General features: G+C 66.1%; 95 protein-coding genes, 1 tRNA gene and 1 CRISPR repeat array (1 of these 97 running past the window's edge). Of the genes, 36 read left to right on the top strand and 60 right to left on the bottom strand.

Annotated elements, in window-relative coordinates; genetic code table 11:
- Window positions 1-1,389 carry the 3' portion of a protein adenylyltransferase SelO gene (locus DFR31_RS09510; protein ID WP_121442443.1) on the top strand. The gene continues 108 nt to the left of window position 1, outside the view, so the window shows 1,389 of its 1,497 coding nt (coding positions 109-1,497); its start codon lies beyond the left edge, outside the window; its stop codon occupies window positions 1,387-1,389.
- Between the two features lie 26 nt (window positions 1,390-1,415).
- Here DFR31_RS09510 and DFR31_RS14050 read toward each other — a convergent pair whose 3' ends face one another.
- Complete coding sequence (locus DFR31_RS14050) at window positions 1,416-1,541, bottom strand: hypothetical protein (RefSeq protein ID WP_281273360.1); 126 nt, start codon at window positions 1,539-1,541, stop codon at window positions 1,416-1,418.
- Between the two features lie 144 nt (window positions 1,542-1,685).
- Window positions 1,686-2,096 carry a nucleoside diphosphate kinase regulator gene (gene rnk, locus DFR31_RS09505; protein ID WP_121442442.1) on the bottom strand — a complete coding sequence of 137 codons (411 nt, stop codon included), beginning with the start codon at window positions 2,094-2,096 and terminating at the stop codon, window positions 1,686-1,688.
- Window positions 2,097-2,351: 255 nt separating this feature from the next.
- Here rnk and DFR31_RS09500 point away from each other — a divergent pair, with 255 nt between their 5' ends.
- Window positions 2,352-3,542 (top strand): MFS transporter, encoded by a 1,191-nt coding sequence (locus DFR31_RS09500; RefSeq protein ID WP_121442441.1) that lies wholly within the window; start codon window positions 2,352-2,354, stop codon window positions 3,540-3,542.
- Window positions 3,543-3,560: 18 nt separating this feature from the next.
- Here DFR31_RS09500 and DFR31_RS09495 read toward each other — a convergent pair whose 3' ends face one another.
- The 4 genes from DFR31_RS09495 to DFR31_RS09480 all read right to left on the bottom strand — a co-directional run bounded on the left by DFR31_RS09495 (window position 3,561) and on the right by DFR31_RS09480 (window position 6,789).
- Window positions 3,561-4,502 carry a metal ABC transporter permease gene (locus tag DFR31_RS09495; protein ID WP_121442440.1) on the bottom strand — a complete coding sequence of 314 codons (942 nt, stop codon included), beginning with the start codon at window positions 4,500-4,502 and terminating at the stop codon, window positions 3,561-3,563.
- Window positions 4,499-5,320: a metal ABC transporter ATP-binding protein gene (locus DFR31_RS09490; protein ID WP_245971146.1), complete on the bottom strand. Its 822-nt coding sequence runs from the start codon at window positions 5,318-5,320 to the stop codon at window positions 4,499-4,501. The genes DFR31_RS09495 and DFR31_RS09490 overlap by 4 nt, the downstream gene beginning before the upstream one ends.
- A 2-nt stretch (window positions 5,321-5,322) precedes the next feature.
- Window positions 5,323-6,234: a metal ABC transporter solute-binding protein, Zn/Mn family gene (locus DFR31_RS09485; protein ID WP_121442439.1), complete on the bottom strand. Its 912-nt coding sequence runs from the start codon at window positions 6,232-6,234 to the stop codon at window positions 5,323-5,325.
- A 111-nt stretch (window positions 6,235-6,345) separates the two neighbouring features.
- Complete coding sequence (locus DFR31_RS09480; RefSeq protein WP_121442438.1) at window positions 6,346-6,789, bottom strand: VOC family protein; 444 nt, start codon at window positions 6,787-6,789, stop codon at window positions 6,346-6,348.
- 273 nt (window positions 6,790-7,062) lie between these two features.
- Between DFR31_RS09480 and DFR31_RS09475 the strand changes: the two genes are divergently transcribed.
- Window positions 7,063-9,060 (top strand): TonB-dependent copper receptor, encoded by a 1,998-nt coding sequence (locus DFR31_RS09475; RefSeq protein WP_121442437.1) that lies wholly within the window; start codon window positions 7,063-7,065, stop codon window positions 9,058-9,060.
- A 28-nt stretch (window positions 9,061-9,088) separates the two neighbouring features.
- Here DFR31_RS09475 and DFR31_RS09470 read toward each other — a convergent pair whose 3' ends face one another.
- Window positions 9,089-10,843: a putative bifunctional diguanylate cyclase/phosphodiesterase gene (locus DFR31_RS09470; RefSeq protein ID WP_121442436.1), complete on the bottom strand. Its 1,755-nt coding sequence runs from the start codon at window positions 10,841-10,843 to the stop codon at window positions 9,089-9,091.
- Window positions 10,844-10,873: 30 nt separating this feature from the next.
- Window positions 10,874-14,275 (bottom strand): hybrid sensor histidine kinase/response regulator, encoded by a 3,402-nt coding sequence (locus DFR31_RS09465; protein WP_121442435.1) that lies wholly within the window; start codon window positions 14,273-14,275, stop codon window positions 10,874-10,876.
- Between the two features lie 147 nt (window positions 14,276-14,422).
- Between DFR31_RS09465 and gloA the strand changes: the two genes are divergently transcribed.
- A complete protein-coding gene (gene gloA / locus DFR31_RS09460; protein ID WP_121442434.1) occupies window positions 14,423-14,971 on the top strand; it encodes a lactoylglutathione lyase in 549 nt (182 codons plus the stop codon).
- Window positions 14,961-15,401, top strand: coding sequence for a GIY-YIG nuclease family protein (locus tag DFR31_RS09455; protein ID WP_121442433.1), 441 nt, complete (start codon window positions 14,961-14,963; stop codon window positions 15,399-15,401). The genes gloA and DFR31_RS09455 overlap by 11 nt, the downstream gene beginning before the upstream one ends.
- Window positions 15,402-15,417: 16 nt before the next feature.
- Here DFR31_RS09455 and DFR31_RS09450 read toward each other — a convergent pair whose 3' ends face one another.
- Window positions 15,418-18,084, bottom strand: a complete 2,667-nt coding sequence (locus DFR31_RS09450) for a bifunctional acetate--CoA ligase family protein/GNAT family N-acetyltransferase (protein ID WP_121442432.1) — start codon at window positions 18,082-18,084, stop codon at window positions 15,418-15,420.
- Window positions 18,085-18,286: 202 nt separating this feature from the next.
- Between DFR31_RS09450 and DFR31_RS09445 the strand changes: the two genes are divergently transcribed.
- Complete coding sequence (locus DFR31_RS09445) at window positions 18,287-18,583, top strand: acyl carrier protein (protein ID WP_170153652.1); 297 nt, start codon at window positions 18,287-18,289, stop codon at window positions 18,581-18,583.
- Window positions 18,584-18,656: 73 nt separating this feature from the next.
- Window positions 18,657-19,931 carry a tRNA uracil 4-sulfurtransferase ThiI gene (thiI, locus tag DFR31_RS09440; protein WP_121442430.1) on the top strand — a complete coding sequence of 425 codons (1,275 nt, stop codon included), beginning with the start codon at window positions 18,657-18,659 and terminating at the stop codon, window positions 19,929-19,931.
- 5 nt (window positions 19,932-19,936) lie between these two features.
- Here thiI and DFR31_RS09435 read toward each other — a convergent pair whose 3' ends face one another.
- Together DFR31_RS09435 and DFR31_RS09430 are read right to left on the bottom strand one after the other, a co-directional pair.
- A complete protein-coding gene (locus tag DFR31_RS09435; RefSeq protein ID WP_121442429.1) occupies window positions 19,937-20,422 on the bottom strand; it encodes a hypothetical protein in 486 nt (161 codons plus the stop codon).
- A 303-nt stretch (window positions 20,423-20,725) separates the two neighbouring features.
- The gene (locus DFR31_RS09430) at window positions 20,726-21,070 is read right to left on the bottom strand and encodes a hypothetical protein (protein WP_121442428.1); all 345 of its coding nucleotides are present in this window, start codon (window positions 21,068-21,070) and stop codon (window positions 20,726-20,728) included.
- 338 nt (window positions 21,071-21,408) lie between these two features.
- Between DFR31_RS09430 and mepK the strand changes: the two genes are divergently transcribed.
- Window positions 21,409-21,972, top strand: coding sequence for a peptidoglycan L,D-endopeptidase MepK (gene mepK, locus DFR31_RS09425; protein ID WP_121442427.1), 564 nt, complete (start codon window positions 21,409-21,411; stop codon window positions 21,970-21,972).
- Between the two features lie 2 nt (window positions 21,973-21,974).
- Here the strand turns inward: mepK and DFR31_RS09420 are convergent, their stop codons facing one another.
- Window positions 21,975-22,316, bottom strand: a complete 342-nt coding sequence (locus DFR31_RS09420) for a DUF3634 family protein (protein ID WP_121442426.1) — start codon at window positions 22,314-22,316, stop codon at window positions 21,975-21,977.
- A 134-nt stretch (window positions 22,317-22,450) separates the two neighbouring features.
- On the opposite strand from DFR31_RS09420, the gene DFR31_RS09415 reads away from it, so the two are divergent.
- Window positions 22,451-22,825 carry a hypothetical protein gene (locus DFR31_RS09415; RefSeq protein WP_121442425.1) on the top strand — a complete coding sequence of 125 codons (375 nt, stop codon included), beginning with the start codon at window positions 22,451-22,453 and terminating at the stop codon, window positions 22,823-22,825.
- Between the two features lie 44 nt (window positions 22,826-22,869).
- On the opposite strand, the gene DFR31_RS09410 is transcribed toward DFR31_RS09415, so the two are convergent.
- From DFR31_RS09410 to DFR31_RS09400, 3 genes are all read right to left on the bottom strand, one after another.
- Window positions 22,870-23,292 (bottom strand): glutathione S-transferase N-terminal domain-containing protein, encoded by a 423-nt coding sequence (locus tag DFR31_RS09410; protein ID WP_121442424.1) that lies wholly within the window; start codon window positions 23,290-23,292, stop codon window positions 22,870-22,872.
- Window positions 23,293-23,343: 51 nt separating this feature from the next.
- Window positions 23,344-24,981 carry an alpha/beta hydrolase gene (locus tag DFR31_RS09405; RefSeq protein WP_121442423.1) on the bottom strand — a complete coding sequence of 546 codons (1,638 nt, stop codon included), beginning with the start codon at window positions 24,979-24,981 and terminating at the stop codon, window positions 23,344-23,346.
- Between the two features lie 82 nt (window positions 24,982-25,063).
- Entirely contained in the window at window positions 25,064-27,808 is a 2,745-nt protein-coding gene (locus DFR31_RS09400; RefSeq protein ID WP_121442422.1) for a cation-transporting P-type ATPase, read from the bottom strand.
- Window positions 27,809-28,045: 237 nt separating this feature from the next.
- Here DFR31_RS09400 and pap point away from each other — a divergent pair, with 237 nt between their 5' ends.
- Complete coding sequence (gene pap, locus DFR31_RS09395) at window positions 28,046-29,545, top strand: polyphosphate:AMP phosphotransferase (RefSeq protein WP_121442421.1); 1,500 nt, start codon at window positions 28,046-28,048, stop codon at window positions 29,543-29,545.
- Between the two features lie 16 nt (window positions 29,546-29,561).
- Here the strand turns inward: pap and DFR31_RS09390 are convergent, their stop codons facing one another.
- The 3 genes from DFR31_RS09390 to DFR31_RS09380 are packed head-to-tail and all read right to left on the bottom strand — an operon-like array spanning window position 29,562 to window position 33,771.
- Window positions 29,562-31,217 (bottom strand): complex I subunit 5 family protein, encoded by a 1,656-nt coding sequence (locus tag DFR31_RS09390; RefSeq protein WP_121442420.1) that lies wholly within the window; start codon window positions 31,215-31,217, stop codon window positions 29,562-29,564.
- Between the two features lie 4 nt (window positions 31,218-31,221).
- Window positions 31,222-33,390 (bottom strand): tRNA(Met) cytidine acetyltransferase TmcA, encoded by a 2,169-nt coding sequence (locus DFR31_RS09385; RefSeq protein ID WP_121442419.1) that lies wholly within the window; start codon window positions 33,388-33,390, stop codon window positions 31,222-31,224.
- 24 nt (window positions 33,391-33,414) lie between these two features.
- On the bottom strand, window positions 33,415-33,771 hold the full coding sequence (locus DFR31_RS09380) for a YbaN family protein (protein WP_121442418.1): 357 nt from the start codon (window positions 33,769-33,771) through the stop codon (window positions 33,415-33,417).
- 275 nt (window positions 33,772-34,046) lie between these two features.
- Here DFR31_RS09380 and DFR31_RS09375 point away from each other — a divergent pair, with 275 nt between their 5' ends.
- Window positions 34,047-35,069, top strand: coding sequence for a histone deacetylase family protein (locus DFR31_RS09375; RefSeq protein ID WP_121442417.1), 1,023 nt, complete (start codon window positions 34,047-34,049; stop codon window positions 35,067-35,069).
- Here DFR31_RS09375 and DFR31_RS09370 read toward each other — a convergent pair.
- Both DFR31_RS09370 and DFR31_RS09365 read right to left on the bottom strand, forming a co-directional pair.
- Window positions 35,044-35,358 (bottom strand): antibiotic biosynthesis monooxygenase family protein, encoded by a 315-nt coding sequence (locus DFR31_RS09370; protein ID WP_121442416.1) that lies wholly within the window; start codon window positions 35,356-35,358, stop codon window positions 35,044-35,046. The two genes, DFR31_RS09375 and DFR31_RS09370, sit on opposite strands and share 26 nt — an antisense overlap.
- A 66-nt stretch (window positions 35,359-35,424) precedes the next feature.
- A tRNA-Ser gene (locus DFR31_RS09365) sits at window positions 35,425-35,514 on the bottom strand.
- 135 nt (window positions 35,515-35,649) lie between these two features.
- On the opposite strand from DFR31_RS09365, the gene mltF reads away from it, so the two are divergent.
- Window positions 35,650-37,155, top strand: coding sequence for a membrane-bound lytic murein transglycosylase MltF (gene mltF / locus DFR31_RS09360; protein WP_121442415.1), 1,506 nt, complete (start codon window positions 35,650-35,652; stop codon window positions 37,153-37,155).
- On the opposite strand, the gene tadA is transcribed toward mltF, so the two are convergent.
- From tadA to guaA, 3 genes are read right to left on the bottom strand one after another with little or no spacing between them, the layout of a single operon-like run.
- Window positions 37,152-37,661, bottom strand: a complete 510-nt coding sequence (tadA, locus tag DFR31_RS09355) for a tRNA adenosine(34) deaminase TadA (RefSeq protein WP_281273359.1) — start codon at window positions 37,659-37,661, stop codon at window positions 37,152-37,154. The genes mltF and tadA overlap by 4 nt on opposite strands.
- On the bottom strand, window positions 37,648-42,630 hold the full coding sequence (locus DFR31_RS09350) for a chemotaxis protein CheB (RefSeq protein WP_121442414.1): 4,983 nt from the start codon (window positions 42,628-42,630) through the stop codon (window positions 37,648-37,650). The genes tadA and DFR31_RS09350 overlap by 14 nt, the downstream gene beginning before the upstream one ends.
- A gap of 33 nt (window positions 42,631-42,663) precedes the next feature.
- Window positions 42,664-44,241, bottom strand: a complete 1,578-nt coding sequence (gene guaA / locus DFR31_RS09345; RefSeq protein ID WP_121442413.1) for a glutamine-hydrolyzing GMP synthase — start codon at window positions 44,239-44,241, stop codon at window positions 42,664-42,666.
- 156 nt (window positions 44,242-44,397) lie between these two features.
- Between guaA and DFR31_RS09340 the strand changes: the two genes are divergently transcribed.
- Window positions 44,398-45,210, top strand: coding sequence for an ATP-grasp domain-containing protein (locus DFR31_RS09340; RefSeq protein WP_121442412.1), 813 nt, complete (start codon window positions 44,398-44,400; stop codon window positions 45,208-45,210).
- 35 nt (window positions 45,211-45,245) lie between these two features.
- Window positions 45,246-46,001 carry a VIT1/CCC1 transporter family protein gene (locus DFR31_RS09335; protein WP_121442525.1) on the top strand — a complete coding sequence of 252 codons (756 nt, stop codon included), beginning with the start codon at window positions 45,246-45,248 and terminating at the stop codon, window positions 45,999-46,001.
- Window positions 46,002-46,086: 85 nt separating this feature from the next.
- Here DFR31_RS09335 and guaB read toward each other — a convergent pair whose 3' ends face one another.
- From guaB to DFR31_RS09305, 6 genes are all read right to left on the bottom strand, one after another.
- A complete protein-coding gene (gene guaB / locus DFR31_RS09330; protein WP_121442411.1) occupies window positions 46,087-47,553 on the bottom strand; it encodes an IMP dehydrogenase in 1,467 nt (488 codons plus the stop codon).
- 111 nt (window positions 47,554-47,664) lie between these two features.
- On the bottom strand, window positions 47,665-49,335 hold the full coding sequence (locus tag DFR31_RS09325; protein WP_121442410.1) for a SpoIIE family protein phosphatase: 1,671 nt from the start codon (window positions 49,333-49,335) through the stop codon (window positions 47,665-47,667).
- Window positions 49,335-50,237: a GGDEF domain-containing protein gene (locus DFR31_RS09320; protein WP_121442409.1), complete on the bottom strand. Its 903-nt coding sequence runs from the start codon at window positions 50,235-50,237 to the stop codon at window positions 49,335-49,337. Before DFR31_RS09320 ends, DFR31_RS09325 begins: the two co-directional genes overlap by 1 nt.
- A gap of 15 nt (window positions 50,238-50,252) precedes the next feature.
- Window positions 50,253-50,660, bottom strand: a complete 408-nt coding sequence (locus DFR31_RS09315; protein ID WP_121442408.1) for a DUF1987 domain-containing protein — start codon at window positions 50,658-50,660, stop codon at window positions 50,253-50,255.
- A 1-nt stretch (window position 50,661) separates the two neighbouring features.
- Window positions 50,662-51,237, bottom strand: coding sequence for a SiaB family protein kinase (locus DFR31_RS09310; RefSeq protein WP_245971145.1), 576 nt, complete (start codon window positions 51,235-51,237; stop codon window positions 50,662-50,664).
- Window positions 51,238-51,398: 161 nt separating this feature from the next.
- Window positions 51,399-52,121 (bottom strand): substrate-binding periplasmic protein, encoded by a 723-nt coding sequence (locus DFR31_RS09305; RefSeq protein WP_245971144.1) that lies wholly within the window; start codon window positions 52,119-52,121, stop codon window positions 51,399-51,401.
- 493 nt (window positions 52,122-52,614) lie between these two features.
- On the opposite strand from DFR31_RS09305, the gene DFR31_RS09300 reads away from it, so the two are divergent.
- Together DFR31_RS09300 and DFR31_RS09295 are read left to right on the top strand one after the other, a co-directional pair.
- Entirely contained in the window at window positions 52,615-53,073 is a 459-nt protein-coding gene (locus tag DFR31_RS09300) for a universal stress protein (RefSeq protein ID WP_121442405.1), read from the top strand.
- Between the two features lie 41 nt (window positions 53,074-53,114).
- Complete coding sequence (locus DFR31_RS09295; RefSeq protein WP_121442404.1) at window positions 53,115-54,623, top strand: MFS transporter; 1,509 nt, start codon at window positions 53,115-53,117, stop codon at window positions 54,621-54,623.
- Window positions 54,624-54,696: 73 nt separating this feature from the next.
- On the opposite strand, the gene narL is transcribed toward DFR31_RS09295, so the two are convergent.
- Window positions 54,697-55,365: a two-component system response regulator NarL gene (narL, locus tag DFR31_RS09290; RefSeq protein WP_121442403.1), complete on the bottom strand. Its 669-nt coding sequence runs from the start codon at window positions 55,363-55,365 to the stop codon at window positions 54,697-54,699.
- A gap of 7 nt (window positions 55,366-55,372) precedes the next feature.
- Window positions 55,373-57,256: a type IV pili methyl-accepting chemotaxis transducer N-terminal domain-containing protein gene (locus tag DFR31_RS09285; protein WP_121442402.1), complete on the bottom strand. Its 1,884-nt coding sequence runs from the start codon at window positions 57,254-57,256 to the stop codon at window positions 55,373-55,375.
- A gap of 247 nt (window positions 57,257-57,503) precedes the next feature.
- On the opposite strand from DFR31_RS09285, the gene DFR31_RS09280 reads away from it, so the two are divergent.
- The 7 genes from DFR31_RS09280 (at window position 57,504) to DFR31_RS09250 (ending at window position 67,214) form a co-directional block, all read left to right on the top strand.
- Window positions 57,504-59,117 carry an MFS transporter gene (locus tag DFR31_RS09280; RefSeq protein ID WP_245971143.1) on the top strand — a complete coding sequence of 538 codons (1,614 nt, stop codon included), beginning with the start codon at window positions 57,504-57,506 and terminating at the stop codon, window positions 59,115-59,117.
- A gap of 97 nt (window positions 59,118-59,214) precedes the next feature.
- Entirely contained in the window at window positions 59,215-62,973 is a 3,759-nt protein-coding gene (locus tag DFR31_RS09275; RefSeq protein ID WP_121442400.1) for a nitrate reductase subunit alpha, read from the top strand.
- The gene (gene narH / locus DFR31_RS09270) at window positions 62,970-64,541 is read left to right on the top strand and encodes a nitrate reductase subunit beta (RefSeq protein WP_121442399.1); all 1,572 of its coding nucleotides are present in this window, start codon (window positions 62,970-62,972) and stop codon (window positions 64,539-64,541) included. The genes DFR31_RS09275 and narH overlap by 4 nt, the downstream gene beginning before the upstream one ends.
- Window positions 64,538-65,233, top strand: a complete 696-nt coding sequence (narJ, locus tag DFR31_RS09265) for a nitrate reductase molybdenum cofactor assembly chaperone (RefSeq protein WP_121442398.1) — start codon at window positions 64,538-64,540, stop codon at window positions 65,231-65,233. Before narH ends, narJ begins: the two co-directional genes overlap by 4 nt.
- Window positions 65,234-65,251: 18 nt before the next feature.
- Complete coding sequence (gene narI, locus DFR31_RS09260) at window positions 65,252-65,947, top strand: respiratory nitrate reductase subunit gamma (protein WP_121442397.1); 696 nt, start codon at window positions 65,252-65,254, stop codon at window positions 65,945-65,947.
- 58 nt (window positions 65,948-66,005) lie between these two features.
- Window positions 66,006-66,779: a peptidylprolyl isomerase gene (locus tag DFR31_RS09255; protein WP_121442396.1), complete on the top strand. Its 774-nt coding sequence runs from the start codon at window positions 66,006-66,008 to the stop codon at window positions 66,777-66,779.
- A gap of 15 nt (window positions 66,780-66,794) precedes the next feature.
- Window positions 66,795-67,214 carry a hypothetical protein gene (locus DFR31_RS09250; RefSeq protein ID WP_121442395.1) on the top strand — a complete coding sequence of 140 codons (420 nt, stop codon included), beginning with the start codon at window positions 66,795-66,797 and terminating at the stop codon, window positions 67,212-67,214.
- 21 nt (window positions 67,215-67,235) lie between these two features.
- Here DFR31_RS09250 and DFR31_RS09245 read toward each other — a convergent pair whose 3' ends face one another.
- The 3 genes from DFR31_RS09245 to dinG all read right to left on the bottom strand — a co-directional run bounded on the left by DFR31_RS09245 (window position 67,236) and on the right by dinG (window position 70,966).
- The gene (locus DFR31_RS09245) at window positions 67,236-67,838 is read right to left on the bottom strand and encodes a GNAT family N-acetyltransferase (RefSeq protein ID WP_121442394.1); all 603 of its coding nucleotides are present in this window, start codon (window positions 67,836-67,838) and stop codon (window positions 67,236-67,238) included.
- 84 nt (window positions 67,839-67,922) lie between these two features.
- Window positions 67,923-68,825 (bottom strand): type II secretion system F family protein, encoded by a 903-nt coding sequence (locus DFR31_RS09240; protein WP_121442393.1) that lies wholly within the window; start codon window positions 68,823-68,825, stop codon window positions 67,923-67,925.
- A 5-nt stretch (window positions 68,826-68,830) separates the two neighbouring features.
- Window positions 68,831-70,966, bottom strand: a complete 2,136-nt coding sequence (gene dinG / locus DFR31_RS09235) for an ATP-dependent DNA helicase DinG (protein ID WP_121442392.1) — start codon at window positions 70,964-70,966, stop codon at window positions 68,831-68,833.
- A 122-nt stretch (window positions 70,967-71,088) separates the two neighbouring features.
- Between dinG and fabG the strand changes: the two genes are divergently transcribed.
- A complete protein-coding gene (gene fabG, locus DFR31_RS09230) occupies window positions 71,089-71,832 on the top strand; it encodes a 3-oxoacyl-[acyl-carrier-protein] reductase (protein WP_121442391.1) in 744 nt (247 codons plus the stop codon).
- Between the two features lie 84 nt (window positions 71,833-71,916).
- On the opposite strand, the gene DFR31_RS09225 is transcribed toward fabG, so the two are convergent.
- The 20 genes from DFR31_RS09225 to DFR31_RS09130 all read right to left on the bottom strand — a co-directional run bounded on the left by DFR31_RS09225 (window position 71,917) and on the right by DFR31_RS09130 (window position 90,729).
- Window positions 71,917-72,189 (bottom strand): ComEA family DNA-binding protein, encoded by a 273-nt coding sequence (locus tag DFR31_RS09225; protein WP_121442390.1) that lies wholly within the window; start codon window positions 72,187-72,189, stop codon window positions 71,917-71,919.
- A 121-nt stretch (window positions 72,190-72,310) separates the two neighbouring features.
- Window positions 72,311-72,799, bottom strand: a complete 489-nt coding sequence (locus DFR31_RS09220; RefSeq protein WP_121442389.1) for a chemotaxis protein CheW — start codon at window positions 72,797-72,799, stop codon at window positions 72,311-72,313.
- Between the two features lie 80 nt (window positions 72,800-72,879).
- Window positions 72,880-73,713: a chemotaxis protein CheW gene (locus DFR31_RS09215; protein ID WP_121442388.1), complete on the bottom strand. Its 834-nt coding sequence runs from the start codon at window positions 73,711-73,713 to the stop codon at window positions 72,880-72,882.
- A complete protein-coding gene (locus tag DFR31_RS09210) occupies window positions 73,706-74,503 on the bottom strand; it encodes a ParA family protein (protein ID WP_121442387.1) in 798 nt (265 codons plus the stop codon). Before DFR31_RS09210 ends, DFR31_RS09215 begins: the two co-directional genes overlap by 8 nt.
- A 75-nt stretch (window positions 74,504-74,578) precedes the next feature.
- On the bottom strand, window positions 74,579-75,766 hold the full coding sequence (locus DFR31_RS09205) for a protein-glutamate methylesterase/protein-glutamine glutaminase (protein WP_121442386.1): 1,188 nt from the start codon (window positions 75,764-75,766) through the stop codon (window positions 74,579-74,581).
- Window positions 75,767-75,879: 113 nt separating this feature from the next.
- The gene (locus tag DFR31_RS09200; RefSeq protein WP_121442385.1) at window positions 75,880-78,120 is read right to left on the bottom strand and encodes a chemotaxis protein CheA; all 2,241 of its coding nucleotides are present in this window, start codon (window positions 78,118-78,120) and stop codon (window positions 75,880-75,882) included.
- Between the two features lie 62 nt (window positions 78,121-78,182).
- Window positions 78,183-78,974 carry a protein phosphatase CheZ gene (locus DFR31_RS09195; protein ID WP_245971142.1) on the bottom strand — a complete coding sequence of 264 codons (792 nt, stop codon included), beginning with the start codon at window positions 78,972-78,974 and terminating at the stop codon, window positions 78,183-78,185.
- 4 nt (window positions 78,975-78,978) lie between these two features.
- Window positions 78,979-79,362: a chemotaxis response regulator CheY gene (locus DFR31_RS09190; RefSeq protein ID WP_121442524.1), complete on the bottom strand. Its 384-nt coding sequence runs from the start codon at window positions 79,360-79,362 to the stop codon at window positions 78,979-78,981.
- A gap of 64 nt (window positions 79,363-79,426) precedes the next feature.
- Window positions 79,427-80,155, bottom strand: coding sequence for an RNA polymerase sigma factor FliA (locus DFR31_RS09185; RefSeq protein WP_121442383.1), 729 nt, complete (start codon window positions 80,153-80,155; stop codon window positions 79,427-79,429).
- Window positions 80,155-80,985 carry a MinD/ParA family protein gene (locus DFR31_RS09180; RefSeq protein ID WP_211328281.1) on the bottom strand — a complete coding sequence of 277 codons (831 nt, stop codon included), beginning with the start codon at window positions 80,983-80,985 and terminating at the stop codon, window positions 80,155-80,157. The genes DFR31_RS09185 and DFR31_RS09180 overlap by 1 nt, the downstream gene beginning before the upstream one ends.
- A gap of 34 nt (window positions 80,986-81,019) precedes the next feature.
- Window positions 81,020-82,492, bottom strand: coding sequence for a flagellar biosynthesis GTPase FlhF (flhF, locus tag DFR31_RS09175; protein ID WP_121442382.1), 1,473 nt, complete (start codon window positions 82,490-82,492; stop codon window positions 81,020-81,022).
- Window positions 82,493-82,510: 18 nt separating this feature from the next.
- Window positions 82,511-84,631: a flagellar biosynthesis protein FlhA gene (gene flhA, locus DFR31_RS09170; protein ID WP_121442381.1), complete on the bottom strand. Its 2,121-nt coding sequence runs from the start codon at window positions 84,629-84,631 to the stop codon at window positions 82,511-82,513.
- A 70-nt stretch (window positions 84,632-84,701) separates the two neighbouring features.
- A complete protein-coding gene (flhB, locus tag DFR31_RS09165; protein ID WP_121442380.1) occupies window positions 84,702-85,874 on the bottom strand; it encodes a flagellar biosynthesis protein FlhB in 1,173 nt (390 codons plus the stop codon).
- A 142-nt stretch (window positions 85,875-86,016) separates the two neighbouring features.
- Window positions 86,017-86,799: a flagellar biosynthetic protein FliR gene (gene fliR, locus DFR31_RS09160; protein WP_121442379.1), complete on the bottom strand. Its 783-nt coding sequence runs from the start codon at window positions 86,797-86,799 to the stop codon at window positions 86,017-86,019.
- A gap of 18 nt (window positions 86,800-86,817) precedes the next feature.
- Window positions 86,818-87,087, bottom strand: coding sequence for a flagellar biosynthesis protein FliQ (fliQ, locus tag DFR31_RS09155; protein ID WP_121442378.1), 270 nt, complete (start codon window positions 87,085-87,087; stop codon window positions 86,818-86,820).
- 34 nt (window positions 87,088-87,121) lie between these two features.
- Entirely contained in the window at window positions 87,122-87,871 is a 750-nt protein-coding gene (fliP, locus tag DFR31_RS09150; protein ID WP_121442522.1) for a flagellar type III secretion system pore protein FliP, read from the bottom strand.
- A complete protein-coding gene (gene fliO, locus DFR31_RS09145) occupies window positions 87,871-88,284 on the bottom strand; it encodes a flagellar biosynthetic protein FliO (RefSeq protein ID WP_170153651.1) in 414 nt (137 codons plus the stop codon). Before fliO ends, fliP begins: the two co-directional genes overlap by 1 nt.
- A gap of 74 nt (window positions 88,285-88,358) precedes the next feature.
- Window positions 88,359-89,057: a flagellar motor switch protein FliN gene (gene fliN / locus DFR31_RS09140; RefSeq protein WP_121442376.1), complete on the bottom strand. Its 699-nt coding sequence runs from the start codon at window positions 89,055-89,057 to the stop codon at window positions 88,359-88,361.
- Window positions 89,054-90,232 carry a flagellar motor switch protein FliM gene (gene fliM / locus DFR31_RS09135; RefSeq protein WP_121442375.1) on the bottom strand — a complete coding sequence of 393 codons (1,179 nt, stop codon included), beginning with the start codon at window positions 90,230-90,232 and terminating at the stop codon, window positions 89,054-89,056. Before fliM ends, fliN begins: the two co-directional genes overlap by 4 nt.
- A gap of 11 nt (window positions 90,233-90,243) precedes the next feature.
- Complete coding sequence (locus DFR31_RS09130) at window positions 90,244-90,729, bottom strand: flagellar basal body-associated FliL family protein (protein ID WP_121442374.1); 486 nt, start codon at window positions 90,727-90,729, stop codon at window positions 90,244-90,246.
- A 337-nt stretch (window positions 90,730-91,066) separates the two neighbouring features.
- On the opposite strand from DFR31_RS09130, the gene DFR31_RS09125 reads away from it, so the two are divergent.
- From DFR31_RS09125 to DFR31_RS09110, 4 genes are all read left to right on the top strand, one after another.
- Window positions 91,067-92,410 carry a TonB-dependent receptor gene (locus tag DFR31_RS09125; protein ID WP_121442521.1) on the top strand — a complete coding sequence of 448 codons (1,344 nt, stop codon included), beginning with the start codon at window positions 91,067-91,069 and terminating at the stop codon, window positions 92,408-92,410.
- 89 nt (window positions 92,411-92,499) lie between these two features.
- Window positions 92,500-93,378 carry a metal ABC transporter substrate-binding protein gene (locus tag DFR31_RS09120; RefSeq protein ID WP_121442373.1) on the top strand — a complete coding sequence of 293 codons (879 nt, stop codon included), beginning with the start codon at window positions 92,500-92,502 and terminating at the stop codon, window positions 93,376-93,378.
- Window positions 93,379-93,383: 5 nt separating this feature from the next.
- Window positions 93,384-93,959, top strand: coding sequence for an ATP-binding cassette domain-containing protein (locus DFR31_RS09115; protein WP_121442372.1), 576 nt, complete (start codon window positions 93,384-93,386; stop codon window positions 93,957-93,959).
- A complete protein-coding gene (locus DFR31_RS09110; protein ID WP_121442371.1) occupies window positions 93,956-94,741 on the top strand; it encodes a metal ABC transporter permease in 786 nt (261 codons plus the stop codon). The genes DFR31_RS09115 and DFR31_RS09110 overlap by 4 nt, the downstream gene beginning before the upstream one ends.
- A 52-nt stretch (window positions 94,742-94,793) precedes the next feature.
- Here DFR31_RS09110 and parC read toward each other — a convergent pair whose 3' ends face one another.
- Window positions 94,794-97,043 carry a DNA topoisomerase IV subunit A gene (gene parC, locus DFR31_RS09105; RefSeq protein WP_121442370.1) on the bottom strand — a complete coding sequence of 750 codons (2,250 nt, stop codon included), beginning with the start codon at window positions 97,041-97,043 and terminating at the stop codon, window positions 94,794-94,796.
- 258 nt (window positions 97,044-97,301) lie between these two features.
- Between parC and DFR31_RS09100 the strand changes: the two genes are divergently transcribed.
- On the top strand, window positions 97,302-98,027 hold the full coding sequence (locus tag DFR31_RS09100; RefSeq protein WP_170153650.1) for a lytic transglycosylase domain-containing protein: 726 nt from the start codon (window positions 97,302-97,304) through the stop codon (window positions 98,025-98,027).
- A gap of 4 nt (window positions 98,028-98,031) precedes the next feature.
- On the opposite strand, the gene DFR31_RS09095 is transcribed toward DFR31_RS09100, so the two are convergent.
- Window positions 98,032-98,838, bottom strand: coding sequence for an alkaline phytoceramidase (locus DFR31_RS09095; protein WP_245971140.1), 807 nt, complete (start codon window positions 98,836-98,838; stop codon window positions 98,032-98,034).
- A gap of 9 nt (window positions 98,839-98,847) precedes the next feature.
- Entirely contained in the window at window positions 98,848-99,516 is a 669-nt protein-coding gene (locus DFR31_RS09090) for an O-methyltransferase (protein WP_121442368.1), read from the bottom strand.
- Window positions 99,517-99,721: 205 nt separating this feature from the next.
- Between DFR31_RS09090 and cas3g the strand changes: the two genes are divergently transcribed.
- Genes cas3g through csb2 form a run of 5 tightly spaced genes read left to right on the top strand, consistent with a single transcriptional unit; the run spans window position 99,722 to window position 106,886 of the window.
- Window positions 99,722-102,223 carry a type I-G CRISPR-associated helicase/endonuclease Cas3g gene (cas3g, locus tag DFR31_RS09085; protein WP_121442367.1) on the top strand — a complete coding sequence of 834 codons (2,502 nt, stop codon included), beginning with the start codon at window positions 99,722-99,724 and terminating at the stop codon, window positions 102,221-102,223.
- Window positions 102,220-104,142: a type I-G CRISPR-associated protein Cas8g1/Csx17 gene (gene cas8g1, locus DFR31_RS09080; protein WP_170153649.1), complete on the top strand. Its 1,923-nt coding sequence runs from the start codon at window positions 102,220-102,222 to the stop codon at window positions 104,140-104,142. The genes cas3g and cas8g1 overlap by 4 nt, the downstream gene beginning before the upstream one ends.
- Window positions 104,133-104,381 (top strand): hypothetical protein, encoded by a 249-nt coding sequence (locus DFR31_RS09075; protein WP_121442365.1) that lies wholly within the window; start codon window positions 104,133-104,135, stop codon window positions 104,379-104,381. The genes cas8g1 and DFR31_RS09075 overlap by 10 nt, the downstream gene beginning before the upstream one ends.
- Before the next feature lie 13 nt (window positions 104,382-104,394).
- Entirely contained in the window at window positions 104,395-105,351 is a 957-nt protein-coding gene (gene cas7g, locus DFR31_RS09070) for a type I-G CRISPR-associated RAMP protein Csb1/Cas7g (RefSeq protein ID WP_121442364.1), read from the top strand.
- Window positions 105,352-105,353: 2 nt separating this feature from the next.
- Entirely contained in the window at window positions 105,354-106,886 is a 1,533-nt protein-coding gene (csb2, locus tag DFR31_RS09065; RefSeq protein ID WP_121442363.1) for a type I-G CRISPR-associated protein Csb2, read from the top strand.
- A gap of 253 nt (window positions 106,887-107,139) precedes the next feature.
- Window positions 107,140-109,528: a CRISPR direct-repeat array (repeat unit 36 nt; unit sequence GCTTCAATGAGGCCACGGCATTTCAGCCGTGGAATC).
- 247 nt (window positions 109,529-109,775) lie between these two features.
- Here csb2 and cas2 read toward each other — a convergent pair.
- From cas2 to parE, 3 genes are all read right to left on the bottom strand, one after another.
- The gene (cas2, locus tag DFR31_RS09060; protein WP_121442362.1) at window positions 109,776-110,066 is read right to left on the bottom strand and encodes a CRISPR-associated endonuclease Cas2; all 291 of its coding nucleotides are present in this window, start codon (window positions 110,064-110,066) and stop codon (window positions 109,776-109,778) included.
- A gap of 15 nt (window positions 110,067-110,081) precedes the next feature.
- Window positions 110,082-111,833 carry a CRISPR-associated endonuclease Cas4g/Cas1g gene (gene cas4g/cas1g, locus DFR31_RS09055; RefSeq protein WP_245971139.1) on the bottom strand — a complete coding sequence of 584 codons (1,752 nt, stop codon included), beginning with the start codon at window positions 111,831-111,833 and terminating at the stop codon, window positions 110,082-110,084.
- A 285-nt stretch (window positions 111,834-112,118) separates the two neighbouring features.
- The gene (gene parE / locus DFR31_RS09050) at window positions 112,119-114,011 is read right to left on the bottom strand and encodes a DNA topoisomerase IV subunit B (RefSeq protein WP_121442361.1); all 1,893 of its coding nucleotides are present in this window, start codon (window positions 114,009-114,011) and stop codon (window positions 112,119-112,121) included.
- A 174-nt stretch (window positions 114,012-114,185) separates the two neighbouring features.
- Between parE and DFR31_RS09045 the strand changes: the two genes are divergently transcribed.
- Both DFR31_RS09045 and ispA read left to right on the top strand, forming a co-directional pair.
- Window positions 114,186-114,449 carry an exodeoxyribonuclease VII small subunit gene (locus tag DFR31_RS09045; protein ID WP_121442360.1) on the top strand — a complete coding sequence of 88 codons (264 nt, stop codon included), beginning with the start codon at window positions 114,186-114,188 and terminating at the stop codon, window positions 114,447-114,449.
- Entirely contained in the window at window positions 114,409-115,329 is a 921-nt protein-coding gene (gene ispA, locus DFR31_RS09040; RefSeq protein WP_121442359.1) for a (2E,6E)-farnesyl diphosphate synthase, read from the top strand. The genes DFR31_RS09045 and ispA overlap by 41 nt, the downstream gene beginning before the upstream one ends.
- The last annotated feature ends 14 nt before the right edge of the window (window positions 115,330-115,343 follow it).

Genomic DNA, 115,343 nt, shown 5'->3' with positions numbered 1-115,343 from the left:
CTCAACCAGCCCCTCGCCGAGGCACTGGGCCTCCAGCCGGACCTCCTCGACGCCGGTCCGGGCGCGCGGATATTCGCCGGCAATCGCATCCCGGAAGGCGCCGAACCGATTGCCATGGCCTACGCTGGCCACCAGTTCGGGCATTGGGTCCCCCAACTGGGTGACGGGCGGGCGGTGCTGTTAGGCGAGGTAGTAGACCGGGGCGGGGTCCGCCGGGATATCCAGCTCAAGGGCTCCGGCATCACCCCCTACTCCCGCAGCGGTGACGGCCGCGCGCCGATCGGCCCGGTGGTGAGGGAATACTTGGGCAGTGAGGCGATGCACGCCCTGGGCATACCCACCTCCCGGGCGCTGGCAGCCGTCACCACCGGCGAGCCGGTGTGGCGCGAGACGGTCCAGCCCGGCGGGGTCATCACCCGCGTGGCCACCAGCCACGTGCGGGTGGGTACCTTTGAGTACTTTTACCACCGGGGTGATCAGGAGGGTGTCCGCACCCTGGCCGACTACGTGATCGACCGGCACTACCCGGAATTGGCTGGCCGGCCACAGCGTTACCGCGAGCTGCTGACGGCGATCATTGCCCGCAAGGCCGACCTGGTGGCCCGATGGATCAGCGTGGGGTTCATTCACGGGGTGATGAACACCGACAACACGTCCGTGGTCGGTGAGACCATCGACTACGGGCCCTTTGGCTACCTGGACACCTACCACCCCAAGACGTGCTACAGCGCCATCGACCGCTTCGGCCGCTACGCATTCGATGAGCAGCCCCGGATGGCCCACTGGAACCTGACACGGCTCGCGGAGACGCTGCTGCCTCTGCTGAGCGACGATGAGGATCGGGCGCTGGAGATCGCGCGGGAGGCTCTGGACGAGTTCCTGCCCCGCTTCGAGGCGGCCCATCACGCCAGCCTCCGCGCGAAACTGGGGCTGGCAAAGGCACTACCGGGAGACGTAAGCCTGGCGTACGACCTGTTCGAGCTGATGGCGGAGCAGCAAGCGGATTTCACCGCGGTATTCCGCGCCCTTTGCGAGGCGGGTGCACCCACCGAGGCCCCCGAGCGCTTCGCCGCACCCGCCCGCCAGCACTTTCGAAATAAGGGGCCGTTCGATGCCTGGGCAAGGCGCTGGGCGGATCGGTTGCAACAGGAGGCGCGCACCAACGGCGCACGTCAGGCGGCCATGCGGGCGGTGAACCCGAAGTTCATCCTGCGCAACCACCTGGCGCAATGGGCGGTTGATGCCGCAACGGAACGGCACGACTTTGCGCCCATGAAGCAACTGCTGGACGTGCTGCAACGGCCATTCGATGAGCAGCCAGGCGCCGAACACCTGGCCGCACCGCCATTGCCCGAGCAGCGGGTTTACCAGACCTTTTGCGGCACCTGACCTGGAGATGCCGCTGCCAGGCGCTGTCAGCCCCCCAGCTGCGTCAACAGACCGACCAGCCCCGGCATTATGCCGATGAGAAGCACCGCCACCACGGCAAGAAGCCAGATCAGTGGGCTCGAGTCGCCATCGTAATGCTCGTTATCCGCCATCACCTACCTCCTCGATCAGGGAAGACAAGCTGCGCCCGCCGCCACGGCGACGGGCCCCGGGCGTAATGCCCTCCAAGGAAAGGGCACCCTTCCCCATTTTTAGTAAGGTTGGCCCCGGCTTGCAACCCAGTGGGCAACGCGGTATTAGCGGTGGTATTCCCCCTCTCGCTCGGGTTGGTACAGCACCTTCTCGATCTGCACTTTCAGACTGCCGCCACCCGGCCGCGGCCATTCGATCTCATCGCCCTCGGAAAGCCCGAGCAACGCACTGCCGACCGGGGCGAGAATCGATACCGTCTCGCTGCTGCCGGCATCCCGGGGGTAGACCAGGGCCAACTCGAAACGCTCACCCGTCGAAACCACCCGGAAACGGACCTTCGAGTTCATCGTCACCACGTTGGGCGGCATGTCCTCCGGCTCCACCACCTCGGCACGGTCCACCTCGGCCTGGAGTTCGGCCTTGCCCGGGCAATCCCGGGGGGAGGTGGCGTCCAGCAGTGCATCCAGCCGATCGGCGTCGCGGCTGGTCACGAAAATGGGCGGTCTTGTGCTCATTGGATAAACACCCTCAATCCTTTAATCGCCTGGCAGCCAGCCAGAAAAACCAGGACCCCGGCCTGGGGGGGCCGGGGTCCTGGTGGCGTCATGAGAATCGCCGCCCCGGGACCGGGGCGGCGCGCTACTGTCAGATATACGTGTTTAACAGACCGGGTGCAAGCGACCGGCGCCCGGCACCGCCGCTCCCAGGCCCATGCGACCTTTCGCCGCATCCTGCTAGACTGGCTCTCCCCCTGAGACGCCAAAACCAAAATGTTCAGAGAAAAACTGGCGCGACACCCCCTGGCCGTTATCGTCATCGCCCAACTCTTCGGCACCTCGCTCTGGTTCAGCGTAAACGGCGTTGGGCACGCATTGGGCGAGGCCGTGAATCTCAGCGATGCCGGCCTGGGGCTGCTGACCATGGCGGTGCAGGCCGGCTTTATCACCGGCACCCTGCTGATCGCCACCACCGGCCTCGCCGACCGCGTCCGCGCCAGCCGGCTATTCGCCATGGCAGCGGTTGCCGGTGCCCTCATCAACGCCGGTTTCATCATGGTGGCCGGTGACCTGCAGGCGGGCGTGATCGCGCGCTTTCTGACCGGGTTATGCCTTGCCGGCATCTACCCCCTGGGCATGAAGCTGGTGGTCAGCTGGACACCCCGGTATGCCGGGGCCGCTCTAGGCTGGCTGGTCGGGATGCTCACCCTCGGGACCGCCCTGCCCCACCTGCTGCGGGGGGCGACGTTTGAACTCCCCTGGCAATGGCCATTACTGCTGGCATCGGGTCTGGCGCTGGTAGCCGCCTGGCTGATCCTCACACTGGGTGACGGCCCGGAGCTTCCGGGACCGGCCCGCGGTGGCCGCCCGTGGGCAGGCCTGGCGGCATTCCGTCGCAACAATTTCCGGGCGTCAGCTTTCGGGTACTTCGGCCATTGTTGGGAGTTGTACGCGTTCTGGACCCTGACCCCGTTCCTGGTCGCACGCGAGATCCAGCGGCTGGGCCTGGACCCCGCCTGGCTGCCCTGGCTGGCGTTCCTGGTGATCGGCCTGGGCCTCCCAGGCTGCGTCTGGGGCGGGCGGATCAGCCGCTGGCTGAGCAGCTTCAACGTGGCCCGCATCACGCTCGCCATCTCCGGCACCCTGTGCCTGCTCTACCCGCTACTGGGCGCCGCGCCCCCGTGGCTCCTGCTGGGGCTGCTGGCTCTCTGGGGCCTGACGGTGATCGCCGACTCGCCGCAGTTCTCTGCCCTGGCCTCCGCGACCGCACCGCGGGAGCGACTGGGCGCCGCGCTGGCCATCATGAACGCGATCGGTTTCGCCATGACCATTCCGGCGATCGCGCTGACCACCCACTTCTGGGCGACGCAGGAACTGCACGTGATCTGGTGGCTGCTGCCCGGACCGATACTCGGCCTGATCGCCCTGCACCGCATGCAGCGACAGGCACTGAAGGAGATCTAGGCGGTGACAACTGCCCGGTCAGGGCTCGGGCGTAATCGGCACGCCGCGCCGGCGCCACCACCGGGCCAGCAGGCCGTGGCGGGGCGCGAACAACAGCGTTAACAGGAAAATCGCAGTGGCCACCAGCACGATAGCGCCGCCCGAGGCCACGTCAAAGAAAAACGACAGGTACAACCCGACCACGGCGGAGACCACACCCACGCCCACCGACAGGCCCATCATCGTGGTCAACCGCTCGGTCAGCAGATGGGCCGTGGCCCCCGGGGTGATCAACATGGCCACCACCAGGATGATCCCAACGGTTTCCAGGCTGGCCACGATGGTCAGCGTCAGCAGCAGTATCAACCCGTAATGGATGGCGCTGGTACGAAACCCCAGCGCCTGCGCCTGCAGCGGGTCAAAGGTGTAGAGCAGCAGCGGCCGGTAGAAGAGCCAGACCACCAGAAAGGCGATAATGCCGGAGACCAGGGTCAGCAAGAGTGCCGAGTGCTGAACCCCCAGCACGTTACCGAACAGGATGTGCATCAGGTGGGTGCTGGAGGCGATCTTGCTGATGATCACGATGCCCAGGGCAAACGCCGCGGTAAACATCAGCCCCATGGCCGCATCCGACTTGATGCGGGTATGGCGCTCGATAGCGCCGATCCCCAATGAGGTGAGTGCGCCGGTGATAAACGCCCCGATAAAAAAGGGCCAGCCCAGCAGGTAGGCGATGGCCACGCCGGGCAACACCGCGTGGGATATGGCGTCACCCAGCAACGACCACCGTTTCAGCACCACATAGCAGGAGAGCATGCCGCACACCGCCCCCACCAGCACGGAGGTGAGCAGTGCCCGCTGCATGAACCCATAGTCAAAGGGGCTTGATAGCGCCTCCGGCAGCAACCCGACCAGCGCCAGCAGCGCCACCAGCAGGGCATCGACAACTGCCAGCCCCACCCCTTCAAGCCAGGCGATCATAGCCAGGCCTCCCGGCGCGGCTGCGGCTCCTCGGACGGCCCCCGCCAGCCGGCGGCGGCCATCCGCGCCAGCATTTCGTCCACCAGCATCTCCTCCGGATCACCCATCCCGATGACCGTGCGGTTCAACAGCAGCACCTGGTCTGCGTACTCGCGGGCGCTGACCAGGTCGTGGGTGACCATCACCACGGTGCGCCCGGCAGCCCGTTCGCGGGCGAGTACATCCAGGATCAACGCCTCGCTGGCCGCGTCCACCCCGGCGAGGGGTTCATCCAGCAGCAGGACCTGGGCCTGCTGGGTCAGGGCCCGTGCCAGCAGGACCCGCTTTTTCTGCCCCCCGGACAGCGCACCGATCGGCCGGTCCGCGTACGCGGCCATGTCCACCGCCTCCAGCGCCGCGTCCACCGCCAGCCAGTGTCGGGGCTCGACCAACCTGGGCGGCATCAGCCGACGCCAGAGCGGGTCGCTGCGCATGTGCCCGTAGCGGCCGGTCATGACCGTGTCGCGGACCGAAATCGGGAAATCCCACTCGATGGCCTCCTGCTGGGCCATGTAGGCGATCGCACCGCGGCGACGTTGCCGTGCCGGCGACTCCCCCAGTACGGACACGCGCCCCCGCAGAGGGCGCATGGATCCGACGAGGATCCGGAAAAGGGTCGACTTGCCTGCGCCATTCGGTCCGATGATCGCCGTCCACTGCCCTGCCGGCAGGCGCACGTCCACGTGCGCCAGCACCGGCTCGCCCTCGTAGGCGGCATACAGTTTGTCGGCCTGGACAGCGATCGGTCCGGCAATTGTCCCGTCACGGGCTGGGGTCACGCTTACTGCTCCGAGAGATGCTCCGTCAGAAGGCGCGCATTGTGCCGCATCAGGGAGAAATAATCCTCTGCGCCGCTGCCCTCCTCACCGAGCGAGTCCACGTAGAGGGGGCCGGCCACCCGCACACCGGTGTCATCAGCAACGCTGCGCACATGCCGGTCGGAGATCGTGCTCTCCCAGAAAATGGCGCGGGGCTCCATCTCGCGCACCAAGTCCACGATGCGCATGATCTGACGCGGCGACCCCTCGGTCTCGGCGTTGGTGCCCCAGACCCCGTCGTGGACGAAGTCGTAAGCATCCGCGAAGTAGACAAAGGCCGCCTCACTGGTGATCAGCAGTCGCTTGCCCTCGGGGATACCAGCGAGTTCCTCGGTCAGTTCCTCGTGCAGTGCGTGCAGGCGATCGGCCAGATCCTCGGCACGTGACTCAAAGGCGTCGGCCTTTTCCGGGCGGATCTCGGACAGAGAGCGGGCGATAACCCGGGCGTACTCGGCCGAGGCGCGCGGGTCCATCCAAAGGTGCGGGTCCGGGTCGCCCTCGAAATCTCCGGTGACGATGGGCCGCGTTTCAAAGCCTGATTCCTCGGCCACCGGAACCACCGGCACACCTTCACCCACCGTGGCTCGGACCTGCCCCATCCACTGCTCCAGCTGGTAGCCGTTGTAGAGGACCAGGTCGGCCTGCTCCAGCGCCATGAAGTTATTGGGGATCAACTCCCATTCGTGGACCTCGGCCCCGACAGGGGTCAGCACCTTGATCTCCACGTCGTCACCGGCCACCTCACGGGCCAGGCCGCCCAGAATGGAGAAGGTCGCCACCACTTGCGGACGCTCGCCATCCGAGGCGTTTGTCCCCCCGCAGGCCGCTAAGCCCAACACCACGACCACCGTCACCGCCACCCGCACCCAGTTCATACTTTGCACACCTCCATATAGAACGCGTTTAAGAATCATTCCTAATTCTAGCGACAACGCTGAACCGTGCCAACCGCCGGCCGGGCAGTGGCGCCGGTAGTCTTTTCCCGGCTACCACGTACCGGTGTTCTCCATCGACGCCCACGGCTCCTTGGCCGGCAGGGCCTCGCCGGCCTGCAGCAGCTCAATGGAGATACCGTCCGGTGAGCGGACGAAGGCCATGTGCCCGTCACGGGGGGGCCGGTTGATGGTGATGCCGCTGTCCATCAGCTGCTGGCACAGCGCGTAGATATTCGGCACCCGGAACGCAATGTGCCCGAAGTTCCGCCCGCCGGTGTAGGTCTCCGGGTCCCAGTTCCAGGTCAGTTCCAGCATGGGGGCCTTGTCGGCACTGCGCGCCCGCTCTTCGTCATCGGGCGCAGCGAGAAAGACCAGCGTGAAGCGCCCCTTCTCGCTCTCCTTGCGGTTGATTTCCACCAACCCGAGCTTGTTGCAGTAGAAATCCAGCGATGCATCGAGGTCGCTGACGCGCACCATGGTGTGAAGATATTGCATGACACTGCCTCCCCGTTAAGCGATAGCGCCATGCTGCGCCGTCCGGCGCGACGCTGCAACCGAACCGCGTCAAATCACCCACCAGCCCGGTGTGTGATTTGCCACAGCACCGTGTGAGATGCCAGCCCTGACCTGCCCTGCCACTGCGAATCACTCCCATTAAAAACGAAATTATTCTATAGATCATTGGCTTAATAAATCACATCGAGTTGGCCTGTTTCCTGCTCAATCCTTGGAAATACAACCAGTACAACCAGGAAGCAGGAGCAAGCGATGCCAGCGTCATCCCGTACCCGCCACGCCACCTACCCCATCTCACTCGGGCTGCTCACCGGAGCCGCCCTGCTAGGTACCCCCGCCCTGGCGGACGCCGGGGGCAGCCTTGCCCCCATCGTGGTGACCGCCCCTGTCATGACCAGCCCCGGGGAACTTGAGACCGACCCGCGGACAAGCCGCCTGCCCCTGCCGGCGCAGGACGGCGGCAGCTTCCTCAAGTCCATCCCCGGGTTCACCACTAGCCGCAAGGGGGGCACCAGCGGCGACCCGGAGCTGCGCGGGCTGGGCGGCGGCCGCCTGAACATCCTGATGGACGGCAGCCCGGTGTTTGGTGGTTGCGGACAGCGCATGGACCCGCCCACGGCCTACATCTACCCGGAGAGCTATGACCGGGTAAGGATCTACAAGGGCCCGCAGACCGTTCGGTTCGGCCCGACCCTGGCCGGCGTGGTGGACTTTGAGCGGGACCCGCGGCGGTTTGACGATCCCACCGTCACCGGCCACGCCAGCATGACGGTGGGCCGTTTCGACCGCACCGACCTGATGGCCGACGTAACCGCCGGCAGTACCGAGGGCTACGCGCGCATCATCGGCACGCTCTCCACGCAGGATGACTACCGCGACGGAGACGGCGACAAGGTGCACTCGGAATTCGAGCGCTGGAGCGGCACCGGCATCCTCGGCTGGACACCGGATGAGTTCACCAACGTGGAGTTTGCCTACGAGCGCAGCGACGCGGAGGCGGCCTACGGCGACCGGATGATGGATGGGACCACCTTCGACCGCACCGGCTACAGCCTCACAGCCCGCCGCGAGGCCATCACCCTCTGGCTGGAGGCCGTGGAATTCAAGACCTTCTACAGCTACGTGGACCATGTGATGGATAACTTCCGGCTGCGTAGCGCCCCCCAGCAGACGGTGAGTTTTCCCGACCGGCGCACCACCGGCGCCAAGGTGGATGCGGAACTGGTGCTGGCCGACCAGACCTGGATGACGGTAGGACTGGATTACACCGAGGATGAACACCGCCGCGGCCGTCGGACCACGATGGAGGGTACGAACACGCTGCAGGAAGTGCTGAGTACCGACTACCCCCGCAATGACACCGCCGAATTCCGCGATTACGGCGCCTACGCCGAGCTGGAACACGGCCTGACAGCGCGCGACCACCTCTTCTTTGGTGCCCGGGTGGACCGTAACCGGGCGGAGGCAGAGTCCCCTTACGGCGGCGCCCCCCCCGGCACCACGGACCACAACACCCTGTGGAGCGGCTTCGCCCGCTACGAGCGGGACCTGGCCGACCTGCCCCTGACCTTCAACATCGGTGTGGGGGCTGCGGAGCGTGCGCCGGATTTCTGGGAGCGGATGAAGGATTTCGATCTGGAGACCGAGCGCCTCACCCAGCTCGATGCCGGCGCCCAATGGCACGGTGACCAGGTGTCTGCGACGGTCTCCGCGTTCTACGGCGAGTTCAGCAACTACATTCTGATCGGCGCCGAGTCCGGCGAGGCCGATGCCCGCAACATCAGCGCCACCCACTACGGCCTGGAGGCAGACCTCACCTACCGCTTCACCCCCGTACTCTCCTCCACCGCCACGCTGGCCTGGGTGCGCGCCGACAACGACAGCGACAGCGAGCCGCTGGCCCAGACCCCGCCCCTGGAGGGCACCCTCAGCCTGGACTACGACGACGGTAGCTGGTTCGGTGGCGGCGTGGTCCGCGCAGTCGAGCGCCAGGACAGGATTCACGAGGGTTTCGGCACCATCTACAGTGTGGATACCGGCGAGACCCCCGGCTTCGCCACCCTGGGGCTGTACGCCGGCCACCGCTTTACGCCGCAGACCCACGCCACCCTCGGCGTGGACAACGTGTTCGACAAGCAGTACCGCGAGCATATCCAGGGCGGTAGCCCCGATCTGGACCCGAATGGCCGGTTCGACCCGCTCAATGAACCGGGCCGTCAATACTGGATGAAGGTGGCCACCCGCTTCTAATCTGCACGCCACCCCGCCGGCCACATCCTCAGAAGGACCAGTCCGGCGGATCCTGGTAGAGACTGACAAACCCCGCCGCCGAGAGCGGCGGGGCGAACCAGAACCCCTGGGCGTATTCACAGCCGAGATCCCGCAGCAGGGCGGCCTGCTCGGGCATTTCTATGCCCTCGGCCACCACCTCGTGTCGGAAGCTGTGGGCCATGGCCACCACGGCCTGGGACAGCACCTGGTCCTGATGGTCGCGGGCCAGGTCGCGCACGAAGGCGCGATCGATCTTCAGGGTGTCCACCGGCAGGGTCTTCAGGTAAGCCAGCGAGGAATAGCCGGTCCCGAAGTCATCCACCGCAATCTCCAGTCCGGCATCGCTGATTTGGGTGAGCAGGTGGCGTGCCAGCCCGACGTCCTCCATCAGCGCCGACTCGGTCACCTCCAGGGTGAGCGCCCGGGCGGGCACCTGCCAGTGCGCCAGGGCCGCCAGCAGCCAGTCCGCGAACCCAGGATCCGACAGCTGGGCGGGCGAGACATTCACCGCCAGCTTGAACGTTTCATCGATCTGTCCCGATGCACGCCACGCCGCCAATTGCCGACAGGCCTCGTCCACCACCCACTGTCCGAGCACCCCCATCTGACCGCTGGCCTCGGCCACCGGCACGAACTCCCCGGGCGATACCTGCCCCCGTTGCGGGTGGTTCCAGCGCAGCAGCGCCTCGGCGCCGATCACCCGCCCGTCCCGGAGATCGATCTGAGGCTGGTAGACCAGGTGCAGTTCGTCCCTGGCGGTGGCGACCTTCAGCTGGTGCTGCATGGCGCGCAGGTCCGCCAGGGCGGATTCCTGCTCCGACGAGAAAAGGCGGATTCGGCTACCACTCCCCGGCTGCGGCAACGCCAGTGCGGCCCGCCGGACCAGGTCCTCTCCGCGGCTGCCATCCTGTGGCGCCCGGGTAAGGCCCAGGCGCCCCTCCAGGGCGAGCCTCAGCCCGTTCATCTCCTCCACCGGCTGCAACCGGGCCAGGAACGCCTCGGCGGCCACCTGCAACGCGTGATCCGGTTGGTACGGCCGGGTCACCAGCAACAGCTCGCTGCCCCCCCAGGCCCCGACACGCCAGTCCGGCGCGGACTCGACCAACCGTTCGGCCAGGCGGCGGAACAGGGCCTCGGCCACCGGGTAGCCGTGCAGCTGCGCGACCTCGTCCACACCGTCCAGCACAAGAAAGCAGACGGCGACCGACTCCCCCCGCTCCAGCCGCTGGTCGATCTCCTCCAACATGGCCTTGCGATTCGGCAGCGCTGTGACCGGATCCTCCAGCGCAAGGCGCTCCAACTCGGCGGTGCGGGCGCGCACCATTTGCTCCAGTTCCTCGGAGTGGTCCACCTGACGGCGGTAGGCGCCGTAATCCCCGAGGGCGTTCCCAATCCGCTGCAGCACCTCCTCGTGGTCGAACGGCTTGGTCAAGAAGTCACGAACACCCTGGCCCAGCGCCCGGGTGCGGGTCTCCCGGTCATTTTGCGCCGTTAGCACGATCACTGGCGGACACCGGTCGGCCCAGCGCGCCTTCAACCGATCAAAGACCTGGTGGCCGTCCATGTGGGGCATTCGGATATCAAGCAGCACCAGGTCCGGCGACCAGTCGGCCACCGTCCCCTCCACCTGTCGGGGGTCGGTGATCGCACGGATATTGTCATAGCCGCCCTCGGCGAGCATGGCGCTGAGTACCGCGACATTGCTCGGAGTGTCATCCACCACGAGCAGGCGCGCGTCAGTGCATGTTTCCTGCTCCCCCATCCAACAGCCCTCCTCTGCATCCCAATCGGATCAAGTGCACCACTCCTCCAGAATCTGGCGCAGACGGGCCATGTCCAGAGGCTTGGTAAGGTACTCGCGAAAACCGGCGTCCAGCCCCTGCCGGATCTGGCTCCGGAGGGCGTAGGCGGAAAGGGCCACTACCGGGATATGCCGGGTGGCGGCGTGGCGCGACAGCACCTGCAGCGCCTCGAAGCCGTCCATGCCCGGCAGATCGATGTCCATCAGGACCAGGTCCGGCTGCTCGCTGAAGGCCCACTCAATGCCGAGCTCCGCTGACGGCACGCAGGTCACCTCCACATTGGGCAGTTCGTCGCACACCGCACGCAACAGCTGCTGATTGGCGGGGTTGTCCTCCACGTACAACACCTTGCGGCGCCGGCGGGCGCAGGACCTCGCCTCACGCCGGTCATCAACGGCAGCGCACGGTTCAGACGACTCCGCGTGCGACTGTGGCTCATCCTCCGGGAGACAGATCCAGAACGTGCTTCCCCCCTCAACGGTGCCGTCCGGTTCCCTTCGGCGGTAGCCCACGCCCCCTCCCATCTGCTCGGCCAGCCGCTGGGTGAGCGCCAGCCCGATGCCGGTCCCCTCGATGCCGGCCTGGTCTGCATCCAGGCGGCTGAAGGGCTGGAACAACTCCGCCTCCCGCGCATCAGGAACGCCAGGACCGGTATCGTTCACGGCAATCACGCTCTGGCCGTCCTGCCAGCGCTCCCAGGTCAGCCAGACCCGGCCATGCTCACGGTTGTACTTTATGGCGTTGGAGAGCAGGTTGAGCAGCATCTGTTTGAGGCGGGTGTAGTCCGCCCGCACCGTGGGCCAATCGGTCAAGTCGGCCGGCGGCTCCACACTGACCGTGCTGGCGCCCGCCACCCCGGCGATAGTGTCCAGGGCTTCCCGGGCGACGTCGGCCACGGACACCGGCTCCAGCGACACCTGCATGCGGCCGGACTCAACCCGCGCCAGGTCCAGCACGTCGTTGATGAGCTCCAGCAGGTACTTGCCGCTACTGTGGATCTGCCGGACCTGCTCCCGCTGCCCGTCGGGCAGGGGTTGGCGGCGGCTGTTCTGCAATAACTGCGAAAACCCGAGGATGGCGTTGAGGGGCGTGCGGAGTTCGTGGCTCATCGCCGACAGGAAGTCGGTCTTGGCGCGGTTCGCCCGCTCCGCCTGGTCGCGGGCCTCAGCCAGCTCGCGCATCACCTGCTCCCGCTCGTCCAGTTGTCGGCGCAGGTTGATCAACAGCGCGCAGGCCGCCGTGAAGGGCTTCAGCCACTCGACCGTCTCCTCGCTGTAGCCATGCTGCCCGTTGGCGATGGCGTACATGCCGATCACCACGCCATCGGAGAGGATCGGCACACCCAGATAGTTGTCCAGCGGCGGGTGCCCCGGTGGCAGCCCCGCGCCACGGGGATCACCCGCGGGATCCCGACTGATCACCACCTCGCCCCTGGCAAAGCTGCGGCCGAGCAGGGTGTCAGCACGGCCCAGACGCATCCCGCCCTCCTCCAGCCGCGCGAGCAGGTCGCGGGAGGCGTCATCCCAGGTCATGTCGGTGATGGCATTGATCTTCAGTTCCGGACCCTGATCGGTCTCGAGCACCTCGCCGATGAACGCCTGGCCGCTGTCCGTGAGATCCAGCAGGGCGTCCAGCAGGAACCGCCAGAGCTGGTTGCCGGAGAGCAGCGCCTGGTAATCGGTGAGCCCCTGGTGCAGCACCTTGAGCAGACGCCGCTGGCCCTCGGCCGCCAGTGCGCGCTCCTTCTCCCGGGTACGATCCTGGGCCATTCCGACGATCCGGGCGGACTCCTCGGCCCCGCCCTCAATCCGGTTGCCGTCCACCGCAACCCAAATTTCGCGCCCGTCGTCGAGCACGAATCGGTGCTCCACCGCGAAGCGTTCACCGCGCTCCACGACACCCTGTAGTGCGGCCCTGATGGCCCCCCTATCGGCTTCCGGGACCCGCTCCAGCAACGAGTCGACCGTTTGCTCCTGCCCGTCGATCTCGCGGGCCAACACGGCCTCTCCCTCGTTAAGCCAGGTGATGTACCCGCTGTCCAGGTTCAACACCCAGGGCACGGCCCGGGCAAAACGCTGGCTCAGTTCCAGCACCGACTTCCTGGCCTGCAAGTCACGGGTTGCCCGCCAGAGGTCGCTGATATCGTGGGCAACCGTGACCACACCATTGACGTTACCCTGCGCATCGTAGAGCGGCGATTTGGCCAGTTCGAATCGGGTATTCTCGTCGTCCTCCAAAGGATTCACGACTACGCTCTCTGGTTGCCCCGTGCCCATCACCCGTTCATCTACAGCACCGGTAATCCGGGTAACCCGCTTCGGGAAGATATCCCGCGGACGTTGCCCCTCCAGGTCGCCCGGGGCCACCCCAAGCACGCGGGCACAGGCATCGTTGGCCAGTACGTACTGCCCCTGGGTATCCCGCGCGTAAATCGGGTTGGGACTGCCGGCCAGCACGGAACTCAACAAAGCCCGCTCCCGCTCCGCCGCCCGCGACGCCGCATGTACCCGGGAGAGATCGGTCAGCACGCCCAAGAATTCACGGCTGCCGTCGGGCCCCTCCACTTCGCTGACTGCCAGGTGCACCGGGATCTCGTGCCCATCGCGATGGCAGGCTTCCACCTCGCGGCCCGTCCCGATGATCCGCTTCTCGCCTGTCTCGAGGTAACGTTGGAGAAACCCGTTGTGGTGCTCGGCGTACCGCGCCGGCATCAGCATCGAGACGTTCCGCCCCAGGACCTCGTCCTGCTCGTAGCCGAGCATAGCCAGCGCGGCCGGGTTGATGGCCTGGATACGGCCCTGTTCGTTGATGCGGAGTATCCCGGCGGCGGAATCATCCAGCAGCGCCGCGTGCCGGATATTGATCATCCTCGCCGCATCATGCTCTTCCTGGAGCCGTTCACGCGCTGCGTGGAGCCGGATCAACTCCTCCACCTGACCGGCCAGCCCTTTCAACCATCGCCGTTCCTGCGCCGTCCAGATACGGGGCTGGGTATCCACCAGGCAATAAGTACCCAGCACCAGGTCCGAGCCCAGGGTGAGCGGCCAGCCGGCGTATGCCCGAATGCGCGGCTCCCCGGTCACCAGCGGGTTGTCTGCGAAACGCGGGTCCAGAGAAGCGTCCTCGATGAAGAGCGGTTCCGCATCGCCTAACGTGTAGGCACAGAAGGACTGCTCCCGGGGCGTTTCATCGAGACCCAGCCCGACGCAGGACTTGAACCACTGCCGCTTGGCATCCACCAGCGAGACCAGCACTACGGGCACTTGGAACAGGTCCCGGCCCAACTCGGTGATCCGGTCGAACGCCTGGTCCGGACCGCTGTCGAGTAGCTTCAGGGCATAAAGCTCGGTGAGGCGCTGTGTTTCATTGTCGGGCTTGGGGGCTGCGGCCATCGGCTGGGGAGACGTCCCGTTGTGACAACTGGTCAGACAGTTTATCGAAAAACCCTACAAAGGGGAGAACTAGGCGCAGATTTCGTGAACCTAGTAACATGCCAGGACATCCGCAAAACGGCGCACTGGCGCCAGGAGGGAATGCTCATGAGCCGTCATTTCGAACAGGCCGAGGGGCTGTGCGAGAACGTCGACGCCGCCACCGAGGGGTTCCGCTATAACCACACCATGCTGCGGATCAAGGACCCGAAGGTGTCGCTGGACTTCTACACCCGGGTGCTCGGCATGCGCCTCGTCCGGCGGCTGGATTTCGACGAGATGAACTTCACCCTGTACTTTCTGGGCCTGATGGGCGACGACGAGGCCGCCCGGGTACCGGCCGACGAGAGCGAGCGGACCACCTGGACATTCAGCCGCCCTGCCATGCTGGAGCTGACGCACAACTGGGGCTCGGAGAACGACCCGGCGGTGCAGTACCACAACGGCAACGACCAGCCGCAGGGGTTCGGCCACCTGGCGATCAACGTGCCCGACATCTATGCCGCCTGCGAACGCTTCGAGCAACTGGGGGTAGAGTTCGTCAAACGCCCAGACGACGGCAAAATGAAGGGCATCGCTTTCATCAAGGACCCGGACGGCTACTGGATCGAAGTGGTCCAGCCCGACCTGATGGCCCGCATCGCCCGTGGCGAATGAGGTCACCTACCAGCTCTACATCCGCCTGAGCCGGGCCTGCCGCATCCAGGCCGGGCGGCTACCGTACCGCCGCCTGCCCGCCGGCTGGTACGTCTACACCGGCAGTGCCCGGCGCAACCTGGCGGCCCGGGTGGAACGCCACCTGCGCCGGGACAAGCCGCGGCGCTGGCACATCGACTGGCTGCTGACCCGGCGGGAGGCCAGGGTGATTCACGTGGTGTTGAGCCAGGCCGCGGAGTGCCCGCTAAATGCCGAAACGGGGGGCGAGGTGTTGATACCAGGGTTCGGTGCCAGCGACTGCCGGGCCGCCTGTGGCAGCCACCTCCGTTACCTGGGCAGTGAGCGGCCCGCGGCCGTACCCGCCGAAAGCCTACACCGCCGCCAGCCCGGGCTGCGGGCCCTGCGCACCGCTCTGGGGGCGGAGGAGTAGGCGTCGGGAACGCTGCCTACACCCCGTTTTCGCCGTTGGACGCACCATCGAGTTTCAGGACCACGTGCATCACGTTCGGGTCATCCGGCGACGTCGACACCTGGAAGCCCATGGCCTCGTTAATCCGCAGCATCGGCCGGTTCTCGCGTAGCACCTCGCCGTAAACCTCGCGGATGCCGCGATGGCGGGCATACTCGACAATACGGCGCATCAGTAGCGGACCGAGCCCCATGCCCGTGACGTTGTTGTCCACCATGATGGCGTACTCGGCGGTCTCGTTATCGGGGTCCGCGCTGATCCGCACCACCCCCCACAACTCCACCTGGCCCGGGAGCCCCGGGTCTGTGACTGCCAGGGCCATCTCCCGGTCATAGTCGATCTGCGTCAGCCGGGCTGCCATTTCGTGGGGCAGCGTGCGGATGGTGCGGAAGAAGCGCAGCCGCAGTTGCTCCGGGGGCGTGCGCTCCACCATCTTGGTTAGCGCCGGCTCATCCTCCGGCAGGATGGGCCGCAGCAGGAAGGAGCGCCCGTCCGGCAGCTCGAGCGTCTCTTCCAGCTCGTTGGGATAGGGACGAATGGCCAGCCGCCGGGTGGGGTCGCCGGTGTAGGGCGGGCGAATGACCACCCGCGAGTCCAGGGCAACCACCCCGTCATCCGTAGCCCAAAGCGGGTTGATCTCCAGCGATTCGATGGCCTCAAAGTCGATCACCATCTGCGAGACCTTGATCAGTGTGAGCGCCAGCGTATCCAGGTCCGCCCCCCGCAAACCACTGTTGGAGAGCATGGAGAAGATGCGCGTCTGGCTCATCATCTCCTGCGCCAGGTGCATGTTGAGGGGCGGCAGCCCGTAGGCCACGTCGGCGATCACCTGGCTCTCCGTGCCACCGTGACCGAACCGGATCACCGGTCCGAAACGGCCACCCGGTATCACGGCAATGGCCAGCTCGTAGGCCCCCGCCCGCGGGGTCATGGGCTGCAGCAGAAACCCGTCCGCGCGCCCCCCGGGCTTGACCTGCTCCAGACGCTCCAGCATGGCGCGGGCCTCCCGCTCCACCGCTTCCGGCGTCTCCAGGTCCAGGGCCACGCCACGCACCTGGGACTTGTGGATGATATCGGGCGACATGAGTTTCAGCGCCACCGGCCGGGCCATGTCCGCTGCCAACCGGCCCGCCTCGCCCGGGTCGGCGGCGCGATAGCTGGGCACACTGGGGATGTCGTAGGCCGCCAGCAGCTGCTGCGCCTGGTACTCGTTCAGCTGGTCCCGACCGGTGGTGAGCGCCGCGCTGATCAGCAAGCGGGCTGCCTCGGGATCGGTCTCGAAGGCCTCGGGGATGGAGGCGGGCGTCTCCATCAGCAGTTGCTGGTTGCGCTGGTACTGCACCAGGCGCATGTAGGCGCGGACGGCCTCCTCGGGCCCCTCGAAGGCGGGCATGGTCTGCTTGAGCCGCTCACGGGCCTCGGCCCCGGCCCGGGGTCCGGACCAGACGGCCAACAGCGCCCGCCGGCTCTTCTTGGCCCGCGCTTCCACGGCATCGACGATCGCGGCATTGTCCACCAGCTCGTTGGGCTGGTTGATCACCAGCGTGCCGCTGATCCCCTTGTCCTCGGCCAGCACCGCCAGCGCATCGCCGTAGGCATCAGCATCGGCGTCGCCGCCCAAGTCCAGGGGGTTGGCAGTGGACTCCGGATCACGGGCCAAGGCGGCCAGCCGCTCGCTGCTCTCCGCCGACAGGCCGTCCAGGGTCCCGCCGTAGGCCTCCAACTCATTGGCGGCCAGCAGACCGAGGCTGCGGCTGTTGCCCAGCACCGCCAGGGGCCCCTGGCGCCCCGGTTTCCGCGTCGAGGTAAGGATCTCCACCGCGTTGAACAGCTCTTCCAGGTCCGCCACCCGGACCAGGCCCGCGCGGCGGAAGGCGGCCTCATAGACCGCGTCGTCGGCCGCCCCCTTGCTGCCCCGGCGGGGCTTGAGCACCACCACCGGCTTCACGCGCGCGGCGCGCCGGGCCGCGGACATGAACTTGCGGGCATCGTCGATGTACTCGACGTAGAGCAGTATCGCGCGGCTGTAGATATCGCTGGCCAGGTAATCCAGCACATCGCCGGTATCCACGTCCATGGCCCCGCCCAGGTGGATCAGGTGGCTCAGGCCGTGCCCTTCCGCCTGACACCAGTCCAACGCCCGCGTGGCTACTGCCGCCGACTCGGTCACCAGCGCTGCTCGTCCGGTACCGGGCCGGTAGGGCGCGACGCTGGCGTTCACCCCGGTCCGGGGCACGGTAAGGTCAATGCAGCCGGGGCCCAACAGGCGCATCAGGAAGGGTTGTGCGGCATCCAGCACCGCTTGCACCTGGGCCCGGTAATCCTCTGGCGTGAGGTTGGGCGCAGGCTTGCTGACCACCACCGCGCCCCGGGTGCCCTTCTGGCCCAACGCCGTGATGTAGTCCGGAATGCGGTTGAAGGGCACATCCAGCACCGCCAGGTCGGGCACCATGGGCAGGCTGTCCACATCCGGGTAGCTCAACACCCCGTGCAGGGCCCGCTTCCCCGGTATGACCGGCATCACCGGCCCACGGAAACCCGCCCCCACCAGGTTACGCAGCAACAGGCTGTCGGCGTCGCTGCCGGTGCCGACCAGGGCAATGGCCCGGGGTTGGAGGAGGTAGTCGAGGTTTCTCACCGTCATGGCGTCACCGATCCCTGTATTCGCTGGCCTGGCAGCCCCGGAAGGGGTCGCTCAATGAATGCAACCTACACCCATAGGGCCGCGGGGCCCAAGCCCCGGGGCGCACTGCTACCATTCTCAGTACCGGCACCCCCATGGCATCATCAAGGCTGCCCCGCCGCTCTTCTCACCGCTACCGCAGCGACAGGAGACAGCATTACTAATGAACGAGACCGAAGCGCGCATCCAGGAGGCCATGAACCGCCTGCTGGCGGAAATCAGCCCCGAGACCGACCTGACCGGCCTGCAGGACGATCACAGCTTTCACCAGGACCTGGACATGGACTCGGTGGATTTCCTTCGGCTAATGCTCGGCCTGGAACAGGCCTTGGGGGTCAAGATTCCGGACGGCGATTATACCCAGCTCTCCACGCCCGGGGGCTGCCGTCGCTACCTCAGGCGCCTGCTCGAACAACACGCCGAACCCGTACAAGGTCGGACCGACGCGCAGGTGCGGTGACCCGGCCCGCTTGAAATTCCGACGCTGCAGTCGTTAAATAGCCGCCCAAACTCCCCACCCCCGCGACGCATTCATGACTGCAGCACAATCCGTGGTACAGCATCCGACCCATGGTCGGTTCGAACCCAATCGCGTCCTTATTCACTACGGCGAGATTGCCCTGAAAGGCCGCAATCGCAGCCGTTTCGAGAAGGCGCTGCGCCACAACCTGCGGCATCGGCTGCGGGCGGCTGGCCTGCGCCCGGAAATCCATCAGGGCCACCAGCGCATCTGGGTGGACCTGGACGGCCTGGCCGCCAGCGACTGTGACGAGGTTATGCAGGCGGCCTCCGAGACCCCGGGCATCGTCACCTACCAGCCGGTGCACTTCCTCCCGGCCACCGGCCACAGTGACCGCCAGGCCCTGCTGGAGCAGGCGCGCATGCTGCTGGCTGACCTGGCCAACCGGGTGGATCATCCCGGCAAGGGAACGTTCGCGGTACGGGTCAAGCGGGCGGACAAACGCTTCCCCCTGCCCTCTGACCAGATCGCCGCACGCATCGGCCAGAGCATCATTGAGCACTCCCCTTGGGAGCGGGTGGACCTGAAACACCCAGACCAGACCTTTCACCTGGATATCTACCTGGACGGGATGTACTGCTACGGCACCCGCTACCGGGGCCTGGGTGGGCTGCCGGTCGGCCCCGGTGGCCGCGGACTGGCACTGCTCTCCGGCGGGATCGACTCACCGGTGGCTGCCTTCGTGATGGCCAAGCGGGGCTGCCGGGTGGATTTTCTGCACTTTACGGCAAGCCCGGCACAGCAGCGCAAAGACGCCGATCACGCCGTGATCCAGTTGGCGCGGCAGTTGTCACGCTATACCGGCCACTCCCGGCTGTTCATGGTGCCCTACGACCACTTTGACATGGCCTTGCATGGGGACCAGCGAGGGCACGAGGTGATCCTCTTCCGCCGTTTCGTCGCCCGCACCGGGGAGGCGCTGGCCAAGCGGCTCAAGGCCCTGGCCCTGATCACCGGTGACAGCCTTGGCCAGGTGGCCTCACAGACCATGGAAAACATGGTCAGCACCTCCCTGGCGGTGCGCATCCCGATCATGCGCCCGCTGGTCGGTCTCGATAAAGCGGATATCGTGGATATCGCCCGCCGGATCGGAACCTACGAGATGTCCATCCAGCCCTACAAGGACTGCTGTGCGCTGCTGGACCACCGGCCCCGCACCAGGACCCTGCCCTACAACCTCGAGAACATCGAGCAGCAGTTAGGGCTCACCGACCCGGCCCTGCTGCAGGCCACCCTGGACGATGCCGTCTGCCTGCAGTTCGCCGCGGGCCGCGACCTGGAGACCTGACGGGCTCACACCGTCAGGTCTATGTTGCCGCCGAGGCCCTGCTCGGACTGGGAAACCATGCCATCGGCCTCCACGGTTTCGCTGTCACCACCCAGCGACCAGGTGTTGTCCGACACCGTGGATACTGCGGCATGGGGGTTGGCAGCTGCGCTCTCCCCTGTTTCCTCAGCCCCTTCAAGGCCCTGCTCACCACCAGGCGCAGCCAGCGGCGGGGGCTCGGCGGGCGCCTGAGCCGGTTGCGCCGGCATATGGTTGGCCTGGGTCGTCTCCATCCCCAGCGTTGGCTCGACATTAGAGATGGGGGGTTGCGGCTGGGCCTGCGCCTGCACGCCGCCCTGTGGCTGCTGAGTCCCCTGGGGCGGCGCGGGGGGTTGCGCACCAGCCGGTTGCTGGGCCTGGGCGTTCTGCTGCCCCGGCGCCGGCCCTGCCCCCTTGCCCATCGGCGATGCCGCGCCCATGGCCATGGGGTTGTTGCCTATGCCGTTGATCATGGGTTGCACTCCCGGTTGCCAATACGGATGCGTGTCGTGGTCATGCCACGTCGCAGCCTGGGAGGAGCAGGTCCCATGCCAATGAATGCCCGGATACCGGGAAAGGCGCCTTACGGCCGCATCCAGGGCGGAATGGATAGCTTGGGGAAGGGGCAGGCCAGGCCACCCTTGGTGGCAGCGCGTTGCTGACGTCTGGCGAGTGGTTGCCGGCACCCGGCAGCGAGAGGCCGGGTGCCGCTTTCGCCTGCCTGCCACGGCTTGGCGACCAAGGGGTGCCAGCAGCCTTTGGGGCGAGCGTTGCGCTCAGCGCTCGGGGCGGGCGCGCAGATCACCGCTACGGCTTTCAGCGGCGGTGGCGCCGGTGCCGCCGGCACTATCGGCCGCTACGGCGGGTGCGACCTCTTCCACCTCTTCGGGGCCGAGCTGATCTGCATCAAAGCCGGGCGGTGGCCCATGGGGGCGCTGCTCCATCAGGTGCTCCACCACGGCCGGCTGGGTCACTACCGCCGCGGCAGTCCCGGGCTCGCGCACTTCGTAAGTGGTCAAGGCCATGACCAGGAAACTCAGCGCGACCAGCGAGGCCGCCCCCCAGCCCGGTGCGGGCAGAGTGGGCACCTCGGGGGTGTTCAAAGCGGCTGCTGCGTGCATGAGATCGTTACCTGTCGCCTGTGGGAAACGCCACGTTATCCGGGAATGTTAGCAAGGCGCCCTGACCGACACCAACGTCGTGAGACAAAAGCCGTATTTTATTGAGATGCACCGCACAATTTGGGCACGCCATCCCAAAGACAACCGGGTGCAAGTTCACAAAGCAATTCATAACTGCTTTGTAATGCGTTGAGCTGTGGATAGAATCCACAACGCAGCGAGGCTCGCCTCGATTTACTCTCCCCCACCCCGGCACATCCAACAGAATGGCGCGAAAGGGCGTGGGTTGGCGATTGACAGCTTTGGAGAGCGTATTTGCTCAGGGGGTATCCCAACCTATGCACACGGATAATACCCGTGGTACCGGCATCAACCGCCGTCGTTTTCTGACCTGGTCCGCGGCCACCCTGGCCCTCGCCAGCGCGCCGATCCCACTGGTCCGCGCCGCCAAGGGCAAGGAACACCGCAGACTCGCCTTCCACAACCTGCACACCGGCGAAAAGCTGGACGTGACCTACTGGGAGCGAGGCGACTACCTCCCTGACGCCCTGGGCGAGGTCAACCATGTGCTGCGTGATCACCGCGCCAACGAGGTGCACCCCATCGATCCGGACCTGCTGGATACGCTGGATGCCCTGCAGAAGCGGCTGGATACCAAAGCCACCTTTGAGGTGATCTCCGGCTACCGGTCACCCGAAACCAACCGCCGGCTGCGTGCACAAGGGCGGAACGTGGCGGTCTACAGCCTGCACATGGAGGGTGAGGCCATCGATATACGCGTCCCCGGGCGCGGCCTGGCCCAGGTGAGGGACGCGGCCCAGGCCCTGAGAAAAGGGGGGGTGGGCTACTACCCCCGGTCGCAGTTCGTGCACGTGGACATCGGCGACGTGCGCAGCTGGTGACCTCAGCCCGCGCGCCGGGCGCCGCCCTGACCGCCTCCCGGGCCACCGGGAGGCGGGGGTGTCCAACAGTTGCGCAACGGCTGACGGGCCCGGTCCGGCATATCACGCGAGAATGCCAGCTCCATACCGGCCCCGCCCCGCAGTCCAAGAACCCGCCCCTGCCGTACCTGGTACATCCGCGCGATATCCGCGCAGGCCGACAGAAACCCGGCCGGGGGCTGGCCCTTGCGGACCGCCGGCCCGTTCGCCCCGAAGCTGATCACAAACGCGACCCGGTGGTGGCGCACCACCAGCGCCACCGCCAGCACCCCGGCCACCGTTGCTGCCAGCCAGAACCAGAGCACGCCACTCCCTCCTAGACGCCCCGCGCCTCACCCATTCGCCGCCGATTACCCGATACGCCCCGGAAACGTGGTCATTGCGTTACGATATCCAGCAACACTCTAAATTGTCATTCCCAGCCACCGGGGAGCCTCGCATGCGGATCATCGTCATTCTGTTACTGGCGCTTATCGTCGCGGTGGCCATGAGCACCCGCCCCGATGAATCGGCCCACATGGCCCGCCTGGACGCCGCCGGCCCGGAGGCAGTGCAGAACGTGGTGGAGGACGAGTTCGGCATGCGCCTGCCCGATGCCGCGGCGGATGCGGCCTGGCGGACGCTGCGCGGCAGGCTGGACTGGACCTATAGCGACCGCTACCTCTTTTCCACGCTAGCCGCACAAGACGGCGATGAATGGACGCTGGTCAGCGTCGGCCTGTTCAACACGGTATTCCTGCTCGGTGACCCGGAAGCCTGGCTATCGGAGCAACTGGACACCCTGCGGGACCGGGGGCTGCTGAATAGTCTGTAGCCCGGTGGGCCGCGGCAGCCAAGGGCCGCATCTAGGCCAGGGCGTTAGCCCCGCTCCGATGCGGCCTGGTCCGATTGCCCCACACTGAAACGCCGGTTCAGGTACGCGACGATGTCGTCCGACTCGTAAAGCCAGCGCACACTGCCGTCGTCCTCCTCGATCCGCAGGCAGGGCACTTTCACCCGCCCCCCTTCGCGCTGCAGCGTCTCCCGGTGTTCACCGGGCCGCTGCGCATTGCGCAGTTCAATATCCAGTGACAGCCGCTGCATGGCGCGGCGTACCTTGATGCAGAACGGGCAGGCCGGGAAATGGTAGAGGGCCAGCTTGCGGGTCTGCTCATCCACGGCCGCCTGCTCGTCGGGATCGCGCTCGACCCCCTTGGGCTTGAGCAGATGGCTGCCGGCAATCATGAATGGCGTCAGCACCAGACGCACTCCTCGGAAAAAATAACGGATCAGTATTCTCATGTGGCCAAGTGTGCCATAGACGCGCCGCCCTTGTCGGGAAGCTGATTCCGACTATTCGGCAAACCGCGCCCGCAACCGCTCCAGCTCCTCCTCGGACCAGTCATCTGGCTCCAGCAACGCCAGCCAGGCATCGATGTAATGCTGGGCGGCGATATCGTGGCCATAACCTGGTGGTGCGCTGCCGGCCCCCAGGTCCGCGAGCAGTTGCAGCATGGTTACGATCGGGTACCAGCGCAATTCCGGCGAGACATCGGGCCCGCGGGGTGCGCGCATCCATTCCGGTTCGCGGTAGAGCGACTCCGGCTCGAAAAAGGTCACCGGGTCGCTGGCGTACTGAATGAAGGCGATGCGGAACGCGCCCCAGTCGTCCTCACCCTGTTCGTCCAGCCCCTGGTACTGGTTCATGAAACGGACCACAGAACCGCTGCGGAACTCCGGTAGCCAGGCGGGGCTGCCTTCGTCCCGCCCCCGGGTGACGGTTCGCCACGTCTCGCTCCGGAAGGGCGGGCCGCTCCAGAGCGCCCCGTCGAAGGGGTCCTCGATGATGTCGTAGACGTCGAACGAGCGATCGGAATTCAGCGCGCCCAGGCTGAGCCCGTGCAGGTAGAGCCGGGGCCGGTCCGCCTCGGGCATTTCGGCCCAGTGCCCGTAGACCTTCTCGAACAGCGCCCGTGCGGTTTCCACACCGTAGTCGCCCTCCACCAACAACGACAGCGGGCTGGGCAGGTAGGAGTACTGCGCCGTTACCGTCGCAACATCGCCACGCAGCAGGTACTCCACCGTGTCCTGTGCTGCCGGGTCAACCCAGCCACGGCCGGTGGGCGTGGCGATCAGCAGCACCTCGCGCTCAAAGCCACCGACCCGCTTCAGTTCCTCCAAAGCCAACCGGGCACGCTCCTCGGGGGTCTCCGCGGCATTCAAGCCGGCGTAGACCCGAATGGGTTCCCGGGCCGGACCGCCTGCAAGGCCCTCGATGTCGGCCGCCGACGGGGCCACCGTTACAAACCGCCGCCCTCGCCCGCCCAGCTCTTCCCAGCTGATCAGCGATTCGGCACTGCCCGCCTTCATCGGGTCCTCGGGAGGCTCCAGGTCATCCTGGATGAGGACGTCCAGTTGCTGGTAGGAGTTGTCCGCCGCGCGCAGCGCCATGGTGAAGATGACACCGTCGATCACCGCCCAGAACAGCACCACCGCCACACTCACGCCCACCACGTTGGACACCCGGTGGGGCACGTAGCGGCGCAGGCGCCCGGCGAGGAAGGTAAAGGTCCGGTGGAACAGCCGGACCAGGAGCAGCAGCACGGCGAACACACCGGCGGCAATGAGGGCGATGCTGTAGATACGGACACCGCCCACCGGCTCCATGCCCATCAGTGAGCGCACGGAGTTCTGCCACCCGGCCGCCTCCCAGAGGAAGAGACCGGCAATGACCAGGCAGGCCAGTGCCGCCAGGCCTTTCACCGCCCAGGCCAGCCGTTGGCGCAGCGCAGGCAACTCCAGGTAGGCCCACAGCCACTGGCCGCCGAACCCCAACGCGTAACCGGCGGAAAAGGAAAGCCCCGAGATCACGCCCTGCACCAGGTAGGTCCGCGGCAGCAGACTCGGTGTCAGCGAAAAGGCGAAAAACAGCGTGCCCAGCAGCAGCCCCACGGTGGAGAACTGCCGGAAAAGCCGCAGCAGCCAATGCATAGGCGCTTCTCCTCCGGACCGCTGGCCGCCCGGACCGGTCGACCCCGGCATCCTGCCGTTGCCGACCCGGTACGGGCAGGGCTCAGGCCCGGGTCGGGTCCAGCCGCGGCCGCAGCACTGCCTTCTCGGCCTCAACGATGAAGAACAGTGCCAGGCCGAAGACCAGGATCCGGGACCACTCGTCCCAGCCGATCCCCTCGGTGCTGAACAGGAACTGGAACGGCCCAGCGTAAGTGAACATCAGCTGCAGCACCAACAACAGCCCGATAGAGATGAGCACCGGCCGGCTGCCGAATAGCCCGCGGAAGTTCAACACGGACTCGAGGATGTACCGGCTGTTGATCAGGTAGAACATCTGGCCCACCACAAGGGTATTGATCGCCGCCGTGCGCGCCAGTTCCTGGGAGGCGTTCTGCCACTCCACCATCCAGAAGTAGTGGCCGAAGGTGCCGATCACCAGCAGGGCGGAGACAAACAGCACCCGCCATATCAGGAACCCTGACAGGAGTGGCCGCCCGGGCTCGCGGGGCTTGCGGTCCATCAACCCCGGCTCCGGCGGCTCGAAGGCCAGCGCCAGCGCCAGCGTGACCGCGGTGACCATGTTCACCCACAAGGCCTGCACCGGCTCCAGCGGCAGGGCCAACCCCAGCATGATGGCCGAGACGATGGTGAAGGCCTGCCCCCCGTTGGTGGGGAGAATGAACAGGATGGCCTTCTTCAGGTTGTCATAGACCGTGCGCCCCTCCTCCACTGCGTGGGCGATGGAGGCGAAGTTGTCATCGGCCAGCACCATCTCGGAGGCCTCCTTGGCCGCCTCGGTGCCCTTCACGCCCATGGCGATACCCACGTCGGCCCGCTTCAGGGCGGGGGCGTCGTTGACGCCGTCGCCGGTCATGGCCACCACGTGGTTGTCCGCCTGCAGCGCCTTCACCAGCCGCAGTTTGTGCTCGGGGGTGGTGCGGGCGAACACCTCCACCCCGCGGGCCTTCTCCTGCAGCTCGGCTTCGTCCATGCCCTGGATCTCGTGGCCGGCCAGGGCGTGTTCGCCGTCGCCGATGCCCAGCTCCTTGCCGATGGCACGCGCCGTGAGCGAGTGATCGCCGGTGATCATCCGCACCTGGATACCGGCCCCGTGGCACCCACCCACGGCGGTGATGGCCTCTTCACGGGCGGGGTCAATGATGCCCATGAGGCCGAGCAACACCAGCTCGCCTTCCACGTCTGAGAAGCTGAGGTCGCGACGGTCCGCCGGCATCCGCTTGGTGGCCACCGCGAGCAGCCGCTGGCCGCGCGCCGCCACGGCATCCATCTGCTCCTGCCACCAGTCCCGGTCCAGCGGCTGGTCCCCATCCGCGGTGCGCTGGCTCTCACAGACCGCCAGCACCCGCTCGGGCGCGCCCTTCATGATGATGAAACCGTTCCCCTCGTGGTCATGGTGCAGGGTCACCATGAACTTGTAAGAGGACTCGAAGGGGATGACATCGGTACGCGGCATGCGCCCGGCCAGCTGCCGGGCGTCCAGTCCGGCCTTGAGGGCGGCCGTCACCAGGGCCCCCTCAGTGGGGTCCCCCTCCATGCGCCAGCGGCCGTCCTTTTCGTAGACTTGGGCCTCGTTGCAGAGCAGTACCGCCTGGAGGATCTCGCCAAGTACCGGTTGGCTGTCGTCCGGCTCCACCTCTTTTCCATCCAGTTCGAAGTCGCCGTGCGGCTCGTAGCCCACGCCGGTGACCCGGTACTGGCGGTCGGCGGTCACCACCTCCTGGACGGTCATTTCATTGCGGGTCAGGGTGCCGGTCTTGTCCGAGCAGATGACCGTAACCGAGCCCAGCGTCTCCACCGCGGGCAGCCGGCGGATGATCGCATTGCGCCGCGCCATGCGCTGCACGCCGATGGCCAGGGTGATGGTCATGATGGCGGGCAGCCCCTCGGGGATGGCCGCCACCGCCAGGCTGACCGCGGCGAGGAACATATCCATGGCCGCGTAGTCGCGGACCAGGTAGCCGAACAGGAAGGTGGCCGCGGCCACCGCGACGATCGCGATACTCAGCCAGTGGCCGAACTGCGCCACCTGGCGCAGCAGGGGCGTGGTGGTGCTCTCCACCTGCGACAGCATGGTGCTAACGCGCCCGATCTCGGTGCGCTCGCCGGTCTCGGCCACCACGCCCAGACCCCGCCCGAACGCCACCAGCGTGCCGGAGAAGGCCAGCGGCGTGCGGTCACCCAGTTCCGCATCTTCCTCCACCGGATCCAGGCCCTTGTCCACGGCCACGGACTCGCCGGTGAGCACCGCCTCGTCGATCCGCAGGTTGCGCGCCTCCACCAGGCGCAGATCGGCGGGGACCCGGTCGCCCGCCTGCAACAGTACGATGTCGCCGGGCACCAGTTCCTCGGCATCCACCGTCTGCCGGTGGCCGTCACGCAGGACCACCGCCTTGGGCGAGAGCATCCCGCGGATGGCATCCAGCGCCTTCTCGGCCTTGCCCTCCTGGATAAAGCCGATGATGGCGTTGATGAGCACCACCGCCAGGATGACGCCGGTATCCACCCAATGCTGGAGAAAGGCGGTGCCGATGGCAGCAATGATCAGGATGTAGATCAACACATTGTGGAACTGGAGCATGAACCGCTTGAAGGGGCCGTCCTTCTCCGGCGGCCGCAGGCGGTTGGGTCCGTGCGTCTCCAGCCGGCGGGCCGCCTCGTCACCCTCCAGACCCTCGCTACTGGCATTCAGGCGCTTGAGCGCATCATCGGTCTTGAGGCTGTGCCAGGCCACGTCCTGGTGTTCGTCGCCTTCCTTCCGGGGGTGCTGCTGCTCTGCTTGCGCCATCCCTACTCCTTTGCCCGAGGCGTTTCATATGCGCGCTGTGCGGTCTGAAACCAGCATAACCGCAAAGCGCTCCCGATTTAAGTGCACTGCAACATTTCTTTCCAAACAACCACATCCGCCTACCTTCCCCACATCGGATCGGAAAAAACCTTTGGCATCGTCCGGTCCGGGTGACAGACTGACTGCAGTCGCAAGCGACCATGGCCATGCCGGATTGACCGGGCAAGGAGGCAAGCCGTGCAGAAGCGCATCAACCGCCTGCTGGAAGGCCAGGCGGACAAGAAGGAACGCAAAAAGACCCTGCAGGAACTCCGCCTGAAGCTGTTGCGCAGCCAACTGGCCTTGTCGGAGGCCGCAGAAACCCCGGTGGTGATCATGGTCACCGGCCAGGTGGGTAGCGGCCGGGGCGAGACGGTCAACCTGCTTAACAAATGGCTGGAAAACCGGGGCATGGAAACGCACGCTTTCGGCCCCCCGAGCGACGAGGAACGTGCGCGCCCGCCCATGTGGCGGTATTGGCTCAGCCTGCCCCCCGCCGGTCGCATCGGTATCTATGTGAACGGCTGGTACGGCGAGGCGGTGATCGACCGGGTGCAGGGCCGCATCGGCGAGCACGTGCTGGCGACGCGTATCGAGGAGACCCGCGAGTTCGAAAAGACGCTCGCCGCGGAAGGCGCCCTGATCCTCAAATTCTGGTACCGCATCTCCCACGACCGACAAGCCGAACGGCTGCACGAGCTGGAGTCGGACCCGGTAAACCGCTGGCGAGTCAACGAACTGTCCTGGCTGCGCCACGAGCAATTCGATGCCATCGACGAGACCGCCCGCCGTGTCGTCGAGGCCACCGACAGCGCCTGGGCCCCTTGGCACGTGCTGGAGGGCGGCCACCCGGAGCGCCAGACGCTGCAGACTGCGGCCATCATCCTCGACCGCATGCAGGACCGTTTGAAGGGCCGGCGCGAGGAGGTGGAGAGCGCGCGTACACCGCCCAAGCGGCGCCCCGTGCCTCAGCCCCAGACCTTGCAGGGATTGGACCTGACCCGGTCCATGGACAAGGCGGAATACAAGGAAGAGCTCACCCACTGGCAGGACCGGCTCAGCCAGCTGGTCCGCGATCCGGTCTTCCGGCGCGACTATGCCGTGGTGGCCGTTTTCGAAGGCCACGATGCAGCGGGCAAGGGGGGCAGCATTCACCGGGTGACCGCCGCCCTGGACGCGCGCCATTACCGGGTGATCAGTGTCGCCGCCCCCACCGACGAGGAGCGCGCACAGCCCTGGATCTGGCGCTTCTGGCGGCAACTGCCACCCCACGGCCGAATGACCATTTTCGACCGCTCCTGGTACGGCCGGGTGCTCGTGGAGCGGGTGGAGGGCTTTGCCGAGAAGACCGACTGGCAGCGCGCCTACGCCGAAATCAATCACTTCGAGCAGACGCTGCTGAAGAGCAATATCATCCTGGCGAAGTTCTGGCTGGCTATCGACGCGGATGAGCAGTTGGCCCGCTTCCAGGCCCGGTCCGAAACCCCCTGGAAGGAGCACAAGCTGACCGACGAGGACTGGCGCAACCGCGAGCGCTGGGATGACTACCAGGCGGCCATCAACGACATGCTGCGCTACACCGACACCACGGCTGCCCCGTGGAACGTGGTAGAGGCCAACGACAAGCGGTACGCCCGGGTGAAGGTGATCAAGCGGCTCTGCGCCGCGATCGAGGGGGCCATGGAGAGCGGCGGCTGAACCGGCCAACGGCCTCCTAGCCCAACAGCAGAACCATCAACCCGAGCGCCAGCCCGAGAAACAGCACCCCCGCGATAGCCAATGTACCCAGGCCCAGTTCCATACGGGTCAGCGCCCTGCCCGCCGGGGCGGCACCGGGCACCGCCGGCAGCTCCCAGACCGGCGGCTGGGGCAACGGGCGGGCTCCGGGCAGGAGCGCCACCAGGTCCCCTTCCGGCAGCCGCACGGCCTGCCAGCGGGCCGGGCTCCACCACCACCAGGCGGCCGCCACCCCGAGGGCCAGCAGCACCGGCCAGGTGCTGTCCCAGGCCGCCTTGGCGTCCAGCGCGGCCAGGGCAGCGCCCGGCTGCTGCCACCCGGCCCACAGCCAGGGCACCAGCGCGCTGGCCAGTACCAGTGCCAGCACCGGGGCCCTGCCCCGGGCAGTCTCCCCGTCACCCGCATCGACCCGCGGCCGCACCAACCACAGCAACCGCGCCATCAGCAGCGCGGTGGCCAGGGAACTCAGGCTGAGCAGCAGGGGCAGGGCCTCCGCCCAAAGCCCGGGCGCCATCTCGGCGGCATCTTTCATGGCTTTCTTGGCCAGGGCCCCAGAGGTCAGGGGCAGCCCCGCCAGCGCGGCCGCAGGCCAGAGCATGAGCCAGAATCGCGCCCGGTTATCGGCCCCCATGGCGAGGAAGAGCGCCCCCTTGGCCAGCCCGTGGTGCAGCGCCATCAACAGCACCGCGCCCACCGCCAGCGCCCAGTAAATGCCGGGCAGCGCCAGGCCCATGCCGATCAATACGGTCAACAGCCCCATCTGGCTGACAGTGGAATAGGCCAGCACGGTCTTGGCCCGCGCCTGGGCCAGCCCGACCGCCACCGCAAAGAAGGCCGTAAACAGGCCCGCCGCAATGACCCAGGGGCCCAACGGCGCCGCAACCTCCTCACCCACCGGCAGAAAGCGCAGCCACCCCATCAGCCCCGCCTTCACGATTACCCCCGAGAGGACGGCGCTGGCGGGCACCGGCGCGCAGGGGTGGGCCAGCGGCAGCCAGAGGTGCAGCGGCACTATACCCATCTTGATGCCGAAACCGAGCAGAAACAGCCCCGTGATCCAGGCCTGGTGGGGCACCTGGGCCAACTCCGGCCCCAGCCCGTGCAGCGCGGGATTCCCCAGGGCCCCAGCCAGCAACAGCAATGCGGCCACCAGCATGCCCTCACCCAGGACGGCCAGAACCAGGTAGACCCGGCCCGCCCGGCGGGACGCCGCCTGGCCGTCGTGAATCACCAGACCGTAGGCGGCGAAGGTCATGGTGGCGTAGGCGAGGTAGAACCCGGCGGCGTCCAGGCCGATGAACACCCCGAGGTTCCCCGCCATGGTCAGCAGAAAGAGCGCGAGGAATCGGTCGCGGTGCGGGTTCCGGGCCATGCTGCGACCGGCGGCGATGGCGGCCAGCACCCAGAGCAGCGAGGCCAGCAGCAGCAAGGGGGAGGCGATGCTGTCTACCCCGAATTGCAGCCCCAGCAACAGCCAGGGGGCCTCCCACTGGAGCCCCGGCTGGAAGCCCGCCAGCAGCCCGGGCAACGGGGCACTGGGCAGCAAGGCCCGGCTGTAGCCGCGCCAGGGTGAGAGCAGCCCCCCGGCCAGCAGCAGGGGCCAGAGCAGAACCAATGGCAGCAGTAGCGACATGGCGCTAGCCTAGCTGCTCCGGCAGGCCGTCCGCCACCGCCCGGCGCAGTGTCTCGGTAACCTGGCGCCGGCCGGGCAGGCCCAACACCTGGGCCGTCTGGGCCCAATCGCGGTGCTGCAGCAGGCGCAGGATCAGGCCGTGCCGGTCGGCGGCACTCAGGTATGCGGCCCGGGCCGGGTCAGCCAGTACCCAGCGGGTCCAGCGCCAGAGTGCCGGCAGGCAGGCCTCGAAGATACGCTCCCGGGCAGCGAAGGCGCGCAGGTCCTCCCAGTCTGCAGTCTCCGGGGCGGGCATGGGCAGGTCCGGGGCGCGCAGCAGCTGGTCAGCCAGCTCGGGCTCCAGCCAGCGGAGCGGATCTGCCAGCAGGTGGGGCAGGCCGTCGAGGAAACGGGCACGTGCCCGGCCGTGCAGGCCCTCCCCGGCGGCGCTCACCGGCCGTAACATGACCACGGAGTGTGCCCCGCTGGCGGCACCGCGGCGGAGGCTCACCCGCACCGGACTCAGCCCCTCCGCCTGCCAGAAGGCGAGCAGCTCATCGGTGGTGCCAAAGGCGGTCCCCAGGTAGTCCATGCCCTGCCGGCGGGCCAGGCCCAGCGCCTCCAGCAGCATGCGCCGGCCAAGCCCCTGTCGCCGGGCCCGGGGGTGCACGGCGATGCGCACGACCCGCAGGCCACGGCACTCCGGTGCATCTCGCAGCCCGCAGTGGGCTGCCAGCGTCTCGGGCAGCATGTGGCCCATTGGGCGGGCCTGGCCACGCCAGACCGCCTCGGCAAATGGCGGCTCAAAGCCGCCCTCCTCGGCGACCAGCAGCGTCCCCACCACCACGCCGGCCGCCCGGACCACCCCGACCCGCACGTTGGGCCCGTCCAGCAAGTGCCGGAGGTCCAGGGGCCGGGTCCGGTAATGGGCCTGCACCAGCAGCCCGAAAACCTGCCCCAGCAGGGGCTCGTCCGCCGCCAGGGTATCGCGGTCCAGCCACTGCCAGTTCACCTCCATGGGGTGCTCCGGCACCGCGCCCTCGGGCTCGGCATCCAGCAGCAAGAGGCGGAAGACCAGCGCTTCCACCGGGTCATCGGGGGCCCAGCGGACCGGGGTGGTCAGCGTGACCTGCTGCCATCCCCGGGTTTCCCGGTCCAGCAGTTGGCTGAAGCGCAGGGCGAAGCCCCGGCCCGTTCCCTCGTAGCCGTGGACCGTGGAGGCAAAGGCCATGCGCGGATGGCGGCGGAGCAGCTCCGCCAGGACCGGCGTGGGAATGGCCGCAGCCTCATCCACCAGCACCAGGTCCGGCGTTTCGTCGCTGTCCAGCACCGCCCGGGGCACGGCAAAACGGAGGGCCCGTCCTTCCCACTCGACGGTGGTACGGCTTCGGCGGCTACCGGGCAGACAGGCCGCGGCGTGGCGCAGCAACGGCTGCACGGCGTCAGCCCCCGGGGCGGTCACCAGGATCCGCTCCAGCCCGGTACGCAGCAGCCGCGCCGCCGCCAGTCCCAGGGCCGCTGACTTGCCGCGTCCCCGGTCGGAGGTCAGCACCACCGGCCGCCGCCGGTGGCCGCGGCCGGACGCCGAGCGCACCAGCCGGTCCACCGCCCGGGCCTGGTCCGTGGTCAGGGGCTCCACCCCCGTCCCGGGGTCCGCTGCCCCAGCATCCGATGCCCCTCGGTCAGGGACGCTGGCGGAGGGCGGAGGCGGGGCCGGCGTGCCCTCTGCCACCACCCAGGCGTCGGGGCTCTCGCGCAACAGCCGGGCCAGGCGCTGCAGGTAACGCCCCGGGACACGCTCCGGCGGCAGCGGATGCACGGCCAAGCGGGCCCGCTCCGGATCCGGTGCCCGGTGCCAATCCGCCAGTGGTGGCGTCAGCAGGATCAGGAGGCCGCCCCCGCGAACGGTGCCGGCCACCGCGCCGAACGCGTCCGGGTCGAAGCCGCAATGGGCATCGAAGACCAGCCCGGCGTATTCCCGGCCAAGTTCCTGCCAGACATCCTCCGCGCGACGCCCCGCCGGTTGATCGCCCACCCACAGGTGGTCCCCGTCGCCCGCCCACTCCCGGAGCGCGAGGCGGGCGCGGTCGCGACCCCACTCGGCATCGCCCGCCAGCACCAGCAGGCGGCGGTGCCGGCAGTGCCGGGCCTGCAACCGCCACTGCCCCAGGTGGACGCAGAAGCAGTCAGTCATGCCAACCTCCGCCTGCCGGATGGCTCAATAGGCGGTGGGCCGGGTAAGAATGAAGGCGGATACCGCCACCAGTGCCGTGACCTGGAGCGCCAGCGCCAGCGGTGGCAACGACAGCCAGAGCGCCAGCGCCAGGCTGAACACCAGCGAGAGGATAGCGACCACCTTGGCGCGGTAGGGGATGGCGCGGGCGGTCTGCCAGGCGCGGATGGACGGCCCGAGGCGCGGATGGTTCAGCAACCAGTCGCGCCAGCGCTCCGAGCCCTTGGCGAAGGCCCAGGCCGCCAGCAAGAGAAAGGGGGTGGTCGGTAACAACGGCACGACGACGCCAACGCTGCCGATGGCAACGCAGGAGACCCCGAGAAATCGCCAGAACAGCACCATGGCCTGCTGCCCCTGCCTCCGCTTCGACCTTGACCTGCATGCGTTAGATGCTTCCTGTTTGCAGTTTATACCCGATCACGTCCGTGCCCGCAGCAGGATCAGCTTAACATCCCGCCGGGTGCGCGCCTTTGCCTCGGCTGCGTATACCCCGCCGTCCGCAACCGCAATGGCTGGCGGGGTTCCCCAAAGTGGGGAATTAGCGGTTAGTATGCCGGTGAGGGCTGCCGACCCGCAGGTCGGCCGATACACCAAGGGCAGTCAACGAGGGACCCGACGTGAAGGCATTCTTCCATCCAAGCCAGGACAAGCACATCCCCAGGAGCTACCTCTCCCGCGGTCAGATGCGCACACCACTGGAACTGCCGGAGCGCACCGGCCATATCCTGGAGGGGCTGAAGGCGCTGGACATCCCGGTGGCGGAGCCTGCCGATCACGGGATGCAGGCCATTGCCCGGGTCCACGATATTGGCTACCTGCGCTTTCTGGAGTCCGCCCACCGGCGGTGGCAGGCCATTCCGGATGACTGGGGCGACGAGGTGATGTCCAACGTCTTCGTCCGCTCGCCCAACCCCATGAAAGGCATCCTCGCCGAGGCCGCCCGTTACCTGGCCGACGGCAGTTGCCCGATCGGCGAGCACACTTTCGAGGCCGCCTACTGGTCGGCACAGACGGCGCTGAGCGCCAGCGACGAGTTGCTACGCGGCGCCAAACGGGCCTACGCCGTCTGCCGGCCGCCGGGCCACCACGCCCGCCGCGATGCCGCCGGCGGCTTCTGTTACCTGAACAACGCGGCCATTGCCGCCGAGGCCCTCAAACCGCAATACCCCCGCATCGCCATCCTGGACCCGGACATGCACCACGGCCAGGGCATCCAGGAGATCTTCTACGACCGGGAAGACGTGCTGTACATCTCCATCCACGGCGATCCCACCAACTTCTACCCGGTGGTGAGCGGCCACGAGGAGGAGCGCGGCACCGGTGCCGGCGAAGGCTACAACATCAACCTGCCCATGCCCCACGGCTCGTCCGAACAGACCTATTTCGAGCGCCTGGAAGAGGCCGTGCACGCCATCCGGCTCTACGCACCGGACGTGCTCATCGTCACCCTCGGTTTTGATATCTACAAGGACGACCCGCAGAACAAGGCGGCGGTCAGTTCACCGGGCTTTAACCGCATGGGCCACACCCTGGCCGAACTGGCGCTACCGACGTTGATCATCCAGGAGGGGGGCTACCACCTGGAGACGCTGGCGCGGAACACCCACGAGTTCTTCAGCGGTCTGGGCGATCCGCGCTGATAATCACCTCGTGCATCTCCATCTCGCTGGGCCCGTCAAACGCCGACTTGGGCATGGGGTTGGCGTGGGCCTGGCGGAAATCGTCACTCCCCACCCACTGGTCAAAGGCCTCGCGGCTCTCCCAGGTGGTCTGCACCAGGTAGGGGTGGCCGTCACGGGCCGGGCGCATGATGCGCATGCTGATGAAACCGGGGTTCTGCTCGATCTGGCCGGCACGGTTACGAAAGCGGGCCTCGAACTCGGACCGGTAGCCCTCGGCAACGGGGACGCGGTTGGTGACAACGAACATGGCAACTCCGGGCTGGCTGCGACGCGTGCCCGGTGTCGACGCGGTACGCGCCTGGGGGAAGGGGAATGGCGGAGAGGGAGGGATTCGAACCCCCGGACCCCGCGAGGGGTCAACGCATTTCGAGTGCGCCCCGTTCGACCGCTCCGGCACCTCTCCGCGGCCTTGACCGACCAGACCGCGCGGTTGCCCGCGCATCGGGTCGTATCCGACCATTGCAGCCCTAAGGCTGTACCTCAACGATCGAGGGCCGTAGTCTAACACCAAGAATGGCAATTGAGTAGGAACCACCGGATGCGGAACAGACCGGTACGTCTGCTGGCAGGCGTGCTGTTACTGGCCCTTGTTGCCCTGGCCTGGCTCCTTTGGGAGCGCGCGCGCCAGCCCGCCCCCATGACAACGCTGGAGCGCGTGCTGGAGGCCGGCGAGTTGCGCGTCATCACCCGTATCAGCCCCACCACCTACTACCAGAGCGACCAGACGGACAGTGGCCGTGCCGGGTTGGAGTACGACCTGGCGCGGGGATTTGCGGAGCGGCTGGGCGTGGACTTGCGCATGGTGGTTGCACCGGACCTTGAGGCCATCTTCACGGCGCTGGACGAGGGCGAGGTCGATGTGGCCGCGGCAGGGCTCACCTACACCCATGAACGCGGCAACCGCTATTGGTTCACGCCACCCTACAAGGACATCACCCAGGTCCTGGTCTACCGGGTCGGCACCGGCGGTGCCCCCGACGATCTGGGCGATATCGCGCCCGGTGAACTGGCAGTCATCGCCGACAGCAGTCACGCCGAGCGCCTTGAGGCATTACGCGACAGCGAGTACCCCGATCTCACCTGGCAGGAGATGCAGCACGCGGACAGCGAGGCCATGCTTTACGCCGTCTGGAACGAGGACGTGCGCTACACCATCGCGGACTCGCACGAGTTGAGCATCAACCGCGCCTACTACCCGGAACTGCGCAAGGCGTTCGAGATCACCAGTCTGGAGGGCCTGGCCTGGGCGTTCCCGCGCACCGAGGATTTGAGCCTCTACGACGAGGCCGCCCGCCACTTCACCGACCTGCGCATGGAGGGGCGGCTCTCCGCAATGCTCGAACAGCACTTCGGTTACCTGGGCCAGTTCGATTACGTGGGCTTTCGGGCCTTCAACCGGCACCTGGCGGCACGGCTGCCCGACTACCGCGCCTGGTTTGAAGAGGCCGCCGGGGAGTACGGGCTGGACTGGCGCCTGCTCGCGGCCATCGGTTACCAGGAGTCCCACTGGGACCCCCAGGCCATCTCCCCCACCGGGGTCCGGGGCCTGATGATGCTCACCTTGAACACCGCAGCCTCCGTCGACGTGGATAACCGCCTGGACCCGAAGCAGAGTATCTTCGGCGGTGCCCGCTATTTCGCCCGGGTACTGGCCAAGCTGCCGGAGGAACTGGAGGAGCCGGACCGCACCTGGATGGCATTGGCGGCCTATAACGTCGGCTACGGCCACCTGCAGGATGCACGCCGGCTGGCCCGGCAGCGGGGCTATGACCCGGATGACTGGCGGGTAGTCCGCGACCACCTGCCGTTGCTGAGCCAGCGCCACTGGTATACCCAGACCCGCCACGGCTACGCCCGGGGCTGGGAGCCCGTCCACTACGTACGCAACGTGCGGCTCTATTATCAGCTGCTGCAGCGCTTCTCGGAGCCCCAGCGCCGGCAGGTACCGGCGGGCGAACGCCTGGGCGAGGAGCCGGTACCCGAGTCCCCGGCCCCGCTGCTCGACACCGTGCCGGACATAGTGACCGAACCACTCGCCCCCTAGCGGCGGGCACGCCGGCGGGCGCGGAAGAACTGCCGCAACCGATCCGACGCCTCCTCCGCCAGCACCCCGCCATGGACCTCCACTCGATGATTGTGCTCCGGCGCACGGTCCAGTGCGAACACGGACCCGCAGGCCCCGGTTTTAGGGTCACTGGCCCCGAAGACCACCCGGGCCACCCGGGCGTGGATGATGGCACCGATGCACATGGGGCAGGGCTCCAGGGTGACGTAAAGCGTCGTGCCCGGTAACCGATACGCCTGCAATACCCGTCCAGCTTCGCGCAGTGCCACCACCTCGGCGTGGGCGGTGGGATCGTGGCTGCCGATGGGCTGGTTACAGGCGGCCGCCACCTCGCACCGCCCCTGCACCAGCACCGCACCGACAGGCACCTCGCCGGCCGCCTCAGCCTCGTCGGCCAGGGCGAGCGCCCGCCGCATCCAGAAGCGGTCATCCGCATCGCCGGTATCGGTGGGTGGGGCGTCCGGCAAAAGATCAGTCCGCGTCACGACCGGCCTCGCTGACCCGCAATATCAGATTCAGCATTTGCTGGAGCGGCACATCCCACCCTACAACGCCATCCACCGGCCCTGCCTCATCCAGGGCCAGGGCCTCGCCCGTTCCCTCCGTGAGCACCAGCGCCGACAGCTCTTCGTCGGCGGCGACGGCGCGCAGGTGCTGGAGCACGTGGTTGGGTTCTGCGCGCAGCCAGTATTCATCGACCAGCAACAGCTGGGCAGGCTCCTGCTGCAACCAGTCCGCACCCTGCTCCGGCGTCGCCACCTCGTGCAGCCGCAATTCCGGATGGATCAGGCACAGCCCCCGCAGCCGCCGGCGTACCTCGTCGTTTTCCGACACGAGGAGCAGTTGCAACTCGTCGTCCGCTGCCCTGCGCCGCGATGGCGAAACGGCAGGGGAGTCGCAGGTCACCAGGGGCATACCCGCTTCCGCCTCGTTCAGCAGGGGCAGTCGATCCTGGTCCGCGGTTTCACCCCGGTGCCGACCCGCCGCTAGCGGCCGGGCCTGGTCAGCGCGCGGCAATACCAGGGTGAAGGTGCTGCCCTGCCCCGGCGTACTCTCCACCAGGATATCGCCTCCCATGAGTCGGGCCAGCCTCAGGGAGACGACCAGCCCGATGCCCGTGCCTTCGATACTGCTGTGCTCCTGCCCGAGTCGATCGAAGGGGTGAAACAGGCTCTCCTGCGCCTTCTCGCTCAACCCCGGGCCCGAGTCCTTGACGTCCAGGGCCACCCGGTCGTCGGCCAGTTGCCGGGCCTCCACCCGGACCCAGCCGTCGGGGCGGTTGTACTTGATGGCGTTGGAAAGCAGGTTGATCAGTACCTGCTTGGCCCGGGTGAAATCCGCCATGATCGCCGGGGCAGCGTCCACGTCCGCCGCCAACTCGATCCCTTCGGCGTCGGCCCGGTTGGCGACCACCGGCAGGCACTCGTTCACCAGGTCCCGCGGCGATACGGCGCCGGTCTCGATACCGATCCGGCCGGCCTCGATACGGGAGAGGTCAAGGATCTCGCTGATCAGTTCCAGCAGATGCCACCCGGAGTTCAGGATATGGTCCACGTAGGTCCGGCCCGCGCTCTCCGGCGGCAGCACTTGATCGTCCTGCAGCAATTGGCCGAAGCCCAGGATGGCATTGAGCGGCGTGCGCAGCTCGTGGCTCATGTTGGAGAGGAACTCCGTCTTCGCCCTGTTGGCCGCCTCCGCCTGCCGCCGCGCCAGGTCCAACGCATCTTCCGCCTGTCGCCGTTGGGTGGTCTCCTGCGTCAGGCCGAGCAGGCGCTTCTCACGACCCTGCCCCACCAGGCGCCCACGGGTCTGCAGCCAGGCCACCTGCTGGTCCGGGCGAATCACCCGGTACTCCAGGTCCAGTTCGTCCCCGGCTCCGCGTTCGGCCGTGAGCACAGCCTCCACGGTGGGGCGGTCCTTGGGGTGCACGAAACGTAAGAAGGCCGGCAGGGACGGCTTGAAGGCATCCGGCCGCGCGCCCAACAGGTCCCATAGGGTATCGCCCCAGTCCATCACCCCGGTAACCGGGAAGATCTCGAACCAGGCCACACGGGCCAGCACCTGGGCACCCAGTAGTCGCTCTTCGCTGTCGCGCAGCGCCTGCTCCCGCTCCACCTGTTCGGTCACATCCTGCTGCACGCCCACGTAGTGGGTGAGCGCGCCCGCCTCATCGTGGACCGGTTCCAGGAAGAGCCGGTTCCAGAAGCGCTCACCGTCACGCCGGCAATTGCGCAGCAGCACCGAAACCCGCTCCTGGGCGCTAAGCCCAGCGGAGATCCGGTTAACCGCCTCCGGGTCCGCGTCGCTGCCCTGCAGGAAGCGGCAGTTGCGCCCGATGATCTCCTCCTCCGGATAGCCCGACAACTCCTCGAAGGCGCGGTTCACGTAGACCAGCGGCAGGTCCTGCCGGGTTGCATCCGCGATAGCCACCCCGCTGCCAATGGCATCCAGCGCCAGTGACTGCAGCCGTAGCCACTGGGCGTCGCGCAACCGCTCGGTGACATCCAGGCCCATGGTGCAGACGGCGTACATGGCCCCATCCTCGCGGTGCAGCGGGAAGCGCTCCACCAGGAACTGCCGCGCCGGCTCGCCCGCCTCGAGGGCCAGCGACTCCTCTCGCTCCTGGGCCTGGCCGCTACGCAGAGTCTGCCAGTCGTGCTGGTCGAGCAGGCTGACGGCCTCCCCGGGCAGCACCTCCTCGGCGGTACGCCCCACCACCTCGTCGGCCTCACGCCCCAACAGGCGCAGGAAGGTGCGATTGGCAAAGAGGTAGCGCCCGGCGGGATCCCGCAGGGTGATAAACAGGGGTGTGCGATCCAGTATGGCCTGCTGGCGCCGGCTGAGCTCCCGTACCCGCCCTTCCGCGCGCCGGATAGCGGTGTTCTCGAAGAACGTAAGGACAGCCCCGTTGTAGTCGCCATCCTCGGTGCGGCAGGGGTGGATACGCATGAGGAAGTGGCGACGCTCCTCGTGGTTGCTGCCCCCCTCCTCAGTGACCGTCAGCTGGGTGGAGAGCTGCGCCTCGACCAGCTCGCCGGTACGCAGCACATCCCGCAACCGGGCCTCGAAATCGGGGATCAGGAGACGGGGCTCCACCGAGGAGATCGGCTGGCCCACGTGTTCCGGCCGGATGGCGAACACCTGGTCCGTGGCCGGGTTGTAGAACTTGATCCGCAGTTTGTCGTCCACCGCCAGCAAGGGGTCGGCCAGGCTGTCCTTGACGCTCTCCAGGTCCGCGTAAGCCTCGGCGAGCTCCTGGCTCTTGCCGTTGAGCTCGTCGTTGACGGTGGTAAGTTCCTCGTTGGTGGACTGCAGTTCCTCGTTGGTGGTCTCCAACTCCTCGTTGGACGACTGCAGCTCCTCGTTGGAGGACTGCAACTCCTCGTTCGACGACTGCAGCTCCTCGTTGGTGGTCTCCAGCTCCTCGATGACCGTTTGCAGGTGCTCACGGGTGGCGGCCAGTTCATCCTCGAGCTCGGCGACCCGCTGCTCCTCTTCTTCCCCACCGGTGACCGGTTCACCGTCACTGGCTTCGGTCGCGGTCGGGCGGTGCCCCGCCTCCGGGTCGAACGTGACCAGGTAGAGCGGGTCATCGCCCTCCCCGGGCACAGGCCGCGCGGTCATGCGCACGGGGGAGCGTCCCTCCCCGATGCGGATCCGCCGGCTGCTGACCGCATGCTCGCCCCGCTTGGCCCGAGCCACCAGGGCCGTGATATCCACCCGCAGGTCGTTATGAATGATGTTGCGGACGGAGAAGTCGGGACGCCCGCTGGGGATACGCAGGTAGTCGCCCAGGTCACCGAAGATGTGGTGGATGCCGAGGGATTCGTCCAGCAGCAGGGCCGGCGGGGCATAGGCCTCGGCGGCGACCCGCAGCATGCGCAGTTCGGCGCTCTCCGGCGGGTTATTCCTGCGCGCTACGCGCTGACGGTTCTGCTCGTCGTAGACACCTTCCCGACCAAGCCCGCCGGTGCCGCCGGCCGGGACGCGGGCCCGCCGGGGCCCGCCCCGGCGCCGGTAGATCTTCCAGCGATAGTCCAGCGGGTGGAACAGGTTTTCATCTCGGTCGAGGTTTTCGGACTTACCGAGGAACAGCAACCCGGAAGGCCTCAGCGCGTAGGCGAAAACAGAGAACAGCCGCTGTTGCACCTGAGGTGTCAGGTAGATCAGCAGGTTCCGGCAGCTGATCAGGTCCATGCGCAGGAAGGGCGGATCGTGAAGCAGGTCCTGGCGGGCGAAAACCAGCATCTCGCGCAGCCGCTTGGTGACCCGGTAGTTGTCGCCGGAGCGCGTGAAGTAGCGGCGCTGGCGCTGCTCGCTCAGCTCGTTTATGACGGCAGGCTCGTACAGGCCGGCTCGGGCCTTGGTCAGTGCCAGGCTGTCCAGGTCGGTGGCAAAGACCTGCGCGGTGATATCCTTGCGGTCCAGCTTTTCCAGCACTTCATCCACGAGCATGGCGATGGAGTAAGCCTCCTCGCCGGTGGCACAGCCGGGCGCCCAGGCACGGAAGGTGCCCCCCTCCGGGGCCTTTTCCAGGTACTGGCGCAGTTGGCTGCCCAGGGCCTCGAACGCCGGCCCGTCGCGGAAGAAAGAGGTGACCGAGATAAGCAGGTCGCGGTAGAAGGCGTCGACCTCCTTGCCATCATTGCGCAGGAGGCTCAGGTACTCCTGGGTCTCGTCGACCCCGCGCGCGGCCATTCGTCGGGCGAGGCGCCGGCGCACTGTCCGTTCCTTGTAGGCACTGGGGTCGACGCCGCTGGCCTGGTAAACCACGTGCTGGATCTGCCGCCAGATCTCGGCGTCGCTCTGCTCGTCCGCTACCGGATGGCCAGTGTTTTCCTGCGCTAGCATGCGCACCAACTCGGCGGCGATCTGGGTAGGGGGCAGCACCCGGTCCACGCAGCCGGTGCTGAGGGCGGACAGCGGCATGCCGTCGTAGGCGGCGGAATCGGCGTCCTGGGCGAAGGTAATCCCGCCGGCCGCCTTTACCGCTCGAACCCCGCTGCTCCCGTCCGAGCCGGTGCCGGAGAGCACCACCGCCACCGCGCGGTCGCCATAAGCGTCGGCCAGGCTCTGCAGCAGCACGTCCACCGACGGCGACGGGCCAGGCCGCCGCCCCGGCTCCACCAGCCGGAACCGGCCATCCTCAAGCTGCACATCGTAGCTGGCCGGTGCCACGTACACGGTGTCCGCGACCGGCTGCCGGCCATCGCTGAGTTCCCGCACCGCCAGGGCCGTCTCCCGCGCCAGCAGCTGCGTGAGCATGCTTTCATGGCGGGGGGAGAGGTGCTGGGCGACCACGAAGGTCAGCCCGGTGTCCGCGGGCAGCGCCTTGACCAGGGCCCGGAGGGCATCCAGGCCGCCGGCCGAAGCGCCGATCCCGACAACCGTCAAGGGACGGGGTGCTTCGCCACCTTCGGGTCGGTTCTCGTGTTCCGTCTGCTCATCGCTCAAACCGTCCCTCCTCGCCCGCCCACGCGGATCACATCACTCCCACTCGATGGTCGCCGGGGGCTTGCCGGAGATGTCATAGGCAACGCGTGAAATCCCGGGGATTTCATTGATAATACGCCGGGAGACGTGATCAAGGAACTCGTAGGGCAGATGCGCCCAGCGGGCGGTCATGAAATCGATGGTCTCCACCGCGCGCAAGGCGATCACGTACTCGTAGCGCCGGCCATCACCGGTGACACCCACGGACTTCACCGGCAGGAAGACGGCAAAGGCCTGGCTGACCTGGTCGTAAAGGTCGTGGGCACGCAGTTCCTCGATGAAGATGGCGTCGGCCTCGCGCAGCAGGTCCGCGTACGCCTTGCGCACCTCGCCCAGGATGCGCACTCCCAGGCCCGGCCCGGGGAAGGGGTGGCGGTAGACCATGTCCGCCGGCAGGCCGAGCTCCAGGCCGATGCGCCGCACCTCGTCCTTGAAGAGCTCGCGCAGCGGCTCCACCAGTTTCAGCTTCATGTCCTCGGGCAGCCCACCCACATTGTGGTGGGACTTGATGACATGGGCCTTGCCGGTGGCGGAACCAGCCGACTCGATCACGTCCGGATAAATGGTGCCCTGGGCCAGCCAGTCCACGTCGGTCAGGCGGGCGGCCTCCTCGTCGAACACCTCGATGAACATGTTGCCGATGATCTTTCGCTTGCGCTCCGGGTCATCCACGCCCTTGAGCGCGGTCAGGAAACGGTCCTCGGCGTCGACCCGGATGACGTTGACGCCCATGTGGCGGGCGAAGGTGGCCATCACCTGATCGGCCTCGTTCTTGCGCAGCAGGCCGTTGTCCACGAAGACGCAGGTCAGCTGGTCGCCGATGGCCTTGTGCAGCAGGGCGGCCACCACCGACGAGTCCACCCCGCCGGACAACCCCAACAGCACTTTGTCTTCGCCCACCTGCTGGCGGACCCGCGCCACCAGGTCGTCAACGATATTACCCGGCGTCCAGTCCGCCGGGCAGCCGCAGATCTCGTGGACGAACCGGGAGAGAATGCGCGCCCCCTGCGGGGTGTGGGTGACCTCCGGGTGGAACTGTACCCCGTAGTAACCCCGCTCATCGTCTCCGATGCCGGCAATGGGCGAGCTGTCGGTACTGGCAATGCGCTTGAAGCCCTCGGGCAACTCGGCGACCCGGTCACCGTGGCTCATCCAGACGTCCAGCAGCCCCCAGCCCTCGGGACTGGCGTGGTCCTCAATGTCCCGCAGCAGGTTGGAGTGGCCGCGGGCCCGGACCTGCGCGTACCCGAACTCCTTGTGCTCGGAGGCCTCCACCCGGCCACCCAGCTGACCGGCCATCGCCTGCATCCCGTAACAGATGCCCAGCACCGGCACGCCGGCCTCGAATACCGCCTCGGGCACCCGAGGGCCGTTGTCCACGGTCATGGACTCCGGGCCGCCGGAAAGGATGAAGCCGGCGGCGCCAAAGTCGCGTACCGCCTGCTCCGCTGCGTCCCAGGCGTAGATCTCGCAGTAGACACCGGACTCGCGCACGCGGCGGGCGATCAACTGGGTGTACTGGGAGCCGAAATCGAGGATAAGAATACGGTGGGCGTGTATGTCCTGAGTCATTGATAGATCCGCTGGAACGAGTGCTGGCGCGTGGGGGCGGCACATGCTAAAAGAACCGCCGACAAGGCGCCACAGCATACCGCAAGCGGTGCCCCGAGCGCACCCGCGCCCCCGGCCGGCGCCCCGACCACAGGATCGCCAGGAGACCCACCCGCCATGAACCTGGTCAGCTTCAACGCATACCGCAGCCTGGGTGTCCCGGGCGTGCGCTACATCAAGCCGGAACACCTGTTCCGGGAGCAGGCGCTACTTCGACACGCCGACTGGGTGCTGTTCCCGGAGACCTGGCAGGTGAACAGCCTGGTCTACGGCCTGGGCGCTCGCGTCTTCCCGGCGCTGCCCGGCTATCATCTGGGCTACGACAAGATCGAGATGACCCGCGCCTTCTGGACCGTCTGCCCGGCCCACGTGCCCGAGACGCTGATCCTGCCGCCCACGGAGACCAGCCTCGAGGCGGCCGAGGAGCAACTCGGTTACCCCATGGTGGGCAAACAGCCACGCAACGCCCGGGGCCAGGGGGTGTTCCTGCTGGCGGACCGCCAGGCGCTGCAGGCCTTTGCCGCACGGGAGGACCGTCTGTATCTTCAGGAGTATCTGCCGATCGACCGGGACCTGCGCGTGGTCTGGTTGGGCGACCGGGTGATCTCCGCCTATTGGCGCCACGGCGCCGAAGGCAGCTTCCACAACAACGTGGCGCAGGGCGGGCGGATTGAATTCACGGATGTCCCGTGCGCCGCCCTGGAGCTGGTCGAGCGGATCGCCACCCGCCTGGGGCTGGACCACGCCGGCTTCGACCTGGCCCGGGTGCACGGGCACTGGTACGTGCTCGAATTTAACCTGCTGTTCGGCAACGAGGCCCTGAACCAGGCCGGCATCCGCCTTGGTGGCTTTATCCACGACTGGCTGCGCCGTCAGAGTGACAACGACGGACCGGACAACTCGCCCACACCCTGGCCCATCGCCAGCTGAACGTCGCCCGCCCGGCGACGACCGGGAGGGAAATGATGCCCCGCAACGAACCCGAACTGGAGCACAGCCACCACCCCGACGCGATCCGCGAGCGGCTGGCCGAGGACAAGCACCGCGGCTATCTTCCCGACGCCATTCTGGGCGGCATCGACGGCTGTATCACCACGCTGGCTCTGGTGGCCAGCGTGGCCGGTGCGGGGCTGCCCGGCATGGTGGCCTTCGTACTCGGGGTGGCCAGCCTGATCGCCGATGCCCTGAGCATGGCCGTCAGCAACTACCAGGCAGTCAAGAGCACCGAGGAGGCGCGCCACCGCCTGCGGCAGCAGGAGCAACGCCACGTGGCGGCAGACCCGCACGGCGAGCGAGAGGAGATCCGGGCCATCTTCGAGGCCAAGGGATTTGATGGCGAGGCGCTGGAACACATCGTGGAGACCATCACCCGCGACCACCAACTGTGGGTGAACACCATGCTGATGGAGGAGCACGGCCTGTCCCTGCACGGCCCCTCGGCCATCACCTCGGGCCTGACCACGTTCACGGCCTTTGTGCTGGTCGGTTTCGTGCCCCTCGCCCCCTTCCTGATCCCCTTCCTCACCGGTGGGGAGTACTTCATCGCCAGCGCCGTATGCACCGCCCTGGCCCTGTTCGGGATCGGTTACGCCAAGGGGGTCATTCTGGACATGTCGCGCCTGCGCGCGGGGCTGGAGACGCTGCTGCTGGGGGGCGCGGCCTCGGTGGCCGCCTATCTGGTGGGACGCGTGCTGGAACCGATGCTGGTACAGGCATTCTGACCCCGGCGATTCCGTGCTCGGGGTTCAGGCCAATAAAGGGTAAGGACCGGCGGGCCACGCCAGGCGGCCCGCCGGTCCGCCGCGTTCAACCCACCCGGTAGTTGGGCGCTTCCTTGGTGATGCTGACGTCGTGGACGTGGCTTTCGCGCATGCCGGCATTGGTGATACGCACGAACTCGGGGCGGGTGCGCATCTCCTCCATGGTGGAACAGCCCACGTAACCCATGCTGGCCCGGATACCGCCCAGCAGCTGATGGACGATGGCCACCATGGAGCCCTTGTACGGCACCCGGCCCTCGATCCCCTCCGGGACCAGCTTGTCGACGTTGGCCGTCGGGTCCTGGAAGTACCGGTCGGCCGAGCCCTGGGTCTGGGACATCGCACCCAGCGAGCCCATGCCGCGGTAGGACTTGTAGGACCGGCCCTGATAGAGCTCGACCTCGCCCGGCGCCTCCTCAGTACCTGCAAGGAGACTGCCGACCATGACGCAGTGGGCCCCGGCGGCCAGCGCCTTGGCCAGATCGCCGGAGAAGCGCACGCCCCCGTCGGCGATCAACGGCAGATCGGTGCCCTTCAGCGCCTCGGCCACGTTGGCAATGGCCGTGATCTGCGGCACACCCACCCCGGCCACCACCCGCGTGGTGCAGATGGAACCGGGCCCGATGCCCACCTTGACGGCGTCGGCGCCGGCCGCTTTGAGATCCAGCGCGGCCTGCCCGGTGGCGATGTTACCGGCGATGACCTGCAGGTCCGCGTAGTGCTGCTTGATCCAGCGCACCCGGTTAAGCACACCCTGGGAATGGCCGTGGGCGGTGTCCACCACCACCACGTCGACCCCAGCCTCCACCAGGGCCGCCAGCCGCTCTTCGGTATCGCCCCCCGTGCCCACGGCCGCGCCCACCCGCAGCCGACCGTACTCGTCCTTGCTGGCATGGGGGTAGTCCTTCGCCTTCTGGATGTCCTTCACGGTCACCATGCCGCGCAGGTGGAAGGCGTCGTCCACCACCAGCACCTTCTCAATGCGGTTGCCGTGCAGTTTCTCCAGGATCTCGTCCCGGTCGGCGCCCTCGGTGACGGTTACCAGCCGCTCCTTCGGCGTCATGGCCACGGATACCGGCTGATCCAGACGGGTCTCGAAGCGCAGATCGCGGCTGGTAACGATGCCCACCAACTCACTGGCGTTGACCACCGGCACCCCGGAGATACCGTGGGCGCGGGTCAGTTCCAGCACCTCGCGAATGGTGGTATTGGGGTCGACGGTGATCGGCTCCTTGATGACACCGCTCTCGAACTTCTTGACCCGACGCACCTCTTCGGCCTGCTGGGCCACGGTCATGTTCTTGTGGACGATGCCAATACCGCCCTGCTCGGCAAGGGCGATGGCCAGGCGTGCCTCGGTGACGGTGTCCATGGCGGCGGAGACGATGGGGGCCTGCAGCCGGATACCCCGGGTCAGCTGAGTGCTGAGGTCCGCCTCACGCGGCATGACATCGGAGTGGGCAGGCAGCAGGAGTACGTCGTCAAAGGTGAGGGCTTCTTGAGCGATGCGCATACGTGGTGACACCTTCTGGCTGGGCGGCCTCATTACAAGCCGTGCAAAGGTTAGCCGGCCATTATAAGGCGCGGGCGCGGCGTCGTAAACGGCAGCGCCCGTTGCGCTCGCTCAGAGGGGCTGGAAGCCCACCAGCGTCATGTCGTCGCGGCGCGGCTCCGGGCCACGGTAGCGCTCGAGTTCGGTTTCCAGCCGGCGGATCTGGTCCTCCATGGGGAGGTGGGCGTTGCGGGCGATCAACCGCCGCACGCGACGCCGGCCCAGCAAGCGCTTCGGCTCACCCCCCATGTGGTCGGGAATCCCGTCCGTGAGCTGGTAGAAAGACATGCCGGGCCTCACCGGCACGCGGTGGTCCTCGAACGGCCTGCGCGGCACCAGGCTGTAATAGCCCAGCCCCGCCCGGTTGCCCTTGATCTCCCGCGCCTCGCCGTCCTCAACGTAAATGAGCGGCAGCCCGGCGCCGGAGAAGGTCACGCTGCGGTCCTCCTCGTCCCACAGGCAGACGCTGGCGTCCAGTCCGTCGTCCGATTCCGGCGCCTCGCCATCCTGACGCAACCGGGCGCGGACCATCTCGTCCAGCGCGGTGAGGATCTCCGCCGGGCTGCGCAGGTCGCGCTCGTGCAGAATGCGATCCAGCGCCGAGGCCACCACGAGGGTAATAAAGGCCCCCGGCACACCGTGGCCGGTGCAATCCACCACCACGATAAGGCTGCGACGTCCGAACCGCTCCAGCCAGAAGTAGTCGCCCCCCACCAGGTGAAGCGGCTCCCAGCAAACGTAGATTTCCTTGACGGCATCGCCCAGGGCGGACTTGTCCGGCAGCATCGCCGTCTGAATCCGCCGGGCGTAGCGGATGCTCTCCAGGACGAGATGGTTCGCCTTTTCCAATTCCCGGTGGGTCTCGCCCAGGCGCTGGTAGGCCGTTTCGGTCTCCTCCTTCTCGGCCGCCAGCTCGTGCATCGCGTCTTCCAGCTTCCGGGTCCGGTCCTGGACCCGCTGCTCGAGCTCCTCGGTCAGGGCCCTGAGCTCGTCCTCGGCCTGGTCCCGTTCGTTAAGCCCCCGTTGGAACGCCTTTAGCAGGTCATCCAGCGACCCGACAATCTGGCCGAGCTCATCTCGCTGATGGCCGGGCATGGCGGGCACGGGCCAGGCGCCCGGCTGGTGCGGATCCACCTCGCCGATGGCCGTGTTGAGGCGTAACAGGGGTCGGGTAATGAGGAAGTGGAAGATGGCCACCACCAGAAGGGAGATCGCGATGGCCTTGGTAAAGTTGACCCCTGCATTGACGGCGGTCCGCTGCATGAAGCCGCTGGCAATGACGTCGGGGTCCAGCCGGACCCGAAGCTCACCGACCTCTTCCGTCCGCCCGACGATATCCTGCCGGATTAACGGCTGCTCCCAGTGGGCGATGTCGTCGAAGAGCCGGCCGGTGACCCCGTTGGCGTCCCAATGGCGGGGACGGTCGAATAAGGCGAGGCGGTCACCGAAGTTGTCGTAGAGTTCCACCCGCTGGATAAACTCGTACTCGGAGAGCCCCCGCACCACCTGCCGCGCCGCGTCAGCGTTCATCTCAAAGGCGGCGTCCACGGCGCTGCCCTCCACCATGGCGAGGGTCTGGCCCATGTGATCCCGCACTTCGGTACGCATGGTGCGCCAATCCGCGAAGATTTCCACCGCCGCCGCCAACAGCCCCAGCACGAACACCACTACCAGGGTGGTGAGCGCCTGCTTGAAGGTCAGCCCGCGGGAAATGGCACGCTCCCCATTCGCGCCTCCCCGCATCAAACCTCCGGGTCCGACTGGTTACCGCGCTCCTCCGCCTTGGCCAGCATCACGCGGTTGCGGCCAGAGAGCTTGGCCTGATAAAGGGCGTCGTCGGCGCGCATGATCGCCGTGTCCAGGGATTCATGGGTGCTGCGCAGGGCGGCCACGCCGATGCTGACCGTCAGATCCAGGTCCACGCTGCCGCTCCCGTCCCCCTGCTGCTCCCAGGGGATTCGAAGCGCGGCCACCTCTTCACGAATCCGCTCTGCCAGCGTCATGCCCCCACGCAGGTCCACTTCAGGCAGCACGGCGAGGAACTCCTCGCCCCCCAGGCGGCCAACAGCGTCGGACTCCCGCAGGTTCCGATGCAACACCTCGGCAAAGGCCACCAGCACGGTATCCCCGGCAGCGTGGCCAAAGCGATCGTTGATCCGCTTGAAGTGGTCCAGGTCCATCATGAGCAGGGTGAGCGGCGTGAGACCCTGGCGCCGTCGGCGCGCCAGCTCACGCTCACCCACCTCCAGCACCTGCCGGCGAGAGTACACTCCGGTTAGGTCGTCCATCATTGCCAGCCGGTGTAATTCGTCGGCCAGCTGCTCCCGGGCCTGGACCTCCTGCTCCAGCGCCTCGTTGAGCGTGCGCAGGGATTCCGCCTGCGCCTCCAGTTTCTGGTTGGCCTGCTGCAGGTCCAGTTGCATCCGGTCGCTCATGCGCAGCAACCGCGTTTGCGAGCGATAGCTCTGGCGGTAGGCATTGGCCAGCTCGCGCACCCCGTCAGCCACCTGGTCCAGCTTGTCGACCATTTGATCAGCGTGCTGCAAGAGCGCCTCTTCCTGATCGAACAGAGAGAAGCGGGGGCCCTTTTCGTTGTTACTGGCGCTGGACCAATTACCGGGGAGTTTCTCGCGCGAGCTATTCATGGGCTTGACCTGTCGTCAAATGGAAGTGGAGGCATCATCCCGCTCATTGAGGCGAAACTCGGCGCACTCGAAATCTTCGGAGAAGTCCTCGCCGAACTCTTCCATGGTGTCGTCCCCGGCCTGGTAGTACCAGTCCACGGTGATCTCCCGGCCGCGTTCGGCCGCATCCTCCAGCATCTGGAACATGTTCATCAGCGCCTTGGCACTGCTGCTGTTGAAATAGGCCATCTCCAGCGCCACGTGGAGCGCCGGCCCCTGGTCCTCCGCCACAAAGGCGCTGAGCTGCTCCATGATGGGCCCGAAAAAACTGGCCGCATCCTCCGGGTAGGATTCGCCGGACATCTCGAACCGGCCGGCTTGCGGGTCGAACAGCACCCGAGGTGTGCGGTCCGTGGCTTGCTGATTGATCGCATCCATTGTCATCTCAGATATAAGCCTTGAGACAAAAAAATACGCGCTGGGCGTCCAGCTCGAGGAAGTCGAACTCGATGGGTTCGCTAGCCCGACGGGCAATCTCGATAAGGCCGATACTGGCCCCCTTGCTGTCTTCCTCAGGCGGCTCCCGCAGCTTCGTCTTGTAGTATTTACGGAGCTCGTCGCGATCCATGCGGGCCAGCTCACTCAGCCGTGCCTCCAACTTGCGCGCATCGGCCGGCGTCACGGTGTTACCGCAGACCACGAAAAACCGCCCCTCGTCGCGCCCCACCGTGACCATGCCCGAGCTCAGCGCCAGGGGCTCTGCCGCGCCTTGCTCCTCCCGGTCGGCCGAGTAGCGGATGATGTTCTGCACCTGCTCGACGAAAACCGAGAAAACCTTGCGCGTCACCTGGGGGTCCGCGTCATCCAGGCGCATCTTGTGCCGCAGTGCCTCGCCCAGCGCGGTGAGAATGCTCTCCGTCACATACCCGGTGAACGAGAAGATAATCCCCTTACCTGCAAGGTCATCGCGGAATCGCAGGTAGTCATTGGCCAGCATGCCGCCCCCAAATACACTTGGCATCATATAATCCCGCACTTTAATTGGTTTTATTGGCAGATCTATGCCGGATCAGAACACAGAATATACCGCAACCACCGGCCGATGACAGTCCGGCAAACCGACTTGGACCGGACGCATAGATTTTGCGCGTGCCCGGAAGGTTAGAACGGAAAATCGGGGCATCAACCATAGTCGTCCCGTATGGACTGCATGGCACCGTCAGCGCGCATTTCGTCCAGTGCCTCTTGCAGGGCCTCCAACGTGGCCGCCGGCGTATCCGGGTGGCACGCCAGGTAAAGATCCACCTGCCGGAAGACGTGCAAGGCCTCCACCTCACCGGCACCTTCCCGCTCGGCCAACCAGGGCGCGACCCGCCCACCGGTTGCCCAGAGGTCGATCCGTCCCACCGAGAGTAAACGCGCATTCACGCTGTCCCGGCTGACCGTGGCCACGTCAATTCCGCGGGATTCCAGGTACTGCGTGGTGGCATCGTCTCGGAAACCGCCCACCCGGTAATCGTGCAGGTCCTCGAGGTCGTTGATCTGGATATCGGCGTCAGGCCGGGCAAATACCGCCCAGTCGTTGTCCGCCAGCGGCCCCACCCAGGTAAAGGCATCCTCGCGCTCGTCGGTCCGGCTCGTGGAGTAAACGCAGTGGCCGGCCTGGCGCTGGGCCATGGCGTAAGACCTGGCCCAGGGTTGCATCCGGAAGGTGGCATCCACCTCTGCCCGCTCCGCGGCCTCACGCAGGATCTCCGTGGAGATTCCGGAAACCCGGCCACTGGGGCGCTCGTAGTTGAAGGGTGGGTAGTCTTCGGTGTTGAAGACCAGCGGTTCCGTCGCCAGTGCAGCACCCCCCACCATACCCAGTAACGCGACTGTAAACCGCCCGAGTTTGATCCTCACTGTGACTCCCCCACTGGCACGCCTCCCCGCGACTGCCACACCCCTGACCATAGCAGCCCTAACGCTGTAATGCCCACGACAATTCGTGCGCCATCGCGCAAAACCCGAGCCGCCCGCCCGTGTTGCCCAATCGCCCTGCGGGGCCCCCTGGGCGGTGGCACCAACGCAGCGTCTCGGCGGGAAACCTCGGGCTACCTCCAAATAGTCATAACACCCGATACCCGTGCCACCCAAGCCCCAGCAAACGCATTAAAAATCTAAAAATCAGCAACCTGGAAGGTCAGAAAAAATAACCCGTTTGGGATATTGCTGAGTTTTGCACACAGTTTTTAGCGCAATCCACGATATTTACCCCCTCCTCTCGCCGAAGTTAGCTTGCTATGCAGTTTACGTAATGGGTCACGCCCAGCCACCGCGCAATCGCAGCACGGAACACCCTACTGTCCTGTTGGCCGGGCGTGGCTGTTTTCCCGGAGATCACCGGAGAACACCGATGAAAATCATGATCGCCTACGACGGCTCCAGAAACGCCAAGCTCGCCCTCGCCCAGACCGTGGATATGTTCAAGGGGCTGCGCCCCAAGCTCCTGTTGATCGGTGTTGCGGAGGAACCCCGCGATTCCACCGAGCGGAATGTTGAGCTGTTCGAGGAGGAATACAACGAGGTGAAACAGGCCCTTGAGGAGGGCGCCGAGTTCGTCACCGAGCAGAAGCTGGAGAGCGAGATCATCCTGGCCGAGGGTGACCCGCGCAAAATGATCCTCGCCGCCTCGAAACGGCGCGAGCCCGACCTGCTGGTCATTGCCCGCCACAGCAACAAGCCAGACGGCGGGATCATTGCCCAGTCCCTCACCTACTTTGTCGACGAAATCGACTACATGACCTTCGGCAGTGTCAGCGCTTTTCTCTCGCGGCGGGTGGAGTGCCCCCTGCTGATCTATCCGGCCCCGTGATCCCCCTTAACTAATGCCCCCAACCACCTCGGGAGAGCACGATGCAAGTTGCTGACATATTTAAATTTCGCAGTCGGGAAATCAAGGCCCTTCACCTCACCTGGATTGCCTTTTTCATCACCTTCTACGTCTGGTTCAACATGGCGCCGCTGGCCACCAGCATGTTGCGCAGCGTGGACTGGCTAACCCAGGATGACATACGGCTATTTGCCATATGTAACGTGGCCCTGACCATCCCCGCCCGCATCATCGTGGGCATGGCGCTGGACCGGTTCGGCCCACGCCGGGTGTTTTCCATCCTGATGATCCTCATGGCGATACCGGCGCTGTTCTTCGCCTTCGGCAACACCATGACCCAGTTGCTGATATCACGACTGGTGCTCAGCTCCGTCGGGGCCAGTTTCGTGGTAGGCATTCACATGACTGCGCTTTGGTTCCGGCCGCGGGATATCGGGTTTGCCGAGGGGTTCTACGCCGGTTGGGGCAACTTCGGCTCCGCCGCCGCGGCCATGACCCTGCCGACCATCGCCCTGACCATGTTCGGCGGGGAGGATGGCTGGCGCTGGGCAATGGCGGTGAGTGCGCTCGTTATGGCCGGCTACGGCGTCTTCTACTGGTTTGCGATCACCGATGGCCCCCACGCCACCTCCCACAAGCGCACCCGTAACGCGCTGGCCATGGAGGTGAGCACCTGGGGCGACATGATCAAGCTGATCATCTTTACCATCCCGCTGGTGGGGGTGCTCGGTCTCTTGGTGTGGCGCGTGCAGAACATGGGTTACATTACCCCGACCGGCGCGACCATTCTCTACCTCGCCATCGCGGCGATCGTGATTTACCAGGTCGTGCAGATCCTGCGGGTGAATATCCCGATCCTCAAAAAGGGCGTGCCCAAAGATGACAAGTACCACTTCAACAGCGTCATCGCCCTGAACAGCACCTATTTCGCCAACTTCGGTGCCGAACTGGCCGTGGTCTCGATGCTGCCCATGTTCTTCGAGGAGACCTGGGGTCTGGGCGCGGCGGCTGCGGGTGCGATTGCCGCGTCCTTCGCCTTCGTCAACCTGGTGGCCCGGCCGATGGGCGGCCTGGTCTCGGACCGCATGGGGAACCGCCGGTTCGTCATGCTCAGTTACATGTTCGGGATCGGGATTGGCTTCGTGCTCATGGGGCTGCTGGACTCCAACTGGCCCCTGATCGTCGCCATTGCCATCACCATGATGACCTCGTTCTTCGTCCAGGGCTCCGAGGGCGCCACCTTCGGGATCATCCCGTCAATCAAACGGCGCATCACCGGCCAGATCTCGGGCATGGCCGGCGCCTACGGCAACGTGGGCGCGGTGGTCTACCTGACGATTTTCACCTTCGTGACGCCCACGCAGTTCTTCTTCATCATCGCCACCGGTGCCTTCATCAGCTGGGTGATCTGTCTGCTGATGCTGAAGGAGCCCGAAGGGGCCTTCGCCGAGGACTACCACGTCTCATCGGTGGATCGGATGATCGAAGAGGAGGAGCAACGCAAGGCCCGGCAGGAAACCTGGACCCGCTAACGCCCCTCCGTACCTTGCCCGAACGCATGGAGCCGCCCCAGGGGCGGCTCCATGCCGGTTCGGCCCGACCGCCTCAGGCCTGTTTCTGGTGCAGGCCGTGCTGAACGGCCCAGATGGCCACCTCAACCCGGGAGTGCATCCGCAGCTTCTTCAGTATGCTCTTGACGTGCACCTTGACGGTGCCCTCCGTCAGGTCGAGATCCCGCGCGATCAGCTTATTGGACTGCCCTAGCGCCAGGTGATGCAGTATTTCGTTTTCCCTGGCGGTCAGCGCATCCAGTGCCTGTTCTGTCGGCGAGTGATTCGCCTTGGTGACGGCCTGGGCAAGGACCGCCGCCAGGGCCGGCGAGACCACCAGGTCGCCCTGGGTGGCCCGCCGGAGTTCCGCCACCAGCATTTCCGGTTCCATGTCCTTCAGCAGGTAGCCGTCGGCCCCCGCCCGCAACGCCGCCTGCACGTCGTCCGCGGCGTCGGAGACCGTCAACACGACCACGCGGACCTTGAGCCCCGTGGCCCGGATGGCCTCCAGGGTCTGCACCCCGCCCAGCCCCCGCATGTTCAGGTCGAGCAAGACCAGGTCCGCACTGGCCGAGGGGAGCCGCTCCAGTGCCTCTTCTCCGCTCCCGGCCTCACCCGCCACTTCCAGGTCCGGCTCCAGCTCCAGTAACTGACACAGACCCCGGCGCAACAGGGGGTGATCATCCACGAGAAAAACGCGTTTCGGCGCGGCACTCGAATCCATTTCTTACCTACCCGTTCTGAATTTGTTCATTTTCGAACTCGGAGACCCGGGACATGGACTCCGGGCGGAAGGTGAGCATGACGCGCGCGCCGCCGCCGGCGCGGTTGCCAAGGCGCAGGATGCCACCCAGGCCCTCCGCCCGTTCCCGCATGATGGAGGTGCCGTAGTGGTGGGCCCGCTGTTCCTGGCTGGTATCGATGCCCATGCCGTTATCCAACACCTCCAGGACCACATCGTTGTTCTCACCCGGTGCCACCACCACGTCCGCGCTGGTGGCACCGCTGTGGTTGATGACGTTGGCCAGGGCCTCCCGGGCGATCTGCAACAGGTGGATCTCCTCGTTGGCATTGAGGGGCCAGTGGCTCAGTCGATAGTCCAGGCGGATACCGATGCCGCCCCGCTCGGAGAACTCCCGGACGGCCTTGGTGAGCCCCGCCTCGAGCCCGGGCGAGTCCATACCGAGCCGGAAGGTGGTGAGCAGTTCCCGGAGCTGCTGGTAAGCCGAATTCAGCCCCTCGCGCAATTCTGACAGCACAGGGGCCATTTGCGGCGCGGTCTCATGCTGGCGGCTGATCGCCTGCATCCGCGCCACCTGGATTTTCATGTAGGACAGCGCCTGCGCCAGCGAGTCGTGCAACTCCCGCGCGATCACCGCGCGCTCCTCCATCAACATGATGCGGTGTTCACTGTCCAGGTCGCGCTCCCGGGCACGGGCCGCGGCGATATGCCCGGCGACCGTCTCCGCCAAGCGCAGCTGCCAGCCGGTGGGCTGGCTGCCGGGGCGGTGGGCCACTAGCAGCGTGCCATAACGCACCCCGCGGTTTTCCAGCGGCAATGACAATACCCCCGATGCCACCTGACTGCTACTGCCCTGCACGCCGGCCCGCAGGCAATTCTCACACAAGGGGGCGGTACAGAAGCCGGGGCGGGCCCCTTTGTCGGTGGTCAATGTCTCGAAGGCCTGACGGGCGCCCGGTTGGGAAAAGCACAGGGTAAGCGGCCCGAGTTCGGTGACCCGTTCGAGGGTTTCCAGCATGGCCTTGAGGTGGCTGGGCTCCATCGCACCGGCGCTCAGGTCCCGAGTGGCATTGTAGATCAGTTCCAGGGCGCTGTTACGCCGCCGCAGCTCCGCGGTCTTTTCATCGACCCGGAATTCCAGGCCGCGTTGCATCTCTATGAGCGAATCGGCCATGCGGTTGAAAGTGCGGGCGTATATGCCGAGCTCGTCGCGGCTGTCGATTCGGGCGCGGGCCTCCAGATCGCCCCGGTTGAGGCGATCGGCCGTGCGGGTCAGTTCGCGAAGCGGCAGCGCGAGTCGGGTTTGCAATCGGTAAAGCCCGAAGAAGACCAGGCCGGTGAGCAGCGCAATGCCCAGGCCGTGGGCCACCTGCATGCCGAGCATCCGGTCTTCCGCGGCGTGCTGGGCCGCGACCACCAGGTCATCCACGGTCTCCACGAAGCGGTCCACCCGGACGACATACGCCTCGACGTCCTCGGGACTGGGGTTGTCGGCGATGATCGGCTTGAGGTCCTGTTCCCAGCGCTGGAGGACGTTTTCCCAGGCAATGCGCACCTCGTCATCGGCCCGACCGGAAATCGGCCGCAACAGCTCTTCACTGTGCAAGCGCTCCTCGAAGGCGGCCACCTCATCGGCCAGCGTCCGCCCGCCTCGCTCGCGACCGTCCAGCAGGTGGGTGGCGATACGGTAGGACTGCATGCGCAAGGAGCCGGCCACGTTGATGGCCGCCGCGTCATGTTGCGCCGTGTTGGCCACGAAGGCGGAGTAGAACATCCCGAACATCGAGGCGGCCGCCACCGCCAGCAGAACGGCAAACAGTGACCCGGCCAGGGACAGCCGCCTACGCTTGCCGCCGAGGAGCATTATTCGCATAGAAACCTCGTGCTACCCCTAAATAGTCCCGCCGGTATTGCCGCCCACCGCCTGACTCAGCGGCGCTCCAGTTTGCTTTTTCTATTCAACAGCTTAGCAGATTACCCCCGACTACCTCTTGCGGGGTATTTGCCTGGTTTTTCCGAGTGTTACGCCCGGTTATACCCCATTTACCGGCCCCCGGGGCCCGTTTAGCTTTAATCCGCAGTAACCCTCAAAGCAAGGTCGTTTGCGATAGGAGGTCATAGTGGCCGCGAACAAAGACATCGAGAAATGGGACCCGGAAGACCAGGAGCAGTGGGAAAGCTACGGCAAGCGCGTGGCCAACCGGAACCTCTGGATCTCCATTCCCAGCCTGTTGATGGGCTTCATCATCTGGATGATGTGGGGGATGATCACGGTCCAGATGCGTAACCTCGGCTTTCCGTTCGAGGATACCCAACTCTTCACCCTGGCCGCTATCGCGGGCCTGACCGGCGCTACTCTTCGCATCCCCGCCTCGTTCATGATCCGCATCTCCGGCGGGCGATACACGATCTTCCTGACCACGTCGCTGCTGATGATCCCGGCCCTGGGCACCGGCCTGGCGCTGCAGTCACAGGAGACGCCGCTCTGGGTCTTCCAGCTGATGGCCTTCCTGTCGGGGATCGGCGGCGGCAATTTCGCCTGCTCAATGAGCAATATCAGCACCTTCTTCCCCAAGCGTAAACAGGGCCTGGCCCTGGGCCTTAACGCCGGGCTCGGCAACTTCGGCGTCACCACCATGCAGATCCTGATCCCGGTGGCGATGACCGTGGGGATTTTCGGCGCGCTGGGCGGTGACCCGATGGTCCTGGAGCGCGCCAGCGGCACACTGATCGGGCGCATCGAGGCGGGCACCGAGACCTACATCCAGAATGCCGGCCTGCTCTGGCTGGTAGCGCTTATCCCGCTGGCTTTCGCCAGCTGGTTCGGGATGAACAACCTGCGCACCATCTCGCCGAACCCCGGCAGCGCCTTCGAGGCCTTCGGCAAGATCCTCGCCCTGTACGGGGTGGCATTCGTGGCTGCCGCCATCGGCCTGTATCTCTTCCTGCCCCGCCCCGTGGGCCTGGGCGTGCTGAACATGTGGGTTGCCCTGCCGTTGGTGATTGTCATCACCCTTGGCCTGATGCGCCTGATGCCGGGGGAGCAGATCCGCCCGAACATCAAGAAGCAGTTCGCCATCTTCCAGAACAAGCACACCTGGTCGATGACGGTGCTGTACATCTTGACCTTCGGCTCCTTCATCGGGTTCTCCGCCGCGCTGCCCCTGTCCATCGAGGTCATTTTCGGCTCCATGATGGAGACGGCGGCCGACGGCTCAACCACGCGGGTGGACAACCCGGATGCCCCCAGCGCCCTGACCTACGCCTGGATGGGGCCCTTCGTGGGGGCGCTGATCCGGCCCCTGGGTGGCTGGCTGTCTGACAAGGTGGGCGGCTCCATCGTGACCCAGGCGATCTCGGTGGTAATGGTGATCGCCTCTGCAGCCGCCGGCTGGGTCATGATGATGGCCTACAACTCCCCCGACCCGAACACCTGGTTCTGGCCCTTCCTGCTGCTGTTCATCGTGCTCTTTGCCGCCAGCGGCATCGGCAATGGCTCCACCTTCCGCACCGTGGGCGTGGTCTTCGACCAGCACCAGAAGGGGCCGGTGCTGGGCTGGACCTCCGCGGTGGCCGCCTACGGCGCCTTCGTGGCCCCCCGTGTGATGGGCGAGCAGATCGAGGCCGGCACGCCGGAACTCGCCATGTACGGCTTCGCCGTGTTCTACGCCCTCTGCCTGGTCATCAACTGGTGGTTCTACCTGCGGAAGAACGCCTACATCAAAAACCCCTGACCCCTTGCCATTGCGTGCAATGACCGGCACCCACCCGCGGGGTGGGTGCCTGGAAAAACAGCGAATCGATGATTCGATTTAGCGAGGAGACCACACCATGAGTTTCTTTCTCGACAAACTGACCTTCTTCAAGAGGGTGCAGGATGAGTTCTCGGACGGCCACGGCATCGTCACCGACGAGCCCCGCCGCTGGGAGGACGCCTACCGCAGCCGCTGGCAGCACGACAAGGTGGTGCGCTCCACCCACGGGGTGAACTGCACCGGCTCCTGCAGCTGGAAGATCTACGTCAAGAACGGGCTGGTCACCTGGGAGACCCAGCAGACCGACTACCCGCGCACCCGGCCGGACATGCCCAACCACGAGCCCCGGGGCTGCGCCCGCGGCGCCAGCTACTCCTGGTACATCTACAGCGCCAACCGGCTGAAGTACCCGATGGTGCGCGGCACGCTGCTGCGGATGTGGCGCGAGGCCCGCAAGGAGCATCAGGACCCGGTAGACGCCTGGGCCTCCATCGTGGGCGACGAGGAGAAGGCCGCGCTCTACAAAAGCCGCCGTGGCCTGGGCGACATGGTGCGGACCGACTGGGACGAGGTAAACGAGCTCATCGCCTCGGCCAACATCCACACCATCAAGGAGCATGGCCCCGACCGGATCATCGGCTTCTCGCCCATCCCGGCCATGTCCATGGTCAGCTACGCCGCGGGCTCACGCTACATGTCGCTGCTGGGCGGCACCTGCATGAGCTTCTACGACTGGTACTGCGACCTGCCCCCCAGCTCTCCGCAAACCTGGGGCGAGCAGACCGACGTGCCCGAGTCGGCCGACTGGTACAACTCCGGCTTCATCATGATGTGGGGCTCCAACGTGCCGCAGACCCGGACGCCGGACGCCCACTTCATGACCGAGGTGCGCTACAAGGGCACCGAAATCGTCACCGTCTGCCCGGACTACTCCGAGGCGTCCAAGTTCGGTGACATGTGGCTGAACCCGCAACAGGGCACCGACTCCGCGCTGGGCATGGCGCTGGGCCACGTGATTCTCAAGGAATTCCACGTGGACAACCCCAGCGACTACTTCCGCGACTACGCCCGCCGCTACACCGACATGCCCTGCCTGGTCCGCCTGGACAAGACCGACAAGGGCTACCAGGCCGGCCGCTTCCTGCGCGCCTCCGACTTCGACAAGGCGCTGGAGCAGGACAACAACCCCGAGTGGAAGACCGTCGCCTGGGACGAAAAGAGCGACTCGCTGGTGGTTCCCCACGGCTCCATCGGCTTCCGCTGGGGCGAGGACGGCCGCTGGAACCTGGAGGAGAAGGCCGCGGGCGGCAAGGAGACCGAGCTGCGCCTGTCCAACCTGCAGAAGCACGATGAGGTCGCACAGGTCGGCTTCCCCTACTTCGGCGGGCTGGAACACGAACTGGGCCGGTTCACCAGCAACCCCCAGGACGAGGTCATCTATCGCAAGGTGCCCGTTCGCAAGATCAAGCTGGCCGATGGCGAGGAGGTGCTGGCCGCATCGGTCTTCGACCTGATCACCGCCCACTACGGCGTGGACCGCGGCCTGGAGTGCGAGAACACGCCCACCAGCTACGACGACAACAAGCCCTATACCCCCGCCTGGCAGGAGCAGATCACCGGCGTGGATCGCAAGAAGGTGATCAAGGTGGCCCGGCGGTTTGCCCAGAACGCCGACAAGACCCACGGCCGATCCATGATCATCCTCGGTGCCGGTCTGAACCACTGGTACCACATGGACATGAACTACCGCACCATCATCAACATGCTGGTGTTCTGCGGCTGCATCGGGCAGAGCGGTGGTGGCTGGGCGCACTACGTGGGCCAGGAGAAGCTCCGCCCGCAGACCGGCTGGCAGCCGCTGGCCTTCGCGCTGGACTGGGCCCGCCCGCCCCGTCACATGAACTCCACCTCGTTCTTCTACGCCCACACCGACCAGTGGCGCTACGAGAAGCTGAACGTGGCGGACATGCTCTCGCCGCTCGCCAACAAGGAGGACTTCCAGGGCAGCCTGATCGACTTCAACGTCCGTTCCGAGCGCATGGGCTGGCTGCCCTCTGCCCCGCAGCTGGGCGCCAACCCGCTGCAGGTCGTCCGCGATGCCAAGGCAGCGGGCAAGGACCCGAAGGACTTCGTGGTCGAGCAGTTGAAGAGCGGCCGGCTCCGCATGGCCTGCGAAGACCCGGACAACCCGGCCAACTTCCCGCGCAACCTGTTCGTCTGGCGCTCCAACCTGCTCGGGGCCAGCGGCAAGGGCCACGAGTACTTCCTCAAGCACCTGCTGGGCACCCACCACGGCGTGCAGGGCAAGGACCTGGGTGAGGAAGGGGGCGAGAAACCGCTGGAGGTGGTCTGGCGCGAAGAGGAGGCCCGCGGCAAGCTCGACCTGCTCACCACCCTGGACTTCCGCATGTCCACCACCTGCCTCTACTCGGACGTGGTGCTGCCCACCGCGACCTGGTACGAGAAGAACGACCTCAACACCTCGGACATGCACCCGTTCATCCACCCGCTCTGCGAGGCGGTCAACCCCTGCTGGGAGTCCCGGTCCGACTGGGATATCTACAAGGGGCTGGCCAAGACCTTCTCGCAACTGGTGGAGGGCCACCTGGGCAAGGAGACCGATCTCGTCACCCTGCCGCTGCTACACGACAGCCCGGCAGAGCTGGCCCAGCCGCTGGAGGTGAAGGAGTGGTACAAGGGCGAGTGCGACCCCATCCCGGGCAAGACCATGCCCAACCTGGTCCCCGTGGAGCGGGATTACCCCAACGTCTACGCCCGGTTCACCGCCCTCGGCCCGCTGATGACCGACATCGGCAACGGCGGCAAGGGCATCGCCTGGAACACCGAGCACGAGGTGGAACTGCTGGGCAAGCTCAACGGCAAGCACCTGCAGGAGGGTGCCGCCAACAAGGGCCTGCCGAAGATCGAGACCGCGATTGATGCGGCCGAGACCATCATGAGCCTGGCGCCGGAGACCAACGGCGAAGTGGCGGTGAAGGCGTGGGCCGCCCTGTCCAAGCAGACCGGGCTTGACCACACCCACCTGGCGCTGCCGCGGGAGGAGGACAAGATCCGCTTCCGCGACATTGCCGCCCAGCCACGCAAGATCATCTCCTCGCCCACCTGGTCGGGTCTGGAGTCGGAGCATGTCTCCTACAACGCCGGCTACACCAACGTCCACGAGCAGATCCCCTGGCGGACGCTGACCGGACGTCAGCAGCTCTACCAGGACCACCCCTGGATGCGCGCCTTCGGCGAAGGGTTCGTCTGCTACCGGCCGCCGGTGAACATGCGGACCACGCAGACGGTGCAGGGCGTGCGCGGCAACGGCCACGAGGAGATCGCGCTGAACTGGATCACCCCGCACCAGAAGTGGGGCATCCACAGCACCTACACCGACAACCTGCTGATGCTCACGCTGTCTCGCGGCGGGCCCTGTGTCTGGATCAGCGAGATCGACGCCAAGAAGGTCGGCATCAAGGACAACGACTGGATCGAGTGCTTCAACAGCAACGGCTCGCTGGTCGCCCGTGCCGTGGTCAGTCAGCGTGTCCGCGAGGGCATGGTGATGATGTACCACGCCCAGGAGAAGATCGTGAACACCCCCGGGTCCGAGATCACCGGCCAGCGCGGCGGCATCCACAACTCGGTCACCCGCGCGGTCATCAAGCCGACCCACATGATCGGGGGCTACGCGCAGCTCAGCTACGGCTTCAACTACTACGGCACCGTCGGCTCCAACCGCGACGAGTTCGTGGTCGTGCGCAAGATGGACCGGGTCGACTGGCTCGACGGTGACGACGAAAGCATCTATCAGGCGGAGGAACAGGCATGAGAGTCCGGGCGCAAATTGGCAAGGTCCTGAACTTGGACAAGTGCATCGGGTGCCACACGTGCTCGGTGACCTGCAAAAACGTATGGACCTCCCGCGAGGGCATGGAGTACGCGTGGTTCAACAACGTGGAGACCAAACCCGGCGTGGGGTATCCGAAGGACTGGGAGAACCAGGACCGCTGGAACGGCGGCTGGACGCTGAAGAGCGGCCGCCTGCAGCCCAAGGCGGGCAGCAAGTGGCGGATCCTGGCCAACATCTTCTACAACCCCGATCTGCCGTCCATCGACGACTACTACGAGCCGTTCAACTTCGACTACCAGCGGCTGCAGAACGCGGCGCCATCGAAGTACCAGCCGGTGGCCAAGCCCTTCTCCGCCCTGACCGGTTACCCCATGGACAAGATCGAATGGGGGCCCAACTGGGAGGAGATCCTGGGTGGGGAGTTCGAGAAACGCTCGCAGGACTATAACTTCGCCAAGGTGCAGAAGGAGATCTACGGGCAGTTCGAGAACACCTTCATGATGTACCTGCCGAGGCTGTGCGAGCACTGCCTCAACCCCACCTGCGTGGCCTCCTGCCCCTCCGGCGCGATCTACAAGCGGGAGGAGGACGGCATCGTCCTGATCGACCAGGACAAGTGCCGCGGCTGGCGCATGTGCATCAGTGGCTGCCCCTACAAGAAGATCTACTACAACTGGCAGAGCGGCAAATCGGAGAAGTGCACCTTCTGCTTCCCCCGCATCGAGGTGGGTCAGCCAACGGTGTGCTCGGAGACCTGTGTCGGCCGTATCCGCTACCTGGGGGTCATCCTCTACGACGCGGACCGCATTGCCGAAGCCGCTGCCACCGGCTCGGAGCAGGACCTCTACGAGCAGCAGATGTCGGTATTCCTGGACCCGCACGACCCGGAGGTGATTGCCGAGGCGAAGAAGGCCGGCATCCCGCAGGCCTGGCTGGAGGCGGCCCAGCGTTCCCCGGTCTACAAGATGGCCATGGACTGGAAAGTGGCGTTCCCGCTGCACCCGGAGTACCGGACACTGCCGATGGTCTGGTACGTGCCGCCGCTCTCGCCGATCCAGTCGGCGGCCGACTCCGGCGCCATCGACAACGAGGGGCTGATCCCTGACGTGGGCTCGCTGCGGATCCCGGTCAAGTACCTGGCCAACATGCTCACCGCCGGCGACGAGCGCCCGGTCATCAAGGCGCTGGAGCGCATGCTCGCCATGCGCCGCTTCAAGCGCAGCCAGACCGTGGACGGCGAGCCGGACCACGAGGTCCTGAAGCAGGTGGGTATGGACGAGGCGATGGTCGAGGACATGTACCAGATCATGGCCATCGCCAACTACGAGGACCGATTCGACATCCCCGGGGCCAACAAGGAGATGGCCGCCGAGGATGCCTACGGCGAACGGGCCGGCTGCGGCTTCAGCTTCGGTGACGGTTGCAATGCCGCCAGCAATGGCGCCACCAAGACCGACATCTTCGGCGGGCGTCGCGCCAGCCGGCGGGCCTATCCCCAGCGGGTGGAGTTCAAGAAGCCGGAGAGCAGCAAGGAGGACGTCTCATGAAGACGCTGAAGGCGATCTCACTGCTACTCGACTACCCCTCGGCCGTCATCCAGACGCACGCGGAGGACCTTGAGGCGCTGTTCGCCGCCGACGAGGCCATCGACATGGAGACGCGCCGGGGCCTGACCGCCCTGGTGCGCCGGATGGCCGCCACGGACCTGCTCGAGCTGCAGGCGGAGTACACCGCCCAGTTCGACCGGGGCCGGGCCCTGTCGCTGTACCTGTTCGAGCATGTGCACGGCGAGTCCCGGGACCGGGGTCAGGCGATGGTGGACCTGATCGGCTTCTACGAGGAGCAGGGCCTGGTCATCGACAGCAAGGAGTTGCCGGACTACGTGCCCCTGTTCCTGGAGTTCTGCTCCCGCCTTACCCGCCCGGCGGCGCTGGGCTGGCTGGTGGAATCCCAGTACCTGCTGCAGAAGCTGCACGGCCGGCTGGAACAACGGGAGAGCGATTACCAGTGGCTGTTCAAGGCGCTACTGGACATCGCCGGCCTGGAGACCGCCGACGAACAGATGCAGCGGCAACTCGGGGAAGAGGAGCGCGACGACACGGCAGAGGCACTGGACCGCGTCTGGGCCGAGGAGCCCGTAACCTTCGGCCCGACCGCGGGCGGTTGCGGAGGTGCCAAAACCAATCAGGGGCAGGCCGTACCGGTGTCCTGGTCGACCATCCCCCGCAAGAGTGCCTGAACTTGAGGAGTCACCACCATGTTTGCCACCTACCTTCATGATTTAGCATTCGCGGTGTTCCCCTACATCGCCGGTACGGTGTTCCTGATAGGGAGTCTGCTGCGCTTTGAAAAGAGCCAGTACACCTGGAAGAGCAACACCACCCAGCTGATGTCCGGCGGTGATCGTTTCCGCCTGGGGATCAACCTGTTCCATATCGGCATTATCGCCCTGTTTTTCGGCCACCTGTTCGGGCTGCTCACGCCCCAGGCCGTTTACAGCGCGGTCGGCCTCACCGCGGGCGGAAAGCAGATCCTGGCCATCGTCGCCGGCACCATCTTTGGCCTGATCACCCTCGTCGGTGTGGCCATCCTGCTGCACCGGCGGCTGACCGATCCGCGGGTCCGCAAGACCAGCTACCCCATGGATTCGTTCATCCTGATCCTGCTGGCGCTGCAACTGGTGACCGGGCTGCTGACCGTCCCTGCCTCCATGGGCTCGCTGGACGGCGGCACGATGCTGAAGATCGTCGCCTGGGCCCAGGGTCTGGTTACCTTCCAGGCGGATGCGGCGGCGACCATCTACGACATCCACTGGATCTACAAGATCCACATGTTCCTGGGCATGCTGATGTTCCTGGTCTTCCCCTTCACCCGGCTGGTTCACATCTGGAGCGTGCCCTACGGCTATATCTGGCGCGCTTACCAGGTGGTCCGTGCCCGGGCCGTGTCCTGAGCCCTTCTCGCTGGGGGGTGGTGGCGCGCCGCGCCCCACCCCCGCCTAGGAGACGCCAATGAGCATAGAAGTCAACGGAGTCGCCATCAGCGACCAGGCCATCAACGTGGAATCCGCCTACCACAAGCTGGCCGATACCGATCCGCGCGAGGCGCAGGAGCAGGCCGCACTGGCCCTGACCATCCGGGAGCTGCTCAGGCAGCGGGCCACTGAGGTGGGTCTGGAAGTACCCGAGGATGAGACCGGGCTGGATGCGGTCATCGACCAGCTCTTGGAGCAAGAGGTGGAGATCCCCGAAGCCGACGAGGCCACCTGCCGCCGCTGGTACGAGCAGAACCCGGAACGGTTCCGCACCCCGGACCTGGCCGAGGTCCGGCACATCCTGATCGCCGGACACCCCGAGGACCTGGAGGAACGCAACCAGGCCCGGACCCTAGCGGAACAGCTCATCGAGCAACTGCAGGCCGATCCATCGGCGTTTGCCGACCTCGCCCGGGCCCACTCCCGCTGTCCCTCGGCGGACAGCGGCGGCCTGCTGGGGCAGGTAAGCCAGGGCGAAACGGTGCCGGAGTTCGAGGACGCGGTGCTGCGGCTGCCCGTCGGGCTGTCCCCGCAACCGATCAAGACCCGCTACGGCTTTCACGTGGTGGAGGTGTTGCAGCACGTACCCGGCACTGCGCTACCCTTTGAGGCGGTGCAGGCGCCGATCGCCGAATACCTGGAGGCCGTGTCCCGCCAGCGCGCCATGAGCCAGTACATCCGATTGCTGGCCGGCGAGGCGGACATCAAGGGCATCAAGCTGGATGCCTCGGATTCGCCCCTGATTCAATAGGAGCTTGAAAACCCCATGCAGATCAAGAGTTTTGACGACCTCAAGACCGCCGGCCTCCAGCAGGAAAACCCGCAGCGGCTCCTGATGGTCCTGCTGCGCGCGGAGCCGGACGATGACACGCGACCCAGTGCCGACGAGAAAGTCATCGAGGGGAGCGGTCACCTGGTGCCGGTGATGGCCACCGACCGGGAGCTGACCCCGGAACTCCGGCTGGACGTGCTGGCCGAAGAGGCGGACAAGGTCGGCCAGCCGTGGGATCTGATCCTGGTCTCCAGCCTGTCGGCCGAGGGCCGCCTGCCCAGCTCCGAAGAGGCGGAGCCCTACCTGAAAAAGATGGCCGAGGCGGTGGAGCACGGTGCCGACCTGTCCGGTTACGCGGTCTTTGACCGCGCGGGCAGCCCGGTGCGCCTGCAGAGCAACCTTGGGGCGGAATAATAACCGCCCCTCGGCTCCGGCTCAGTCCAGCGTCTTTAGCCAGAACACCATCGGCTTGGCCGTTTCGGTGCCGTCACCACCCAGGTCGGGCCAGGTGAACTCGGTGCTCAGTTCCGGATGCCGGCGGTATCCCCGCCGGTTCCAGAACGCATCGAGGGGCTGGTAATCGCGCGGGCGCCTGGGGTGGTCTTCAGGCCGTCCCACCGCGCAGAAAGTAGTATGCGTGAAGCCGCCCAGTGCCCGCGCATGGCGCTCCCGCTCCTCGAAAAAGCGAACCCCCAGGCCCTGCCCCCGGTACTCGGGCAGCAACATGGATTCCCCCAGGTAGAAGATCCGGTCTACCGGCATGCCGTAGGCCTCGAAGGGGTTGCGGACCTCTCCTGTCTCGTCCTGCAGCGGCAGGCCGGTGGTGGCACCGACCAGTTGGTCGCCGTCGTGTACCGTGACCAGGATGCTGTCGGGCGAGTCCACGTAGGTGCGCAGGTAACGGCGCTCGTAGGCCTCACTGCCCTCGTACAGGTAGGGGTACTCCCGGAAAACACGGATCCGCAACGCCGCCAGGGCGTCGATATGATCAGCGATGCTCGTCCCGCGGATCGTGTCCAACTGCAAATGCTCGATCATCCCCAGTCCCCGTTGTCGTTGCGGGCCATCTCCGCCCGGGCAGTATTTACCCCGACCTGCCCGGGTTCAAGTGACAGCGGTATGTCAAACAAAGCCCATTAACAACCAGACCACCACAAGGCCGTAGGCGAGCCGTGGCAGCCATTCGCGCCATAGCGCGCGGCGGAGGGAGAGGCGCTCATCCAGCGCCTGAGCCCGGTGAGCGAAAAGCTCCGGCAGCCGCCCCCCCTGTTCCGCCGCTTCCAGTAGCCTGCGATCCGCCCGGTCCGACAGGCACCCGGCCGTGTCCAGTGCAGCCACCACGGGGCTGCCAGCGCTCACCTCCGCACTGGCGCGCCGCAATGCTCGGTCCCAGGGCGCCTCCACCACCTGTACCGCATGGGCCAGGCCCCGGCCTGCCGGCACGCCGGCCGACAACAGGACGGAGAGCAGCCGGTAGAGCTTCCAGCGGCTGGTCAGCGGCAGCGCACCGGTCGCGGCACGGAGCCGGCGCAGCACCCGCATCAGGGCGTGGCGGCCACGGACGAACAACAACACCAGCACACCCACCAGGGCCAGGGGCTGCCCCACTCCGACCAGGTAACCGGCCGGCCCGATGTGCCCGGCAGCCAGGGCCGGCAGGGGCCGCAGCAGCAGGACGAGCAGAAACACCGCGGCCGGGTAGAACAGCCGCGCCCGCACCGCGGCCCAGGCCCGTTCATCCCGGACGACCCACTCACCCAACTCGCGCAACGCCAGATCGACCCGGCCGCACGCCTCCAGGGCCTCCACCCAGGCGCGCTCATGGGGCGCGAGCATCCCGCCACGAACCAGCGCCCCGGACAGCGCACGCCCCGCCCCCGCCGCGGCGGCGACTTTTCGCAGCGGGCGCTCGCTTGCCGGGTGCGCCTGCCGCAAGGCATTCACGGCCTCGCGCGCCGGGAGCCCGCTCTCCAGCAGGGTTGCCAGGTCCTGTAGCAGCGTGGCGCGGGCTCGCACCGGGCGCATGGGGGTTAACCGGTGCCGGTAGGGGGCGGGGCTGTGAGCGGGGTGCCCATCTCCCGACCGAAGGGGGGCAGGCCGCTCAGCAGCGCCTTGCCGTAACGGTGGGTGATCAGGCGGCGGTCGAGCACTGTGACCCGGCCGCTGTCGCTCTCGGAGCGCAGCAGCCGCCCGCAGGCCTGTACCAGCTTCATGCCCGCGTCCGGCACGGTGATGTCCATAAAGGGGTTGCGCCCCCGCGATTCCAGCCACTCGGCCAGGGTTGCCTCCACTGGGCTGTCGGGCACCGCAAAGGGGAGCTTGGCGATGATCACGTGGCGACAGAGCTCGCCGGGGAGGTCCACCCCCTCGGCAAAGCCGGCCAGTCCGAAGATGACCGATGCGCCGCCCGCCTCCACCGCCCGGGCGTGGGCGGCCAGCAGGTCGGCGCGGGGTTGCTCCCGCTGACGCAGTACCCGCGCCTGGCAATCCGCCGGCAGAGCCTCGAAGACGGCGTCCAGTTGCCGGGCGGACGCAAACAGCACCAGGGTGCCGCCGGGTTCGGCCCCCAGCAGCCCGGGCAGGACACGGATCAGTTCGTCGGTGTGGCCCTCGGGGTCTCGGGGGTCGGAGTCCATCCGCGGCACGTGCAGCACCGCGCGGTTGCGGTAGTCGAAGGGCGATGCCAGCGAGATGTAGCGCGTGCCGTCGTCCTCCTCCAGCCCGCACGCCAACCGCATCCGGTCGAAGCGGCCCAGGGCCGTGAGGGTGGCGGAGGTGAGCACGGCCCCGGCGGCCCGCGACCAGAGGCCGGCACGCAGCATGGCGGCGGCGGAGACCGGGGAGGCGGCGACCAGGTAATCCGGTCGGCCGTGGCCCAGGGCTGTGACCCAACGGGCCACCGGCGGCGCCTCCGGCGGCTGCTCGCGGGCGACCAGCCGCCAGGTGGCGGCCAGGTGCTCGACACGGGAGGCCGCCTCGCCCAACTCCGGCGCCAGGCGTTCCGCCACGCTACCGGGAGTGACGCCCTCGTCCGCGGTGACCTTGGCAAAGGCCTGACCGATGCGCCCGAAATGCTTCTCCACATCAGCACTGGCATCGCGCAACCCGGGCACCAGGTCGCCCATCGGCTCGGGCAACTCACCGGCGGGAAAGCGCCATACGCCGTCCCGGCTGTTCTGTCGCCAGTCGCGGCGGATCATGCCCTGCATTTCATGCAGCATGGCCGACAGCTCATTCACGGAGCGCTCCAGCGCCTCCAGATGGCGGCCGGCGTCCTCCGGCAACAACGTGATGGCCTGCCCGGCCAGGCGCGGCAGCTTCTCCAGCCATTGGACCGAGCCCTGGAGCGGTGCCTCCGCCCGGAAGGCGTCGGTCGCCCGGGCTGCCAGATGGTGCGCCTCGTCAAATACGTAGAAGACCTGTTCCGGCGGCGGCAGAATCACCCCGCCCCCCATGGCCAGGTCCGCCAGCACGAGGTCGTGGTTGGCCACCAGTACGTCCTGCTCTTCCATGCCCCGGCGTGCGACGTGGAAGGGGCAGTCGCGGACGTGGGGGCAACCGCGGCCGGTGCACCCATGCCGGTCGGTGGTCATGGGGCCGTGTAGATCCGCGGCGGGGGCTGGCCGCCGGTCCAGATCACCATCCCAGCGGCCGTCGAGCAGATCCTGGTAGAGGGCCTGAAGCGCATCCAACTCGCCGGCTTCGGGCTTACGCGGCCAGTGCGCCGGGCCTACTGATGCGCTGCCCAGGTCCATCTCCCCCTGTGCCGCACCGCCCACCAGCTGCTCCAGGTTGCGGGTGCAGACGTAACGCCGCCGCCCCTTGATCAGTGCATAGGTGAAATCCAGCCCGGAATTGCGTTGCAGCGCCGGCAGATCGCGGTCGACGATCTGCTCCTGCAGCGCGACCGTCGCCGTGGAGATGATGAGCTGGCGCCCCTCGGCACGCGCCACGGGGATACCCGCCAGCAGATAGGCCAGGCTCTTGCCCGTGCCCGTGGGACCCTCGATGGCCAGCAGGCGGCGCCCGTCACAGTCGCCGGCCAGGGTGCGGGCCACTTCGGCGATCATCTGACGCTGCTGCGACCGGCTGCGAAAGCCCGATACATTCTCCCCCACATTGCGCAGGGCCTCGCGTATTTCTTCCTTTACCGCTTCTTCAAGCATGCCTGGATTGTGCTCACCGGGATGACGGGGGAGGCAGTTTGCAAAATATTGTACCTATACTGTTTACTGCAGGTGCGCTAATCATCCACAAAAAAGGGCTAGACAGGAGGAGTGTTTACCCCATGCAAAGACTCGACGATAAAATCGCACTGGTTACCGGTGGCTCCCGCGGTATCGGCAAATCCATCGCACTGGAGTTGGCCAAACTGGGTGCCAAGGTGGCCATTAACTACCATGGCAGCAAGGACAAGGCCGATGCTGTCGCTGAGGAGATCCGGGCCCTCGGCACCGAGGCGCTAGTCATCCAGGCCGACGTCGGCGAGGCCGAGTCCGCGCGCAATATGGTCAAGCAGGTGCTCGACCAGTGGGGCCGGCTGGATGTGCTGGTGAACAACGCCGGCATCACCAAGGACACCACGTTCAAGAAGATGACCGACGAAGCCTGGCACGCGGTCATCAATACCAACCTGAACAGCGTGTACTACGTCACCAGTGCGGCCCTGCCCTCCATGCTCGAGAACAACTTCGGGCGAATCATCAACATCAGCTCGTTTGTGGGTCAGGCAGGCAACTTCGGCCAGACCAACTACGCGGCCAGCAAGGGTGCGGTTATCGCCTTCACCAAGAGCCTGGCGAAGGAAGTGGCCCGCAACAACATCACCGTGAACGCGGTGGCGCCGGGCTTCACCGCCACCGAGATGGTGGCGGCCATCCCGGAAAAGGTGCAGGAGAAGATTCTCGCCAATGTGCCGCAGCAGCGTTTCGGCGAACCGGAGGAAGTAGCCCGCGGCGTGGCCTACCTGGCCGCAGAGGGTGCCTACATCACCGGTCAGCAGCTGAACATCAACGGTGGCGTGTACATGTAAGCCGGCCGGGTTACCGCACAGGCAGGGACCGCTTTCGACCCCCGGCCCCACCGCCACGGCGGTGGGGCCGGCAACGCTATAGGGTCACTCGGTCAGAATGTGTTGCCGGTTCTGTTCCACGGTGGCCGGGCCCACCCCGCTGACCCGGGTCAGGTCGTCGGCCGTGGCAAACGGGCCGTTCTCTTCCCGATAGTCGATGATCGCCTGTGCGCGGGCCTCGCCCACGCCCGAAAGGTGCTCAGCCAGCTGCTCGGCAGATGCGGTGTTGATATCAATACCGCCCGATGCCACGGCGAGGGCGGACAGGGAGGAGAGCGCAAGAGCGGTGAAAAAGCGGGTAACAACATGTCGTTTCATGGCCTTTGAACTCCTTTCTTCCGTTGGCCTGTACCGCACCAGCGTGCGGTGATCCTGGGTCCCACATCCGATGTGGGAGTTTTAATCTAGCACCGCGAATCCCCCGGGACAAGCCAGCCGACTACACGCTGGCGACGTCGTCCCACTCCTCCTGCGTGAGCATACGATTGACATCCACCAGGATCAGCAACCCCTCCTTGCGGCTGACCACGCCGTAGATGTAGCGCGAGGACTCCTCGTTGCCCACGTTGGGGGCGGTATCGATCTCGTGCTCGGCGACGTTCACCACCTCCGCCACGCTGTCCACCATGATGCCGGCAATGTGGGACCCCGCCTCAATGACAACAATACGGCTGTTCTTGTCCGGTTCGCGCTCGGGCAGCCCGAAGCGCAGCCGGGTGTCGATCACCGTGACCACTTTGCCACGCAGGTTGATGATACCCATGACGAAGGGCGGTGCACCGGGCACCGGCGCGATCTCGGACAGCGGGAGCACCTCCTGCACCTGCATGACGTTGATGCCGTAGGTCTCGTCGTCCAGGCGGAAGGTCACCCACTGGCTGGTGGGCCCCTGCTCGTATTGCTGCTCGTCTTCTTGCTGCTGCGCCATGTCTCACGTCCTCGTGTTCTTGTCTATTCCCGGCGCTGCGGGTGGTTTATATCTACCATGTCGGCGCCCACGCCGAAAACTCAAGTCCGGTGTTCCTCCAGCAATTCCGCGAAGGCGTCGGTGTCCATCAGCGCGCAGAGGTGCTCGCGCACCGTGCCGGCCAACCACCGGCGTTGGCCGCGACTGGTGCGCCATTGCACCTGGTCCGGTTTCAACCGCATCACCTCGCCCACATCCCGGCAGGCCAACGCCCACTCGCTGTCACCTACCACCAGCAGCTTCCGGGGCGACAGGTCTTCGTCGGACAGCCGGTTGCGGTGCCGGTCCAGCACCAGGGTAGCCGTGTCCACCACCTTCACGTTGCGCCCCCGGTAATGGAACAGGCCGCGGAACCAGTCCGGCTTGCCGGGCGTTGGGGCAACCTTCCGCGGATACGGCACCACACTGTTCAGCTTGACCAGGGGGACAGCCAGCCGCAGCCCGCCCACATAGAAAATGAGCGCCTGGAAATCGGGGCGGGCCCATTCCGGGATCGGGTCATGAGGCCCTTCGGGTTCTGGCTCTGGCGCCGGCGCCCGCCGGGCCGCGACCGATGGCGTATCAACGGCAGGGACCTCCGCTGGCGGGGGCTCCTCGGGCGTCTCCGCGGGCGGGGCTTCCGCCGGGGCTGGCTTCACCGCCGGCTCTGCGGGCTCCGGCGGTGCCACGGTGGGCAGGTGCGTCACCGGCCGGGCCGGGGTATCCAACACCGGTCGGGGTGGGTGCGGGGCGGGCTCCGGCTCCGGGGCTTCTTCCCGCCCGGACGCCTCTTCGTCGCCCTCCGGGATAGCCGAGAGCAGGTCCTCCAGGTAGCTGCTGAGGGCCTGGTCCTGGCGCACCAGCGCCGGGTCCTCTCCGTTCCGCCGGTCAGCCATGCTGCACCTCCGGCCGGTCATCGTCCGCCCCATCGGTATCCAAAGTGTCCAGCAGTTTGCGATAAGCAATACTGCCGCGGGCCCAGGGCTGCATCACCGTCAGCGGCCGGCCCGCGCGGCTGGCATCGCGGAACTGGGTATCCACCGGGATCGCGCCCTCCCAGGCCTTATCACCGTAGACGCGGCGGATCTCCTTGAGCGACTCCACCGAGGCGCGGGTACGCCGGTCATAGAGCGTGGGTACGATGGTGTAGGGTAACGGCCGACTGCGCGAACGCTGCACCATGTCCAGGGTCCGGATCATCCGCTCCAGGCCTTTCAGTGCCAGAAACTCGGTCTGCACCGGTATCAGCAGGTGGCCGCAGGCCGCCAGGGCGTTGACCATGAGCACCCCCAGCATCGGCGCGCAGTCCAGGAAGGCGAACTCGAAGTCATCCTCCAGCGTCGCCAGACCCCGCTGAACCACGAGCCCCATACCCTGCCGGCTGCCCAGCTGACGGTCCAGGGTCGCCAGTGCCGTGGAGGCGGGAATCAGCTTCAGGCCCTCCACGCCGGTGTCGTGCAACAGCTCCCGCGCCGGCGGGGCCTTGCCCGGTGTGTCGAACAGATCGTAAATGCTGGGCTGCACGGTCTCCGGGTCGTAGCCGAAGTAGGCGGTGAGCGAGCCGTGAGGATCCAGATCCACCAGCACGCAACGGCGGCGCTTGAGCGCAAGCAGGCCGCCCAAACTGACTGCGGTGGTGGTCTTGCCGACCCCGCCTTTTTGATTGGCGACTGTCCAGATCCTCATGGGCTTGGCCGTCGGTTCTCCGTGTGCCTGGAATACAGGCCATATGATGCAAGCAGCGGGCCAACCCCCCCGGGCTCAGCGCAGCCGGGCCAACTCCTCGCCCACCTGGTCCAGGGGCAGGACGCGGTCGGTGAGCCCCGCCTTGGCCACAGCGGCCGGCATGCCGTAAATGACACTGGTGGCTTCGTCCTGGGACCAGATCGGGCTCCCCGCACGCTTCATCAGCTTGGCACCCTCGCAGCCATCGGCCCCCATGCCGGTGAGCACGACACCCAATGTCTTGCCGGGGCAATACTTGGCCGCGGAGGCGAAGGCGATATCCACGCTCGGCTTGTAGAACTGCTCAGACGACGCGTCAAAAACACGAACCGTCAATTTACCGCCGCGCTCCTCCACTGCGGCCTGTCGGCCACCGGGTGCCAGCAGCGCCTGCCCCGGGCGCAATTCGTCACCGTTTTGGGCCTCGCGCACCTGGATTCGGCACAACTCGTTGAGGCGTTCGGCGAAGGCGGGCGTGAAGCTCGCCGGCATGTGCTGGATGATTAGCACTGGCAGCGGGTAACCCGCCGGCAGCTGGGTCATGACCCGCTGCAGGGCGACCGGGCCGCCGGTGGATGTCCCGATCACGACCAGCTTCAGGTCCCCGGCGCGCACCCGATGCCCGCGATCAGCACGGGGCGGCGGGGCCTCTGCCGGCGCGGCGGCTGGTGCGGATGGTGTTGTCGCACGCGACCGCGCCGTTGCAACGCCGGTTTTTTCCGTGCCGGCCCGGGCCGCGGGGGTTGCCGGGCGCTGCGCTTCGCTCCGGGCCGGCGGCGGGCTGGTGGGCGCGGAGGGGCGCGGGGCACGACTGGCCGGCGCGCCGCGGCCACCGCCCAGCGCGATCACGCGCTCCTGCAACTGGCGCTTGACCTGCTCCATGTCGCCGGAGATGTCCGCGAACCGCTTGGGAATGAAATCGGACGCCCCGGCATCAAGGGCATCGAGGGTCTCGCGGGCGCCGTCGTAGGTCAGCGAGGAGAACATGAGCACCGGGGTGGGCTGCTGGCGCATGATCTCGCGCACGGCAGTGATGCCGTCCATCTCCGGCATCTCGATGTCCATGGTGACCACGTCCGGGCGGAGCTTCTGCACCTGCGCCACCGCCTCCCGTCCATTGGCCGCTTCCCCCACCACCTCGATGCGGGGATGCTCCTGCAACATGGCCTTGATACGGCGGCGGAAGAAGCCGGAGTCATCCACCACCAGCGCACGTACTTTCACCCATTACCTCCCAGTTCCCGATGCAGGGACGTTCATGTCTCGGTAGTCGCAGTCTACCGTATCAGGCGGGCTCAGCGGGGCCGGACCGGGGGGCATTGGCCGACGGCACCCGGTCAGAGCCGGGTACCGTAAGCCTTGACCAGACTGGGGATGTCGACGATGAGGGCGATCTTGCCGTCGCCGGTGATGGTGGACCCGGCCAGGCCGGGCAGCCCCTGGAGCATGGCACCCAGGGGTTTGATGACCACCTCCTCGAGCCCGATGACCTCGTCCACCACGAAGCCCACGGCCTGGTTGCCGAGGATCACGGTCACCACCTGGCGCTCGTCGTCGCTGCCGGCCTCGTGCATGCTCCGCACGGTACCCTCGCCCATCTGCTGCAGCCAGCGCTCGAGGAAGAACAGCGGCATGGCCTTGTTGCGCACCATGACCACCAGCCGCCCGTTCACCACGTTCGTCCGCTTGTGGTTGAGCTCGAAGATCTCGCGGACCACGGACATGGGCAAGGCGAACTTGCGCCCCCCGACCTTGACCATCAGCGTGGGCAGGATGGCGAGCGTCAGCGGCAGCTGAACCTTCATGGTGGTGCCGACACCCATCTCGGAGTCGATATCCACCGTGCCGTTCAGACGCGAGATGCTGTTCTTGACCACGTCCATGCCCACCCCGCGCCCAGAGACGTCGGAGATCTCCTCCTTGGTGGAGAAGCCAGCGGCGAAGATCAGGTTGTAGCACTCTTTCTCGTCCAGCCGGTTGGCGGACTCTCGGTCCATCACGCCCTTTTCCACCGCGATGTTACGCAGCTTCTCGGCATCCATACCCCGGCCGTCGTCGGCGATGGTGAGCAGGATGTGATCCCCCTCCTGTTCGGCGGCCAGCAGGACTGTGCCGGCGCGGGGCTTGCCCGCTGCCTCACGCTCGTCCGGGGGTTCGATGCCGTGGTCCACGGCGTTGCGCACCAGGTGGACCATGGGATCGGCCAGGGCCTCGACCATGTTCTTGTCCAGGTCGGTGTCCTCGCCGCGGGTCTCCAGCTTGATGTCCTTGTCCATGTTCCGCGCGAGATCACGGATCAGGCGGGGGAAGCGCCCGAAGACCTTCTTGATCGGCTGCATCCGGGTCTTCATGACCGCGGTCTGCAAGTCGGAGGTAACCAGTTCCAGGTCTGAGACCGCCTGCCCCATGCGCTCATCGCCCAGCACGCCGCGCAACGTGGCCAGCCGATTCCGGACCAGGACCAGCTCCCCGACCAGGTTCATGATGTCGTCCAGCTTGGCGGTATCCACGCGCACGGTGGCTTCCGGTTTGGGTGCGGGTGCCTTGCCGGCACCCCCACCGCCCGAGGACTGCCCCCCCGTACCACCGCCCCCTTTCTGGCCACCGGAACCGCCACCCGCGGCCGGCTTGGCGGGCTGCGCGGGTTGCTCCGCCCGGGCCTTGGGCGTCGGCTCCCGGGGGGCGGCAGGCGGGGCCTCGGAGGCCGATGCAGAACCGCGGTCCGCCTTGTCGTCCGCCGCTCCCTTCCCGGGGGCGCCGCCCTTGCCGTGCAGGTCGTCTAGCAGGGCCTCGAACTCGTCCTCGGATATCTCCTCGTCGCCGTTGCCCTGAGGCTGATCCGGGGCAGCCTGGGTCCCACCCTGGTCGCCGGTGGAGGCGGAAGCCGGCTCCTTTTCGGGCACGCCGGCGTGCTTGCCCTTGCCGTGCAGCTCGTCCAGCAGGGCTTCGAATTCGTCGTCGGTGATCTCGTCGCTGCTGCTGGCGCCCTGGTCGGTACCGGCGGGATCTGCAGCGGGCGCGGATTGCTCGTCCTCCAGGGCGTCGAGCAACTGCTCGAATTCCTGGTCGCTGATGTCGCCCTCTTCCCCCTGACCAGGGGCACCCTCGGCCTGCCTCTTCCCTTGTACCGGCGGGTCGGCGGCGGCCGTGTCGCCCTGCGGAGCGCCCTCCCCGGCCAGCCGTTGCTCGTCGGTGATGTTCAGGGCCTCCAGGTCGCGCAGCAGTGCCGGGTCGGCGGGCTCGGGGTCCTCGCCGTTCTCGATGCTGTTGAACTGGTTGACCACCACGTCAAGCGCCTGCAGCACCGTGTCCATCAACTCCGGGGTGACGGTGCGATCGCCATTGCGCAGCAGATTGAAGACGTCCTCGGTGCGGTGACAGACCTCCACCAACGGGTCCAGGCTCAGGAAGCCCGCACCGCCCTTGATGGTGTGGAAACCGCGGAAGACGGCGTTGAGCAGATCGCGGTCGTCGGGACTCTGCTCCAGGTCCACCAACTGCTCGCCGAGGTTCTCCAGGATTTCCCGGGACTCCACCAGAAAGTCCTGAACGATGTCGTCTTCGATGTCGATCCCCATGCCTGCCCCCTGTGATTCATGCGGTGCCCTGCTCAGCCGGCAGGAGCCGGGCGCGTGTCCAATCAGAAGCCCAGGCTGGACAGCAGATCGTCCACGTCGTCCTGGCCCTTGACCACATCCTCACCCTTGCTGGGCATTTGTGGCCCTTCGCCCCGCATATCGGTTTCCTTGTTCTCTTTGCCCTTATCGGCCGTTTTCCGGGATTCTTCACCCCGGGCCTTGCCGGACAGGGCCACCATCTGCACCAGGTTCTCCTCGACCTCCTCGACCAGCCCGATCACCCGACGGATGACCTGCCCGGTGATGTCCTGGTAGTCCTGGGCCATCAGGGCCTCGGAGAGCTTATTGTGCAGATCGGACGCGGACAGCCGGGCGCGCCCCAGGAAGCCGTCGATGTCCCGCGAGAGTTCGCGGAACTCTTCGGCGGAGAGCTCCCGGCGACGGAAGGCGCGCCAGCGCTCGGCCAGCTCCGCGGACTGGTCGCGGAGCTCGTCGGTGAGCGGCATGGACTCTTCGATGATGCCCAGGGTGCGGTGGGCCGCCTGCTCGGTCATGGTGATGACGTAGTTCAGGCGCTCCCGGGCGTCGGGGATCTCGGTGGCGGCGATGTCTGACAGCCGCGTGTCCAGCTTGAAGGACTTGATCGCCTCGTGCAGGTCGCGGGTCAACTGGCCCAGCTGCTGGAAGAGCTCGGTCTCGCGCAGGTGGGTCAGCTCGTCCACCACCGCGTCGGCCTCGCCCTGGTCCCCCCGGTCAACCGCCTGCATCAGGCGTTCCGCCGCCTCGCGGTAACGCGCCAGGCTATCCTCCTGCGGGTGATTGGCCTGGCCATCGCTCATGGATTCTGCGCTCATGCGTTCACGCCCCCTCGGCGTCGATCCGCTCGAAGATCTTCTCGATCTTCTCCTTGAGCGTGACGGCGGTGAACGGCTTGACGATGTATCCGTTCACGCCGGCCTGGGCGGCGGCCACGATCTGATCACGTTTGGCCTCGGCGGTGACCATGAGCACCGGCAGGTCCTTGAGATCGGGATCGGCTCGCACTTCCTTGAGCAATTCCAGCCCGGTCATGCCCGGCATGTTCCAGTCGGTGACCAGGAAGTCGATGCCGCCGCGCTTGAGGATAGGCAGGGCCGTCTTGCCGTCGTCGGCCTCGACGGTGTTGTTGAAACCCAGATCCCGCAGCAGGTTCTTGATGATGCGTCTCATCGTGGAGAAATCATCCACGATGAGGATCTTCATGTTCTTGTTCATGGCTGTGACAGTCCCCCTATTACATCCGGCCCGTTAGCACACAGAGGCGGCGTTAGCCGCGGCTCAGCCAGTCCTTGAGCAAGTCGCGCAGCTTGACGACGATACGGCCGTGAATCTGGCTGACGCGCGACTCGGTGATATTGAGCACCTGGCCGATCTCGCGCAGGTTGAGCTCTTCGTCGTAGTACAGGGCCATGATGAGCTGTTCCCGCTCCGGCAACTGGCGGATGGCCTCGGCCAGTGCCTGCTGAAAGCCCTCGTCGGTGATCTCGGCAAAGGGCTCCGGGTGGTCGCCCGGTAGCTGGTGCGGTTCGCCGGTCGCCGGATCCTCCTGATCGATACTGAAGACGCGGGATGTGGAAACATCCTGCAGGATCTGGTGGTACTCGTCGAGGGTGATGCCCAGTTCGTGGGCCACCTCGTGATCGCGGGCATCCCGCCCGGTGCGGTGCTCAATGGTCCGGATCGCTTCGGCCACCGAGCGGCCCTTGCGGTGCACCGAGCGCGGGGTCCAGTCCAACCGCCGGATCTCGTCCAGCATGGCCCCGCGAATGCGGATCCCGGCGTAGGTCTGGAAGCTCGCCCCCTGGCCGGCATCGTACTGCTGGGCCGCTTCCAACAGCCCCACCATGCCCGCCTGGATCAGGTCGTCCAACTGCACGCTGGGCGGCAATCGGCCGGCCAGGTGGTGGGCGATGCGCTTGACCAGCGAGGCGTGCCTCACCAGCAGGTCATTCTGGCTCTGCGCCGCCACTTCGGCGTACATGGCATGTCCGTTCATCAGGACACCTCCCCGGCACTGTATTGCACCAGGCGCTCAACGAAGAACTCCAGGTTGCCGACCATCTGTGCCGGCATGGGCCACTTCTGCACGCGCATGGCCATGTCCTTGAAGGCCCGCGCTGCCGGGCTACCGGGGAAGCTGGTAACCACCGGCTGCTGCTTCTGGACGGCGCGCCGCAGGCAGTCATCCTCCGGCACCATGCCCACGTAATCGATGGCCAGGTCGAGGAAGCGGTCGGTGGCCGCGGAGAGCTTGCGGAAGAGCATCCGCCCCTCCTCCGGCGAGCGCACCCGGTTGGCCACCATGTGGAAGCGCTCCACCCCGTGATCGCGGTTCAGCACCTTGATAAGCGCGTAGGCGTCGGTGATGGATGAGGGCTCGTCGCAGACCACCACCATCACCTCGCGGGAGGCCTTGGCGAAGCTCATAACGCCATCGGAGATGCCCGCCGCGGTGTCCACCAGCAGGTAGTCCAGGTCGTGGCTGAGCTCGCTGAAGCTGCGGATCAACCCAGCGTGCTCTGCCGGGGTGAGCTCGGCCATGCGCTGGGTACCCGACGAGGCGGGCACGATGGTGAAATCGCCGGGGGCACGCAGCAGCACCTCGTCCAGCGTGGCGGTACCGTCGATCACGTGGGAGAGGTTCTTCCGCGGCGACAGCCCCAGCATCACGTCCACGTTCGCCAACCCCAGGTCGGCGTCCATCAGCATGACCCGCTGATTCCGGGCACTGAGCGCGGCCGCCAGGTTGACGGACACGTTGGTCTTGCCGACGCCACCCTTGCCGCTGGTTATGGCGATGACCTTTACCGGTCTGGGATTAGCCATGCGTCTCAGTCCTGCTGCCTGATCGAAACCCGTGTTATTCACCAGCATGTCGCGCGCCACCCAGGCTCAACGCCAGGGCCTCCTCGTCCACCTCCTGCTGGTACTCGTCCACCAGGGCGCCGGCGCGCTCGACCAGTTTATCACCCCTGGCGATCTCAAGGTCTTCCGGTACCCGCTGCCCGGTCCCCAGCCAGGTCACGGGCAGGCGGCTGCGCAGCGCCACGGTCAGCATACCGCCCAGACTGGTCGCCTCGTCCAGCTTGGTGAAGATGCAGCCCTGCGGCTCGGCGGCGGCAAAGGCACGCATGGATTCGGTGAGCGTGCTCAACTGGGTGGCTGCCGACAGTACCAGGCAGGTGCGCAGCCGGCGACTGCTCTCCCGCAGGGCCGTGAACTGTTCGGCAAGCCGCACGTCCCGCTGGCTCATGCCGGCGGTGTCCACCAGCACCAGGCGCTTGTCCTGCAGGCTGTCCAGCACCTCGGCGAGTTCCTCGCCGCTGGCCGCGTTGTAGACCGGCACCTGCAGGATACCGGCGAAATTCCGTAACTGGTCCTGCGCGCCGATACGGAAGGTATCGGTGGACACCAACGCCACCTGGTCCCGACCCTGTTTCAGGGCGAAGCGGGCGGCCAGCTTGGCCACGGTGGTGGTCTTGCCCACGCCTGTGGGACCGACCAGGGCCATCACGCCCCCCTGCTCCAGGATGTCATCCTCGGCGATGGCGACATTGCGCTCGATGATCTGCAAGGCGTGGGCCCAGGCCTCCTCCGGGTCGGCCTCCGCCTGCACGTGATCCGCCAACCGGCGCGCCACGTCGCTGCCCATCCCCATGTCAGCCAGCCGCTTGAGCAACCCGGCCCGGGCCGGGTGCCGCTGGCCCATCTGGCTCCACTCCATCAGGCTCAGCTGGCTCTCGAACAACCCGCGGAGCTGGCGGATCTCCTCGCGCATCTGATTCATGGCCGGGTCCTGCGCCCACTCCACCCGCGGCGTGGGGCTCGCCCCGCGCGTACGCCTTGCTGCCGGCCGCCGTTCTCCGGACGCGGCGCCCTCCCGCTGCCGGGCCTCGCGCGCGGACTCGGCGTGAGCCTGCTGCAGGTCGGCGAACAACTCGTCCTCGTCATCGTCACCCACGGTGATGTCGAGCTTCCGGCGGGGCGACGTACCCCCGTCAGGCGCCGGGTTTTTGTCACTGTTCAGGCGGGCGGGATCGGGGAACCCACCGCCCGTTCCCGTCGAGGGGGCCTCCTGCTGCTCCTCCCGCCGCGCACGGTTCTCGCCGATCGCCCCCAGCGGCAACCCGCCGGGCCGCCCCAGGCCGCGCCCCGGCTCACCACCGTCGGCGGCCTGTTCCACCGCCTGCTTGTCGTAATCGATGGCCGAAATGACCTCCACGCCCCCCTCCACCTGCTTGGTGGAGAGGATGACCGCATCCGGGCCGTGCTCCTCGCGTACCTTGCGAATGGCCTGCCGCATGTCCTCGGCGAAAATGCGCTGGATCTTCATCGCCTGCCCTCTTGTCCTTTACTGGCCACTGCCGACCTGCTGTTGCTGGCCCACGGTGGCTACGATGCGAACCTGGCGGTCATCCGGGATCTCGTTGTACGAGAGCACGTGCAGGCTGGGCACGCTGTGGCGGATAAGCCGCTGCAGCCAATTCCTCAGTTGCGGCGAGGTGAGCAGGACTGCCGGCTGGCCGGACATCTCCTGCTTGCGGGTGGTGTCCGCCAGCGACTGCTGGAGGCGCTCCGCCAGGCCCGGCTCGAAGCCGCCCGACGATTCCCCGCCGCCCTGTACTGCATTAAGCAACATCTGTTCCAGTTGCGGATCGAGGGTCATCACCGGCAACTCGCGGGTCATGCCGGCGATGTTCTGCACGATCTGCCGGCCCAGGGCCTCACGCACCGCCTGGGTAAGCTGGGCCGGGTCCTTGCTGCGGGCGCCGTACTCGGCCAGCGTCTCCACGATGCTGCGCATGTCGCGGACCGGGATGCGCTCCTCCAGCAGGTTCTGCAACACCTTCACCACCACCGACAACGGCAGGGTGTTGGGCACCACCTCCTCCACCAGCTTGGGCTGGCTCTGGCCGAGGATATCCAGCAGCTTCTGCACCTCCTCGTGCCCCAGCAGGCGGTGGGCGTTCTGTTGCACCAGCTGCGACAGGTGGGTGGCGATCACCGTGCTGGTGTCCACCACCGTGTAGCCCAGAGTCTGGGCGTAATCCCGCTGCGAAGACTCGATCCAGACCGCCTCCAGGCCGAAGGCCGGGTCCTTGGTGGGGATACCCTTCAGCTCGCCCTGCACACTGCCCGGGTTGATGGCCAGCTCGCGCCCCGGCTGCACCTCTGCCTCGGCCACCGGCACGCCCTTGATGGAGATCCGGTAGGCGTTCGGCCCCAGGTCCAGGTTGTCGCGGATATGCACCGGCTGCACCAGGAAGCCGAGATCCTGCGAGAGCTTCTTGCGCACGCCCTTGATCCGGGTGAGCAGCTGCCCACCCTGGTTGCGGTCCACCATCGGAATCAGGCCGTAGCCCACCTCCAGGCCGACCACATCCACTGGCGGCACGTCATCCCAGCTGAGCTCGCGCTGCTCCGGGGATTTCTCCTCGGCCTGCTCGCCGGCAGCGGCGGCGCTACCTTGCGCCTCGGCCTCGGCGGTCTCCTTCTGGCGTTGAGTGATCAGGTAAGCGGCCGTCAGGCAGACGGTGCCGAAGAAGGCGAAGGGGAGCAGCGGCATGCCGGGAATCAGGCCCAGGAAGAAGATCACGCCACCGACCACCCACAGCACCCGCGGGTTGCTGAAGAGCTGGCTGGTGACCGCATCGCTCATCTTCTGGCTGTCCGCCACCCGGGTAACAATGATCGCCGTGGCAGTAGACAGCACCAGCGAAGGGATCTGCGCCACCAGGCCGTCGCCGATGGTCAGCAGCGAGTAGTTGCGCACGGCATCGCCGAAGATCATGTCGTGCTGCAGCATGCCGATGGACAGCCCGCCGATCAGGTTGATCACCAGGATCAGGATGCCGGCGATGGCGTCGCCGCGCACGAACTTGCTGGCCCCGTCCATGGAACCGTAGAAGTCCGCCTCGCGCGCCACATCCTCGCGCCGCTCCTTGGCCTGCTTCTGGTCGATGATGCCGGCGTTCAGGTCGGCGTCGATGGCCATCTGCTTGCCGGGCAGCGCGTCCAGGGTGAAGCGGGCGGACACCTCCGCCACCCGGCCCGCGCCCTTGGTGACCACCACGAAGTTGATGATGATCAGGATGGCGAACACCACCAGCCCGACGGCGTAGTTGCCGCCGATGACGAATTCGCCGAAGGACTCGATCACCCGGCCGGCGGCGGCGGTGCCGGTATGGCCGTCCAGCAGGATGATGCGGGTGGAGGCCACGTTCAGCGCCAGACGCAGCAACGTGGCGATGAGCAATATGGTGGGGAAGACCGCGAAGTCCAGCGGCCGCATGGCGTAGACGGTGACCAGCAGGATGGACAGTGACAGGACGATGTTGAAGGTGAACAGCAGGTCCAGCCCGATGGGCGGCAGCGGCACCACCAGCATCATCAGCAGGGCCACCACCAGCAGGGGCGTGCCCAGGCCCAGGGGGCCGACGCTGCGCAGGTTGTCCATCAGGGTGGCGTTCATCGTCTCTGGTCTGCTCCTGCTCGCGGCCCCTTATCGGGCCCTGGTCGCCGGGTTTCCGTCACCCGGCCCGTCATCGCTCTGACGCCCCGCTATCCGGCGCCCCCTTGTCGGCGTAGGGCCGGAACTCCTCCGGGATGTCCGGCGCCGGGCGGCGCGGTGCCTCGCCTTGCCCGCCCCGCGCGGCCCGGAGCTGGTAGATGTAGGCCAGCACCTGGGCCACGGCCATGTACAGGCCGGCGGGGATCTCCTGGTCGATGTCCGTAGTGTGATACAAGGCCCGTGCCAACGGCGGCGCCTCGAACAGCGGGATGCCGTTTTCACTGGCGATCTCGCGGATGCGCAGCGCCACCTGGTCCTTGCCCAGGGCGATCACCCGTGGCGCACGCATCTTCAGCTGGTCGTACTGCAGCGCCACGGAGTAGTGCGTGGGGTTGGTCACCACCACGTCCGCCTCGGGCACCTTCTCCATCATTCGGCGCTGGGCGGCCTCCCGCTGCAACTGACGGATCTTGCCCTTGACCTCGGGCTTGCCCTCGGTCTGCTTGAATTCGTCCTTCACCTCCTGGCGGGTCATGCGCAGCTTCTTCTGGTGGTCCCAGAGCTGGTAGGGGACATCGACCGCCACCACGACGATCAGGGAAGCAGCCAAAATGAAGAAGGCGATGAAGAACAGCTCGATGGCGTGGGCCATGGCCGACTGCAGCGGGGCCAGCGCCAGCGAGCGCAACTCCTGCTGGAACAGGTAGAAGAACAGCGCCGCCACCGAGCCCACCACCAGGATCTTGGCGATGCCCTTGGCCAGCTCGATCAGCGCCTTGGGGCCGAATATGCGCTTGATGCCCTTCACCGGGTTCATCTTTTCCGGCTTCGGGATCATCGGCTGGGCGCTGAAGGTCCAGCCCCCGAGCGCTACCGGCCCGATCAGGGCCACCAGCATCATCAGGCCGGCGAAGGGGGCGACGATCAGCAGGCCCCGGCCCAGGGCCTCGTGAACCCGGGCGATGGGCTCCTTCGGGTCGAAGATCTCCTCGCGGCCAGGCTGGAAGGACCATTCCAGCAGACCGACGATCCCTTCACCCATGTAGCCGCCGAACATCAGCATCCCCAGGGCGGCGAACAGCATCAGCAGCGTGGTGGTCAGCTCGCGCGAGCGCGGAATCTGACCCTTCTTTTTCGCGTCCTGTAGCCGTTTCGGGGTTGGCTGTTCGGTTTTCTCCTGACCGTTTTCGCTCTCCTCGGCCATGAGCACCCCCGTCTTCCCCGCGCCGGTGCGCTAACTCCCTTGCCCGGCCTGGCCGCCCCGTTTCCGCCAGCATTCCGTCGCCGGCGGGCCCGGTGGAGGTAGGTGCAATTTATCTGCCAGCACGTGGGCCGGGAGGAGGCGGTCAGGTCGTGATGGTGAGGATATCGCGGACGACGGCGAAGGCGTTGGACCACATCATCGCCATGCGGGTTGGCAGCACCGGAAGGACCAGGCCCAGCACCAGCACCGGCCCCACCAGCATCGTGATCGGCAGCCCGACGGAGAAGACGTTCATCTGCGGGGCGGCGCGGGTCATCACGCCCAGTGCCAGGTTGATGATGAGCAGCACGGTGACCACCGGCAGCGCGATCAGCACCGCACCGGCGAACATCTGCGCGGCCCATGAGGCCACCTCGAAGAACGCCTCCCGCCCGACCCCCTCGGCGGCGATGGGCATCGCGGCAAAGCTCTCGGCCGTCAGCTCAATGAGCATCAGATGCCCGCCCATCCCGAGGAATACCAGCGTGACGATGACCAGCATCACTTGGGAGAGCACCGGTACCGACATGCCGGTCTGCGGGTCAACCATGGTGGCAAAGCCCAGGCCCATGGCCAAAGCCATGCTCTCCCCCGCCACGACCACCACGTTGACGGCCATCAGCAGCATGAACCCCATGATGAGACCGATCAGCACCTGTTGGACGCTGATCATCACCCCCTCGGCGGAGAGCGGATCCACCGCCGGCACCTCGCCCACGGCCGGCAGGATGGCGACCGTGAGCGCCAGGCCGAAGAAGACGCGGATACGGACCGGCATCAGGTCATTGCCGAAGACCGGCGCCACCATCACCATGGCGCCCACGCGCATCAGCGGCCACATCAGGCTGCCGACCCAGGCGGTGATCTCGCCGATGGTGAGCTCCACGCCGCGCTACCCTGGTGGTCAGCCGATGAAGCCGGGGATGCCCCGGAACAGCTGTTCGGTGAAGTCGGTGAGGATGGTGTGCATCCAGGGCGTCATGATGAACAGCACCAACGCCATCACGCCCAGTTTCGGCACGAAGCTCAGTGTCTGTTCGTTGATCTGGGTGGCAGCCTGGAAGAGACCGATCAGCAGACCGGTGATCAGCGCCGCCAGCAGGATGGGACCGGCCAGCAGCACGGCCACGGTCAGCGCCTGTTTACCCAGTTCGATGGCGAGTTCCGGCGTCATGGCTTAGTCCTCCGCGTCGGTACTGTGGCAGCGGTCATATGAAGAAGCTGGCGGCCAGGGTGCCCATCAACAGCGACCAGCCATCCACCAGCACGAAGAGCAGAATCTTGAAGGGCAGGGAGATGATCATGGGCGAGAGCATCAGCATGCCCATGGACATCAGCGTGCTGGCCACCACCAGGTCGATCACCAGGAAGGGCAGATAGATGATGAAACCGATGGTGAAGGCCGTCTTGAGCTCGCTGGTCATGAAGGCGGGCACCAACACGGTGAAGGGGACGTCCTCGGGCCCCTCCACCTGGTCGTAGCCGGCAATCCGCAGGAACAGCCCCAGGTCGGACTCTCGGGTCTGAGCGACCATGAAATCGCGCATGGGCTCGCTGGCCGCCTCCAGGGCCTCATCCGGGGCCATCTCCTCGGCCAGGTAGGGCTGCAGCGCCGTGTCGTTGACCTCCTGAAAGACCGGGGCCATCACGAAAAGGGTCAGGAACAGCGCGAGTCCAATGAGCACCTGGTTGGAGGGCGTGGACGCCGTGCCCATGGCCTGGCGCAGGATGGCCAGCACGATGATGATCCGGGTGAAGCTGGTCATCATCAGCAACCCTGCCGGGAGCAGGGTCAGCAGCGTCATGAGCACCAGCACCTGGATGCTCAGGCTCCAGGTCTGGCCGTCTTCACCCTCGGTGATGGTCAACGCCTCCAGGCCCGGCGGCTGCGCCAGGGCCACGGCCGGTACCAGCAGCCCGGCCAGGGCGATCAGGATCAGGAATGTACGTCGCGCCATCATTTCTTCTCGTGGTGGTGTTGCTGCATCACCCGACGCAGCCGCTCCGCGAACGGGCTACCCTGCATGTCCGGAGCGGCGCGCTTGGCGTCCGCCTCCAGCCCCTCAAGGGGCTCATCCAGCACATGCAAAGTCTGTACCCGCCCCGGAGCCACCCCCACGAGAAGCTGGGTGGAACCGACCTTTACCAGTACGACTTTCTCTCTCTGGCCCACGGACAGGGCGCCGAGGACCCGCATCTGCCCGTTGGCCGACCCGCCGACACCGCCCATGCGGCGCAGTGCCAGCATCAGCCCGCCAATCAGCGCCAGCACCACCAGCAGCCCGACGATGACCCGGGCCAGACCGGTGATATCCACGCTGGGCACGCCCCCTTCCTCCGCCCAGGCCAGGCCCGGCAGCAGCCAGGCCATTAGCCCGACACCGGCAACGCCGAGTTTCCGACACCCGGCGGACAGGAGGGCGCGAGGCGAGCGACGAAAAACCATCAGCGCAGCTTCTTCACCCGTTCGGCAGCGCTGATGACATCCGTCAGGCGGATGCCGAAGCGCTCGTTGACCACCACCACCTCACCGTGGGCGATCAACGTGCCGTTTACCATCACGTCCAGTGGCTCGCCGGCCAACCGGTCCAACTCCACCACCGAGCCCTGGTTGAGCTGCAGCAGGTGGCGGATGCTGATCTGCGTGCGGCCGATCTCCATGGACAGGGTGACGGGGATGTCCATGATGACTTCGAGGTTGGCCTCCTCGTCCCCGAGGTTGGGCCCGGCGTCGGGCTGCAACTCGTCCAGCTCCGCCTTCTCAGCCTGCCAGTTCTGTTCGCGGCGAGCCTCGTCAGCCTCCCGGCGGGCCTGGCGTTCGGCCTCGCGCTGCTGTTCCGCCTCCATCATCGCCGCGTCGGCGTCGCCGGCGTCGGAGGCCTCCGCCGCAGCGCCGCCATCCGACACACCTTCCTCGTCGCCCTGCTCCTCCATGGCCCTGGCCCACTCCTCGGCCATGGCGTCCTGGTCCACGTCACCGTCGGACGCATCGCCCTGCCCGGTGTCCTGTTCAGCCTCGGCGCCGGCAGCGCCCTCCTCATCCGACGCCTCCGGTTTGCGGCCGGCCTCGCTCCCGTGCTGCTCTGCCAGGGCATCCTCCCAGGCCGCATCCACGCTGTTCTGATCCTGCTTGTCGTCACTCATGGCTGTTCACCGCCCTTCTTACGGCTTCGCGTCTTCCTGTCCGTCCGACGCCGCGCCGTCCCGCTCTCGCCGGCGCGCCTGGACTCCGAGTAGTCATCCCGCTCCGGCTTGGTTTTCTCGTCCGTCTGCGCCCCGCCGGCTGGCGCCTTCTCGTCGCTTCTCTCCGCCTTGTCCTCTTCCTCTAGCCAGGGCATGGCATCCTGATCACCACGGGGCTCGACGCGCTCGGTAATCTTGATCGCGGCGTTACCGTTGCGCACCCCGTACCGGCCTCGGAAGACCGGCATGTCCTCGGCGTACAACGTGACCCGCTCGGGGAGCTCCAGCGGAATGATGTCACCGGCCTTCATGTTCAGGACATCGCGCAGGCTCACGTCCACCTCGGTGAGCAGGCTGGAGAGCCCCACCTCGGCGAATTTCATCTCTTCGCGCAGCGAGCGCGTCCAGCGCTCATCCACCTCGTTGCGGTCCGACTGCACCCCGGCGTCGAGCAGCTCGCGGATCGGCTCGATCATGGTGTAGGGCAACGTGACGTGGATATCCCCGCCACCGCCGTCCAGCTCGACGTGGAATTTGCTGACCACCACCACTTCGCTGGGGCTGACGATGTTGGCGAACTGCGGGTTCACCTCGGAGTGCATGTACTCGAACTCGGCATTCATCACCGGGTTCCAGGCCTCCTCCAGGTTCTCGAAGGCCTGGTCGATCATCATCCGGATGACCCGCAGCTCGGTGGGCGTGAACTCGCGCCCCTCGATCTTGACGAAGAAACGGCCATCCCCCCCAAAGAAATTGTCCACCACGATGAAGACCAGCTTCGGATCGATGATGAACAGCCCCGTGCCGCGCAGCGGATGGACCCGCATCAGGTTCAGGCTGGTGGGCACGAACAGGGTGTGGACGTACTCGCCGAACTTCATCATCTCCACGCCCACCACCGAAACCTCCGGCGTGCGGCGCAGCATGTTGAACAGGCCGATGCGGAACAGCCGGGCGAAGCGCTCGTTGATCATCTCCAGCGTGGGCATCCGCCCACGCACGATCCGCTCCTCGGCGGTGAAGTTGTACGAACGCAACTCGCCAGGGTCGGCATCGTCCTCCGTATCGACGGCGCCATCATCCACGCCGTGGAGCAGCGCATCGATTTCGTCCTGGCTGAGTATGTCCTGGGCCATCGGGTTTACCCCTATTGCATGACAAAGCGGGTGAAGTAGACCGCCTCCACCTCTTGCTCAACACCGCGATCCGCCAGCACCCGGTTGATCTCGTCCAGGGACTCCTCGCGGAGTGCCTGCCGGCCGGCGCGGGTGTTGATCTCCTGCCAGTCCTGATCGGCAAAAAGATCGAGAAGATTATTCCGGATCACCGGCATATGCCGCTCAATGGCCTCCTCCACGGAGGCGTACCGGGTCTCCAGTTGCACCTCCGCCTGCAGGTAACTGATGCGGCCGCTGCGCTCGAAGTTGACCGTCAGCGCCGGATCGAGCTCGATATAGACGGACTCTTCCAGTGGTTCCTCCACCGCTGGCTCATCGTCTCCTGGCCCTCCGATCATGCCGGTGAGATACGCGGCCACCGCACCCCCCACGGCCAACAACACCACCAGGATCGACGCCAGCAGGATGACCACCAGTTTGGACATCCCCTGCTGCTTGCTTACGGCTTTTGCCATCGACTGCCTGTCCTCCCGACAGAAATCCGTCTTTGCGGTATTAGCTGCAAAACCAGTGCCAGGCGGCACCAGCGCTTGGCCCCCAGTTTAACGGAATCCCCCCATCGTCACAGCGGCGCGCTTGACACTCCCATCTAATGCAAATAAATTGCATGAGCTTAACGCAACACTGTTGCATTCTCGCACGCGCTGGCGTGCACGTCCCACCACCATCATCCATTTGGGGGGATCCATGATGATGATCAGAAAAGCACTCGGCGCCCTCGCCTGCGCAGCGGTGCTGGCCCCGTCCATCGTGCTGGCGGATTCGGCCGGAGGCGATGAGACGACGTCACAGATGCAGCGGGACCCGCTGGACCAGCCGGGCCTGCGCAGCCAGGCTCTGCCCCTCGGCGGCAGCCGTGACCAGGTGGATTCCGGCACCGCTTTCAACCCGGCGCTGTCGGTAATCCTCGACGGCGTGTACTACTCGGAGATAAGCGGGGAGTGGGATAGCCCAGCCGGCTTCGACAGCGGACACAGCCACAGCCACGGCCATGGGCACGACCACGATCTGGACGAGGGCTTCAACCTGCGCGAGACGGAGCTCGCCTTCTCCGCATCGGTGGACAACTACTTCGATGCCATGGTCATCCTCGCCCTGGAAGGCGATTCCGGTATCGAGGTAGAAGAGGCCTATCTGACCACGCAGAGCCTGCCGGCGGGCCTGCAGGTGAAGGCGGGCAAGTTCCTCTCCGACATCGGCTACATCAATAAGCAGCACCCGCACGACTGGGACTTCGTCGATCGCCCGCTGGTCAACGAGTTCCTTTTCGGTGACCACGGCCTGCAGGAGAAGGGTGTGCAGATCTCCTGGACGCCGGCCACGCCGGTCTACACCCGGTTCGGTGTGGAGATCCTGCAGGGCGAATCCAGCGGGATTGCCAACTACGAGGGTTCGGGTAGCCATACCATCACCGGATATGACACCGGCGCAAGTGACCCCGGCGAGGGACGTCAGCGCAGTGAGGTAGACTTCGGCCTTGAAGACAAATCCGGCCCCCGTCTCTTCACTGGCTTCTTCAAGGTAGCCCCGGACCTGGGTTACGACCACGCCGCTCAGTTCGGTCTGTCCTACGGCTACGTTGATACCTTCCAGAACGTGGAGACCCACGGTAGCGGGCGCGCCGATGTCTGGGATGGCGATGGTTGGTTCGCCGGCCTCGACGCCGTCTACAAGCACGACAGCGGGGGTGCCTACGGTCACGGCAACCTGCAGTTGCAAGCAGAATACTTCATGCGGGAACTCGACTTGGAATACACCAACGTCGTGCCAACAGGCTGGAACCGTGATGGCGGGGAAGTCGCCGATCAATTCTCCGACCGTCGCCGCCAGGACGGGCTCTACATGCAAGCCGTGTACGGCTTTGCCCCCCGGTGGGAGGTCGGGGCGCGCTTCGAGGCCCTTGGTCTCACCAATGACTCGGTGGTCCCAGATCGGGACGCCGGCGAGTTCGAGAGCTTTGATACCAGCTACCGCTACGGGCTGAGCACCACCTGGCGGCCCACCCACTTCTCCGCCCTGCGGGCGCAGGTGAACTACAACGACTTCGCCAAGGACAACGGGCACACCAACCGGGGTGCCGAGGTGATGTTGCAGTACAACCTGAGCCTCGGCGTGCACGGCGCCCACCCCTTCTGATCAGACCGGGTTGATCTGTTGCCCCGGCGGGCTGCCACGCCCGTCGGGACAACCGCATCCCAACGCCTTCCAACGCGAGGAGACACAGAATGTACCGCTGGATACTCGCAATTGCCCTGCTGTTATTCGCCGGTCTTGCCCAAGCCGGTATGAACGTGGTCGCCACCACCAGCAACATGGGCATGCTCGCCCGCACCGTCGGCGGCGAGAACGTCAACGTCACGGTGCTGGCGCCGCCGGATCGCGACGCCCACTACCTGTCCGTCCGCCCCAACATGATGACCCACCTGCGTCGGGCCGACCTGGTGGTCTCTGTCGGTGCGGAGCTGGAGATCGGCTGGCTGCCCCCGGCAATCGACGGCGCCGCCAACCCGGCCGTGCGGCCCGGGCGCAGCGGTTATTTCGAGGCGGCCGCCCAGGTGGACCGTATCGGTACGGACGTCGTGGCCGACCGCGCCCAGGGTGACGTGCACCCGGAGGGCAACCCCCACGTCTACCTGGACCCGGTGCGCATGGCGACCATCGCCGAGGTGCTGGCCGAGCGAATGGGCGAGCTGGACGAGGCCAATGCCGATGCCTACGCCGCCAATGCGGAAGCGTTCGCCGACGCCGTGGCGGCCCGTATGGACGACTGGGAGGCCCAGGCGGCGCAGAGCCCCGGCGCCCTCCTCTACCACGAGGACGCCGACTACCTGCTGGAGCGTCTGGGCGTGGAGCTGCTCGGCTACGTGGAGCCCCTGCCGGGCGTGGAGCCCACCGCCTCCCACCTGCGGGACCTGGTCCGGCAGCTCGAGGGCAGCGATGGCGTCATCCTGCGCGCCGAGTTCCAGCCCGAGCGCGGCCCCGCCTTCATGGCCGAGCAACTGGGCTGGCCGCACCACGCCCTGCCCACCGGCGTCCCGGTGGACGGGGATCAGGAGGACTACCTGGCACTGATTGATCGCTGGGTGGAGGCCATGGTTCCCTAAGCGGCATGAGCGAACCCCTACTCGACATCCGCAACCTGCGGGCCGGCTACCGGACTCCGGTAGTCGGCCCCTTTTCGTTGCAGGCCCGCGCCGGCGAGATCATCGGCCTCACCGGCCCCAACGGCTGCGGCAAATCCACCGTCCTGAAGGCCGTGACCGGCGAGGCCCGCATCTTCGACGGTCACATCGAGCGCGACACCGCCGCCGGCATCGCCCTGCAGGCGCAGAGCCCGGCCACCCGCGGCGAGATCCCGCTCACCGGCGGCGAGCTGCTGCGGCTGATGGGGCATGACGGCCGCGGCCTGCCGCCACGGCTGGATCGCCTGACCCGCCGCCGGATCGACCGGCTCAGCGGCGGCCAGCGCCAGATCCTGGCCGTCTGGGCAGTCCTCTACAGCGGCGCTCGGCTGATCCTGCTGGATGAGCCGGGCAACAACCTGGACCGGGAGGGCACGGAACTGCTGGCCGACGCGCTGACCGCACTGCCCGCCGACCGGGCCGTGCTCATGGTCAGCCACGAGCAGCACCTGGTGGAACGGGTCTGCCACCGGGTCGTGGACATGGAGGCCTCCGCGCCATGATGGAACTGCTCTTCGACCCGCTCTTCCGGATGCCCTTTTTCACCGGCCTGTTGCTCTCGGCCCTGTTGCCCGTGCTGGGGCTTTACCTGCGCCTGCGCGAGGAGTGGCTGGCCGCTCTGGGTTTCGCCCACGTGGCCGGGGCGGGGGCGGTGGCCGGTAGCCTGGTCGCTGCCCCGCTGCTGCCGGCGGCCCTGCTCACCGCCCTGGTGGCGGTGGGCGTGAAAGGACTGATGCGCCGTGCCGGCAACGACGTCTACGCCCTGCTGATCGTGCTGGGCTGGAGTGCGATGCTGCTGGGCGCGTCACTGAGCCATCACGCCAAGCTGACCGGCCAGGCGCTGATCGACGGCCAGCTCTATTTCACGGGCGTGGATCACCTGCAGTTGGCGCTGGGCCTGGCGGTGCTGGGCGCCATCGCCCTGCCCTGGCTGTCCCCCCGGCTTTTGCGGGAACGGATCTTCCCCGGCCATGACCGCGCCAACCACCGACCGGTCCTGCGCACGGTACTCGCCTTCGAGGCACTGGCCGCAGCCGGCATCGCGGTGGCGGCCACCGCCATGGGCGTCATGTCCGCCTTCGCCCTCATCTTCATTCCCGCCTGGGTGGCCTACCGCCGGGCGGCGAGCTGGCGCCGGGCAATCGCCTGGGCGATGGGGCTGGGGGTGGTCTGTTACCTGGCCGCCTTCGTGCTGGCCATGGGGGCGGACCTGCCTTTCTCGCCGGTACTGGTGGCGCTACTGGCCGCGGTGGCCGCGCTGCGCCTGCCGGCGGGCGGCCGCTAAGAAGACTTGCCTGGTGGCGGGCACGCCCCGACGACGTGCCCGCCCCAGTCCGTCAAAGATCCACCGGCTCGATGGCATCCACCCGGCGCAGACCGCGGGGCAGCAGTGCGCCGCGCCGGCCGCGCGGGGCCCGGTAGGCGGCCAGGTCGTCCGGCTTCAACGTCATGCCGCGCTTACCCACGGTCAGGCTGAGCCCCTGCCCGGGTCGCACCACCGCAAGCCCCGTCAGCAGTTCCTCGCGCGACTTTACCGCTGCGGCCGGGATACCGATGATCTTGTTGCCCTTGCCCTTGGCCAGCCGGGGCAGTTCCTCCAGCGGGAACACCAGCAGGCGCCCGCTGCTGGAAACCGCCGCCAGCTCCGCGCCCTCGTCATCCCCCGCCGGCACCGGCGCCAGGATCTGCGCCCCCTGCGGCACGGTGAGCAACGCCTTGCCGGAGCGGTTCTTGGCGTACATGTCGGCGAGCGCGCAGACAAACCCGTAACCGGCATCGGTGGCCAGCAGCCAGAGGCTGTCCGGATCACCACAGAGCACCTGCTCGAACCGGGCGCCGGTGGCCGGGGAGAGCCGCCCGGTGAGTGGCTCGCCCTGCCCCCGGGCCGAGGGGAAGGTGTGGGCGGGCAGTGAGTAGCTGCGCCCGGTCTGGTCCAGGAAGACCGCCTGCTGGTTGGTCCTGCCGGCGGCGTGATCGCGGTACTTGTCACCCGCCTTGTAGTTGAGCCCGGGCGCATCCACATCGTGCCCCTTGGCGGCCCGCACCCAGCCCTTCTCGGACAGCACCACGGTAATGGGCTCGCTGGGCATGAGGTCGGTTTCATCCAGGGCCCGCGCGGCGGAGCGAGTGACCAAGGGCGAGCGCCGGTCATCGCCGTACCGCTCGGCATCCGCCTGCAGTTCCTCCTTGATGAGATCGCGCAGTTTTTCATCGGAGCCGAGGATGGCCTGCAGTTCATCGCGCTCCCGCTCCAGGTCGCCCTGCTCGCCGCGGATCTTCATCTCCTCGAGCTTGGCCAGATGGCGCAGCTTCAGCTCCAGGATGGCCTCGGCCTGGCGCTCGCTGAGCCCGAATCGCTCCATCAACACCGGCTTGGGCTCATCCTCCTCGCGGATGATGGCGATCACCTCGTCGATGTTCAGATAGGCGATCAGCAGACCTTCGAGGATGTGCAGCCGGTCCTGCACCTTCTCCAGCCGCCAGCTGAGCCGGCGGCGGACGGTGTCGGTGCGGAAGGTCAGCCACTCGAGCAGCAGCTCGCGCAGCCCCAGCACCTTGGGCCGGCCATCCAGGGCGATCACGTTCAGGTTGACCCGGTAGTTCTTCTCCAGGTCGGTAGTGGCGAACAGGTGCTCCATTACCCGTTCCACATCCACCCGCTTGGACCGCGGCGTAATCACCAGCCGCGTGGGGTTTTCATGGTCGGATTCGTCGCGCAGGTCCTCGACCATGGGCAGCTTCTTGCCCTGCATCTGCGCTGCGATCTGCTCCAGCACCTTGCTGCCGGAGACCTGATATGGGAGGGCGGTGACGATGATGTCGCCATTCTCGCGCTCGTAGCAGGCGCGCATGCGCAGCGTGCCGTTGCCGGTTTCGTAGATACGGCGGATGTCCGCCTGCGGGGTGATGATCTCCGCCTCGGTGGGGAAATCGGGTGCCAGCACGTGGTCCATCAGCGCATCGATGTCGGCCTCCGGCTCATCCAGCAGGTGGATGCAGGCGGCGACCACCTCGCGCAGGTTATGGGGCGGGATGTCGGTGGCCATGCCCACCGCAATCCCGGTACCACCGTTGAGCAGCACGTTGGGCACCCGGGCCGGCAACAGCCCCGGCTCTTCCATGGTCCCGTCGAAGTTGGGCACCCAGTCCACGGTGCCCTGCCCCAGCTCCTGCAGCAGCACCTTGGCGTAGGGGGCCAGGCGCGCCTCGGTGTAGCGCATGGCGGCGAAGGACTTGGGGTCGTCGGCGCTCCCCCAGTTGCCCTGACCGTCCACCAGCGGGTAGCGGTAGGAGAAGGGCTGGGCCATCAGCACCATGGCCTCGTAGCAGGCCGAATCGCCGTGCGGGTGGTATTTGCCCAGCACGTCACCCACGGTGCGCGCACTCTTCTTGTACTTGGCCAGATTGGACAGGCCCAGCTCGGACATGGCGTAGACAATGCGTCGCTGCACGGGCTTGAGCCCGTCACCGACGTTCGGCAGTGCCCGGTCTAGAATGACGTACATGGAGTAGTCCAGATACGCCTTTTCAGTGAACTCTCGGAGCGGTCGGGTTTCAAAGTCCAGACTGTCGGCGCTGCTCGCCATGCGCGTCTCCCTGAAACAACGGTATGGCCCGGCTGGATGCTGGTATCCGGGGCGACGTTAACGTCGGGTATTTGGCGGGCTGGCATTCGGACCCGCCCGTGGGGCGCTTCATTTTGCCCGCTGACCGGATACACGGCAAACCGGCTTGGGCACCAGGGCCACGCCAACACCGCCAAAAAACGGGCAAAAGCAGATTGTTGCGCCGCAGCAAATTGCGCGCTATGCTGCAGCGCACCAAGAATGTGCCGGGAGGTCCGTATGCATTCATACAATCCACACGCGCTGAGCCTGTCAGATCTTCTGGTCAGCGGCCTGCTGGCGGCTGCCATCACGCTGATGGGTATTCTCGCCTTTGAACAAGACGGGCGCTCCGCTCATCCGGGCCTGGCGGTGGCGGACGAGACGGGGCTGCTGAGCGCCTCCGGCCACCTTTGGGAGACCTACCCCTGGCTGCAGCCCCCCATGGAAAACCTGGCCCGGCTCTGGGCCGCCGGTCGCCACGAGACCCTGTCCGGCACCGAGAGCCAGGAAACACCGCCGGCAGAGACCAAGCCGCTTTACGACCTGATCGCCGAGCACTACCCCATGGGCATGGAGCGCGCCCGGCAATTCGCCGGCTGGATCGAGGGCGCTGCGGACACCTACGAAGTACCGGCGGAGTTGCTCGCGGCTGTGATCGCCGTGGAATCGTCCTTCCGGGTAGACGTCCGCTCGTCGGTGGGCGCCGTGGGCCCGGCGCAACTTCGCCCGGAGTACTGGAGCGAGTTGGGGTACAACCTGAACGATCCCGGCGAGAACATCCGCGCCGGCGCCCGGGTGCTGTCCAACTACTACCACCTGTGCGAAAGCGATTGGGACTGCGCGCTACGCGCCTACAACGTCGGGATCACCCGGGTGATGAACGGCGGTGGCGGCGCAGCGGGTGAGCGGTACGTGAGTCGGATCAGCAGCGCTCCGTTCGTCGCCGAGGGTGGCGGCTGGTAAGCGCTCAGGCGATCGCGCCACGCCGGCGGCGCAGGCGCAGCATCCGAACCAGCCAGTACAGCGCTACACCCACCAGCAGGTGTTTGAGGGTATGGCCGCTTACCCAACCGCCGGTGGCTTCGAACACCGGTGCGTCCATGTTCTCCAGTAAAAGGGCCAGCAGGTACCAACCCGCGGCGGCGATCACATCGCCACCGCGGGTGTAGCGCCCGCCCCGCATCCCGATCCAGACGACCGCCACCAGAATGGGTACCGCCTGCACCAGCAGGTAAAGGCGCAAATCACCCTGCCCCGCCAACTCCGTGATCAACCAGTGGGTCGCACCAGCCGCACCGGTCAGCAGCAGCAACGGTAACAGCCAGGGGGTGGCCCGCGCCGGCAGACGCTCCCCCAGCACCGCCGAGAAGATCGCCATGAAGGCCAGGCTGATCGGCAACCGGTCCCAGTAGAGCCGCCAATGGTCCGGGTCCAGGTGGTAATAGGTGGAACCGAAGGCGACACCCAGCGTGGCCAGAAACAGCGCGTAATAGGGCCAGGCGTCGGTGGCGGGCCGGAAAGCGTGGCGGGCCTGAAGCCGGCGCGTCTGGGCCAGGCCGTACAGCCCCACAAGCAGGAACACCCCGTTTGAGACCACGTCGCCAAAATGGGGAATGCCCAGCACCTGCCGGCGGTCGGCGAAGTCGTGGTAGGCCTCCGGTTGGGGAAAGGGCGGCACCCAGAGCCACGCGGCCACCACCAGTGCGGCACAGAGCAGGGTCAGCCAGAGCCCGCCGCTGCGCCTCAGCACGCCCTTGCCTGCCCGGCTGGACACGCTGCCCTCTCAGGCGGCCCGCTTGCGACAGAAGGTCAGGCCGTCCGCAACGGGCGCCAGCACCAGATCCACCCGGTCGTCATCGGCCACGTACTGATTGAAATGCCGGATGGCCTCCGTGCTCTCATCCTTGACCTCAGGGTCGGCCACCCGGCCATACCAGAGGGTGTTGTCGACCAGGATCAGCCCATTGGGCCGGACCAGTTGCAGACAGCGCTCGTAATAGTCCACATAGCCGGCCTTGTCGGCGTCGATGAAGGCCATGTCCCAGGCCCCGGCCTGGTCCGCCGCCAGCAGCTCGTCCAGGGCCTCCAGCGCTGGCCCCAGGCGGACCTCGATACGCCCCTCGACACCGGCCTCCTGCCAATAGGGTCGGGCGAAATCGATGTAGCGCTGCTCCATTTCGCAGCAGACCAGCCGCCCGTCCGCCGGCAGGCCCCGCGCCATCCACAGGGCGCCATAGCCCGTGAAGGTGCCCACCTCGATCACCCGGCGCGCGCCCATCAGCCGCAGCAGCAACTGCATCAGCGCCCCCTGCTCCGGCGCGCTCTGCATCTGGGCGTTAGGCAGCTCCGCTGTGGCCTCGCGCAGGCGGATCAGTACGTCGTCCTCTCGCACCCCGACGTTCTGCAGGTAAGTGCCGAGTTGCTCATCGAGCCCGATACTGAATCCTGTCATCTGGCATGCTCCTCTAAACGCCACTTCGCGTCCGATCAGGCTAGTCAATTCTTCGGATATTGAAAGATGGCAGAAAAGGGACTAGCGTTTCACATATTAAATTACCAAAATTGGTGTAGCTGATAGCCCGAAACCGACATCCAAGGATGGGTTGTGCTGCATTAATTTCCTGCACACGACTTAGTGAACCCCACGGAATTTGATAATGCAGGACTTCACTTCACTGTTCCACCAAGCCACCGCGCTCAAATACCCTTACCCCTACCAAACCCGCCTGGCCACGGAGCCATGGCCGGAGGTTGTGCACATTCCCACCGGTTTGGGAAAAACTGCGGGCCTCACCCTGGCATGGCTTTATCAGCGGGGTATTCGTGCCGATGGCGTCCGCGTGGCGCCAAACCCGGATGCACCCAGGCGTCTGATCTGGTGCCTGCCCATGCGGGTGCTGGTTGAGCAGACCGTCACTAACGTTCGCACCTGGCTGCATCGACTCGGCCTATTGGGAGAATCCGGTGAGACGGGGAAGATTGCGGTTCACACCGTAATGGGCGGTGAACCGGACCTTGCACGAGGGGCCTGGGCCGCACATCCAGAACAAGAGGCGATCCTGATTGGCACTCAGGACATGTTGCTCTCCCGGGCACTGATGCGGGGGTACGGCATGAGCCGCTACCAGTGGCCCGTGCATTATGCCCTGCTGCACAACGATGCCCTCTGGGTCTTCGACGAGGTGCAGCTCATGGGCCCGGCACTACCTACGACCACCCAGCTTGAAGCCTTCCGCCGCGATATCGGCACTGCCGCACCGTCACACAGTGTATGGGTCTCCGCAACACTGCGGAATGAGTGGCTAGAGACTGTGGATTTCCGGCCGCACTGCAAGACCGGGCTGAAGCGGCTGGAACTCGACGAGAAGGATCGGCAGTCATCCGGGGTTCACGCCCGTGCATACGCCCCCAAGACGCTGCAAGCGGCCACCACCCGACTAACGGACGGAACGCAAAAGGGGCATAAGGAGTACATCCAGAGCCTGGCCGCCGAAATCCTCAGCGCACACCACCCCGGGGAGCAGACACTGGTCATCGTCAACCGGGTGGAGCGCGCCCAAGCGCTGTACGATGCGCTGGCAGGGTCAGACGCAGAACGGCTTCTCCTGCACGCCCGCTTCCGCCCCGCGGAACGCTCCGCGCTGGAGCATCGCATCCAAGAAACGCCTGGTACTGAGGGCCGCATCGTCGTGGCCACCCAGGCCGTGGAGGCCGGGGTCGACCTGGACAGCCGAGTCCTGTTTACCGAGTTGGCCCCCTGGGCCTCGCTGGTACAGCGTTTCGGCCGTTGCAACCGGGCCGGGCTGTTCGAAAACGCACAGATCCGGTGGATCGATATGGCCGAAGAGGTTGGCAGCTTGGCCCTTCCCTACAGTGCGGAAGCGCTAGCGGCCGCGCGCGTGCAACTGGAAGCCACCCCTTCCGCCAGCCCAGGGGATCTGCCACCGGTCACCGAACCGCGCCCTCTCAGCCAAGTACTGCGCCGCCGCGACCTGCTGGAGTTGTTCAACACCGACCCTGACTTATCCGGCTTTGACGTCGATGTCTCCCCTTACATTCGAGATGCCGGCACCCCCCAGGTCCAGGTCTTCTGGCGCGATCTGGAGGGCACGGATGCAGCAGACGAGCCCGCTCCCGAACGCGGGGAACTGTGCCCCGCCTCGATCACGCAAGTGCGAGCGCACTTGACCAAAAACCTGCCCGCCACACGCCGCAAGGCCTCGGGGCGGGACAAACCACTGGCCTGGCGCTTCGACCCACTGGGAGGCAACCACCGTGAAGGGGCATGGGTCCGGATCCGCACCGCCGAAGAGACCCGGCCTGGGCAGACTCTCATGCTGGATGCTGCCGACGGCGGCTACGACCTGGAGCAAGGTTTCCTGCCCGGTGCTGTTGGGCCGGTGGCACTCGCACCAAGGCAGCGCAGCGAGGCCGAGGAAGGCTTCGGTAGCGAACGCATGACCGCTATCGGCCGCCGGGTCACCTTGCGAAAACACCTCTCAGACGTCGCCGCTGCCATGACGGCGCTCGCTGAGGCACTTGATCTCCCTCAGGCACAACGCGAGGCCCTCGTCCCCGCCGCACGCTGGCACGACGTTGGCAAGGCGCACGAAGCCTTTCAGCGCGGCATTGGGTTCATCCCGGACTCACCCGACGGCCCTTGGGCAAAATCCGATCATGGCGGTCGCCCCGACTATCACCTTGTGCAGGCTGACGGTAGCCGTGAAGAGCGACCCGGCTTTCGCCACGAACTGGCTTCCGCCCTGGCCTGGCTGGAAGCGGGAGGGCCGGAATTGGAGCCAGCGCTAAGGGACCGTATTGCCTATCTGATCGCAGCCCATCACGGCCGCGTCCGGCTTGGACTGCGGGCACTTCCGGGCGAAAAAGAGCCGCCGGACCCAAGCACCCTCTACGCCCGGGGCGTCTGGGCCGGTGACCGACTGCCTGCCCTAGAGTTCGATGGCATCCGTATGGAGCCGGTTCAACTGCGCCTCGACCTCATGCGGCTGGGCACCGGCGTACAAGGGCCCTCATGGGCCGAACGCACTCGGCGCCTTCTCGATCATCACGGGCCCTTCCGACTCGCATGGGAGGAAGCCCTGGTACGCATCGCAGACTGGCGGGCCTCGCGAGAGGAACAGCAAGGGGGCTACCAATGAGTACACCGTTGCACCTATCCGGCTGCACCCCCATTCCCCTGGCCGGCTACCTCAAGGCTTTGGGCATCCTGCGGCTGGTGGCCGAACAGGCCGATCCGGATGCACGTGGCTGCTGGCAGAACGAACAGTTCCTGCTGGAGAGCAGCCTGGATGAGGAGGGCCTGCGGCACTTTTTTCTGGAAGCCTATGAGCCAACCCCGGTCCTAGCACCCTGGAACGGCGGAAGCGGCTTTTACCCCAAGGACAACAAGGCCGGCATTGATCCTCTTGCCCAAGCGAAGGCACGTCGCCTGCAACCGGTTTGTGACACCATCAACACCATTCGCGGAATCCTAGGCAGAGGAGAACACGAGGAACGACCAGCCGGCGAGGATAAAGCCGCTCTTTTAAGAGAATTAAGGGCCGAGCTCACCGATAACGCTGTGGGATGGCTGGACTCCGCTGTGCTGCTGACCGAAGACCATCCGCGGTACCCGCCCCTTCTGGGCACTGGCGGCAACGACGGCAGGCTGGACTTTACCAATAATTTCATGCAGCGGCTGGTTACCGTGGTGAACCCTGAAACCGGTGCACCCCGCCCAGGGGCAACCGAGTGGTTGGACGAAGCACTTTTCGCCACCCGTCAACCAGGCATCCCAACTGCCAAGCTTGGACAGTTCTCCCCTGGAGAGGCTGGTGGGCCGAACCAGACCAGCGGCTTTGAGATCGACAAGCCGTTGGTCAACCCCTGGGATTTCATTCTGATGCTGGAAGGCGCGCTGCTCTTTGCCGCCACGGCGACAAAGCGGCTGGAAACCGCAGGAGCGGGCACCCTGAGCTACCCCTTCACCGTTCGCGTAACCGGCGCGGGCAGTGGTGGCGCTGCACTTGAGGATGAGGGAAACGCCCGCGCCGAATTCTGGGCACCTCTCTGGGAGGCTCCGGTGGGCCTTCGCGAGTTGCACGGTGTCCTGGCCGAAGGCCGGGTCACCTTGAATCGCCGCCCCGTAAGGGATGGACTGGAGTTCGTTCGAGCGGTCTCACACCTGGGCGTGGAGCGCGGCCTTTCAAGCTTCCAGCGCTACGCCTTCCTGATGCGCTCCGGTAAAGCATACTTCGCCACACCCCTGAACCGCGTCACAGTAGAACGCAATCCCGCCGCAGACCTGATCGACGAGCTCGATGTCCATGGCTGGCTGGATCGCTTCCGTCGTCACGGCCGGCGGGACGGCGCCAACCGGGTCGTTTCTCTGGCTCGGCGACTGGAAGACGCCATCTTCGAACTGGCCACCCGCCGAGGCGACCACGGGCCCGTGGTTCGTCGCCTACTGGAAATCCTGGGAGAAATCCAACTCTACCTGGCACGCAGCCCCAGTGCGCGGGATGTGTCCAAGGGAGGGTGTCCGCCGGTGCCATCGCTTTCCGCCGATTGGTTCCGTCGGGCCGATGACGACAGCCCCGAGGTAGCCGTGGCCGCAGCTCTGGCCGGGCTGCACGGCCGCAACAGGTACGGCGACTACCGAATACCCATGCGCGCACACCTGGCGCCCGAACGACCTGGACGCTATCCGACCTGGGCTGCAGACGACACTCACACGGTCACCTGGGCCGCCGGTGCCCCGCTAGCCGACAACCTCGCCGCCACCCTTCACCGCCGGTTACTCCAGACCAGCCAACGGGAGCTTCCGGATAAACCCCTATTCCCCTCGCGCACCGCCCCCTTGGCCGACGTGGCCGCTTGGCTCGCCAGCGACCTGGATGAACAACGGCTCTCCAAGTTGCTGCCGGGGCTAATGCTGGTGCGAATCCCGCGTGGGGCCACTCGGCGCCACGGGATGCCCCGCTCCCTGCCGCCTACCGGTTACTCAAGCCGCTCTTCTGCACCAACGAACAGCTCCACCGAGCCGGAGTATTGCCACCGGAACGGACCTTGCCGCTGAAGGCCGACCTACTCCGGCGCTTGGAAGCGGATGATGTCGCCGGCGCCTTGGAACTGGGCCGGCGTCGACGTCGTGCCGCCAGCATCGGCACCGGCTTCCAGCGTGTCGCGCCGGGAACAACCGACGGCCGCCGCCTTTTGGCGGCGCTCATCGTGCCCATTTCCGACACCGCACTCAGAGCCCTGTTGTCCTCCAACAGAGCTGAGACTACACACCCTCAAATCACCGAGAACGCCTGACAGGAGTTACACCATGGCCGTGAAGCTCAATGCCCTCACCAACGCACCCCGCCTACTTATAGAGGCGGACCTGAAACCGATCCAAGGCAGTCGCTTCCAGCCCACCGGCTTCCCTGATCTTGGCGCCGCCGAATACCCTGCGCCCGATGGCAACGGCCGTATGCTACTGGTGGAATCCGCCCAGAGCATGGCCAACCGGCTGGAGGCAGTCTGCTGGGACGATGCCAGTGAGGACTGGGTTGGGCCACTGCAAGGGCTGCCCTATGTGCGGGTGCAGAACAGCAACGGGGAGACCCTCACAACCTCCGTGCTCGAAGCACATCGTCTGAACTCGCCGTACATCCTGGAGGGCAAAGACACTACCGTCCTGAACATGCTCAAGGACGAACTGGCCGGAATGGAGCAAGGACGGGTGGATATCCGAAAGCTCGCCGAAACCCTGGTGCGGGTAGATACCAACGCCGCCCTGCACGGGGTTTTCCTCGCCAAGAAAGAACTCGCCGGCGGCCGCCTGCGCCTGCCCCGCGCCCTGTCAGCCTTCATTGAGGCAGAGGATGTAAAGGTTGCCCCCAGCGGGGGCGTAAAAGTCGATACGGTGGCCCCCAGCGGTGACACCTCCAAGGGCTTCGGCAACGTCCCTTACGCCCGCGACGAGTACGTCGCCCCGAGCATCACCGCCTACTTCAACCTGGATCTGGCGCAGATCCGTGCCTTCCGCTTGGGCGAAGCGGCTGAACGCCTGCTGATAACGCTGGCACTGTTCAAAATCCGACGCTTCCTCGAAACTGGCCTTCGGCTGCGTACCGCCTGCGACTTGGAGTGCCAGGAACTGCGGGTAACCCGGCCGGAAGGATTTGAGGTGCCACCACTGACCGATCTGAAGGGTGAACTGCCGGGGCTCATCGAGGCCGCAGCTGGTGTAGGCCTGTTTAACGAGCCGCGGATCACCGAAGTGACCTACAGGAAGTAACCATGGTTGCCATTGCCTTTCGCTTCCCGGCTGGGCGTTATCACGCTACCCCTTGGGGGCGCCACGTCAACGAGGCCGAGGTGGAGTGGCCGCCGTCACCTTGGCGCATCCTGCGTGCCCTGTTAGCGACCTTCCACCGCAAGGGTTGGGAAGAGCGCTATCCAGTGGAGCAACTAGACGCTCTCATCGAGGCGCTGTCCCATAAGCTACCCACCTACCGGTTGCCGCCCGCCATTCGCGCCCATAGCCGCCACTATATGCCTCAGGGTCGCCTTAAGGGTGGCCGAGAGGACACCTCACTGATCTTCGACGCCTTCGCCCGTCTCAGTCCGGAGGCCGAGCTGATTGTGGATTGGTCGGTGTCACTCACCGACGAGCAGCGCAGCCTGCTTGACGGGCTGCTTGGCGACCTCGGCTTTTTGGGCCGTGCGGAGAGCTGGGTGGAGGCACGGCTGCTCGACGCCCCGAATGAAACACCCAACTGCCGACCTTCGGCGCTGGCAGTGGACCCCGAGACTGGCGAGGCGTTGGAACCGGTACGCTTGCTCGCGCCGATTTCGCCTGCCGAGTACGGCCCCTGGCGGTCTGAGGTGGTCACCGCCCATGGCCTCAACGCCCAGCGACTTAAGAAGCCGCAGCAACGGATCCTGGACTCCCTGCCGGAAACGCTGGCCGGCGCGTTGCGGGTGGACACCGGCGACCTCCAGCAGGCAGGCTGGAGCCTGCCCCCTGGTGCACAATACGTTACCTACCAGCGACCTTACGCCACCTTCGCGCCGACCCCCGCTGCGCGGCGCCAGCGCCAACGCCGGACAGCAGCCACCACCGCCCGTCTGGCGCTGGCCGGCAAACCACTCCCTCGTCTGGTCGACGCCATCCGAATCAGCGAGATCAGCCGTCTGGCTGCCATCAAGAAAGCGGAACAAGTTAACGCTGGCCACATTCCCCCCGTTCTCTCCGGCCACAACCTTCCCGCGAACAACCGCCATGGCCACGCCTTCTACCTGCCAGAGGACGCTGACGGGGACGGCCACATCGACCATATCCTGGTCCATGCCCCTGCCGGTCTTTCTGCAGAGGCCATCCGGGCTCTGGACCGTATTACTCGGCTTTGGGACCGGGATGGTGGCGACTGGCAGGTGCTGTTCGAGGGTGCTGGGACGGTGGCCGGTGTTTCCGATTCTATATACCTGGGCAGAGGGCATGTTTGGCACTCGGTAACCCCTTACCTTCATCCATGGCACGCCAAGAAGCGCTTCGGCATTGCGGAACAGCTCGCCCGTGAATGCCGCGAGCGAGGCCTGCCTGAACCGGAGGACGTATCCGTGGTGCCCCGTGTGAACGTCGGCGGAATGAAGTATCGCCCTGTGCACTTTCACCGCTTCCGGTCCACCCGCAAGCGACTGCCCCAGCCCGATACCCGTGGGCATTTCCTGCAGATCACTTTTCCGAGCACGGTGGAAGGACCATTGGCATTGGGATTTGGCTGTCATTACGGGCTAGGGATATTCCGGGCCACCGAAGATCAGACGTAACAGCACACACGTGCACGCCCAGCTGCAACTGGCACTCGGGATGGTGATACTGCCTCACCCATCACCTCACAGCCCTGATATATACTATTTTAAAGTTGCGAAGATGTCGGTGGGCCGCACCCCGTAACCGGCGTCGGGCCATCGGGCCGGTGCGACGGCTTACGATGAACCCCATCCCCGAACCTTCACCGAGCCAAGGCATTTCGGCCGTGGAACCGTTCAGCACGGCCTGTTCGTAGTCAGGCAGAGTGGGGCTTCAATGAGGCCACGGCATTTCAGCCGTGGAATCCTGGAAGCGCTGATCCACCGGATCGTCCAGCAGCTCGCTTCAATGAGGCCACGGCATTTCAGCCGTGGAATCTCTAATGGCACGGGTGCGACTCAACGAGGCGCGTCTGCGGCTTCAATGAGGCCACGGCATTTCAGCCGTGGAATCGTCCATCGGATCGAAGTAGACCGCGCCCGGGTGAAGGCTTCAATGAGGCCACGGCATTTCAGCCGTGGAATCGCGAATCGCTAGGCGTATCGGACAACGTGATTTATGCTTCAATGAGGCCACGGCATTTCAGCCGTGGAATCTGGGCGTCGGGGTCGATGATGACCAGGTCAGACTCAGTGGCTTCAATGAGGCCACGGCATTTCAGCCGTGGAATCCTCATTAGAGTACGACATTCCGTTTAAAGAATTTAGGCTTCAATGAGGCCACGGCATTTCAGCCGTGGAATCAGTACAAGCGGATCGGCACCAAGTCCCACCGATCCGGCGTCTCGCTTCAATGAGGCCACGGCATTTCAGCCGTGGAATCCGGCCGGCGATAATCACTACTTTGTCGCCTCCAACACTGCTTCAATGAGGCCACGGCATTTCAGCCGTGGAATCCGAGGGGATGGACATGGGGACGTTGGAGACTGTGGCGCTTCAATGAGGCCACGGCATTTCAGCCGTGGAATCACCGTGGACGTGAACAGCATTGTCGCGTTCGAGGGGCCCGCTTCAATGAGGCCACGGCATTTCAGCCGTGGAATCGCTACGCTTGCCGTAAATATATGGCCCGGCCGCGACGCTTCAATGAGGCCACGGCATTTCAGCCGTGGAATCAAGCCGAGGAGGAGGCGGTGGGTGAAACGCCCGCGAAGCTTCAATGAGGCCACGGCATTTCAGCCGTGGAATCGCCCGTGGCGGTAGATGCCCAGCGGGTGCGCCTCCAGGGCTTCAATGAGGCCACGGCATTTCAGCCGTGGAATCGATAACCCCAATTGGGTAGTGGCAGAGGGCGTCATCGCTTCAATGAGGCCACGGCATTTCAGCCGTGGAATCTGCCCGGGGCTGGCCGAGGAACTGCCACGTAGGTGTAGTGCTTCAATGAGGCCACGGCATTTCAGCCGTGGAATCCCGGTGAGTCGGTCCCGCTCGATGAGCAGGGGGAGCGCTTCAATGAGGCCACGGCATTTCAGCCGTGGAATCGCTGTTTAGTTGAAATGTCTCGATACAGGCGACAAAACGCTTCAATGAGGCCACGGCATTTCAGCCGTGGAATCCACCGGGACGGGTTACCACTCCACTCCACCCAGCCATGCTTCAATGAGGCCACGGCATTTCAGCCGTGGAATCAACCCGAGAACAAGAGCCAAAAGGAAGAGAGCGTAACGCTTCAATGAGGCCACGGCATTTCAGCCGTGGAATCAGGCATACGTTGTTTCTTACCGCACGGTTGCGTGGGAGGCTTCAATGAGGCCACGGCATTTCAGCCGTGGAATCGACCAGGCGGTGGCCGACGCCAAGCTCGCCGCCAACGCTTCAATGAGGCCACGGCATTTCAGCCGTGGAATCCCTGGCACCGTGCCCGCTTGTCCCCCCCCTATATATCGCTTCAATGAGGCCACGGCATTTCAGCCGTGGAATCGTTCAGTCGCGACCAAGTGCGAGAACTGATTGAGCAGATGCTTCAATGAGGCCACGGCATTTCAGCCGTGGAATCACTGAAGGAGAGCGCAGAGTGCTGGAGAACATGCAGCAGCTTCAATGAGGCCACGGCATTTCAGCCGTGGAATCTAGTCCCGGTACTCCCTCCAGGACCCGAATGCCCATGGCTTCAATGAGGCCACGGCATTTCAGCCGTGGAATCATAATCGCCCGGTAGGGTATCGCCACCCCCCTCTGGCGCTTCAATGAGGCCACGGCATTTCAGCCGTGGAATCGTTTTGATTATGGCGACTAAGCTGTACGACTTGGCCGTGCTTCAATGAGGCCACGGCATTTCAGCCGTGGAATCCAGCGGGCGATGATGTGCGTCAACGCCGCGTAGGCCGTGCTTCAATGAGGCCACGGCATTTCAGCCGTGGAATCCACCATGATACAAACACCCTGGACCGTCCGCCCGGAGGCTTCAATGAGGCCACGGCATTTCAGCCGTGGAATCGCAGTTCCGACAGGCGCGAGAAGACCATGACCATGGTCTTGCTTCAATGAGGCCACGGCATTTCAGCCGTGGAATCCAGGCGGCGACGTGGACAAGGGCAAGGCGATCACCACCGCTTCAATGAGGCCACGGCATTTCAGCCGTGGAATCTGCAACGGGAGCAGATCGGCGCCTGGAAGGAGCGGCAGCTTCAATGAGGCCACGGCATTTCAGCCGTGGAATCAGCGCCCCTCGCGCTGGCTGTGTGGCAACGCTCTTGGAGCCTCAGTGCGAGGGGTTCGCTCGTTTACTGCGAAGGCGTTAGGGCCAATGCCGGCCAACCCTCGACCGGACAGGAAAAACTCCCATATTTTTAATGATCTACGCCAATTCGAGCGCTCCCCGGCGTGACGTCCATAACCGAACCGCTCGCTCGTCCCGGGCAGCACAGCCTTGGCGACAACAGGCAACTTCAGATCCATGGACAGCGCTCAGACAATAACCGGTTCGCGGGCTACGGGCTCGTAATCCTTGCCCAGACTCGTAACCTTGGGGCTGATCTTGTCCGCCAAGCCGACTTCCATGGTCACCACGTGATCATGCTCGTGGTGAATAATGCCGTCAAGGAGGGCCACCAGCTCTGCATGACGCTGCCGAGATAACCGGCACTGAAAGACCGATAACTGTAGCCACTCCCCATACCCCTTCATGAGCTTGAAAACCCGACGCCACCGCTTGGGGCAGGAAATGTCGTACGCCACAATGTAAAGGTGTTCACTCATCGCGCGGCCCTCCCATCATCGGGTCATGAAGTTCGGGTAATCGGGTATCTCGCCCAAGAGAAAGCGGCCCAGCAAGCGCGCCTGTAACTCCAATAGCCGCCGATAGCTAATCCGGTAGCCGAACAAGGGATGGGTGATCTCCTGCGAGAGCCTACGTTCATAGACGGCGATGAACCGCTTCCGGCCATCCGGGGTCAGGTTTATGGCACTGCCTGCCTTCAAGAAATCAGTGGGTCGGACTTCTCCATTATTGATTGCGGTCAACACCGCTGAATCGGCAATTAGGGGCCGAAAGGGCTCCATCATGTCCAGAGCCAAGGCTGGTCGGCCGTATCGGGGTTGGTGGTAAAAACCCCGATAGGGGTCGAAGCCCACCGCCGTCAGGGTTACGCTCCAGGTCCTGGTCAAAAGGCTGTAGGCATACGACAACAACGCATTGACCGGATCGGTGGGCGGGCGGCGGTTCCGGCCACTGAACTCGAATCGGAACGTATCCCCCTCATCCTTTCGCCTTATCAGCCGGTTGAAATGGCCGAAGTAGGCCGAGGCAGCGGCACCCTCGACGCCAAGGAGGCTATCCAACCCGGACACACGTGTAGCCTGATCCGCCAAACGGCGCATATCCTTCAGAACCGGTTTGGGGTCTTCTTCGTCTACCCTCCAGTTGCGACGCATCAGGGTGCGAGCATTGAGTATCTTGGCGCGTACCAATCCACGGGCCACGCGTAAACAGACCTGTTCATCGAAGCTGCCCTGATACTGGGCCGTTCGCAATTCTACATTCTTGTGGCCCGTGCCCACGGTATGGCCCAGAAACCAGCCACCATAGGAATGCCAGGTCACGGGGATCTCCCGTCGCAGCAGTTCGTGCAAGGTGGGCGTGGTGAGGTAGACGTTGCCCATCAGAACCACCTGCGAGGTCTCCACCAACCGCGCGACCGCAGCAGGCTGGTCATCCACTTTCACTTCGAGGGTCTCGCCCCGCTTTGAAACCTTTGCCTTGTTCGCTTGTACATAGAGCGGCAGGGCTTCTTCTCTGGCCACCGCAATGGGGCGCAACTGCCCCAGCCCCCGTTTCAAGAAATTGACTTCATCAGGCAGGCAGAGGGTGACCAGGGAACAACGGCTGCACTTCGGGCTGTCCTCCAGCGGAGGGGGAATACGCCCGGAATCGGCCAGTAGCCGCAACCCGCTGAGGGATGACCGGGTCAAAGACACCAGTTCCTCATCGAACACCACGTTGACCCGCTCGCGGGAGCCCGCGAAGTAGAGCATCCCCTGGTCGCAGGTGTAACCGTGTTCTGTCAGCAACATGCCTTGGGCGCAGACCTGCACCCGCTCTGGATCGTAGGCTCCCTTTGCCACATGGGGCCGCCGACCCCGTTTGTAGTCCACCGGAACAACCGTTCCCCCTTCCGCCTCCACCAGATCCATTTTGGCGATCAGCCCGAGGGAGTTGGAGGATAAGGTCACCGAGCGGGCATGCAGTTTTTCTTCCTTGTCCAGAGCATCGGCCTCGGGCAGGGGCTTGCCTTTACGCTGGTCCACCCGGCGGTGCACATGCCGACCCTGAACGGTGTCGGCGGACTCCGCCCATTCGCCCTGCACCCATTCCAGGTACGCGAGGCGAGGACAATAGACAAACTCGTTCAGCATGCGCGCCGGCAACAGGGGCTGGTCACCGGAAAGTTCCGGGAAGGGTAAGGGCAGCTCCTGTTGGGCAGGGTGTGGGGTGTCCAATTCACACTCCTTGGCCGGAATGTTCACGACCGCTTTCTTCCCCTTATGCTTTTAAAGGTAGCAGGTGCGCCCATTCGTGCCTTTACCTACCCACCCTGATGTCCCGGACCTGAACTCAGCACCCCAACCCCGACCTGTGGACACACTCACTGGAAAGAATGCGGGATTGTCCCAATATCCACAATTACTGCCATTTCATCGCCCGGATGTTACTCATCCCGGACATTGCAACTTAAAATGGCGTTCAGCCATTCAAATTCAACAGCTCATAATGACCGTGGTTAGGCAGAGCAGGATGGGGAACCTGCTCATTCAAACCATCGGCTCCGCCATATTCCCCTTCTCCTCCAGCCACCGCCGCCGCTGCGAGGCGTTCCGCTTGCCAAGCAGCTGCGCCATCAGCGCTTCGGTGGCCTCGTCGTCGTCCACCATCAATTGCACCAGCCGGCGGGTATCGGGGGCCATGGTGGTTTCGCGCAGCTGCAGCGGGTTCATCTCACCCAGGCCCTTGAAGCGGGTGACGGCCACCTTGCCCTTCAGCTTCTCGGCAGCGATACGGTCCAGGATGCCCTGCCTTTCGTGCTCATCCAGGGCGTAGAGGGTTTGCTTGCCCACGTCGACGCGGTAGAGCGGTGGCATGGCCACGAACACGTGGCCGGCCCGGACCACGGCGGGGAAGTGCTTGAGGAACAGCGCGCACAGCAGGGTGGCGATGTGGGCGCCGTCGGGGTCGGCATCGGCCAGGATGCAGATCTTGCCGTAGCGCAGGCCAGACAGGTTCTCGGAGCCGGGGTCTGCCCCCAGGGCCACGGCGATGTCGTGCACCTCCTGTGAGGCCATCACCTCCTCGGGCGCCACCTCCCAGGTGTTGAGGATCTTGCCGCGGAGGGGCATGACCGCCTGGAACTCCCGGTCCCGCGCCTGCTTGGCGGAGCCTCCGGCGGAATCCCCCTCCACCAGGAAGAGCTCGGTGCGGCCCGGGTCCTGGGCGGTGCAGTCCGCCAGCTTGCCCGGCAGGGCCGGCCCCTGGGTGACGCGCTTGCGGGCCACCTTGCGCGAGGCCCGCATCCGCCGCTGGGCGGCGGAGATGGTCAGCTGAACGATGGCCTCGGCGTCCTCCACGTGCTGGTTCAGCCAGAGACTGAAGGCATCCTTGACCACGCCGGAGACGAAGGTGGCGCACTCGCGGGAGGAGAGCCGCTCCTTGGTCTGGCCGGAGAACTGCGGGTCCTCCAGCTTCACGGACAGCACGTAGCTGACCCGCTCCCAGACATCCTCGGGGGTAATGCGCACGCCACGCGGCAGTAGGTTGCGGAACTCGCAGAACTCGCGGATCGCTTCCGTGAGCCCGGAGCGCAACCCGTTGACGTGGGTCCCCCCCTGCGCCGTCGGAATAAGGTTGACGTAACTCTCGGTGACGGCCTCACCGCCCTCCGGCAGCCAGGTCACTGCCCATTCGGCGGCCTCGTGCTCGGAGGTCATCCGGCCGACGAAGGGGTCGGTGGGCAGGGTCGGCCACTCCTCGAGGGCACCGCACAGGTAGTCCTTGAGGCCGTCCTCATAGCACCAGACGGTCTCCTCTTCCGAGGCCTCATCGTAGAAGCGCACCACTAGCCCCGGACAGAGCACCGCCTTGGCCCGCAGCACATGGCGCATGCGCGGCACCGAGAACTTTGGCGAGTCGAAGTACTTGGCGTCCGGCCAGAACCGCAGCGTGGTGCCGGTGTCCTTCTTGGCCACCTTGCCCACCTCGGTCAGGTCCGAGGTCTTGTCCCCGTGGGCGAAGCTCATCATGTACTCGACGCCGCCACGACGGACCCGCACCTCGAGCCTTCGGGAGAGCGCATTGACCACCGAGACACCGACCCCGTGGAGGCCACCGGAATACTGGTAGTTCTTGCCGGAGAACTTGCCGCCCGCGTGCAGGGTGCCGAGAATCACCTCCACCCCGGGGCGCCCCTGCCCGGGGTGCACATCCACCGGCATGCCCCGGCCGTCGTCCCGCACCTGCAGGCTGCCGTCCCGGAACAGCGTCACGTCCACGCGGGTGGCGTGGCCGGCCATAACCTCGTCGACACTGTTGTCGATGACCTCCTGGGCCAGGTGGTTGGGACGGGTGGTATCGGTGTACATGCCGGGGCGCTTGCGCACCGGCTCCAGCCCGGTCAGGACCTCGATATCCGCGGCGTCGTAACGGTTGCTCATGGACGGGGCGTTGCCTCCTGTTAAACGACAAGCGTGCTGGAGTGTAACGCCACCACCGGGCCGGCGCGAATAGCATCGCGTTGACCGCGCGGGGACCGCCGGGTTAGCTTTAGCCGTCTCAACGGCCGCGATGGCGCGGCGCTACACCGCTTCGCAAGCCCTGCAGGAAGCCCCATGGATACCCCCTCTGGTTCATCTGATACCGAATCCTTCGATTTCGAGGCTGCGCTCAAGGAGTTGGAAGGCCTGGTCGAGCGCATGGAGCGCGGCGAGCTCTCGCTGGAGGAGTCCCTGCGCCAGTTTGAACGCGGCGTGGAGTTGACCCGCGCCTGCCAGAAGGCTTTGCAGGACGCAGAGCAGAAAGTGGAAACCCTTATCGGCCAAGGGGCGGACGCCCATGAGCAAGCCTTCGAAGACCCCGAACATCGCGGCGCTTGAGCGGGTCGCCCCCACTTGGCGCGCGCGGGTGGAACAGGCGCTCGACTACTGGCTGCCCGAACCAGAGACTCACCCCGCCCGCCTGCACCAGGCAATGCGCTACTCAGCTCTGGCGGGCGGCAAGCGGATGCGCCCCATCATGGTGTTTGCCACCGGGCAGGCGGTGGGTGCAGAGCTGTCGCAGTTGGAGGGGCCGGCCTGTGCCGTGGAGTGCATCCACGCCTACTCGCTCATCCACGACGACCTGCCGGCCATGGATGACGACGACCTGCGCCGCGGTCAGCCCACCTGCCACAAGGCCTTCGACGAGGCCACCGCCATCCTGGCCGGTGATGCCCTGCAGACCCTTGCCTTCCACATACTGGCCCACGACCGCACCGGCACCCAGAACTGCCGGGCCCGGCTGCGGATGATCGAGGCCCTGTCGCTGGCATCCGGCTCCCGCGGAATGGTGGGCGGGCAGGCCATCGACCTCGCCGCCACCGGCCGGCAGCTGGACATCGCCCAGCTGGAGGACATGCACATCCACAAGACCGGCGCGCTGATCCGCGCGAGCGTGCAGTTGGGCGCACTGGCGGCGGGCCCGGTGGACGAGGAGTTATTGCAGCAACTGGACCACTACGGCAAGTGCGTCGGCCTGGCCTTCCAGATCCGCGACGACATCCTGGACGTGGAGGGCAACACCGAGGCCCTGGGCAAATCCCAGGGCTCCGACCAGCGCCAGGACAAGGCCACCTACCCGGCGCTGATTGGCATGGCCGAGGCCCGCGAGACCGCCGATCGGCTGATCGAGGATGCGCTGGAGTCGCTCTCCGCACTTGATCAGCGCGCCGATGTACTGCGCGGCATCGCCGAGTACTGCATTGGCCGCGACCATTGAAATCGCGATATACT

This window comes from Alkalispirillum mobile (genome assembly GCF_003664325.1).
Classification (GTDB): Bacteria; Pseudomonadota; Gammaproteobacteria; order Nitrococcales; family Halorhodospiraceae; genus Alkalilimnicola; species Alkalilimnicola mobilis.
The sequence above is the reverse complement of the archived record's forward strand: the minus strand, read 5'-3'. Positions and strand labels throughout refer to the sequence as shown.

Coding starts and splice junctions, on each gene's coding strand:
- DFR31_RS14050 (WP_281273360.1), bottom strand. CDS start 1,541: ATGGCGGATAACGAGCATTACGATGGCGACTCGAGCCCACTGATCTGG.
- rnk (WP_121442442.1), bottom strand. CDS start 2,096: ATGAGCACAAGACCGCCCATTTTCGTGACCAGCCGCGACGCCGATCGG.
- DFR31_RS09500 (WP_121442441.1), top strand. CDS start 2,352: ATGTTCAGAGAAAAACTGGCGCGACACCCCCTGGCCGTTATCGTCATC.
- DFR31_RS09495 (WP_121442440.1), bottom strand. CDS start 4,502: ATGATCGCCTGGCTTGAAGGGGTGGGGCTGGCAGTTGTCGATGCCCTG.
- DFR31_RS09485 (WP_121442439.1), bottom strand. CDS start 6,234: ATGAACTGGGTGCGGGTGGCGGTGACGGTGGTCGTGGTGTTGGGCTTA.
- DFR31_RS09480 (WP_121442438.1), bottom strand. CDS start 6,789: ATGCAATATCTTCACACCATGGTGCGCGTCAGCGACCTCGATGCATCG.
- DFR31_RS09475 (WP_121442437.1), top strand. CDS start 7,063: ATGCCAGCGTCATCCCGTACCCGCCACGCCACCTACCCCATCTCACTC.
- DFR31_RS09470 (WP_121442436.1), bottom strand. CDS start 10,843: ATGGGGGAGCAGGAAACATGCACTGACGCGCGCCTGCTCGTGGTGGAT.
- DFR31_RS09465 (WP_121442435.1), bottom strand. CDS start 14,275: ATGGCCGCAGCCCCCAAGCCCGACAATGAAACACAGCGCCTCACCGAG.
- gloA (WP_121442434.1), top strand. CDS start 14,423: ATGAGCCGTCATTTCGAACAGGCCGAGGGGCTGTGCGAGAACGTCGAC.
- DFR31_RS09450 (WP_121442432.1), bottom strand. CDS start 18,084: ATGACGGTGAGAAACCTCGACTACCTCCTCCAACCCCGGGCCATTGCC.
- DFR31_RS09445 (WP_170153652.1), top strand. CDS start 18,287: ATGAACGAGACCGAAGCGCGCATCCAGGAGGCCATGAACCGCCTGCTG.
- thiI (WP_121442430.1), top strand. CDS start 18,657: ATGACTGCAGCACAATCCGTGGTACAGCATCCGACCCATGGTCGGTTC.
- DFR31_RS09435 (WP_121442429.1), bottom strand. CDS start 20,422: ATGATCAACGGCATAGGCAACAACCCCATGGCCATGGGCGCGGCATCG.
- DFR31_RS09430 (WP_121442428.1), bottom strand. CDS start 21,070: ATGCACGCAGCAGCCGCTTTGAACACCCCCGAGGTGCCCACTCTGCCC.
- mepK (WP_121442427.1), top strand. CDS start 21,409: ATGCACACGGATAATACCCGTGGTACCGGCATCAACCGCCGTCGTTTT.
- DFR31_RS09415 (WP_121442425.1), top strand. CDS start 22,451: ATGCGGATCATCGTCATTCTGTTACTGGCGCTTATCGTCGCGGTGGCC.
- DFR31_RS09410 (WP_121442424.1), bottom strand. CDS start 23,292: ATGAGAATACTGATCCGTTATTTTTTCCGAGGAGTGCGTCTGGTGCTG.
- DFR31_RS09405 (WP_121442423.1), bottom strand. CDS start 24,981: ATGCATTGGCTGCTGCGGCTTTTCCGGCAGTTCTCCACCGTGGGGCTG.
- DFR31_RS09400 (WP_121442422.1), bottom strand. CDS start 27,808: ATGGCGCAAGCAGAGCAGCAGCACCCCCGGAAGGAAGGCGACGAACAC.
- DFR31_RS09390 (WP_121442420.1), bottom strand. CDS start 31,217: ATGTCGCTACTGCTGCCATTGGTTCTGCTCTGGCCCCTGCTGCTGGCC.
- DFR31_RS09385 (WP_121442419.1), bottom strand. CDS start 33,390: ATGACTGACTGCTTCTGCGTCCACCTGGGGCAGTGGCGGTTGCAGGCC.
- DFR31_RS09380 (WP_121442418.1), bottom strand. CDS start 33,771: ATGGTGCTGTTCTGGCGATTTCTCGGGGTCTCCTGCGTTGCCATCGGC.
- DFR31_RS09370 (WP_121442416.1), bottom strand. CDS start 35,358: ATGTTCGTTGTCACCAACCGCGTCCCCGTTGCCGAGGGCTACCGGTCC.
- mltF (WP_121442415.1), top strand. CDS start 35,650: ATGCGGAACAGACCGGTACGTCTGCTGGCAGGCGTGCTGTTACTGGCC.
- guaA (WP_121442413.1), bottom strand. CDS start 44,241: ATGACTCAGGACATACACGCCCACCGTATTCTTATCCTCGATTTCGGC.
- DFR31_RS09340 (WP_121442412.1), top strand. CDS start 44,398: ATGAACCTGGTCAGCTTCAACGCATACCGCAGCCTGGGTGTCCCGGGC.
- DFR31_RS09335 (WP_121442525.1), top strand. CDS start 45,246: ATGCCCCGCAACGAACCCGAACTGGAGCACAGCCACCACCCCGACGCG.
- guaB (WP_121442411.1), bottom strand. CDS start 47,553: ATGCGCATCGCTCAAGAAGCCCTCACCTTTGACGACGTACTCCTGCTG.
- DFR31_RS09325 (WP_121442410.1), bottom strand. CDS start 49,335: ATGCGGGGAGGCGCGAATGGGGAGCGTGCCATTTCCCGCGGGCTGACC.
- DFR31_RS09320 (WP_121442409.1), bottom strand. CDS start 50,237: ATGAATAGCTCGCGCGAGAAACTCCCCGGTAATTGGTCCAGCGCCAGT.
- DFR31_RS09315 (WP_121442408.1), bottom strand. CDS start 50,660: ATGACAATGGATGCGATCAATCAGCAAGCCACGGACCGCACACCTCGG.
- DFR31_RS09310 (WP_245971145.1), bottom strand. CDS start 51,237: ATGCCAAGTGTATTTGGGGGCGGCATGCTGGCCAATGACTACCTGCGA.
- DFR31_RS09300 (WP_121442405.1), top strand. CDS start 52,615: ATGAAAATCATGATCGCCTACGACGGCTCCAGAAACGCCAAGCTCGCC.
- DFR31_RS09295 (WP_121442404.1), top strand. CDS start 53,115: ATGCAAGTTGCTGACATATTTAAATTTCGCAGTCGGGAAATCAAGGCC.
- narL (WP_121442403.1), bottom strand. CDS start 55,365: ATGGATTCGAGTGCCGCGCCGAAACGCGTTTTTCTCGTGGATGATCAC.
- DFR31_RS09285 (WP_121442402.1), bottom strand. CDS start 57,256: ATGCGAATAATGCTCCTCGGCGGCAAGCGTAGGCGGCTGTCCCTGGCC.
- DFR31_RS09275 (WP_121442400.1), top strand. CDS start 59,215: ATGAGTTTCTTTCTCGACAAACTGACCTTCTTCAAGAGGGTGCAGGAT.
- narH (WP_121442399.1), top strand. CDS start 62,970: ATGAGAGTCCGGGCGCAAATTGGCAAGGTCCTGAACTTGGACAAGTGC.
- narJ (WP_121442398.1), top strand. CDS start 64,538: ATGAAGACGCTGAAGGCGATCTCACTGCTACTCGACTACCCCTCGGCC.
- narI (WP_121442397.1), top strand. CDS start 65,252: ATGTTTGCCACCTACCTTCATGATTTAGCATTCGCGGTGTTCCCCTAC.
- DFR31_RS09255 (WP_121442396.1), top strand. CDS start 66,006: ATGAGCATAGAAGTCAACGGAGTCGCCATCAGCGACCAGGCCATCAAC.
- DFR31_RS09250 (WP_121442395.1), top strand. CDS start 66,795: ATGCAGATCAAGAGTTTTGACGACCTCAAGACCGCCGGCCTCCAGCAG.
- DFR31_RS09245 (WP_121442394.1), bottom strand. CDS start 67,838: ATGATCGAGCATTTGCAGTTGGACACGATCCGCGGGACGAGCATCGCT.
- DFR31_RS09240 (WP_121442393.1), bottom strand. CDS start 68,825: ATGCGCCCGGTGCGAGCCCGCGCCACGCTGCTACAGGACCTGGCAACC.
- dinG (WP_121442392.1), bottom strand. CDS start 70,966: ATGCTTGAAGAAGCGGTAAAGGAAGAAATACGCGAGGCCCTGCGCAAT.
- fabG (WP_121442391.1), top strand. CDS start 71,089: ATGCAAAGACTCGACGATAAAATCGCACTGGTTACCGGTGGCTCCCGC.
- DFR31_RS09225 (WP_121442390.1), bottom strand. CDS start 72,189: ATGAAACGACATGTTGTTACCCGCTTTTTCACCGCTCTTGCGCTCTCC.
- DFR31_RS09220 (WP_121442389.1), bottom strand. CDS start 72,799: ATGGCGCAGCAGCAAGAAGACGAGCAGCAATACGAGCAGGGGCCCACC.
- DFR31_RS09215 (WP_121442388.1), bottom strand. CDS start 73,713: ATGGCTGACCGGCGGAACGGAGAGGACCCGGCGCTGGTGCGCCAGGAC.
- DFR31_RS09210 (WP_121442387.1), bottom strand. CDS start 74,503: ATGAGGATCTGGACAGTCGCCAATCAAAAAGGCGGGGTCGGCAAGACC.
- DFR31_RS09200 (WP_121442385.1), bottom strand. CDS start 78,120: ATGGGGATCGACATCGAAGACGACATCGTTCAGGACTTTCTGGTGGAG.
- DFR31_RS09195 (WP_245971142.1), bottom strand. CDS start 78,974: ATGAGCGCAGAATCCATGAGCGATGGCCAGGCCAATCACCCGCAGGAG.
- DFR31_RS09190 (WP_121442524.1), bottom strand. CDS start 79,362: ATGAAGATCCTCATCGTGGATGATTTCTCCACGATGAGACGCATCATC.
- DFR31_RS09185 (WP_121442383.1), bottom strand. CDS start 80,155: ATGAACGGACATGCCATGTACGCCGAAGTGGCGGCGCAGAGCCAGAAT.
- DFR31_RS09180 (WP_211328281.1), bottom strand. CDS start 80,985: ATGGCTAATCCCAGACCGGTAAAGGTCATCGCCATAACCAGCGGCAAG.
- flhF (WP_121442382.1), bottom strand. CDS start 82,492: ATGAAGATCCAGCGCATTTTCGCCGAGGACATGCGGCAGGCCATTCGC.
- flhA (WP_121442381.1), bottom strand. CDS start 84,631: ATGAACGCCACCCTGATGGACAACCTGCGCAGCGTCGGCCCCCTGGGC.
- flhB (WP_121442380.1), bottom strand. CDS start 85,874: ATGGCCGAGGAGAGCGAAAACGGTCAGGAGAAAACCGAACAGCCAACC.
- fliQ (WP_121442378.1), bottom strand. CDS start 87,087: ATGACGCCGGAACTCGCCATCGAACTGGGTAAACAGGCGCTGACCGTG.
- fliP (WP_121442522.1), bottom strand. CDS start 87,871: ATGGCGCGACGTACATTCCTGATCCTGATCGCCCTGGCCGGGCTGCTG.
- fliO (WP_170153651.1), bottom strand. CDS start 88,284: ATGGCCTGGCTGCTGCCGGGCCTGGCCTGGGCGGAGGAAGGGGGCGTG.
- fliN (WP_121442376.1), bottom strand. CDS start 89,057: ATGAGTGACGACAAGCAGGATCAGAACAGCGTGGATGCGGCCTGGGAG.
- fliM (WP_121442375.1), bottom strand. CDS start 90,232: ATGGCCCAGGACATACTCAGCCAGGACGAAATCGATGCGCTGCTCCAC.
- DFR31_RS09130 (WP_121442374.1), bottom strand. CDS start 90,729: ATGGCAAAAGCCGTAAGCAAGCAGCAGGGGATGTCCAAACTGGTGGTC.
- DFR31_RS09125 (WP_121442521.1), top strand. CDS start 91,067: ATGCAGCGGGACCCGCTGGACCAGCCGGGCCTGCGCAGCCAGGCTCTG.
- DFR31_RS09120 (WP_121442373.1), top strand. CDS start 92,500: ATGTACCGCTGGATACTCGCAATTGCCCTGCTGTTATTCGCCGGTCTT.
- DFR31_RS09115 (WP_121442372.1), top strand. CDS start 93,384: ATGAGCGAACCCCTACTCGACATCCGCAACCTGCGGGCCGGCTACCGG.
- DFR31_RS09110 (WP_121442371.1), top strand. CDS start 93,956: ATGATGGAACTGCTCTTCGACCCGCTCTTCCGGATGCCCTTTTTCACC.
- parC (WP_121442370.1), bottom strand. CDS start 97,043: ATGGCGAGCAGCGCCGACAGTCTGGACTTTGAAACCCGACCGCTCCGA.
- DFR31_RS09100 (WP_170153650.1), top strand. CDS start 97,302: ATGCATTCATACAATCCACACGCGCTGAGCCTGTCAGATCTTCTGGTC.
- DFR31_RS09090 (WP_121442368.1), bottom strand. CDS start 99,516: ATGACAGGATTCAGTATCGGGCTCGATGAGCAACTCGGCACTTACCTG.
- cas3g (WP_121442367.1), top strand. CDS start 99,722: ATGCAGGACTTCACTTCACTGTTCCACCAAGCCACCGCGCTCAAATAC.
- cas8g1 (WP_170153649.1), top strand. CDS start 102,220: ATGAGTACACCGTTGCACCTATCCGGCTGCACCCCCATTCCCCTGGCC.
- cas7g (WP_121442364.1), top strand. CDS start 104,395: ATGGCCGTGAAGCTCAATGCCCTCACCAACGCACCCCGCCTACTTATA.
- csb2 (WP_121442363.1), top strand. CDS start 105,354: ATGGTTGCCATTGCCTTTCGCTTCCCGGCTGGGCGTTATCACGCTACC.
- cas2 (WP_121442362.1), bottom strand. CDS start 110,066: ATGAGTGAACACCTTTACATTGTGGCGTACGACATTTCCTGCCCCAAG.
- parE (WP_121442361.1), bottom strand. CDS start 114,011: ATGAGCAACCGTTACGACGCCGCGGATATCGAGGTCCTGACCGGGCTG.
- DFR31_RS09045 (WP_121442360.1), top strand. CDS start 114,186: ATGGATACCCCCTCTGGTTCATCTGATACCGAATCCTTCGATTTCGAG.
- ispA (WP_121442359.1), top strand. CDS start 114,409: ATGAGCAAGCCTTCGAAGACCCCGAACATCGCGGCGCTTGAGCGGGTC.